This is a genomic window from Aliivibrio logei, from assembly GCF_001691055.1.
Taxonomy (GTDB): Bacteria; Pseudomonadota; Gammaproteobacteria; order Enterobacterales; family Vibrionaceae; genus Aliivibrio; species Aliivibrio salmonicida.
Window position 1 is genome coordinate 1 of the sequence record NZ_MAJU01000006.1, and the last position, 115,343, is coordinate 115,343.

The 115,343-nt window shown below is 39.7% G+C and carries 99 protein-coding genes, 4 tRNA genes, 1 other RNA gene and 1 pseudogene (1 of these 105 running past the window's edge); 43 read left to right on the forward strand and 62 right to left on the reverse strand.

Features of this window, described 5'->3' with window-relative positions:
• Positions 1 to 488: 488 nt before the first annotated feature.
• A complete protein-coding gene (locus tag A6E04_RS03185; protein WP_023604210.1) occupies positions 489 to 2,114 on the forward strand; it encodes a methyl-accepting chemotaxis protein in 1,626 nt (541 codons plus the stop codon).
• 143 nt (positions 2,115 to 2,257) lie between these two features.
• On the opposite strand, the gene A6E04_RS03190 is transcribed toward A6E04_RS03185, so the two are convergent.
• The 5 genes from A6E04_RS03190 to hrpB form a co-directional block, all read right to left on the reverse strand.
• Positions 2,258 to 2,333: transfer RNA gene (locus tag A6E04_RS03190), tRNA-Asn, on the reverse strand.
• 30 nt (positions 2,334 to 2,363) lie between these two features.
• A tRNA-Thr gene (locus tag A6E04_RS03195) sits at positions 2,364 to 2,439 on the reverse strand.
• A 56-nt stretch (positions 2,440 to 2,495) separates the two neighbouring features.
• A tRNA-Phe gene (locus A6E04_RS03200) sits at positions 2,496 to 2,571 on the reverse strand.
• 202 nt (positions 2,572 to 2,773) lie between these two features.
• Positions 2,774 to 5,149: a penicillin-binding protein 1B gene (gene mrcB, locus A6E04_RS03205; RefSeq protein WP_065609969.1), complete on the reverse strand. Its 2,376-nt coding sequence runs from the start codon at positions 5,147 to 5,149 to the stop codon at positions 2,774 to 2,776.
• Between the two features lie 30 nt (positions 5,150 to 5,179).
• On the reverse strand, positions 5,180 to 7,645 hold the full coding sequence (hrpB, locus tag A6E04_RS03210) for an ATP-dependent helicase HrpB (protein ID WP_065609973.1): 2,466 nt from the start codon (positions 7,643 to 7,645) through the stop codon (positions 5,180 to 5,182).
• A 59-nt stretch (positions 7,646 to 7,704) separates the two neighbouring features.
• Between hrpB and sfsA the strand changes: the two genes are divergently transcribed.
• The 7 genes from sfsA (at position 7,705) to panC (ending at position 13,630) form a co-directional block, all read left to right on the forward strand.
• Positions 7,705 to 8,412: a DNA/RNA nuclease SfsA gene (sfsA, locus tag A6E04_RS03215; protein WP_023604207.1), complete on the forward strand. Its 708-nt coding sequence runs from the start codon at positions 7,705 to 7,707 to the stop codon at positions 8,410 to 8,412.
• A gap of 165 nt (positions 8,413 to 8,577) precedes the next feature.
• On the forward strand, positions 8,578 to 9,027 hold the full coding sequence (gene dksA / locus A6E04_RS03220; protein ID WP_023604206.1) for an RNA polymerase-binding protein DksA: 450 nt from the start codon (positions 8,578 to 8,580) through the stop codon (positions 9,025 to 9,027).
• A gap of 64 nt (positions 9,028 to 9,091) precedes the next feature.
• Positions 9,092 to 9,985 carry a tRNA glutamyl-Q(34) synthetase GluQRS gene (gluQRS, locus tag A6E04_RS03225; RefSeq protein ID WP_023604205.1) on the forward strand — a complete coding sequence of 298 codons (894 nt, stop codon included), beginning with the start codon at positions 9,092 to 9,094 and terminating at the stop codon, positions 9,983 to 9,985.
• 105 nt (positions 9,986 to 10,090) lie between these two features.
• On the forward strand, positions 10,091 to 11,434 hold the full coding sequence (pcnB, locus tag A6E04_RS03230) for a polynucleotide adenylyltransferase PcnB (RefSeq protein ID WP_217491212.1): 1,344 nt from the start codon (positions 10,091 to 10,093) through the stop codon (positions 11,432 to 11,434).
• On the forward strand, positions 11,431 to 11,916 hold the full coding sequence (folK, locus tag A6E04_RS03235; protein WP_017022660.1) for a 2-amino-4-hydroxy-6-hydroxymethyldihydropteridine diphosphokinase: 486 nt from the start codon (positions 11,431 to 11,433) through the stop codon (positions 11,914 to 11,916). Before pcnB ends, folK (A6E04_RS03235) begins: the two co-directional genes overlap by 4 nt.
• A 22-nt stretch (positions 11,917 to 11,938) precedes the next feature.
• Positions 11,939 to 12,733: a 3-methyl-2-oxobutanoate hydroxymethyltransferase gene (gene panB / locus A6E04_RS03240; protein ID WP_012551071.1), complete on the forward strand. Its 795-nt coding sequence runs from the start codon at positions 11,939 to 11,941 to the stop codon at positions 12,731 to 12,733.
• 9 nt (positions 12,734 to 12,742) lie between these two features.
• The gene (panC, locus tag A6E04_RS03245) at positions 12,743 to 13,630 is read left to right on the forward strand and encodes a pantoate--beta-alanine ligase (RefSeq protein WP_017022659.1); all 888 of its coding nucleotides are present in this window, start codon (positions 12,743 to 12,745) and stop codon (positions 13,628 to 13,630) included.
• Positions 13,631 to 13,713: 83 nt separating this feature from the next.
• Here panC and A6E04_RS03250 read toward each other — a convergent pair whose 3' ends face one another.
• Both A6E04_RS03250 and A6E04_RS03255 read right to left on the reverse strand, forming a co-directional pair.
• Positions 13,714 to 14,484: an ABC transporter permease gene (locus A6E04_RS03250; RefSeq protein ID WP_065609976.1), complete on the reverse strand. Its 771-nt coding sequence runs from the start codon at positions 14,482 to 14,484 to the stop codon at positions 13,714 to 13,716.
• Positions 14,484 to 15,401, reverse strand: a complete 918-nt coding sequence (locus A6E04_RS03255) for an ABC transporter ATP-binding protein (protein WP_023604201.1) — start codon at positions 15,399 to 15,401, stop codon at positions 14,484 to 14,486. The genes A6E04_RS03250 and A6E04_RS03255 overlap by 1 nt, the downstream gene beginning before the upstream one ends.
• Positions 15,402 to 15,497: 96 nt before the next feature.
• On the opposite strand from A6E04_RS03255, the gene can reads away from it, so the two are divergent.
• Positions 15,498 to 16,157 (forward strand): carbonate dehydratase, encoded by a 660-nt coding sequence (gene can, locus A6E04_RS03260; protein ID WP_017022657.1) that lies wholly within the window; start codon positions 15,498 to 15,500, stop codon positions 16,155 to 16,157.
• A 90-nt stretch (positions 16,158 to 16,247) separates the two neighbouring features.
• On the opposite strand, the gene A6E04_RS03265 is transcribed toward can, so the two are convergent.
• Both A6E04_RS03265 and hpt read right to left on the reverse strand, forming a co-directional pair.
• Positions 16,248 to 16,499 carry a hypothetical protein gene (locus A6E04_RS03265; RefSeq protein ID WP_012551077.1) on the reverse strand — a complete coding sequence of 84 codons (252 nt, stop codon included), beginning with the start codon at positions 16,497 to 16,499 and terminating at the stop codon, positions 16,248 to 16,250.
• Positions 16,500 to 16,984: 485 nt separating this feature from the next.
• On the reverse strand, positions 16,985 to 17,515 hold the full coding sequence (gene hpt / locus A6E04_RS03270; protein ID WP_012551078.1) for a hypoxanthine phosphoribosyltransferase: 531 nt from the start codon (positions 17,513 to 17,515) through the stop codon (positions 16,985 to 16,987).
• A 332-nt stretch (positions 17,516 to 17,847) separates the two neighbouring features.
• Between hpt and A6E04_RS03275 the strand changes: the two genes are divergently transcribed.
• Positions 17,848 to 18,453: a TetR/AcrR family transcriptional regulator gene (locus A6E04_RS03275; protein WP_017022656.1), complete on the forward strand. Its 606-nt coding sequence runs from the start codon at positions 17,848 to 17,850 to the stop codon at positions 18,451 to 18,453.
• An 87-nt stretch (positions 18,454 to 18,540) separates the two neighbouring features.
• Here the strand turns inward: A6E04_RS03275 and lpdA are convergent, their stop codons facing one another.
• From lpdA to ampD, 5 genes are all read right to left on the reverse strand, one after another.
• Positions 18,541 to 19,971, reverse strand: a complete 1,431-nt coding sequence (lpdA, locus tag A6E04_RS03280) for a dihydrolipoyl dehydrogenase (RefSeq protein ID WP_065609978.1) — start codon at positions 19,969 to 19,971, stop codon at positions 18,541 to 18,543.
• A gap of 278 nt (positions 19,972 to 20,249) precedes the next feature.
• A complete protein-coding gene (gene aceF, locus A6E04_RS03285) occupies positions 20,250 to 22,127 on the reverse strand; it encodes a pyruvate dehydrogenase complex dihydrolipoyllysine-residue acetyltransferase (RefSeq protein WP_023604200.1) in 1,878 nt (625 codons plus the stop codon).
• An 11-nt stretch (positions 22,128 to 22,138) separates the two neighbouring features.
• Positions 22,139 to 24,802: a pyruvate dehydrogenase (acetyl-transferring), homodimeric type gene (gene aceE, locus A6E04_RS03290; protein WP_023604199.1), complete on the reverse strand. Its 2,664-nt coding sequence runs from the start codon at positions 24,800 to 24,802 to the stop codon at positions 22,139 to 22,141.
• A 55-nt stretch (positions 24,803 to 24,857) separates the two neighbouring features.
• Positions 24,858 to 25,628, reverse strand: a complete 771-nt coding sequence (pdhR, locus tag A6E04_RS03295) for a pyruvate dehydrogenase complex transcriptional repressor PdhR (RefSeq protein WP_012551082.1) — start codon at positions 25,626 to 25,628, stop codon at positions 24,858 to 24,860.
• A 286-nt stretch (positions 25,629 to 25,914) separates the two neighbouring features.
• Positions 25,915 to 26,466, reverse strand: a complete 552-nt coding sequence (ampD, locus tag A6E04_RS03300) for a 1,6-anhydro-N-acetylmuramyl-L-alanine amidase AmpD (protein WP_065609980.1) — start codon at positions 26,464 to 26,466, stop codon at positions 25,915 to 25,917.
• A 113-nt stretch (positions 26,467 to 26,579) separates the two neighbouring features.
• On the opposite strand from ampD, the gene nadC reads away from it, so the two are divergent.
• The 8 genes from nadC to yacG all read left to right on the forward strand — a co-directional run bounded on the left by nadC (position 26,580) and on the right by yacG (position 33,781).
• Positions 26,580 to 27,467, forward strand: coding sequence for a carboxylating nicotinate-nucleotide diphosphorylase (gene nadC, locus A6E04_RS03305; protein ID WP_023604198.1), 888 nt, complete (start codon positions 26,580 to 26,582; stop codon positions 27,465 to 27,467).
• A gap of 348 nt (positions 27,468 to 27,815) precedes the next feature.
• Positions 27,816 to 28,235, forward strand: a complete 420-nt coding sequence (locus A6E04_RS03310; protein WP_083198890.1) for a pilin — start codon at positions 27,816 to 27,818, stop codon at positions 28,233 to 28,235.
• Entirely contained in the window at positions 28,236 to 29,927 is a 1,692-nt protein-coding gene (gene pilB / locus A6E04_RS03315; RefSeq protein WP_065609986.1) for a type IV-A pilus assembly ATPase PilB, read from the forward strand.
• 27 nt (positions 29,928 to 29,954) lie between these two features.
• Entirely contained in the window at positions 29,955 to 31,193 is a 1,239-nt protein-coding gene (locus A6E04_RS03320; protein ID WP_017022646.1) for a type II secretion system F family protein, read from the forward strand.
• 108 nt (positions 31,194 to 31,301) lie between these two features.
• Positions 31,302 to 32,189, forward strand: coding sequence for a prepilin peptidase (locus A6E04_RS03325; protein ID WP_017022645.1), 888 nt, complete (start codon positions 31,302 to 31,304; stop codon positions 32,187 to 32,189).
• Positions 32,186 to 32,809, forward strand: coding sequence for a dephospho-CoA kinase (coaE, locus tag A6E04_RS03330; protein WP_065609988.1), 624 nt, complete (start codon positions 32,186 to 32,188; stop codon positions 32,807 to 32,809). The genes A6E04_RS03325 and coaE overlap by 4 nt, the downstream gene beginning before the upstream one ends.
• Before the next feature lie 8 nt (positions 32,810 to 32,817).
• The gene (zapD, locus tag A6E04_RS03335; protein ID WP_012551089.1) at positions 32,818 to 33,564 is read left to right on the forward strand and encodes a cell division protein ZapD; all 747 of its coding nucleotides are present in this window, start codon (positions 32,818 to 32,820) and stop codon (positions 33,562 to 33,564) included.
• Positions 33,565 to 33,571: 7 nt separating this feature from the next.
• Positions 33,572 to 33,781, forward strand: coding sequence for a DNA gyrase inhibitor YacG (yacG, locus tag A6E04_RS03340; RefSeq protein ID WP_012551090.1), 210 nt, complete (start codon positions 33,572 to 33,574; stop codon positions 33,779 to 33,781).
• A 67-nt stretch (positions 33,782 to 33,848) separates the two neighbouring features.
• On the opposite strand, the gene mutT is transcribed toward yacG, so the two are convergent.
• A complete protein-coding gene (gene mutT, locus A6E04_RS03345; RefSeq protein WP_065609990.1) occupies positions 33,849 to 34,250 on the reverse strand; it encodes an 8-oxo-dGTP diphosphatase MutT in 402 nt (133 codons plus the stop codon).
• A 99-nt stretch (positions 34,251 to 34,349) separates the two neighbouring features.
• Positions 34,350 to 37,073 carry a preprotein translocase subunit SecA gene (gene secA / locus A6E04_RS03350; RefSeq protein ID WP_065609992.1) on the reverse strand — a complete coding sequence of 908 codons (2,724 nt, stop codon included), beginning with the start codon at positions 37,071 to 37,073 and terminating at the stop codon, positions 34,350 to 34,352.
• 313 nt (positions 37,074 to 37,386) lie between these two features.
• Between secA and A6E04_RS03355 the strand changes: the two genes are divergently transcribed.
• Positions 37,387 to 37,854, forward strand: coding sequence for a DUF721 domain-containing protein (locus A6E04_RS03355; RefSeq protein WP_012551093.1), 468 nt, complete (start codon positions 37,387 to 37,389; stop codon positions 37,852 to 37,854).
• 62 nt (positions 37,855 to 37,916) lie between these two features.
• On the opposite strand, the gene lpxC is transcribed toward A6E04_RS03355, so the two are convergent.
• The 16 genes and pseudogenes from lpxC to rsmI form a co-directional block, all read right to left on the reverse strand.
• Positions 37,917 to 38,834: a UDP-3-O-acyl-N-acetylglucosamine deacetylase gene (gene lpxC, locus A6E04_RS03360; protein ID WP_012551094.1), complete on the reverse strand. Its 918-nt coding sequence runs from the start codon at positions 38,832 to 38,834 to the stop codon at positions 37,917 to 37,919.
• Positions 38,835 to 39,062: 228 nt separating this feature from the next.
• Positions 39,063 to 40,175 (reverse strand): annotated as a pseudogene (gene ftsZ / locus A6E04_RS03365) (cell division protein FtsZ); the annotation flags it as partial.
• Between the two features lie 32 nt (positions 40,176 to 40,207).
• On the reverse strand, positions 40,208 to 41,470 hold the full coding sequence (gene ftsA, locus A6E04_RS03370) for a cell division protein FtsA (RefSeq protein ID WP_012551096.1): 1,263 nt from the start codon (positions 41,468 to 41,470) through the stop codon (positions 40,208 to 40,210).
• Position 41,471: 1 nt separating this feature from the next.
• A complete protein-coding gene (locus A6E04_RS03375; RefSeq protein ID WP_241802886.1) occupies positions 41,472 to 42,224 on the reverse strand; it encodes a cell division protein FtsQ/DivIB in 753 nt (250 codons plus the stop codon).
• A 224-nt stretch (positions 42,225 to 42,448) separates the two neighbouring features.
• Entirely contained in the window at positions 42,449 to 43,912 is a 1,464-nt protein-coding gene (gene murC / locus A6E04_RS03380) for a UDP-N-acetylmuramate--L-alanine ligase (RefSeq protein WP_065609994.1), read from the reverse strand.
• 18 nt (positions 43,913 to 43,930) lie between these two features.
• Positions 43,931 to 44,995, reverse strand: coding sequence for an undecaprenyldiphospho-muramoylpentapeptide beta-N-acetylglucosaminyltransferase (gene murG, locus A6E04_RS03385; RefSeq protein WP_017022639.1), 1,065 nt, complete (start codon positions 44,993 to 44,995; stop codon positions 43,931 to 43,933).
• Positions 44,979 to 46,181: a cell division protein FtsW gene (gene ftsW, locus A6E04_RS03390; RefSeq protein ID WP_012551100.1), complete on the reverse strand. Its 1,203-nt coding sequence runs from the start codon at positions 46,179 to 46,181 to the stop codon at positions 44,979 to 44,981. The genes murG and ftsW overlap by 17 nt, the downstream gene beginning before the upstream one ends.
• Positions 46,182 to 46,183: 2 nt before the next feature.
• Positions 46,184 to 47,512: a UDP-N-acetylmuramoyl-L-alanine--D-glutamate ligase gene (murD, locus tag A6E04_RS03395; RefSeq protein ID WP_065609996.1), complete on the reverse strand. Its 1,329-nt coding sequence runs from the start codon at positions 47,510 to 47,512 to the stop codon at positions 46,184 to 46,186.
• 1 nt (position 47,513) lies between these two features.
• Positions 47,514 to 48,596: a phospho-N-acetylmuramoyl-pentapeptide-transferase gene (gene mraY, locus A6E04_RS03400; protein ID WP_065609998.1), complete on the reverse strand. Its 1,083-nt coding sequence runs from the start codon at positions 48,594 to 48,596 to the stop codon at positions 47,514 to 47,516.
• The gene (locus A6E04_RS03405; protein WP_065610000.1) at positions 48,596 to 49,954 is read right to left on the reverse strand and encodes a UDP-N-acetylmuramoyl-tripeptide--D-alanyl-D-alanine ligase; all 1,359 of its coding nucleotides are present in this window, start codon (positions 49,952 to 49,954) and stop codon (positions 48,596 to 48,598) included. The genes mraY and A6E04_RS03405 overlap by 1 nt, the downstream gene beginning before the upstream one ends.
• Entirely contained in the window at positions 49,951 to 51,432 is a 1,482-nt protein-coding gene (gene murE / locus A6E04_RS03410; RefSeq protein WP_065610002.1) for a UDP-N-acetylmuramoyl-L-alanyl-D-glutamate--2,6-diaminopimelate ligase, read from the reverse strand. The genes A6E04_RS03405 and murE overlap by 4 nt, the downstream gene beginning before the upstream one ends.
• 7 nt (positions 51,433 to 51,439) lie before the next feature.
• Positions 51,440 to 53,179: a peptidoglycan glycosyltransferase FtsI gene (locus tag A6E04_RS03415; protein ID WP_012551105.1), complete on the reverse strand. Its 1,740-nt coding sequence runs from the start codon at positions 53,177 to 53,179 to the stop codon at positions 51,440 to 51,442.
• On the reverse strand, positions 53,176 to 53,502 hold the full coding sequence (ftsL, locus tag A6E04_RS03420; protein ID WP_012551106.1) for a cell division protein FtsL: 327 nt from the start codon (positions 53,500 to 53,502) through the stop codon (positions 53,176 to 53,178). The genes A6E04_RS03415 and ftsL overlap by 4 nt, the downstream gene beginning before the upstream one ends.
• Positions 53,499 to 54,449 (reverse strand): 16S rRNA (cytosine(1402)-N(4))-methyltransferase RsmH, encoded by a 951-nt coding sequence (gene rsmH, locus A6E04_RS03425; RefSeq protein ID WP_012551107.1) that lies wholly within the window; start codon positions 54,447 to 54,449, stop codon positions 53,499 to 53,501. The genes ftsL and rsmH overlap by 4 nt, the downstream gene beginning before the upstream one ends.
• Positions 54,450 to 54,616: 167 nt before the next feature.
• Positions 54,617 to 55,025, reverse strand: an RNA gene (rnpB, locus tag A6E04_RS03430) — RNase P RNA component class A.
• Positions 55,026 to 55,080: 55 nt separating this feature from the next.
• Positions 55,081 to 55,944, reverse strand: a complete 864-nt coding sequence (rsmI, locus tag A6E04_RS03435) for a 16S rRNA (cytidine(1402)-2'-O)-methyltransferase (protein WP_012551108.1) — start codon at positions 55,942 to 55,944, stop codon at positions 55,081 to 55,083.
• 136 nt (positions 55,945 to 56,080) lie between these two features.
• Between rsmI and A6E04_RS03440 the strand changes: the two genes are divergently transcribed.
• The 4 genes from A6E04_RS03440 to A6E04_RS03455 are packed head-to-tail and all read left to right on the forward strand — an operon-like array spanning position 56,081 to position 59,431.
• Positions 56,081 to 57,892 (forward strand): penicillin-binding protein activator, encoded by a 1,812-nt coding sequence (locus A6E04_RS03440; protein ID WP_017022634.1) that lies wholly within the window; start codon positions 56,081 to 56,083, stop codon positions 57,890 to 57,892.
• The gene (locus A6E04_RS03445; protein ID WP_012551110.1) at positions 57,873 to 58,244 is read left to right on the forward strand and encodes a YraN family protein; all 372 of its coding nucleotides are present in this window, start codon (positions 57,873 to 57,875) and stop codon (positions 58,242 to 58,244) included. The genes A6E04_RS03440 and A6E04_RS03445 overlap by 20 nt, the downstream gene beginning before the upstream one ends.
• A 3-nt stretch (positions 58,245 to 58,247) precedes the next feature.
• Positions 58,248 to 58,838, forward strand: a complete 591-nt coding sequence (locus A6E04_RS03450; RefSeq protein WP_012551111.1) for a phosphoheptose isomerase — start codon at positions 58,248 to 58,250, stop codon at positions 58,836 to 58,838.
• A gap of 5 nt (positions 58,839 to 58,843) precedes the next feature.
• Positions 58,844 to 59,431, forward strand: a complete 588-nt coding sequence (locus A6E04_RS03455) for a BON domain-containing protein (protein WP_017022633.1) — start codon at positions 58,844 to 58,846, stop codon at positions 59,429 to 59,431.
• 45 nt (positions 59,432 to 59,476) lie between these two features.
• On the opposite strand, the gene sspB is transcribed toward A6E04_RS03455, so the two are convergent.
• The 8 genes from sspB to zapE all read right to left on the reverse strand — a co-directional run bounded on the left by sspB (position 59,477) and on the right by zapE (position 65,937).
• Positions 59,477 to 59,932 (reverse strand): ClpXP protease specificity-enhancing factor, encoded by a 456-nt coding sequence (sspB, locus tag A6E04_RS03460; RefSeq protein WP_017022632.1) that lies wholly within the window; start codon positions 59,930 to 59,932, stop codon positions 59,477 to 59,479.
• Positions 59,932 to 60,567: a stringent starvation protein SspA gene (gene sspA / locus A6E04_RS03465; RefSeq protein WP_017022631.1), complete on the reverse strand. Its 636-nt coding sequence runs from the start codon at positions 60,565 to 60,567 to the stop codon at positions 59,932 to 59,934. Before sspA ends, sspB begins: the two co-directional genes overlap by 1 nt.
• 156 nt (positions 60,568 to 60,723) lie before the next feature.
• Complete coding sequence (locus A6E04_RS03470) at positions 60,724 to 61,461, reverse strand: cytochrome c1 (RefSeq protein ID WP_023604181.1); 738 nt, start codon at positions 61,459 to 61,461, stop codon at positions 60,724 to 60,726.
• On the reverse strand, positions 61,458 to 62,726 hold the full coding sequence (locus A6E04_RS03475; RefSeq protein WP_012551116.1) for a cytochrome b: 1,269 nt from the start codon (positions 62,724 to 62,726) through the stop codon (positions 61,458 to 61,460). Before A6E04_RS03475 ends, A6E04_RS03470 begins: the two co-directional genes overlap by 4 nt.
• Positions 62,726 to 63,319: a ubiquinol-cytochrome c reductase iron-sulfur subunit gene (petA, locus tag A6E04_RS03480; RefSeq protein WP_023604180.1), complete on the reverse strand. Its 594-nt coding sequence runs from the start codon at positions 63,317 to 63,319 to the stop codon at positions 62,726 to 62,728. The genes A6E04_RS03475 and petA overlap by 1 nt, the downstream gene beginning before the upstream one ends.
• A 396-nt stretch (positions 63,320 to 63,715) precedes the next feature.
• Positions 63,716 to 64,108, reverse strand: coding sequence for a 30S ribosomal protein S9 (rpsI, locus tag A6E04_RS03485; protein WP_012551118.1), 393 nt, complete (start codon positions 64,106 to 64,108; stop codon positions 63,716 to 63,718).
• Positions 64,109 to 64,123: 15 nt separating this feature from the next.
• Positions 64,124 to 64,552 carry a 50S ribosomal protein L13 gene (gene rplM, locus A6E04_RS03490; RefSeq protein WP_012551119.1) on the reverse strand — a complete coding sequence of 143 codons (429 nt, stop codon included), beginning with the start codon at positions 64,550 to 64,552 and terminating at the stop codon, positions 64,124 to 64,126.
• Between the two features lie 278 nt (positions 64,553 to 64,830).
• Complete coding sequence (gene zapE / locus A6E04_RS03495) at positions 64,831 to 65,937, reverse strand: cell division protein ZapE (protein ID WP_012551120.1); 1,107 nt, start codon at positions 65,935 to 65,937, stop codon at positions 64,831 to 64,833.
• Positions 65,938 to 66,061: 124 nt separating this feature from the next.
• Here zapE and zapG point away from each other — a divergent pair, with 124 nt between their 5' ends.
• The 3 genes from zapG to degS all read left to right on the forward strand — a co-directional run bounded on the left by zapG (position 66,062) and on the right by degS (position 69,162).
• Positions 66,062 to 66,517 carry a Z-ring associated protein ZapG gene (zapG, locus tag A6E04_RS03500; protein WP_017022630.1) on the forward strand — a complete coding sequence of 152 codons (456 nt, stop codon included), beginning with the start codon at positions 66,062 to 66,064 and terminating at the stop codon, positions 66,515 to 66,517.
• 80 nt (positions 66,518 to 66,597) lie between these two features.
• A complete protein-coding gene (locus tag A6E04_RS03505) occupies positions 66,598 to 67,965 on the forward strand; it encodes a Do family serine endopeptidase (RefSeq protein ID WP_017022629.1) in 1,368 nt (455 codons plus the stop codon).
• 132 nt (positions 67,966 to 68,097) lie between these two features.
• Positions 68,098 to 69,162, forward strand: a complete 1,065-nt coding sequence (gene degS / locus A6E04_RS03510; protein WP_012551123.1) for an outer membrane-stress sensor serine endopeptidase DegS — start codon at positions 68,098 to 68,100, stop codon at positions 69,160 to 69,162.
• A gap of 82 nt (positions 69,163 to 69,244) precedes the next feature.
• Here the strand turns inward: degS and parC are convergent, their stop codons facing one another.
• From parC to nudF, 6 genes are all read right to left on the reverse strand, one after another.
• Entirely contained in the window at positions 69,245 to 71,515 is a 2,271-nt protein-coding gene (gene parC / locus A6E04_RS03515; protein WP_065610004.1) for a DNA topoisomerase IV subunit A, read from the reverse strand.
• Between the two features lie 3 nt (positions 71,516 to 71,518).
• Positions 71,519 to 73,399: a DNA topoisomerase IV subunit B gene (gene parE, locus A6E04_RS03520; protein WP_017022546.1), complete on the reverse strand. Its 1,881-nt coding sequence runs from the start codon at positions 73,397 to 73,399 to the stop codon at positions 71,519 to 71,521.
• A 143-nt stretch (positions 73,400 to 73,542) separates the two neighbouring features.
• Positions 73,543 to 74,127: an esterase YqiA gene (gene yqiA, locus A6E04_RS03525; protein ID WP_065610007.1), complete on the reverse strand. Its 585-nt coding sequence runs from the start codon at positions 74,125 to 74,127 to the stop codon at positions 73,543 to 73,545.
• Between the two features lies 1 nt (position 74,128).
• On the reverse strand, positions 74,129 to 74,953 hold the full coding sequence (gene cpdA, locus A6E04_RS03530; protein ID WP_065610010.1) for a 3',5'-cyclic-AMP phosphodiesterase: 825 nt from the start codon (positions 74,951 to 74,953) through the stop codon (positions 74,129 to 74,131).
• A 23-nt stretch (positions 74,954 to 74,976) separates the two neighbouring features.
• Entirely contained in the window at positions 74,977 to 75,408 is a 432-nt protein-coding gene (locus A6E04_RS03535) for a DUF1249 family protein (protein ID WP_017022543.1), read from the reverse strand.
• Complete coding sequence (gene nudF / locus A6E04_RS03540; protein ID WP_017022542.1) at positions 75,401 to 76,048, reverse strand: ADP-ribose diphosphatase; 648 nt, start codon at positions 76,046 to 76,048, stop codon at positions 75,401 to 75,403. The genes A6E04_RS03535 and nudF overlap by 8 nt, the downstream gene beginning before the upstream one ends.
• 232 nt (positions 76,049 to 76,280) lie before the next feature.
• Between nudF and tolC the strand changes: the two genes are divergently transcribed.
• Positions 76,281 to 77,606 carry an outer membrane channel protein TolC gene (tolC, locus tag A6E04_RS03545; protein WP_017022541.1) on the forward strand — a complete coding sequence of 442 codons (1,326 nt, stop codon included), beginning with the start codon at positions 76,281 to 76,283 and terminating at the stop codon, positions 77,604 to 77,606.
• Positions 77,607 to 77,681: 75 nt separating this feature from the next.
• On the opposite strand, the gene hldE is transcribed toward tolC, so the two are convergent.
• The 3 genes from hldE to A6E04_RS03560 form a co-directional block, all read right to left on the reverse strand.
• Positions 77,682 to 79,112, reverse strand: a complete 1,431-nt coding sequence (gene hldE / locus A6E04_RS03550) for a bifunctional D-glycero-beta-D-manno-heptose-7-phosphate kinase/D-glycero-beta-D-manno-heptose 1-phosphate adenylyltransferase HldE (RefSeq protein ID WP_023604175.1) — start codon at positions 79,110 to 79,112, stop codon at positions 77,682 to 77,684.
• Positions 79,113 to 79,281: 169 nt separating this feature from the next.
• Entirely contained in the window at positions 79,282 to 82,122 is a 2,841-nt protein-coding gene (gene glnE / locus A6E04_RS03555) for a bifunctional [glutamate--ammonia ligase]-adenylyl-L-tyrosine phosphorylase/[glutamate--ammonia-ligase] adenylyltransferase (RefSeq protein WP_065610012.1), read from the reverse strand.
• Positions 82,123 to 82,246: 124 nt separating this feature from the next.
• Entirely contained in the window at positions 82,247 to 83,848 is a 1,602-nt protein-coding gene (locus A6E04_RS03560; protein ID WP_065610014.1) for a methyl-accepting chemotaxis protein, read from the reverse strand.
• 109 nt (positions 83,849 to 83,957) lie between these two features.
• On the opposite strand from A6E04_RS03560, the gene A6E04_RS03565 reads away from it, so the two are divergent.
• Positions 83,958 to 84,719 carry a potassium channel family protein gene (locus A6E04_RS03565; protein WP_023604172.1) on the forward strand — a complete coding sequence of 254 codons (762 nt, stop codon included), beginning with the start codon at positions 83,958 to 83,960 and terminating at the stop codon, positions 84,717 to 84,719.
• A gap of 54 nt (positions 84,720 to 84,773) precedes the next feature.
• Here the strand turns inward: A6E04_RS03565 and A6E04_RS03570 are convergent, their stop codons facing one another.
• Positions 84,774 to 86,291 carry a CYTH and CHAD domain-containing protein gene (locus A6E04_RS03570; protein ID WP_017022536.1) on the reverse strand — a complete coding sequence of 506 codons (1,518 nt, stop codon included), beginning with the start codon at positions 86,289 to 86,291 and terminating at the stop codon, positions 84,774 to 84,776.
• A 186-nt stretch (positions 86,292 to 86,477) separates the two neighbouring features.
• Here A6E04_RS03570 and A6E04_RS03575 point away from each other — a divergent pair, with 186 nt between their 5' ends.
• The 3 genes from A6E04_RS03575 to A6E04_RS03585 all read left to right on the forward strand — a co-directional run bounded on the left by A6E04_RS03575 (position 86,478) and on the right by A6E04_RS03585 (position 89,264).
• Positions 86,478 to 87,158, forward strand: a complete 681-nt coding sequence (locus A6E04_RS03575; RefSeq protein WP_012551136.1) for a TIGR00153 family protein — start codon at positions 86,478 to 86,480, stop codon at positions 87,156 to 87,158.
• Between the two features lie 27 nt (positions 87,159 to 87,185).
• Positions 87,186 to 88,472: an inorganic phosphate transporter gene (locus A6E04_RS03580; RefSeq protein ID WP_017022535.1), complete on the forward strand. Its 1,287-nt coding sequence runs from the start codon at positions 87,186 to 87,188 to the stop codon at positions 88,470 to 88,472.
• A gap of 174 nt (positions 88,473 to 88,646) precedes the next feature.
• Positions 88,647 to 89,264, forward strand: a complete 618-nt coding sequence (locus tag A6E04_RS03585) for a TIGR04211 family SH3 domain-containing protein (protein ID WP_023604171.1) — start codon at positions 88,647 to 88,649, stop codon at positions 89,262 to 89,264.
• A 93-nt stretch (positions 89,265 to 89,357) separates the two neighbouring features.
• Here A6E04_RS03585 and A6E04_RS03590 read toward each other — a convergent pair whose 3' ends face one another.
• Positions 89,358 to 90,059, reverse strand: coding sequence for a general secretion pathway protein GspB (locus A6E04_RS03590; RefSeq protein ID WP_065610016.1), 702 nt, complete (start codon positions 90,057 to 90,059; stop codon positions 89,358 to 89,360).
• The gene (locus A6E04_RS03595) at positions 90,060 to 91,619 is read right to left on the reverse strand and encodes an ExeA family protein (RefSeq protein ID WP_065610018.1); all 1,560 of its coding nucleotides are present in this window, start codon (positions 91,617 to 91,619) and stop codon (positions 90,060 to 90,062) included. It abuts the gene before it with no gap.
• A 141-nt stretch (positions 91,620 to 91,760) separates the two neighbouring features.
• Between A6E04_RS03595 and A6E04_RS03600 the strand changes: the two genes are divergently transcribed.
• A complete protein-coding gene (locus tag A6E04_RS03600; protein ID WP_023604168.1) occupies positions 91,761 to 92,984 on the forward strand; it encodes a multifunctional CCA addition/repair protein in 1,224 nt (407 codons plus the stop codon).
• Between the two features lie 62 nt (positions 92,985 to 93,046).
• Here A6E04_RS03600 and A6E04_RS03605 read toward each other — a convergent pair whose 3' ends face one another.
• Genes A6E04_RS03605 through folB form a run of 3 tightly spaced genes read right to left on the reverse strand, consistent with a single transcriptional unit; the run spans position 93,047 to position 94,700 of the window.
• Positions 93,047 to 93,853, reverse strand: a complete 807-nt coding sequence (locus A6E04_RS03605) for an undecaprenyl-diphosphate phosphatase (protein WP_017022530.1) — start codon at positions 93,851 to 93,853, stop codon at positions 93,047 to 93,049.
• An 8-nt stretch (positions 93,854 to 93,861) separates the two neighbouring features.
• Positions 93,862 to 94,350: a 2-amino-4-hydroxy-6-hydroxymethyldihydropteridine diphosphokinase gene (folK, locus tag A6E04_RS03610; RefSeq protein ID WP_065610020.1), complete on the reverse strand. Its 489-nt coding sequence runs from the start codon at positions 94,348 to 94,350 to the stop codon at positions 93,862 to 93,864.
• Complete coding sequence (folB, locus tag A6E04_RS03615; RefSeq protein ID WP_012551144.1) at positions 94,347 to 94,700, reverse strand: bifunctional dihydroneopterin aldolase/7,8-dihydroneopterin epimerase; 354 nt, start codon at positions 94,698 to 94,700, stop codon at positions 94,347 to 94,349. The genes folK (A6E04_RS03610) and folB overlap by 4 nt, the downstream gene beginning before the upstream one ends.
• A gap of 145 nt (positions 94,701 to 94,845) precedes the next feature.
• On the opposite strand from folB, the gene plsY reads away from it, so the two are divergent.
• Complete coding sequence (gene plsY / locus A6E04_RS03620; protein ID WP_017022528.1) at positions 94,846 to 95,442, forward strand: glycerol-3-phosphate 1-O-acyltransferase PlsY; 597 nt, start codon at positions 94,846 to 94,848, stop codon at positions 95,440 to 95,442.
• 57 nt (positions 95,443 to 95,499) lie between these two features.
• Here plsY and tsaD read toward each other — a convergent pair whose 3' ends face one another.
• Positions 95,500 to 96,516, reverse strand: coding sequence for a tRNA (adenosine(37)-N6)-threonylcarbamoyltransferase complex transferase subunit TsaD (tsaD, locus tag A6E04_RS03625; RefSeq protein ID WP_065610022.1), 1,017 nt, complete (start codon positions 96,514 to 96,516; stop codon positions 95,500 to 95,502).
• A gap of 227 nt (positions 96,517 to 96,743) precedes the next feature.
• Here tsaD and rpsU point away from each other — a divergent pair, with 227 nt between their 5' ends.
• From rpsU to A6E04_RS03650, 5 genes are all read left to right on the forward strand, one after another.
• Positions 96,744 to 96,959 (forward strand): 30S ribosomal protein S21, encoded by a 216-nt coding sequence (gene rpsU / locus A6E04_RS03630; protein ID WP_005421025.1) that lies wholly within the window; start codon positions 96,744 to 96,746, stop codon positions 96,957 to 96,959.
• A gap of 29 nt (positions 96,960 to 96,988) precedes the next feature.
• The gene (locus A6E04_RS03635; protein ID WP_017022525.1) at positions 96,989 to 97,432 is read left to right on the forward strand and encodes a GatB/YqeY domain-containing protein; all 444 of its coding nucleotides are present in this window, start codon (positions 96,989 to 96,991) and stop codon (positions 97,430 to 97,432) included.
• A 113-nt stretch (positions 97,433 to 97,545) separates the two neighbouring features.
• On the forward strand, positions 97,546 to 99,306 hold the full coding sequence (gene dnaG / locus A6E04_RS03640) for a DNA primase (RefSeq protein ID WP_065610024.1): 1,761 nt from the start codon (positions 97,546 to 97,548) through the stop codon (positions 99,304 to 99,306).
• Between the two features lie 97 nt (positions 99,307 to 99,403).
• The gene (gene rpoD / locus A6E04_RS03645; protein ID WP_065610026.1) at positions 99,404 to 101,248 is read left to right on the forward strand and encodes an RNA polymerase sigma factor RpoD; all 1,845 of its coding nucleotides are present in this window, start codon (positions 99,404 to 99,406) and stop codon (positions 101,246 to 101,248) included.
• Between the two features lie 151 nt (positions 101,249 to 101,399).
• Positions 101,400 to 101,475, forward strand: a tRNA-Ile gene (locus A6E04_RS03650).
• A 25-nt stretch (positions 101,476 to 101,500) separates the two neighbouring features.
• On the opposite strand, the gene A6E04_RS03655 is transcribed toward A6E04_RS03650, so the two are convergent.
• The gene (locus tag A6E04_RS03655; RefSeq protein WP_017022521.1) at positions 101,501 to 101,683 is read right to left on the reverse strand and encodes a hypothetical protein; all 183 of its coding nucleotides are present in this window, start codon (positions 101,681 to 101,683) and stop codon (positions 101,501 to 101,503) included.
• A 187-nt stretch (positions 101,684 to 101,870) separates the two neighbouring features.
• Between A6E04_RS03655 and A6E04_RS03660 the strand changes: the two genes are divergently transcribed.
• The 5 genes from A6E04_RS03660 (at position 101,871) to A6E04_RS03680 (ending at position 107,401) form a co-directional block, all read left to right on the forward strand.
• The gene (locus A6E04_RS03660) at positions 101,871 to 102,491 is read left to right on the forward strand and encodes an outer membrane beta-barrel protein (protein WP_065610029.1); all 621 of its coding nucleotides are present in this window, start codon (positions 101,871 to 101,873) and stop codon (positions 102,489 to 102,491) included.
• Positions 102,492 to 102,678: 187 nt separating this feature from the next.
• A complete protein-coding gene (locus A6E04_RS03665) occupies positions 102,679 to 104,223 on the forward strand; it encodes a long-chain-fatty-acid--CoA ligase (protein WP_065610031.1) in 1,545 nt (514 codons plus the stop codon).
• Between the two features lie 88 nt (positions 104,224 to 104,311).
• A complete protein-coding gene (locus A6E04_RS03670; protein WP_065610034.1) occupies positions 104,312 to 104,713 on the forward strand; it encodes a hypothetical protein in 402 nt (133 codons plus the stop codon).
• Positions 104,714 to 105,100: 387 nt separating this feature from the next.
• The gene (gene pykF, locus A6E04_RS03675) at positions 105,101 to 106,513 is read left to right on the forward strand and encodes a pyruvate kinase PykF (RefSeq protein WP_023604164.1); all 1,413 of its coding nucleotides are present in this window, start codon (positions 105,101 to 105,103) and stop codon (positions 106,511 to 106,513) included.
• Between the two features lie 228 nt (positions 106,514 to 106,741).
• Entirely contained in the window at positions 106,742 to 107,401 is a 660-nt protein-coding gene (locus A6E04_RS03680; protein WP_017022517.1) for a GntR family transcriptional regulator, read from the forward strand.
• Between the two features lie 311 nt (positions 107,402 to 107,712).
• Here A6E04_RS03680 and A6E04_RS03685 read toward each other — a convergent pair whose 3' ends face one another.
• From A6E04_RS03685 to leuO, 5 genes are all read right to left on the reverse strand, one after another.
• On the reverse strand, positions 107,713 to 109,536 hold the full coding sequence (locus A6E04_RS03685; RefSeq protein WP_241802766.1) for a sensor domain-containing diguanylate cyclase: 1,824 nt from the start codon (positions 109,534 to 109,536) through the stop codon (positions 107,713 to 107,715).
• Positions 109,537 to 109,728: 192 nt separating this feature from the next.
• Positions 109,729 to 110,223, reverse strand: a complete 495-nt coding sequence (gene ilvN, locus A6E04_RS03690; RefSeq protein WP_012551156.1) for an acetolactate synthase small subunit — start codon at positions 110,221 to 110,223, stop codon at positions 109,729 to 109,731.
• Complete coding sequence (locus tag A6E04_RS03695; RefSeq protein ID WP_065610036.1) at positions 110,223 to 111,944, reverse strand: acetolactate synthase 3 large subunit; 1,722 nt, start codon at positions 111,942 to 111,944, stop codon at positions 110,223 to 110,225. Before A6E04_RS03695 ends, ilvN begins: the two co-directional genes overlap by 1 nt.
• Positions 111,945 to 112,385: 441 nt before the next feature.
• A complete protein-coding gene (locus A6E04_RS03700) occupies positions 112,386 to 114,239 on the reverse strand; it encodes an AMP-dependent synthetase/ligase (RefSeq protein WP_065610037.1) in 1,854 nt (617 codons plus the stop codon).
• A 247-nt stretch (positions 114,240 to 114,486) separates the two neighbouring features.
• Positions 114,487 to 115,343, reverse strand: partial view of a transcriptional regulator LeuO gene (gene leuO / locus A6E04_RS03705; protein WP_012551192.1) — the 3' portion only. It continues 118 nt past the right edge of the window; 857 of the gene's 975 nt are visible here — the last part of the coding sequence; its start codon lies off the right edge, out of view — the gene reads right to left on this strand; the stop codon is at positions 114,487 to 114,489.

Here is a 115,343-nt window from a genome sequence, read left to right on the forward strand (position 1 = left end):
TTCAAAGCGTTTTCGCTTTTCCGTGAAGAGGACGGTCATTTTATATATTTAAGCCTCAGTGTCAAGCACTTATTTGAAACTTAATTTCTAAACCATCCTGACTAACCTGATTGCAAATCCCTTATGGGATGGGCTCTCCGTGTCAGTGAGGTCGCATTATAGAGAGTTCGATCACATTGGCAAGCCTTTTATGTGATTATTATTAATTTTCAATTTAAGTGCGTAATAATCCACCTTAGATGCACATTAATACAGCTTAATGCTCAGATTATGAACTTTTATCGATTAAATACTCAAATCACATAGTTATTAATTAACTCTCTAAGTATACCGTAATGACCATCTTCTATGATTTAGATCTAATTAGATACCAACAAAGTGTTATATAAGCTTGAACTGAAAAACCAAAGCCATTCATTCCTTAAACTTATTTCTCTTTTGGTCGATATAGCAAGTTAAGGATAATCATCAAAATTAGGATCAACAGCATGAAGCTAAAAACACAATCTTATGTTCTCGCAACTATTATTTTATTTTCACTGATTATAATGACAGCTACTGGGCTATGGACCTTGCGAGTTGCAAGTACCATTGATAATAAAGCACGAGTTACTGAGCTTTTTCAAACAACTTATAATTTAATTGCCAATATGGAAGATATGGTAAGAGAAGGTAAGATCGATGAAGAGAAAGCAAAAGAACTAACGATTACTATCCTGCGAAATAATATTTATAAAGATAATGAATACGTTTACGTTGCTGATGAAAATTTAATGTTTCTAGCTGCTCCGCTTGATCCTCAACTCCATGGAACCAGTTTTCATGAATTTAGAGACAGTGAAGGTCGTAGCGTAGGTCAAATCTTAGATAATGCCATTTCTCAAAATCCAAATGGAATCGCTGAATATACCTGGTCTTTGAAAATGCCAGATGGCAGCATTGATAAAAAATTATCTATCGCAGAAAAAACAACAGACTGGAATTGGGTAGTAGGTACAGGGATCGGAGAAACAGAAGTAAATACTCGTTTTTGGTCTACCGCTCAATGGCAGTTTGGACTTGCCTTTATTATTGCTAGTTTAATATTTAGTATTTTAATGATTTCAATTAAACGTATGCTAGCTTTACTTGGTGGTGAACCTAAAGATGTCCATGCCGCTATTCAAACAGTAGCCGCAGGAGAGATCGTAACTCAATTTGAAATAAAAGCACCTGAAGGCAGTATTTATCAAGCAGTACAAACGATGAATATTTCTTTAGCAGATCTTGTTCAACACTTAACTCAATCAATGTTGGCATTAAAGTCAGAACTGTCGGATGTCCACTCAAGGGCAGGCACTGTTAGTCAACTAACAGAGAACCAACACCAATCAACAGAAATGATTGCAACAGCTATAACTGAAATGGCCTCTTCTGCAAACAATGTAGCTGAATCAGCACAACAAACCGCAATCAATACCGATGAAGCTGATAAGCAAAGTCTTCGAACTCAAGAATTAATTAATGCGACCGTTTCTAATATAGAAGGGTTAGCAGATCAATTAAACACCGCAAGTACCGCCGTTGCTGAATTAGATAATGAAGTTAATAGTATAGTTAAAGTGCTTGATGTCATTGGTGACATCGCGGAACAAACCAATCTATTAGCACTAAATGCCGCAATTGAAGCAGCTCGAGCAGGTGAACAAGGCCGTGGTTTTGCTGTTGTTGCTGACGAAGTTCGTAATCTTGCAGGACGAACACAAGGCAGTACTAAAGAAATACAGCAAATGATCTCTAACCTTCAAGAAGGTTCACAGAATGCCATATCAACAATGACAATTTGTGCTGAAACAAGTCAAAGTACTGTTGCTGAATCTAAAAATGCTTCTGATGCATTACAGCAAATAGTCACTGCTCTTGAATCTATATCAAGTATGAGTCATCAAATTGCAAACGCCTCTGAAGAACAAAAGCATGTTAGTGAAGATATAACTCAACGCGTTAATATTATTGAAGAAAGCGGACAGCAACTAGCAAGAGTTGTCGCAGACAGCAAAGAAAGTACTCAAACATTAACAGAATTAGCTGATGATTTAGAAACATGGTTAAACAAGTTTCGAGTTAAAGGATAATATATAACTGACTCAAACAAAAAATGGCATACCTCGCAGGTGTGCCATTTTTATATCTGGATACTTTATTAAAAAGGTAGATACTTTCTATGTATAAAACAGAAACGAAAAAAGCCTCGTCATTTCTGACGAGGCTTTAAAAGTGGCTCCCTTTGCTGGACTTGAACCAGCGACATACGGATTAACAGTCCGGCGTTCTACCAACTGAACTAAAAGGGAACAGGTATTGCGTCTCATAAAGAGAATTAATGGTGCCGACTACCGGAGTCGAACTGGTGACCTACTGATTACAAGTCAGTTGCTCTACCTACTGAGCTAAGTCGGCACACTAATTTTTTAATTGCTCGTGTTTAATTAAATTTAAACACCAACAATATAATATGGTGCCCGGAGGCGGAATCGAACCACCGACACGAGGATTTTCAATCCTCTGCTCTACCGACTGAGCTATCCGGGCAACGAGATGTATTAGACGGCTTTTTGGCTTCTAGGTCAACTAATAATTGCGAAAAAAAGTTCGTTTGATGAAAATATACACTGAATGCCTGTTTTTATAACGTTTCATTAAACATAGCACTTAAAATACAACATCAAACACAGGCTTCATTCGCAATTATCACATCTCTTGAAAACCATCATTAATCTCGATTAACTAAGACTTACAACCCAAAAATATCAGTTAACCATCTAGCAGGACTGTTTTTCTTCTCACATTCAACTTTATATTGCCCACTCTTATCCCAGATAGGTAACTTAACGCTTCCAGAACAATCCGGCTCTAATGTTTTATTACTTTCTAAGTCAAATCTGGCCGTTGTCACTTCTTTAGGCCAAGGTAATTGATAAGCTTCTGGCGTTCTTAAGCTAAGATAATCTGCGTACACCCTTAATGCCCCACTAGAACCAGTCAACTTCATCGGCTTATTGTCATCTCTTCCAAGCCATGTGATCGCGACTTCTCTTCCATCAATCCCTGCATACCAGCTGTCTCTAGAGTCATTACTGGTACCTGTTTTACCCGCTAGAGTGGCCCAATTGTATTTACTGTTTAAGAATCTTGCCGTTCCTTCACTAACGACTTTCTTCATCCCATAGATAGTTAACCAAACCGCTTGTTCTGGGACAACCAGAGAAGATCGAGGGAAGTTTTCATAAAGTAACTCTCCATCACTATTCACAACGGCTTTAAGTGCCGTTAAAGGTGACTTTCGCCCACCGTTGCCTAATGTTTGATACATTTGAGCCACTTGATAAGGAGATAAATTTAATGATCCCAATAACATTGAAGGAACCTGATTAATTTCACTCGCTTCAATACCAAGCTTAACCAAGGTATCTGTTACTTTATTTAAACCAACCATTAAGCCAAGGTTGACCGTTGGCACATTTAACGAACGCGAAAATGCATAATAAAGAGGGACTTCCCCTCTGAATTTGCGATCAAAATTTCTCGGAGTCCACGTAGTTCCTTTGCTTCCTTTTAATTCGATCGGTTTGTCATCTAGCGTACTCGCCAATGAAAACTTCTCAGGACTTTCTAAGGCAGATAAATAAATAGCCGGTTTTACTAACGAACCAATAGGACGCTTCGCATTAATCGCTCGATTAAATCCATCAAATCCCGTTCGACTACCACCAATCATCGCTCTAATTTCACCACTTTGACGATCCACCACAACCATTGCAGCCTCTAATCCCTTACCTGCTCGCTTCTCTAGCTGAGGAACCGTTCGTTCTACCGCTTGTTCTGCTTTTTGCTGTGATAATGGGTCAAGTGTAGTAAAGACTCGTAGCCCTTCGCCTTTTTGATACGCCTCCCCTGCTTTTTCTTTCAATTCCCATTTCAGTTGCTGAAAGTACGCAGGTTGGCGGGTAGATATCGTCGCTCTCTTTTTTACATCCAAAGGACGAGTCGCTGCCATTTCATATTGACGAGGTGATAAGATCTCTTCTTGCATCATCAAACGTAATACCAAATCTCGACGCTCTTTTACTCTTTCAGGGAAGCGCATCGGATTATAATAAGAAGGTCCTTTCACCATACCAACAAGCATAGCAAGTTGATCAATTCTTAACTCTTCAATTGGACGTCCAAAATAAACTTGAGCAGCCAAACCAAAGCCATGAACCGCTTCGCCTCCTGTTTGCCCTAAATAAACCTCATTTAAATACGCTTCTAATATACGGTCTTTACTGTAACGATAATCCAAGATAAGTGCGATGTAGGCTTCTCTCACTTTTCGCCACAATGTTCGCTCACTTGATAAAAATAAGTTTTTAGCAAGTTGTTGAGTCAAGGTACTTCCGCCTTGTACTGTTCTACCTGCTTTAATATTTACCACCATCGCCCTTGCAATAGCTAAAGGCGAAATGCCATCATGTTGATAAAAATCACGATCTTCTGTTGCCAATAACGCATCGACCATAACTTCTGGAAATTGCTCTCTACGCAAAAACAAACGTTGTTGGTCATCATCCGCATCTAGCATACCTAAAAATTGAGGCTCTATTTGTAAAAAGCCCATTTGCTTTTTCACACTCAAATTAACTATTTTTTGTAAACCATCAGAATTGAAATACAACATGACATGACGATCGGGTTCTGGACCTTGTTGGAATTCAAAAGGTCGACGGATCAATTCAATTTTTGTTGATGATGATGAATATTCACCAGGTCGCTGTGGTTGCCCTACTTTTTGGTATTTTAAAAAATCCAATTCACTTTTAACGGATTTTAAACTGATATTTTGCCCAGGAGATAACGACAATACTCGACTATAAACAACCGTAGGCAATTTAAATAATTGACCATCAAATCGATTTTTAACCACAGTATCTAAATAAATACCCGCGATAACTAAAACAGCGAGTACGACTAACCCTAACTTCAAACCAAGAATAAATAGAGCTTTCCAAAACGAATTTTTATTCTGTACTTTCTTTTTTGCCGTCGATTTACGCTTTGTTGGCGTTTTCTTTTTTGCTACCGGCTTTTTTGGTGCAGCCTTTACTGGTGTTTTCTTTTTTTCAACCATGAGAGTTCTTTTTAAATTAGAGAATAAAAATTAATTAAAATGACGTTTTGTTTTCTTTGTTGCTGCATGGGATGCAGGATCATCAGGCCAAATATGTCTTGGGTAGCGTCCTTTCATCTCTTTTTGAACATCTCGATAAGACCCAGCCCAAAAACCAGCTAAGTCACTCGTTGTTTGTAATGGTCGTTGAGCAGGAGACAGTAACTCCATCACTAAACGTTTTTTACCTTGAGCTAATAAAGGAGAATCCGCTTCACCATACACTTCTTGCATTCTAACGGATATTTTAGGCTCATATTGTGGATCATACACAATTGCTGCTTTAGTGCCCGTAGGTAAGACATAATGAGTAGGTAAATACTCATTTAACAACTTAATGTTTTCCCACCCGACGTAGGCTTCTAACGCATCTTTTAAATTAATCGACTTCAAATGTTTATCGTTATTAACACCGTTCATGAACGGCAATAACCACTCATCAAGTCGGCTTAATAAATCGTCATCATTCGTAGGAGGCAGTGGATGTTCTGGCATCCACAGTGCCATGCAACGTAAGCGTAATAGCAATGAATACGTCGTAGAGCTCCAGCCTAAGCAATCTAATCCTTTACGCTTAACCATCGATAATAACGCATGTGCTATCTTATTTTTATCAGGGGAAGACATTCGCTCTTTGCTTAAAAGGATTTTATTTAAATAAGTTCGCTTTTCTGCAATCATTCTCCCTGATTTTTCATCCCAATCCACATGCTCAACATCAAATATACAACTTGCACACACGGTATTTAATGATGTTCTCGATAAACTTGCCGCTAAAAACACCTGACTGCGATTCTGCATTCCTTTTAATAAATCCACCACCACCAAATGTTCACTCTGGGCAATAGATTCAATTTCATCAATTTGAACTCCATGACCATTAGATAATTGAAAATGACCAACGGCTCCCTTTTCTATCGCTATACGATCAGGAAAACCACACGCTAATGTCTCACCAATTAACGCTAAGGAGACGTTATGTAGATCAATATCCACTTCCATCAATTTGGCTAAACGAGAGACCCTTTGCTGATAGTAATGTTGTTTTGGGTACTTTCCGTCTATAAAAACAGAAAGATGAAGGGAAAGATCATTCGATTTAATTGATTTAGCGGACTCTTCAATAATCGGTAAGATATGTAATGCGGTCTGTAAGTGCTCATTAGACAGAGCCTTCGCTTGTAATAACACCGTCGCTAATCTAGGCTCAATACCCAGTCGTTGAGCTTGCTCTCCCTTTAATGTCAATTTACCTTGTTGATCAATCAACCCGAGTAAGCACAACAATTCCTTTCCTTGATTCATATTTGAATCTGGCGGTGGAGTTAACCACATTAAGTCAAGAGGATCTGTCACCCCCCATTTTGTTAGCTCAACGATAAGCGAAGATAAATCCGAAGACTCAATCTCTGGCGTTTGAGATATCGCCAATTGTTGGTATTGAGATTCACTGTATAAGCGAAGGCAAATCCCTTCTTCTAAGCGTCCTGCCCTTCCTTTTCGTTGTTCCGCAGAAGATTGAGCTATTCGTTTTTGTTCTAGTTTAGTAATACCTGTTTTCGCATCAAACGTAGCAGTACGCTCATAACCACTATCAATAACAATTCTAATCCCTTCAATTGTTAAACTTGTTTCAGCAATGTTTGTTGCCAATACCACCTTTCTCTTTCCATTCACTGCAGGCTGCAAAGCTTGCAATTGTTTTTTCGGTTCTAGCTGACCATAAAGTGGAGCAACAATCACATCTGAAGATACATTTCTAAGCCTATCTTCTAATTGTCTAATTTCACCAGCACCAGAAAGAAAAACAAGAATAGATCCCTTTTCTTCATCTAACATTTTACGAATAGAAGACTCAGTGGCTTCAACAATTCTTTGATTTACTTTTAAAGGTTGATATTGCGTTGTCACCGGGAACATTCGCCCATCAGATTCTAAATAACAGGCTTGTGGTAAAAGTTGTTTTAACGCGTCATGTTCCAATGTTGCAGACATAACAAGTAGCTTAAGATCCTCTCGTAAGGCTTCTTGAACTTCTAATGCAAACGCCAGCGCCGTGTCTGCATGTAAACTACGTTCATGGTATTCATCGAAGATTAATAGGCCAACACCGGATAATTCAGGGTCAGATTGAATCATTCGAGTCATAATCCCCTCAGTCACAATTTCAAGTCGAGTCTTATTACTTACTTTCGTCTCACCACGAACTCTAAATCCGATTTGCTCTCCCACCTTCTCACCTAACAAAGACGCTAAATAAGACGCAATATTTCTCGCGGCCAATCGTCTCGGTTCTAGCATGATAATTTTACCCGTGATGACATTCTCTTTTAATAACATCAGAGGTAAATGAGTCGACTTACCCGCCCCCGTCGATGCTTTTAAAATCACTTGTGAATGCGTTCGTAATTTATCAATCAGTGATGGGATCACTCTTTCAATCGGCAACTGTGACAATGTTCTCGCCTTATGGCATTATCTCGAATTAAACCATTGTACAAAAAAACAGTAGTTAAATGAAATTTGAAGCCAAATTAGAGTCTGGAATATTAATAAAACGTTATAAACGCTTTTTAACAGACATAAAGTTACCAGATAAAAGTGAACGAACAATACATTGTGCGAACACTGGAGCGATGACTGGCTGCGCAGAACCAGGCAATACGGTGTTTTTTTCAACATCCAGTAACCTAAAGCGCAAATACCCTAACAGTTGGGAGCTCAGCGTCACAGAACAGAATCACACAATATGCGTTAATACCATCCGAGCAAATCAATTGGTTGTTGAAGCCATTATCAATAAAGAGATTGATGAGTTAGTTAATTACGCAGAGTTAAAAACTGAAGTAAAATATGGTTCAGAAAATAGCCGTATTGATATTTTACTCAGTGAAAAAATGCTGCCTGACTGCTATATTGAAGTGAAGAGTGTCACTCTATTGGATGAATCTGGGCAAGGCTATTTTCCTGACTCAGTCACAACAAGAGGACAAAAACACCTTAGAGAACTGACTGAAATAGCGCAAAATGGACAAAAAGCCGTTTTATTTTTTGCTGTTTTGCATTCAGGTATTGAAAAAGTCTCTATCGCACACCATATAGACCAACAATATTATTCTTTATTATTAGAAGCGATAGAAAGTGGGGTCACTGTACTTTGCTACCAAGCAGAGATGTCACCAACAGAGATGAAGATCGTACGCAAGCTACCTTTTAGTATTTAATTGCATTTAATGGCAATAAATACATTCTTTTGAAGAAAAGTGCTACGTTCTTGATACTAGATCTCAATTGGTGAAATCAATATTTGATTGCCCCTTTTCTTTCTGTTATAGATAGCGCCCTCATTTGGCTAGTGAGAGTCAGAGATGTTTTTAGGAGAAGCTGTAATGCCACAGAGCAATACAAAAAAGACGCTAGGTATTCTAGCTATTGCAGGTGTAGAACCTTACCAGCCTAAAGCTGGTGAAGAGTACATGGGCCCAGCACAAGTAGAACATTTTACTAAAATTCTAGACGCTTGGCGTAATCAACTAAGGGAAGAAGTTGAACGCACAGTTAATCATATGAAAGATGAAGCAGCGAATTTCCCGGATCCAGTAGATCGCGCCGCTCAAGAAGAAGAATTTAGTTTAGAGCTACGTAATCGCGATCGCGAGCGTCGCCTGATTAAAAAAATTGAAAAAACACTAAGCAAAATCGAAGAAGAAGAATTCGGATTCTGTGATTCTTGTGGTGTTGAAATTGGTATTCGTCGCTTAGAAGCACGTCCAACTGCTGACCTTTGTATTGACTGTAAAACACTTGCAGAAATCAAAGAAAAGCAAATGGCAGGTTAATACCTATAAAGTAATTAAAAAGGGAGCATTGGCTCCCTTTTTTACGTCTAAATAGTAGAATATGATGAACACTCAGTACATAGGACGATTTGCTCCATCACCTTCTGGCCCATTGCATTTTGGCTCTCTTATCGCTGCATTAGGAAGTTACTTGCAAGCTAAGTCCCAACAGGGCCAATGGTTAGTTCGTATTGAAGACCTCGATCCCCCTCGTGAAGTAGAAGGCGCTTCTGCCCTTATTCTACAAACCCTCGAAGATTTTGGGTTCGAATGGGATAATGAAGTAATTTACCAAAGCCAACGTCATCATATCTACCAAAATAAAATCGAAGAATTACTTCTAAAAAATCAAGCTTACTATTGCCAATGTTCTCGAAAAAGAATAAAAGAAGACGGTGGTTTTTATCTTGGTCATTGCAAGGATAAGCAATGCGCTAAAATAGACTCTGCCGTTCGTCTTGTTATGACTCATCCCATAGAAGCATTTGAAGACATAAAGCATGGTACGATTCATATACCGCAACAACTCGCTAAAGAAGATTTTATAATCAAACGCCGTGATGGCCTTTTTGCTTATAATTTAGCGGTTGTTTTAGATGATATAGAACAAGGCATTACTGAGGTGGTTCGAGGCGCTGATTTAATAGAGCCAACAGGACGTCAAATTTCACTATACCGTCAACTGAATATAAAAGAAGTAAGTTACCTTCATTTACCTCTGGCCGTTGATAATTTAGGGAAAAAATTATCCAAACAAAATCATGCCCCGGCAATAGACAATAACAACCCAATACCGACACTATTAGCAGCGTTAGTATTTTTAGGTTTTGTTTTACCCAGGGATATACAACAAGCCACATTGAATGAAATTTTTCAATGGGCAATCAAAAATTGGCAACTAAAACAGCTCCCTGCTGGGCTCGAGATCACTACCCCATTCTCAAGCTCTTCAATTTAAGCTATCATGTGCGCCTATTTTTGACTGCTCACTTGAATATCGAGGTAAATTATCTTTAATCAAGTCGCCCGTTTTTGTCGTAATTTACTCAAAAACAACAGTGAAATCTGCTCAACAGAGGATTTGAAACTGAACGTTATCACACGCCAAGAACATAATATTTCACGTAAAGACTTAAGTGATAATGCACTCAAAGTTCTTTACCGCCTAAGCAATGCTGGATACGACGCCTATCTAGTAGGAGGAGGTGTGCGCGATATAATTCTAGGACAAGAACCTAAAGATTTTGATATCGCCACCAATGCCACTCCTGAGCAAATCAAAAAACTATTTAGAAATTGCCGATTGATTGGCCGTAGATTCCGTCTTGCTCATATTCTTTTTGGCAGAGATGTCATTGAGGTTGCCACTTTCCGTGGTCACCATAAAGAAGAAGAATCAGAGAAAAAGAACATCTCTTCTCAATCAAAAGAAGGTATGTTATTGCGTGATAATGTCTATGGCACCGTTGAAGAAGATGCCCAACGTCGTGACTTTACGATTAATGCGATGTATTACAACATTGCAGATTACTCAATTCATGATTATGCCAATGGCATTGAAGATTTAAAAAATGGTGTCGTACGTCTTATCGGTGATCCTGAAACTCGTTATCGAGAAGATCCTGTTCGAATGCTACGTGCGGTACGCTTTGCTGCAAAATTAGACATGACAATTTGCAATAAAACCGCAGAACCAATGGTTGAATTGTCCCCACTTTTACGTGATATCCCTGCCGCTCGTTTATTTGAAGAATCACTTAAACTGCTTCAAGCAGGAAAAGGCTTAAATACCTATTTAATGCTGCGTAAATTTAACTTGTTTCAACAGTTGTTCCCCGCGCTTACGCCATTTTTAACAAAAGAAGGCAACAGTCAAACGGAACAAATGATCGAACTTGTATTACATTCAACAGACAACCGTATAAATAGCGGTCAACGAGTTAACCCTGCATTCATGTTTGCAGCAATGTTATGGTATCCATTAACGGCTCAAGCAAAAGAAATTCAAAACGAAAATAGCAAACTTGATGAATACGAATCCATTATGGAAGCGTCTAATATCATGCTTGATATTCAAGTAAAAAGCACGGCGGTCCCTCGTCGCTTAACCGCGACTATTCGTGATATTTGGCAATTACAACTCCGTTTACCTCGTCGTACTGGTAAACGTGCGTTTATTCTTATTGACCAACAAAAATTCCGTGCTGCTTATGATTTCCTTGAAATGCGTGGAAAAGTGGAAGGTGGTGATGTAAAAGCACTCGCTGAATGGTGGACTGAATTCCAGGACGCACCAGTTCCACACCGTAATAACATGATTCAAGGCTTACATGGTGGCCGTTCAACCGGTACACGTAAACGTCGTAGCCCTTATCGTAAGAAAAAAAGAACGAATAACGATTCATGATCAAAGTAATTATCGCCATAGGGAGTAATCTAGGGGACCCTGTAGCCCAAGCAGAAGCGGCGATTGATGCTCTTCATCAATTACCAGACTCAACAGTGACGGCGGTATCATCACTGTATAGCAGCTCACCTATGGGACCTCAAGATCAACCTGACTATATTAATGCGGTAGTAGAAATAGAAACAGCACTGTCTCCCTTAGCATTATTGGATCTTACCCAGAAAATCGAACTTGAAAGAGGTCGAGTAAGAAAAGATGAACGCTGGGGACCAAGAACCCTTGATCTCGACATTATTTTATTTGGCGATCAAACGATCGACAATGAGCGATTAACCGTACCTCACTACGGAATGAAAGAACGAGAATTTGTTCTCTACCCGCTCGCAGAAATTAATAACGATTTAATTTTACCTGATGGCTCAACCCTTTCTCAACTATTGGCAACAGTAGATAAGAATGGGCTAGCCGTTTGGGAAAAGTAATCGCTTCTCGTAAGGATGTTTTATGAAAAAAATCTCTATTCATGATCTAATGAAATGGAAGCAAGATGGTCGTAAATTTGCAACAGTCACAGCTTATGACGCTAGCTTCGCACAACTATTTGAACAGCAAGACATGCCTGTTTTATTAGTCGGTGATTCATTAGGTATGGTATTACAAGGTAAAAGCGATACATTGCCTGTAACAACCGAAGAGATCGCTTATCATACACGCTGTGTACGTGCTGGTAGCCCAAACAGCTTATTAATGGCTGATATGCCATTTATGAGTTACGCCACTCCAGAACAAGCCTGTCAGAACGCGGCTAAGTTAATGCAAGCTGGCGCTAATATGGTAAAAATCGAAGGTGGTGAATGGATAGCGGAAACCATTAAACTCCTTGCAGAAAGAGCGGTACCTGTTTGTGCTCACCTTGGGTTAACCCCTCAATCTGTCAACATTTTTGGTGGATTTAGAATTCAAGGTCGTGATGAAACCAAAGCGAATCAAATGGTAAAAGACGCACTGACTCTTGAGAAAGCTGGCGCTCAAATTATCTTATTGGAATGTGTTCCCGCTTCGCTTGCTGAACGTATAACGAAAGCTTGTACCGTTCCCGTAATTGGCATTGGTGCTGGTAACGTGACTGATGGTCAAATTTTAGTAATGCATGACATGTTTGGTATCTCAGCAAACTACATGCCTAAATTTTCTAAGAATTTCTTAGCTGAAACTGGCGATATGCGTACCGCTGTAACCAAATATATTAAAGATGTTGAGCTGGGTGTATTCCCTGCAGCTGAACATACGTTTAACTAAGGAACCGTAATGGAAATTTTTGCCGATATTTTACCATTGCGTGAGCAAATAAAAACATGGAAACGAGAAGGAAAGCGTATTGCTTTTATTCCTACGATGGGAAATTTGCATGAAGGCCATCTTACTTTAGTACGAACTGCCCGAGAACATGCTGATATTATTGTCGCTAGTATTTTTGTAAATCCAATGCAGTTTAATAATGTTGATGATTTAACAAATTACCCTCGTACAATGGATGAAGATATTGAAAAGCTAACCTCTGAAAATGTGGATATGCTTTTTACTCCCACACCAGAAGTCATGTATCCCGACGGTTTAGATAAGCAGACGGTTGTCGATGTTCCTGTAATTTCAACGATTCTAGAAGGCGCGTCTCGACCTGGGCACTTTAAAGGTGTATCGACGGTCGTTGCGAAACTATTTAATATCGTTCAACCTGACGTTGCTTGTTTTGGTGAAAAAGATTTCCAGCAATTAGCGCTAATTCGTCAAATGGTTATTGATATGGCCATGGATATTGATGTCGTTGGTGTTGCTACCGTTCGAGAAATGGATGGATTAGCAATGAGCTCTCGCAATAACTTGCTTACATTGAATGAACGCCAACGCTCACCGGTACTCGCTCGTACTATGCGCTGGATAAGCAGTCAAATGCGCCGTGGGCGTAATGATTATGAATCATTAATTGAAGATGCAAGTGATCAACTGCGTGCAGCAGACTTACAACCCGATGAAATTTTTATTCGTGATGCAAGAACACTGCAAGAGCCTACAGAAGAGACAACACAAGCCGTTATCCTAATGGCCGCTTTTCTTGGTCAAGTACGTTTAATTGATAATCTCGTTGTTGAATTAACAACTGCCACAAATGAGGAAGAAGAGGAAGAAGAAAAGTAATCCCTTCCTTATTATTAAATCACAAAAAAGGGCAGATGCGATTATAGCGTCTGCCCTTTTTATTTCATTTATCTCCTCTTAAATTAACTTCTTAAGCCAATACCTTTTGATATTAAGTACCAAGCCACACCGTACAAACTAAGAATAAGCCCCGTCAGTACAGAAAAAGCCACTCCAATACCAACATCTGACACTCCCAAAAAACCATAACGGAATGCGTTTACCATATAAACAATTGGGTTTAATTTAGATACGCTTTGCCAGAATTCGGGCAATAAATTAATCGAGTAAAAAACGCCGCCCAAGTACGTTAATGGCGTTAGAATAAATGTTGGAATAATACTGATGTCATCAAAAGTTCGCGCAAAAACAGCATTAATTAGACCACCAAGAGAAAAAACAATCGACGTCATAAGAACCGTTAAAATAATAACGCCAATATGAGCAATTTGAATATCAACAAAAAACAAAGAGACAAAGGTAACTAATGCACCCACGAGAAGCCCGCGTACGACACCACCACCGACAAAACCAGCAATAATGATATAGTTAGGCACAGGCGCAACGAGAAGCTCTTCAATGTTCTTTTGAAACTTCGCACTAAAAAATGAAGAAGCCACATTTGAATAAGAGTTAGTAATCACTGACATCATAATTAAACCAGGAACAATGTATTCCATGTAACTAAAACCACTCATTTCACCAATACGGGAGCCGATTAAATTACCAAAAATAATAAAATAAAGTGTCATGGTAATCGCTGGAGGAACTAACGTTTGAACCCAAATACGAGTAAAACGTTTTATCTCTTTCGAAATAAGACTTTTAAATGCAGTCCAATATAAATCCATCATTACTTAGCATCTCCATTACGAACAATACTAACAAATAGCTCTTCTAATCGGTTTGCCTTGTTACGCATAGACAGCACATTAACTCCTTGGTGATTTAACTGTTCAAATAAATAATTTAAACCTTGTGACTTATCAATCTCAACTTCAATTGACCCCTCTTTGCCATTCGTTACCTTCGCCCCTTCCAGAATAGGTTCAGGGCTGCCTTCAGCCAAATCTAAAATAAACGTTTCAACTTGCAATTTATTCAATAATGCTTTCATTGACGTATTTTCAATGACTTCGCCTTTATTGATGATCCCTATATTTCGACATAACATTTCAGCTTCCTCAAGGTAGTGAGTGGTTAAAATAATCGTCACTCCTTGTTCATTAATTTCTTTTAGAAACTCCCACATAGAACGACGTAATTCGATATCAACGCCCGCCGTAGGCTCATCTAAAATCAATAACTGAGGTTCATGCATTAATGCCCTTGCTATCATCAGGCGACGTTTCATTCCTCCAGAAAGATGGCGAGCACGTTCATTTCTCTTTTCCCATAAATCCAATTTAGATAAATAGATTTCAGCCCTTTCTGCTGCCAAAGCACGTGACACCCCATAATAACCCGCCTGTTGCATAACAATTTGTTTCACGGTTTCAAACGGATTGAAGTTAAATTCTTGTGGAACTAAACCGATTTGTTGCTTAGCTTGAACTAAATGGGTGTCAATGTCGTAGCCAAAAACACTCACCTTTCCTGATGTTTTATTTACAAGGGAGCTGATAACTCCTATCGTCGTCGACTTACCCGCTCCGTTTGGACCAAGTAATGCGTAAAAATCGCCTTTTTCAACGTTTAACGAGACTCCTTTCAAGGCCTGAACACCACCTGCATACGTCTTCGTTAATTGTGTAATTTCTAATGCATTCATATTTTGTTATCTTCTTATTGAAATATTTACAACAAATCGGATTTGATAAATCAAAAGCTTGTGTATAGTAAAGCAGGATAAATAGAAGGACTTACCATGCCAGAATTAAAAGAACTCTTTGCCAATAACAGCAAATGGTCTAAAAAAATAAAATCTGAAAATCCAGAATTCTTCATTCAATTAGAAGAAGGACAAAACCCAGATTATTTATGGATTGGCTGCTCTGACAGTCGAGTACCGGCAGAACGCCTAACCGGATTACATTCAGGTGAGCTTTTTGTACACCGTAATGTAGCGAACCAAGTTATTCATACAGATTTAAATTGTTTGTCTGTACTCCAATATGCGGTCGATGTATTAAAAGTCAAACATATAATTGTTTGCGGCCACTATGGCTGTGGCGGTGTAAATGCCGCAATTGATAATCCTCAATTAGGTTTAATCAATAATTGGCTACTACATATCAGAGACTTATATTTAAAACATCGTACTTTATTTGGCTTCCTTCCTCGTGAAGAATGGGGTGATAAATTATGTGAAATAAATGTAGCGGAACAAGTTTATAATGTAGGTAATTCTACCATTATGCAAAATGCATGGGAACGAGGCCAAGAAGTTCATGTTCATGGTGTTGTCTATGGTATGGGGGATGGTGTTTTAAATGATCTTGGTGTCAAAGGACACAGCAGAGAATCCTTAGAAATATCTTACCAAGCCGCTATGGCCGTTATAACAAATCCTATTAATAAAGCATAAATCAAAAAAGAGCAGATAATCTGCTCTTTTTTAAGATTTACGCTATGTTATTACTAAATAAACCAGAAGGATATTTCCTTCTGGTTATCATTACGTTGTAATTTTCAACCGAACAAGTCGACGAAGGTGACGCATTTGGCGTTCTGCTTTTATTGTTGGGATCTCTAAATCATTAATAGTACGACCATCAAAATGTAAACCGATGTCTTTAAGTAAATACTCATTTCCAAATGGAATTTCATATCTAACTTTACGTACTTTCCGCTTCCATTCTCTCTCTTCTCGAGCAAAGTCAGCTTTAATTAATAACGTAGCTAAATGTAAATATAGTGAATGTCGCATAATATTTCTCCAAAATAAGGCAGATATATTACGACTAAAAAATACGAAGAGATGGGATCCCTTTTTATATAGCCGCAATAATCGCAGCCTATAAAAAGATTACGAATTAATTACCAGTTTCGATCGTTTACAGATGCAAACAATATAAAATCAGCACAACGTTGTTTTAATGAATGAAATACCAACATATTGAGCCTCCTAAATTAAAATTAATTCTTTAAATGGGTGAGTTGTAAAAACTTATTTACGGTTAAATTGTAACCACTAACAATTATTAATCAAGCACTGAATAACAGTATAAAAAAAACAAAATAAATTAATGGAAATAGATAAATAGAACATCATTTATCCTATAAATATATAGTTAAACTCCTTAAATACCCTATTTTTATCCACACACCACAAATAATAGAAGTATCAATAAAAAAGCCAAAGAAATAGTGTTTTCTTTGGCTTTTTTATTTAATTATTATTTTTGATTCACGTTATTCTTGAGGAACAACTTTACCAATATAAGGTAAGTTACGGTACTTTTGAGCGTAATCAATCCCCACACCCACAACAAATTCATCAGGAATAGAGAAACCAAGCCAATCTACTTTAACTTCAACTTCACGACGAGAAGGTTTATCAAGTAACGTACAAATTGCGATTGAGTTCGGCTCACGAATAGAAAGAATGTCACATACTTTACTCAACGTGTTACCAGTATCAATAATATCTTCCACTAATAATACGTCTTTTCCTTTAATATCATCATCAAGATCTTTAAGAATTCGTACATCTCGTGTGCTTTCCATACTATTGCCATAGCTTGATGCCGTCATAAAATCGACAGTCATTGGAGTATCAATCGCACGAGCTAAATCTGCCATAAAAACAAATGAACCACGTAACAAACCAACCATAACAAGCCCTTCAGACTCTTTATAGTGTTCTGAAATTTGCTTTCCTAGCTCTAATACGCGCTTATTAACCTCTTGTTCAGAGATCATAACTTCTACTGTATGTTTCATACCATCTCACTTATTCATTAAACCCACCAACGGCAGGACTTAGACAGACACAGTTTACAACAAAATAAGAATCGACATACCGCCAATTATAAAAAGTTTTTAAGATTATATGCCGTTCAATAGTTCTATAAGCTTTGCGATAGCTATCGAAAGGTTAAAATTGATATGACAAATGTATGTAATTTTCCAAAATAATCTTTAACTCCGTCAAAAATTTGATTGAGACCCGTAATAATTGTTGAATATATAAACAGCCTTATGTACAGTTATTGAGAATAATAATAATAATACCCCTATAAAAAATAATAATTTGTTGGCAAGGATATAATAAAATGGAAACGATCCAAAAAAGACCGAGAACTAGGCTATCTCCAGAGAAACGAAAAGAACAACTACTTGATATTGCGATTGAGGTTTTTTCTCAACGTGGTATTGGTCGTGGCGGTCATGCAGATATAGCAGAAATTGCTCAAGTATCTGTTGCTACGGTATTTAATTACTTCCCAACCCGAGAAGATCTGGTTGATGATGTATTAAATCGAGTTGAACAACAATTTCATAACTTTATTCTAAATTCAATCTCATTAGACCGAGATGTACGCTCTAATCTTCACTCTTTACTCGTGAACATCATAGAGACAGTTCAAGTGGATAATAAGTGGATTAAAGTGTGGTTTGAATGGAGCACCTCTACTCGCGAAGAAGTATGGCCTCTTTTCTTAAGCACTCAAGTGAATAACCAAAAAGTTATTCATGATATGTTTGCTGAAGGGATTGAGCGTAACGAAGTATGTAATGATCATACCCCTGAAAACTTAGCTAAAATGCTTCATGGGATTTGTTACTCTGTATTTATTCAAGCAAACCGTAATAGCTCTTATGAAGAACTAGAACAAACGGCTAACTGCTTCTTAAATATGCTGTGTATTTATAAATAATATTCAGAATTAAAGAAATAGATAATAAAAAACCGCTGATAAGTCAGCGGTTTTTTTATATTTAAATTCTATTGGTTTAAAAGAAAATTATTTTTTCTTCTTAACTGCTTTTGCATTTGGAAGGTCGGTAATAGAACCTTCATAAATTTCAGCAGCCATACCAATTGATTCATGCAATGTTGGGTGTGCATGGATAGTTAATGCGATATCTTCAGCATCACAACCCATTTCAATTGCAAGGCCGATTTCACCAAGAAGCTCACCAGCGTTAGTACCAACAATAGCACCACCAATAACACGGTTAGTATCTTTATCAAAAAGAAGCTTAGTAAGACCATCTGCACAATCTGAAGCGATTGCACGACCTGATGCAGCCCAAGGGAAGCTTGCAGCTTCGTAGTTGATGCCTTCAGCTTTTGCTTCTTTCTCTGTTTTACCAACCCAAGCAACTTCTGGCTCAGTGTACGCAATTGAAGGAATTACTTTAGGATCGAAGTAGTGCTTCTTACCAGAAATAACTTCAGCAGCAACATGACCTTCATGCACGCCTTTGTGAGCAAGCATAGGTTGACCTACGATATCACCAATAGCATGAATATGAGGTACATTAGTACGCATTTGCTTATCTACATTGATGAAACCACGCTCATCAACAGCAACGCCTGCTTTTTCAGCGTCTAATAAAGCACCATTAGGAACACGGCCGATAGCAACAAGAACAGCATCATAACGCTCAGCTTCTGCTGGTGCTTTTTTGCCTTCCATTGATACGTAAATACCGTCTTCTTTTGCTTCTACTGCTGTCACTTTCGTTTCAAGCATTAGATTGAATTTGTCTTTGATACGTTTAGTGTACACTTTAACTATATCTTTATCTGCCGCAGGAATAACCTGGTCAAACATCTCAACAACATCAACTTGAGAACCCAGAGCATGGTAAACTGTACCCATTTCTAGACCAATAATACCACCGCCCATAATAAGCAGTTTCTTAGGTACTTCTTTTAGCTCAAGTGCATCCGTTGAATCCCAAATACGTGGATCTTCATGTGGGATGAATGGCAGTTTAATTGGACGAGAACCAGCAGCAACAATCGCATTATCAAAATTGATTGTTGTATTGCCATCTTCAGCAGTCACTTCAATAGTATTAGCACCAGTAAATTTACCAAAGCCATTAACTACCGTTACTTTACGCATCTTAGCCATACCGCCAAGACCGCCAGTTAGTTGTGTTACTACTTTTTCTTTCCACAGACGGATCTTATCAATATCTGTTTGAGGTTCACCAAATACGATACCGTGAGCGGCCATCGCTTTTGCTTCTTCGATAACTTTAGCTACGTGAAGCAAGGCTTTTGATGGGATACAACCCACATTCAAACATACACCACCAAGCGTGTTGTAACGTTCAACGATAACTGTTTCTAAACCTAAATCTGCACAACGGAATGCGGCAGAGTAACCAGCAGGGCCGGCACCAAGTACGACAACTTGTGCTTTAATTTCTTTGCTCATTTTGACCTCGTTATAGTCATTTCCCTAACAGGCTGACCGATATTCTATTATTGTTTTCAGACTGACTTTATTTTACATAGATGTTAACAGTGTGAAAGCAAGATTGGGTTAGCCTGTGAGCTAGACAACAATTCACGTTACGACAACTCTAAGAGAGAGACAATAATATTCGTAAATTGTATTTAATTTAATTCAAAAAAACTGAAGATTTCCCTCCAATTTATGAAGCAATAAGGCGGCTTATTTGCCACCTTATTGTTTATTTCAATTACCGCTAATTACAGTACTAGGCGACGAATGTCTGATAATGCACTGTTTAGGAAAGTAATGAAACGAGCACCTTCTGCGCCATCAATCACTCGGTGATCATAAGACAGAGACAGAGGAAGCTGTAGGCGAGGAGCGAACTCTTTGCCATTCCATACTGGTTTGATTTCAGACTTAGATACCCCAAGGATACCTACTTCTGGTGCATTTACGATTGGAGTAAATGCTGTGCCACCGATACCGCCAAGGCTTGAGATTGTGAAACAACCACCTTGCATATCAGAAGCCATTAATTTACCAGCACGTGCTTTCTTAGAAATAGCCATTAGCTCTTCAGATAGCTCGTAAATACCTTTTTTGTTCACGTCTTTAAAGACAGGAACAACAAGACCGTTTGGCGTATCAACGGCAATACCTACGTTTACGTACTTCTTAAGAATGATGCTTTCGCCATCATCAGATAAAGAAGAGTTAAACGATGGGAATGCTTCAAGTGCTTTCGCAACTGCTTTCATGATGAACACAAGTGGCGTGATCTTCATACCTGTATCATTTTTCGCTTCGATTGCATTCTGTTCTTTACGGAATGCTTCTAGCTCTGTGATATCAGCGTTATCCCACTGTGTAACGTGCGGGATCATTACCCAGTTACGGTGCAGGTTAGCACCAGAAATTTTCTTAATCTTAGAAAGTTTCTTAACTTCTGTGTCACCAAACTTGCTGAAATCAATTTTTGGCCATGGAAGTAAACCAAGAGCTGAACCGTCACCGCCTTTGCTTGATGCAACAGCACCAGATTCAAGACGCTTAAGCGCATCTTTAACAAAGCTTTGAACGTCTTCTTTTAGGATACGGTCTTTACGGCCAGTACCTTTGACTTTAGCAAGGTTTACACCAAACTCACGAGCAAGACGACGAACAACTGGAGACGCATGTGCGTACTCGTTGTTTGCTTCAAATTCACCCGTAGCTGCTGGAGCAGAAGCCGCTGCAACTGGTGCAGGAGCTGCTTGTGCAACTGGTGCTGCTGTCGCTTGCGCTGCAACTGGTGCTGCGCCTTCAACAACAAATGTCATGATTAGAGAGCCAGTTGATACTGTATCGCCAGCTGCAATCTTAATCTCTTTGATAGTACCAGCAAAAGGTGCTGGAACTTCCATCGATGCTTTATCGCCTTCAACAGTAATTAGAGATTGCTCTTCTTCTACTGTATCGCCAACAGCAACCATGATTTCAGTTACTTCAACTTCATCACCGCCGATATCTGGAACGTGAACTTCTTTTTCAGCAGAGGCTGCTGGAGCCGCTGCAACTGGTGCTGCTGCCGCTTGAGGAACCGCTACTGGAGCAGAACCTGCCACTTCAAAGATCATAACTAAAGAACCAGTTGACACTGAATCACCAGAAGCGATTTTGATTTCTTTAACTGTACCAGCGAATGGTGCAGGAACTTCCATTGAAGCTTTGTCGCCTTCAACAGTTAAAAGAGATTGCTCTTCTTCTACTGTATCGCCAACAGAAACCATGATTTCAGTTACTTCAACTTCATCACCGCCGATATCTGGAACATGAACTTCTTTAAGCTCAGCAACAGATGCCGCAGCAGGAGCGGCTACTGGAGCCGCTTCAACGACTGGAGCTACAGGTGCAACAGCACCCTCAGCTTCAAAGATCATAATTAGAGAACCAGTGGTTACTGAATCGCCTTCAGAAATTTTAATTTCTTTAACGATACCCGCTTGAGACGCAGGAACTTCCATTGAAGCTTTGTCGCCTTCAACAGTGATCAGTGACTGCTCTTCTTCAACTCGGTCACCGACCTTAACTAGAATCTCAGTTACTTCAACCTCATCTGCACCGATGTCAGGTACATTAATTTCGATTGTCATTGTTTTCTACCTTATGCGTATAGCGGGTTAGTTTTTTCAGTATCAATATTGAATTTAGCAATTGCTTCTGCAACTACAGATTTATCAATATCACCACGTTTCACAAGTTCAGCTAGAGCAGCAACTACAACGTAGCCTGCATTAACTTCGAAGTGACGACGTAAGTTCTCACGGCTGTCTGAACGACCAAAACCATCAGTACCAAGTACTTTGTAAGACTCAGCAGGAACGAATGCACGTACTTGCTCAGCGTAGTTCTTCATGTAATCCGTTACTGCGATTGCAGGTTCGTTACCAAGAACTTGAGTAATGTAAGGTACTTTAGTTTCAGCTTCAGGGTGAAGCATGTTATCACGCTCTACCGCTTGACCGTCACGAGTCAATTCATTGAATGAAGTAACCGCAAAAATGTCCGATGCTACGCCATATTCTTCACTCAAAATTTGAGCTGCTTTGCGAGCTTCGTTCATAATAGTACCTGAGCTCATTAACTGAACTTTAGCTTTAGAACCTGTGTAAGATTCAAGCTTGTAGATACCTTTACGGATGCCTTCTTCAGCGCCTTCTGGCATTGCTGGCATTGCATAGTTTTCATTCATTACTGTTAGGTAGTAATAAATGTTCTCTTGGTTCTCACCGTACATGCGACTAATACCGTCTTGCATGATTACCGCTAACTCGTAAGCAAACGTTGGGTCATAAGAAATACAATTAGGAACTGTGTTTGCCATGATGTGAGAATGACCATCTTCGTGCTGTAGACCTTCGCCATTTAGCGTTGTACGACCAGCAGTAGCACCTAGTAGGAAGCCACGAGCTTGTTGATCACCCGCTAACCATGCCATGTCACCAATACGTTGGAAACCGAACATTGAGTAGTAAATGTAGAATGGGATCATTGGTAGATCGTTGGTGCTGTATGATGTTGCAGCAGCAACCCAAGACGCCATTGAACCTAGTTCGTTGATACCTTCCTGAAGAACTTGACCTGACTTAGCTTCTTTATAGTAAGAAACAATGCCCTTATCTTCAGGAGTATAATCTTGACCGTGTGGGTTGTAGATGCCAACTTGACGGAACAGACCTTCCATACCAAACGTACGTGCTTCATCACAGATGATAGGTACGATGTTCTTACCGATATTCTTATCTTTTAATAAGATATTAAGAATACGCACGTAAGCCATTGTGGTAGAAATATCACGCTTCTGCTCACCTAATAGAGGAGAGAATGCATCTAGTTCAGGGACTTTAAATTCTTGAGTGAACTTAGGTAGACGCTTAGGTGTGTAACCGTGTAGTGCATTACGACGAGCGTGTAAGTAATTGTACTCAGCAGAACCTTCTTCCAATGTAAGATAAGGAAGCGTTTTGATCTTCTCATCTGAAAGAATGTCTTCTAGGCCTAAGCGATCACGTAGGTGTTGAACATGAGTCATGTCCATTTTCTTAACACCGTGTGCAATGTTCTTACCTTCAGCTGCATCGCCCATGCCGTAACCTTTAACGGTTTTAGCTAGGATAACTGTTGGCTTACCGTTTGTTTCTTTTGCATTGTTGAATGCAGCAAACAGTTTAGATGAGTCATGACCACCACGCTTAAGAGCGAAGATTTCGTCATCAGTCATATCAGCAACAAGCGCTGCTGTTTCAGGGTATTTACCAAAGAAGTTCTCACGCACGTAAGCGCCATCTTTAGATTTGAATGTTTGGTAATCACCATCGATAGTTTCGTTCATTAACTGAAGAAGCTTACCAGTCGTGTCTTTAGCAAGTAGTGAATCCCAGTTGCTGCCCCAAATAACTTTAACAACATTCCAACCAGCGCCTTTAAATAGGCCTTCTAGTTCTTGGATGATGCTGCCGTTACCCATAACAGGGCCATCTAGACGCTGTAGGTTACAGTTAATTAGGAAACATAGGTTGTCCAGTTTTTCACGAGCAGCGAAAGAAATCGCGCCGCGTGATTCTGGCTCATCCATCTCACCATCACCTAAGAAAGCGTATACACGCTGAGCGCCAGTCTCTTTCATGCCACGGCCTTCAAGGTACTTAAGGAAGCGCGCTTGATAGATAGCAGAAATAGGACCAAGACCCATCGATACGGTAGGGAACTGCCAGAATTCAGGCATCAGTTTAGGGTGTGGATAAGAAGGAATACCTTTACCATCAACTTCTTGACGGAAGTTATCTAGTTGCTCTTCCGTTAAACGACCTTCAACGAATGCACGAGAATAGATACCTGGAGAGATATGACCTTGGTAATAAACTAAATCACCACCATCCGTCTCATTTGGAGCACGGAAGAAATGGTTAAAACAGACTTCGTAAAATGCTGCTGCAGATTGGTAAGACGCCATGTGGCCGCCTAGATCCAAATCTTTCTTAGAAGCACGTAGAACGATCATGATTGCGTTCCAACGAATAATTGAACGGATACGACGCTCAAGAGTAACATCACCAGGGTACGCAGGTTCTTGCGTTACAGGGATGGTATTGATGTAGTTTGTATTGATACCTGTAGCCATATCAACACCATCTAAACGAGCTTTATCAAGAACTTGCTCTAATAGATACTGGGCGCGTTCAACACCCTCTTCACGTACAACTGACTCAAGAGCTTCTAACCAATCTTGAGTTTCTAGTGCATCAACGTCATGCTTCATGTCAGACATGCGAGCTATCCTTTTATTTGTTGGTTCAAATAGGGTGACAATGAAATGAATCAGATTAATTCATGTCATTACTTTGTTGAATTCGACGAAGTGAGCACTCTCGGCGACTCTCTTCTTTTGTCAATTCCAACAATGTTTCTTCAATATAAGCAAGATGAGAATGAGATGCCAAACGAGCCTCTTCAGGCTTTCCTGACACAATCGCTTCTACCATTTCTGCTCTATGTGCTCTCACCTTTTCAACCACCGCTTCGCGACGATTTAATAAGGTAAAGTTTTGTAATACGTTTTGCTCAAGCAACGGCTCTAAACTGCGCACCATGTGAAGTAATACCACATTATGTGCTGATTCAGTGACCGTAATAAGACAGTGCATAACCGCAGAGGCTTCTGCTTTTAAATCACCATCCTGTTGCGCTTGTTGGATTAATTCATGTGACTCTTTAATCCGTTTGAAATCTTCTTCATTACCACGTAAAGCCGCGTAATAAGCAGAAATACCTTCTAACGCGTGACGCGATTCCAGTAAGTCAAATTGCGTTTCAGGGTGTGTTGCCAATAAATCGAGCAACGGCTCTGAAAAGCTTTGCCACAAGCCTTTATTAACAAACGTACCGCCACCTTGACGACGAGTTAATAAATGCTTCGCTTCTAAACGTTGTATTGCCTCTCGCACAGAAGGGCGAGAAACATCAAATTGTTTTGCTAACTCTCTTTCTGCGGGTAACTTCTGTCCCGGAGAAAGGGTTCCTTCTAATATCAGCCGTTCAAGTTCTTGTTCGATTGCATCGGACAATTTTGGCTGACGGATCCTTTGATATGCCATCGTAGCTCAACCTAATTTAAGTTGATTACCGCTCACTTTACCGTGAGTCATTCGTCATTCTAATTAATTGGTAATACCAATTTTAACTGAGCTGAAATTTATCATAAAAAAAGACGATCTGTCTAGATAAAAGTTGATTTGAGTCATGGAACGAAGTTGCTATATACCGTTAATTAACAATATAAAAACATATTTGAAATAATTGGTCAGACCAATTTGATTTGTGAGGCAAAAAGATTGTGCCACAACCCCTAACAATGTATATACCTTTTCAGAGGTAACTCCCCTATTTTCTTAACTTATTATACTTTTCCCAATGAAAAGACAGTCCCGGATCTGTCTTTCTAAGCGGCGCTATATACTGATGACCCGTAATACGATCATCCTTTACTAACGGGTAATGCTGTTGTATCACCTTTGTTAATGAAGCCAGTGATTGATACTGCTCCTCAGTATAGGCCACTGAATCCGTTCCTTCTAATTCAATCCCGATGCTGTAATCATTGCATTTCGATCTGCCCGCAAACGACGATGCTCCCGCATGCCACGCTCGAGAATTAAAGGGCACAAATTGAATAACACTGCCATCTCGACGAATCAAACAATGGGCAGACACTTTAAATTGATGGATAACGTTAAAGAAAGGATGCTCTGTCGGATCCAGTTTTCCCGTAAATAATTGTTCAATATAAGGGCCACCAAACTGACCCGGCGGTAAGCTGATGTTGTGTACCACAAGTAAAGATATGTCTAAGTCATCGGAGCGTTCGTCATAAAATGGCGAGACAACGTGTTTCGCTTCATTGATCCAATGCGTTGTTGATAACGTGAATCTCATGTCTATTCCTACATAAATTGAAGTAACTTTAGGTATCTTATGATGAAATTCTGCTCTAGCGCGAGTATTATTGTGTGAATCAACTTATTTCAAATAATTCAATGGACCTCAGCATGATTAAAACCCACGACAGCGACTCTCGTCTTGAATATTTAAAACAGCAACTTCCTGCTGAAATTACTCGCGCCGTTGCCGATACACTTCGTGAAGATCTAGGAGGAACACTTGATGTTTCTGCTGATATCACCGCAAGTTTAATCTCAGAAGACAGTCAATCTGTTGCGACGATTATTACCCGAGAACACGGTGTATTTTGTGGAAAAATGTGGGCTGAAGAAGTATTTAAACAATTAGGCGGGACCGTTACGATTGAATGGCACGTAGAAGATGGCGACAAAGTAAAACCAAACCAAACACTTTGTACATTAAGCGGTCCTTCACGCGCCCTACTAACGGGTGAGCGTAATGCGATGAACTTCATTCAAACGTTGTCTGGTTGTTCGACGATTACCGCAACCTATGCTGAAAAAATCGCACACACAAAATGCCGCTTACTTGATACGCGTAAAACTATCCCAGGGTTACGCAGTGCATTAAAATACGCCGTCGCGTGTGGCGGTGGTTATAATCATCGTATCGGTGTGTTTGATGCTTATCTAATTAAAGAAAACCATATCATTGCATGTGGTGGCATTGAAAAGGCCATTTCAACGGCAAAAGAATTGAATCCGGGCAAGCCTGTAGAAGTCGAAACAGAAAGTTTAGAAGAGTTACAACAAGCCATTGATGCAGGGGCAGATATTATTATGCTCGATAATTTCACCACAGACATGATGCGTGAAGCCGTTAAATTAAACGCAGGTCGTGCAGCATTAGAAAATTCAGGGAATGTCACTTTAGATACCATCGCGGAATACGCAGAAACAGGGGTCGATTATATCTCTGTGGGCGCCTTAACTAAGCACCTTACTGCAATGGATTTATCCATGCGTTTTAAATAAATTAATCTCACCTTGTTTTATAAAAGAGCTAGCCTTAATGGTTGGCTCTTTTTGTTTAGACTGTACATAAAAATCATCTACTTTCTTTGATGAACACCACATATATCCATTATGATAAATATCACTTAACCATTTGTTTCTAAAATAAGAATTGCGATCTACAGATCATTAAAAAATAGCATAAATTGAAGTGCGTCGTATTAGATTTGTAACTCCTCAATAAGCACATAATAAAGTGCCACCTCACTCGAAGTGCCTATTTTTCCTTCTATTATATCTCCCCATTCGTTTTATTATTTCACGCATCAAATAAAACATAAATCAGCCTGATTTATATTGGAGAAAGTAATGAACAAGCGTCAAGGACAGAAAGGCTTCACCTTAATAGAATTAATGATCGTAGTTGCAGTGATTGGAGTGTTATCAGCGATAGCTATTCCTAAATATCAAGATTTTGCGAAAAAAGGAGCCGTTGCTTCTGGTATCGCAACTCTTTCAGCACTAAAAACTAATATCGAAGATCATATGGCAACAAATGGCTCATTTCCAACAACTTCTGCTGCAGTTGGTATTATTAATTCTAGTATTGGTACTGTCGATTTAGATAAAAATGTTAGTGCTGGTGTAAAATTAACATTTACAGATGGCGCGGCAAGTGGAGCGATTGTAGCTATGGCACGCGAGGACTCTGGCGAATGGAAATGTTCATATAAAGGAGACACTATTCCTAAGGACCTATCAATCCCCGGTTGTGAGCATGCAAAATAAATGCACACCAACCTAGCTTCAATCTTGCGTCAAGCTGAACTCATTAGCTTGACGCAAGAAAATACCATTATCGAACACGTTCAATCTGGGGCACACACTGTGCTTTCTGCGCTTTTAGCTGCTCACATTTTCACGCCTGATGAATTAATCAGTCACCTTTCTCAAATTTTTGGTTTGGATGTCATTAATGTCGCTCAATATGATTACGCCACGTGCTGTCAAAAATTAGGGCTAAGGGATCTCATAACCCAACATCAAGCATTGCCGATTCATTATGATCACTGCTTGATTCGACTCGCAGTGAGTGATCCGAGTATTGCTCAAATTGAGGATGATTTTCGTTTCACTACCAACAAACAAATTGAATTAGTGTTAGCTGACGAAGGACAGCTTCAAGCGGCCATTCGGCGTCTTTATGGGAAAGGGTTATCGGATTCACAGCCATCACAAAATAAAGAAATTACCCAAGATGAGCTCGCATCACTGGTTGAACTATCCAGTGATGAAATGGTATTCACAGAAGATCTCAGCCAAGACGACGCCCCAGTTACCCGTTTTATAAACCAAATATTACTAGAGGCCGTTCGAAAAGGCGTGTCTGATATTCATTTTGAACCTTATGAAGAAACTTATCGTGTGCGTTTTCGTTGTGATGGGATTTTAGTAGAGAACAGTAGCCCTTCTTCTCATTTAAGTCGTCGTCTTTCAGCCCGCTTAAAAATCATGGCAAAACTTGATATCGCAGAGCGACGATTACCACAAGACGGACGCATCAAACTTAAACTGAACAGCGAAGTTTCCATTGATATGCGCGTCTCCTCTCTTCCTACGTTATGGGGTGAGAAGATTGTTCTTCGATTATTAGACAGCAGCGCGGCCAGTTTGGATATCGACAAACTCGGCTACAGTGATGCACAAAAAGAGTTATACCTAACGGCATTAAAACGCCCTCAAGGTATGATCTTAATGACGGGCCCAACCGGCAGTGGCAAAACCGTATCTCTTTACTCTGGCCTAAACATTTTAAATACGACAGAAAAAAACATCTCCACCGCAGAAGATCCTGTCGAAATAAATCTGAATGGCATTAACCAAGTTCAAGTAAACCCTAAAATTGGATTTACCTTTGCTTACGCCTTGCGATCATTTCTTCGTCAAGATCCCGATATTGTGATGGTCGGAGAGATCCGAGATCTAGAAACCGCCGAGATCGCAGTAAAAGCCGCACAAACAGGGCACTTAGTTCTTTCAACACTTCATACCAACTCAGCGGCAGAAACAGTGGTACGTTTAGGAAATATGGGGATCGAGAATTTTAACCTTGCCTCCTCTCTTACTCTTATTATTGCTCAACGATTAGCAAGAAGGCTTTGTCCTCATTGCAAAGCTATCGATCCATTAACCCCAGAGATCAGAGAAGAATATGGTATTGATTTATTAGGCACTGTTTTTCAAGCGCACACTGAAGGCTGTAATGAATGTACGCATGGCTATTCAGGGCGAATTGGCATTTACGAAGTGATGCCGTTTACCCGAGAGCTTTCCATTGCGATTTTAAAAGGCGCAACGGTAAGACAGATTGAACAACTTGCTATCAAGCAAGGCATGGATAATTTAGCCACATCAGGAATTAAACGCCTCGAAGATGGTACAACCAGCTTACAAGAATTAACTCGTGTTCTGTATTTTTAATCACTCAGCAGTAAAGTGAATTTACCCATGCTAAAAAAAACAACAAAAGTAAAAACACCGACCTTAAAAAACTTCCATTGGCGTGGTATCAATAGCACAGGAAAAAAGGTATCAGGTAAAATTATGGCTCTTACCGATACCGAAGTCAGAGCAAAACTTACCGCTCAAAGCATTCAGATTAAAAAACTAAAAAAACGCAGTATTTCTAGCTTTGAAAAAATGCGGCATGCCGTTAAGCGAAAAGACATTACCCTCTTCACCCGACAACTTGCGACAATGCTAGGGGCTGGTGTTCCTATCGTTCAATCTTTGCACCTGATTGCTGAAAACAATATCAAAGCAGAAATGAAATCCATTCTAAATCAAGTTTGCTTGTCGATTGAAGCGGGAACCCAACTGTCAAAAGCACTTTCAACCAGTTGCTCGCATTTTGATTCTTTTTATATTGATCTCGTGGCTACTGGAGAAGAGACAGGGAGCCTTTCTCTTGCCTTCTCTCGTCTCGCGGAATACAGAGAAAAAAGTGAAGCGCTTAGAGCTAAAGTCATCAAAGCGATGATTTACCCTAGCATGGTTTTTATCATCGCCATTACCGTGACGGTATTAATGCTAACTTTTGTTATTCCAGAATTTGAATCTATTTTTAAAGGGTTCGGAGCCGAGCTGCCTTGGTTTACCCAACAAGTTGTCAATGCTTCACATTTTCTTCAAAGCTATGGTTTTTTGATTCTATTAATGCTTGTTTCCGCTATTCTCTCGCTCAATTTACTGAAAAAAAAATCCTATCAATTTAGATTAATGGTCAGTCGACGTAGTCTTCAGATCCCCATCATTGGAACCGTATTATCTAAAGCCGCGATTGCTAAATTTAGTCGAACGCTAGCAACCAGTTTTAGCTCTGGCTTACCCATTCTACATAGCTTACACACCACCAGTAAAACTGCGGGTAATCTTCATTACCAACAAGCGATTCTCTCCGTACAACAAAATACCGCAGCAGGTATGCCTCTGTATTTAGCGATGCGCCATACCCAGACCTTTCCTGAAATGGTGTTACAGATGGTGATGATAGGGGAGGAATCAGGACAACTGGATGATATGCTCAACAAAGTCGCACTGGTGTATGAAGATGACGTCGATAACACGGTTGATAATTTAGGTAAAATACTTGAGCCTTTTATTATTCTATTTCTAGGAACGATGATTGGAGGGTTAGTCGTATCAATGTACCTTCCTATCTTCAATTTAATGAACGTTATTGGATAAAGTTAAAATAATTCAACCATGTTACCCCGACTCTCTCCTACTTCATTGCATCGAACTCTGATAAAATTAATTAACTAAAAATATAATTAATATCGGATGCAATTTCACATGGCTGCTTTTGAATACTACCCTTGGCTCTTTCCGCTCTTTGCTACTTTATTTGGCCTACTCGTCGGTAGCTTTTTAAATGTGGTCATCTACCGTTTGCCGATAATGATGGAAAGAGAATGGAAAAAAGAATGCATTGATTGCTTTCCTGATTTGAAATCCACATCAAAAACAACGGATGTAGAAGAAAAATTCAATCTAAGTGTTCCTCGTTCACGCTGTCCTAAATGCAATACTCAAATAAAATTTTACGATAACATTCCCGTTATTAGCTGGTTGTTGTTACGTGGAAAATGCCGCCAATGCAGTAATCCTATTAGCTTCCGTTATCCTGCCATTGAGCTTCTGTCAGGCGCAATGTGTTTTGGCGTCTCTTACTTATTACCATTTTCTTATTTTGCTATTGCTGCCGTTCTTTTCACTCTAACGCTTATTGCATTAACCTTTATTGATATCGATACCATGTTACTCCCCGATCAAATAACGCTGCCATTGCTGTGGGCTGGCCTATACTTATCCTTAGTCGGTTGGAGTTCTGTCAGCTTAATCGATTCGGTCATTGGAGCCATGGCTGGTTATTTAATATTATGGTCCATTTATTGGGCATTTAAATTATTAACCGGTAAAGAAGGCATGGGGTATGGGGACTTTAAATTATTAGCCGCACTTGGTGCTTGGCTTGGTTGGCAACAATTGCCATTAATCGTTTTATTGTCTTCTATTGTTGGTGCCATCATTGGCATTGCAATGTTAAGGGCACAAAAAAATGGATATGACAAAGCCATTCCATTTGGTCCTTATCTCGCGATTGCAGGTTGGATATGTTTATTGTGGGGCCAAGAAATTAGCCAATGGTACTTCACCTCAATTCTAGGATTTCCCGTATGAGTTATGTCATCGCTATTACTGGTGGTATAGGCAGTGGTAAAACGACAATTGCAGATAAATTTAACCAATTATATGACATTGATATTGTTGATGCCGATATCATTGCTCGTGATGTTGTTAAACCGAAAACAAACGGATTACACCAAATCGAAGCGCATTTTGGATCCTCGATTTTATTAAGTGATGGCAGTTTAAATCGTGCAGAGTTACGACAACGTATTTTTTCTGATCCAAAAGAAAAAGAATGGCTAAATAATTTACTTCATCCTTTAATTCGCCAAGAGATGCAACATCAGATTACTCTGACTCAATCACCATACGCTTTACTCGTTGTCCCTCTATTAGTTGAAAACAATCTACAAAACTTAGCAAATCGTATTCTCATTGTTGATGTTTCGGAGCAAACTCAAATTAATCGAACAATGAATCGTGATAGAGTAACTAAAGAACAAGTTAATGCTATTCTTGCTTCTCAAGCAAGTCGAGAGCAACGTCTGGCGATTGCCGATGATGTCATTGATAATAGCCAACAAAATGTAGACCTTAATAGCAAAATTGCTCTTCTACATCAGAAATATCTGGTATTGTCTCAAGCCTCTAAGATAGAAGAAAAGAATTGATAACGACTATGAATGGACTTGGAATGCAAAAGTTTGAACATCCTTTAAATGAAAGGACTCGAATTTATTTACGTATAGAATCTCTATTGCGTAAGCTTGGTCATTCTGCTGATTTAACACAACCTTACGAATACCAAGTGTTCTTTAGCTCTTTATTCCATATGTTGGATATTTTAGAGCAAGTTCAAGTCAAAGCCGATCTAGGGAAAGACTTAGAGAAACTGCGTTTACAATACCGTGCATGGATGAATATTGAAGGCGTCGATCAATCTGCGCTTCTTTCCGTATTAGAACAAATAAGTCAAGTTCACCAAAACCTAATGCAAACGACTCGCCCAGGACATAGCCTAAAAGAAGATCGCTTTCTTTCTGCATTGAAGCAACGTTTCTTTATTCCTGGTGGCGATTGCTGTTTCGATTTACCTGCACTTCATCATTGGCTACACCTCCCTCTTGATGTACGTTGTCGAAATACACACAACTGGATGTCTCAATTACTCTCTCTGTCTGATGCTTTATCTCTATGGTTACGTTTAACCAGAGAAACCGCACGGTATACACCTCAGATTGCACGTAATGGATTTATGCAAAGCGAAATGGAAAATTCCAATTTACTTCGCTTAGAAATCCCGATTGACCAAGGTGTTTACCCAATGATCTCTGGGCATAAAAGTCGATTTGCGTTACGCTTTATGTCTTTTGAAACAAACAAGAATTGTGAAAAAGACATCGAGTTTACCCTTGCTGTCTGCTGAGGAAATTATGTCACAACCGAACAGTCAACAACCAACGATCGTGAAATGTCCAACTTGCCAAAACAAAGTCGTTTGGAATACAGAAAGTGAATTTCGTCCTTTTTGCAGCAAAAAATGCCAAATGATTGATTTTGGTGAATGGGCAGATGAAGAGAAGTCAATTGCTGGTGCACCTGATATGTCAGACTCTGATGGATGGTCATCAGAACCGTATTAATACATCCATATAAATAGAAAAGGTGAATCTCAATGATTCACCTTTTCTATTCTATCCAGGTTCATATTTATCTTAAGTAACATGTCATCACTTTATTTAAGATCGGTACATTGGCTTCTGGAAATTCATACTGATTCAATTCAGAAATAGGTACCCACAACCCCTGTTGACCTTCTTTTCCATAAGGGAAATGGTTAAATTTAGTCACAGTAAAAAAATCAAAATAGAGCGATTTATCAGAATAGTCATGATTTAACGATTCAAATAACGTTAATTCCGTCGTCTCTATCCCAACCTCTTCGTTAAGCTCTCTTATTAATGCCTGCTCTGCGCTTTCATCAAGCTCGACCTTTCCACCAGGAAACTCCCAAAAACCACCTTTATGAGCCTTGTCTGGGCGTTTAGTGATGAACACTTGATCTTGCTCTTCATTTAAAATAACCGCAGCCACAATATGTACACGCTTCATTATCTTCCCTATATTTTTCAATTTTAAATCGGCATCGCTATAAAAAAAGCCGCTAACAAGAGCGGCTTTTTATTTATTCATGCGCAGGTAAATGACTGACTAGATTTTACCATGGCATTGTTTGTATTTTTTACCTGAACCACATGGGCATACTTCATTTCGTCCAACTTTACGTTCATCACGTACCATTGGTGAGTGGCTTTGATCTGAAGAATGACCGTCATCAAGTTGATTTTCTGCATTTTGATGCTGTAGTTTTTGAAGTCGAGCAACTTCTTCTGCATTTTTACGACGTTGCTCTTCCATACGTTCAACATCTTCTTGTTGTTGAACTCTGACTTTACTTAAAATTGAAACAACATCCAATTTTAATGTATCAAGTAAACCTTCAAATAACTCAAATGACTCACGCTTGTATTCTTGTTTCGGGTTCTTTTGAGCATAACCACGTAAATGAATACCTTGACGTAAATGGTCCATCGCCGCTAAGTGTTCTTTCCATAATCCATCAAGCGTTTGCAGCATCACGGCTTTTTCAAAGTTACGTAGAACAGATTCGCCAACAGACTCTTCTTTCTCTTTATAAACTTGGAATGCACTTTCAATAATTTTTTCACGTAGGTTATCTTCATGAAGTTTATTATCGCTGTCTAGCCATTCTTGAATTGGTAAATCCAAATCAAAATCAGTACGTAGACGAGTCGTTAACCCTTCAATATCCCACATTTCTTCTAATGATTGTGGCGGAATATACTGACCAAACAACCCTTCAAGTACGTCTTGACGATTATGATTAATCATTTCACTGATATCATCAACGTTCATTAACTCATCACGTAATTCATAAACGACTTTACGTTGGTCATTTGCAACATCATCGTATTCAAGTAATTGTTTACGAATATCGAAGTTACGACCTTCAACTTTACGCTGTGCGTTTTCTATCGCTTTAGTTACCCAAGGATGCTCAATCGCTTCGCCTTCTTCCATACCTAACTTTTTCATCATGTTAGACACACGATCTGAAGCAAAGATACGCATTAACGCATCTTCCATTGATAAGTAGAAACGTGAAGAACCAGCATCACCTTGACGACCAGCACGACCACGTAATTGATTATCAATACGACGTGATTCATGACGTTCTGTACCAATAATATGAAGACCACCAGCAGTCAAAACCGTATCATGCGCTTCTTTCCAAGCGGCTTTAATGGTTTGAACTTGTTCAGCAGACGGATTATCTAACTTAGCAACTTCTGCTTGCCAGTTACCACCCAACACGATATCAGTACCACGACCAGCCATGTTTGTAGCAATAGTTACGGCGCTTGACGTACCCGCATTAGCAACGATATCGGCTTCTTGTTCATGGAATTTAGCATTAAGAACGTTGTGCTTAATTTTTGCTGTTTTTAATGCATTTGAAAGTAATTCAGATTTTTCAATTGAAACAGTACCAACCAATACTGGCTGACCACGTTCAGAACACGCTTTAATGTCTTCAATGATAGCTGCAAATTTTTCAGCTTCAGTCATGTAGACCAAATCACCCATGTCATTACGAGTCATTGGACGGTTCGTTGGAATAACAACCGTATCTAAACCATAAATAGACTGGAATTCAAAAGCTTCAGTATCAGCGGTACCCGTCATTCCAGATAGTTTGTCATATAAACGGAAGAAGTTTTGGAATGTGATAGAAGCTAATGTTTGGTTTTCATTTTGAATTTTCACACCTTCTTTCGCTTCTACAGCTTGGTGCAAACCTTCAGACCAACGACGACCAGGCATAGTACGGCCAGTATGTTCATCAACGATGATAACTTCATCGTCTTTTACAATATAATCGACGTCTTTTTCAAACAATACATGAGCACGTAATGCCGCATTGATATGATGAAGTAAACTAATGTTAGCAGGAGAATATAACGTATCCTCTTCTTCCATTAAGCCTTCATCTTTTAGTAATTGTTCAACAAATTCTTGACCATTTTCAGTTAAATGAGTTTGCTTGCCTTTTTCATCTAATGTGTAATGACCTTCACCGCGGTAATCTTCGCTGTCTTCTTCATCTTGTTTAACAAGCTGAGGGATCAGTATATTGATACGGGTGTATAGCTCAGAACTGTCATCTGCAGGACCAGAAATGATCAATGGAGTACGAGCTTCATCGATTAAAATTGAATCCACTTCATCGATTACCGCAAAATAACGCTCACGTTGAACACGGTCTTCAGCACGGAAAGCCATGTTGTCACGTAGATAGTCAAAACCAAACTCATTGTTTGTTCCGTATAATATATCGGATTGATAAGCTGATTTTTTTTCTTGCGGTGGCATATTCGGTACATTAATACCAACTGTCATGCCTAAGAATTCAAATAATTCGCGGTTTGTCTCTGCATCACGCTTAGCAAGGTAATCATTCACAGTAACAACATGAACACCTTTACCTGTTAACGCATTTAAGTAACATGGTAGGGTTGCCGTTAATGTTTTACCTTCACCTGTACGCATTTCTGCGATTTGGCTATCATTTAGCACCATGCCGCCAATCATTTGTACATCAAAGTGACGCATGCCATATAAACGCTTAGAAGCTTCACGAACTGTTGCGAATGCTTCTGGCAGTAAATCATCTAAAGATTCACCTTGTTCTAAACGTGAACGGAACTCTATCGTTTTCGCTTTTAATTCTTCGTCTTGTAATGATTCGAATTGTGGTTCAAGTTTATTAATTTGGTCAACAATTTTACGTAGCTTACGTAATGTACGATCATTACGGCTACCAATAACTTTAGTTAGGATTTTAGAAAACATGATTCCGTTGCTTCTCTTATCTCTTGATCGTAATAGATCGTTTAATTTGAAATTTGAATCAATCACCTAGAGAAATTACTCTAAGAAAAATACTTCTTCGGTATAATTATTTTATGGGGATGAGGCAATGATTTTTCAAGGCCTGAGCTGATGGTTGTGTTGCTTATCAGCATAAGTAATAATTAAGAAAGTATAAGCGATAATGTAAAGCAATCCTAAGTTAAATCCGTAGAGTTTGATTTCAATTCTGAAAAATTCAGATCTAATTGGCATTTATGACTTTTTCCTAGCTTATTTATGAGATATACCAATAATGCGTGACCATAGACCTCAACCGGCAAATGATTTTTTCAATAATACTCGATTTAAAGATCTACAAGAAAAAGCGATTATTTTGTCTAAATTATCCCATGTTTTAAAAGATTCATTGCCTAAAGGCTGTGAAGATCATTGCCGTGTGGCAAATTATCGCCAAGGATCTTTAGTGATCGAAGTGTCAAGCAGTGTCTGGGCAACACGAATAAACTATGAGCGATTAACGATACTGTCTACATTTCGTAAGCACGGCCTACCAGGATTATCGAACTTAGAGGTTAAGATCAACCCAGATCTCGCTCGATCTTTTGTGGGAGAAAAGCCTGAGGTTTATAAAACAGAAACGCAGGCAAAACGAGAGTTATCTAAAGCAGCCGCAAGTGCTTTGGAAATGGTTGCAGAAACCGCTTCACCAAAATTAAAAAAACGCTTAGAGAGCCTAGCTGCATTGGCAAATAAAAAATAAGCTTTATTCTTCAGACATAAAAAAAGCCAAGCAATGCTTGGCTTTTTTATTTCGATGATAGTTTACGCAAGAACCATTCCCGGTTGCATAAACGCAACTGGAGAGTCTTTTTCATCTTCAATGGTTGTCCACTCCCATGCTTCTTGATCAGCAAGAACGGCACGGAGCAACTGATTATTTAGTGCATGACCTGATTTATAAGCACTTAACTCACCAAGAATACTATGACCACACATATAAAGGTCGCCAACAGCATCTAGTACTTTATGTGTTACAAATTCATTTTCAAAACGTAACCCGTCTTCATTAAGAATACGGTAATCATCTAGTACAATAGCACAATCAAAACTGCCGCCTAAACATAGGTTTTGTGATTGTAAGTACTCGATATCACGCATGAACCCAAAAGTACGGGCACGTGAAATATCTTTAATAAACGATTGGCTTGAAAATTCAAACACTAACTTTTGGTCATCCGATTCAATCGCAGGGTGATTGAAGTCAATTGTGAAATCTAAGCGGAAACCGTTATAAGGACGAATTTCAGCCCACTTATCACCATCTTCAATGCGAACAGGTTTCTTAATACGAATGAATTTCTTCGCTGTATTAAGTTCTTCAATACCCGCAGATTGTAAAAGATAAACAAAAGGACTCGCACTGCCATCCATAATTGGAATTTCAGGAGCATCGACTTCGATAACTACGTTATCAATACCAACGCCCGCTAATGCAGCGTTTAAGTGTTCAACCGTTGAGATTCGTACGCCATCATCATTAACTAACGCTGTGCATAGCATAGTATCGCGAACTGACTCTGGATCCGCAGGGAAATCAACCGGTGGATTAAGGTCTGTACGACGATAAATTACACCTGTATTTGCCGCTGCAGGACGAAGAGTAAGCGTGACTTTACGGCCTGAGTGTAAACCCACGCCTGTCATTTGCACTATACTTTTCAGTGTACGTTGTCTGATCATATGCTCATCCCAACTTAAATATACTTGAATCCAAACCAATTCAATGAACTGGTTTGGGATTTTAGCATAAGTCTTCTAATAAAACCAAATCGTTTTGATGATTAATTAGTCAGCTTGACGACGTAAGAACGCCGGGATATCTAAATAATCTTCTTTTTGATCTGGTTTAGCTTGTGCTGCACCTGCATTCTGAACACCAGCCGCCGGAGAGGTCGATGTTGTTTGCTGTGGTGCTGGTTTCGTTACTTGCACATTTTGTGCCGCTTTCTCAACAACCGGTTCAACAACTGGAGCTTCTACCTTTGGCTTAACTTGAGCCGCTGGTGTTTGTTGTGCTGGTGCAGAGGTTGCTTTATTTGTTACTAATGTAATTTCAGGCTTTTTTTCAGTGCCGATACCAGTCGCAACAACAGTAACTCGAATTTCATCAGTCATATCAGGGTCTAAAGAGGTACCAATAACAACTGTCGCATTATCTGAAGCAAATGCTTTTACTGTGTTACCAACGGTTTCAAATTCGTCAAGGCGCATATCAAGACCAGCGGTAATGTTAACAAGAACACCACGAGCACCAGCCAAATCGATATCTTCAAGCAATGGGCTTGAGATAGCCATCTCAGCCGCTTCTTCTGCTCTTTCTTCACCAACGGCGACGCCGCTACCCATCATTGCATGTCCCATTTCAGACATTACCGTACGAACATCCGCGAAATCGACGTTGATCATACCAGGACGAGTAATTAACTCAGCAATACCTTGAACTGCATTACGAAGAACATCATTTGCTTTCGCAAACGCTTCTAATAACGTAATACCACGACCAAGTACTTTAAGTAATTTTTCATTTGGAATCGTAATTAATGAATCAACATGTTTTGATAATTCTTCGATTCCTTGCTCAGCAAAAGCAAGACGCTTACGACCTTCAAAGCTAAATGGCTTTGTTACGACAGCAACAGTCAAGATGTTCAGCTCTCTTGCAACTTCAGCAATAATTGGAGCCGCACCAGTACCTGTACCGCCCCCCATGCCAGCTGCAATAAATACCATATCGGCACCCATCAGAGCTTCTTTAATCGCTTCACGATCTTCTAGAGCTGCATCACGGCCTACTTGTGGGTTTGCACCAGCACCTAAGCCTTTCGTGATGTCTCCACCAATCTGAATAACTGTGTTTACACTCGTCTTACGAAGTGCCTGAGCATCAGTATTGACACTGATAAACTCAACGCCTTCAATTGACTCACGTACCATGTGTTCAATGGCATTACCGCCACCGCCACCTACACCAACAACTTTAATTACTGCGTCGTCGGACATTTCCATCATCGGCTCAAACATTTGTTCTCTCCGTTTCTTCCTGTTCGCTCAGGTTAAAACTCTTTTAGTATCCAATTTTTAAATTTCTTAATTACGGTAGTAAACGATTGATGCTTACTTGGCACATAATCGTCGTCGTCATGAAACTGACTTTCTTTACCGTAATGTAAAAGACCTACCGCTGTTGCTTGATATGGTTCTTTTACGTAATCTGTTAGGCCTGTTACATCTAGAGGTTGGCCAATTCTTACTTGGGTCTGGAAGACTCGTTCTGCGCAATCAACCAAACCATCAATTTGTGATCCACCACCAGTCAATACAATACCAGCGGCAAGATGATGCTTAGTTCCTTCAGTACGTAATTTGTCCTGAATCGCGATAATGCGTTGGTTTACTAAGCCTAACAGTTCAGAATACCTTGGTTCAATCACTTCTGCTAGCATTCTTCGTTGTAAACTTCTTGATGGACGCCCACCAACACTAGGAACATTGACCGTTTCATCACGATTAATGTGCTCACTAAGTGCACAACCATACTTTACTTTTAATTTTTCAGCATCGTTAAATGGTGTACCAAAAGCGTAAGCTATATCACTAGTTACTGCATTTCCAGCATATGGAAGCACTTCGGCATGACGTAATGAACCATCAGTCCAAATCGCAATATCCATTGTACCTGCGCCGATATCGACAACACAAACACCAAGATCACGTTCATCTTCAGTGATAACAGCATTACTTGAAGCTAGACCTGAAAATATAATATGTTCCACTTTCAAGCCACAACGTTCAACGGCCTTCACAATATTCCTTGCCATATCATTATGGCACGTAATGAGGTGAACGCTCACTTCCATTCTCATACCTGACAAGCCAATTGGATTACGGATGCCTTTTTGAACATCTATCGTAAATTCTTGTGGTATTACATGCAGTGTTCGCTGTTCGTCACCGATTTTAACGGATTTTGCAGTATGAATAACACTGTCCATATCATCTTGGGTAACTTCTTCTTCAGATATCGACCCCATTCCTTTTTCTATCTGGCTCGCAATATGCTTTCCTGATAAAGAAATAAATACAGAAGTAATCGTGCACTCAGCCATCAGTTCAGCTTGATCAATCGCGCGTTGCACCGATTTCACTACTGACTCAAGGTCATTGACACCACCTTTATCCATTCCACGAGAGGGACACGAACCAGAGCCTATTACACTCACTTGGCCATCAGGTAAAACCTCACCCACGAGTGCGGATACTTTGTTTGTACCTATGTCTAAACCAACAATAATACTGCCTTCTGGCGTTTTACTCATGTCAATTCTCTTCTTTGTCTTCTAGATTTTCTGATTTCCAGCCAACAGCGGCACCGGTGTCATAACGAAGATCTATGTAATCAATCGAATGTTTCTTATCTGCTAATTGCTTATATAAAGCAATAAAGCGTTCCACTCTTTCTTCACGCGCATCGCGACCAAGTTCTAATCGAATACCATTATCGAGAACCACTTGCCAAGATAATCGTTCAGTTAACGCAACACTGTGAACCGTAATATTTAGTGGTTTAAATTCTTTTTGTAGTTGATGCCAAAAACTCAACACTTCTTTACTGTCCGTATCTGGACCAAATAATGCAGGCTTTGGCTCTAACAAATCGCTCATTGGTGCATTAAAAACAACACCTTCAGGATTAACAATAACGCTGTTATTCCATGTTGCTTCCGGTTGATTCTCAACCACAAACACTTTAATCGTTTCTGGCCATTGCTTTCTAACCGAGACTTGAGCTATCCAAGGCAAAGATAACAATGCATCTTGCAGTTTATTGACATCCTGAGTCATGAAGGTACCGACAGAATCCATAGACTCAATGGCTCCACGAATATCATCAGCCGTTATATGTTTTAATTGTCCTTGAATGATCATGTGAGATAAGGGCAATCTATCTTTATCCGTCATCCAGCTAATCGTCGACACTAACAACCAAAGCGAAATGATAATAACAAATAAAAGAAATAAGCCACCTGGTAAGTGTTTTCTTATTTTCTCTTTATCAAATGATGTATTCATTTTGACAGTCTTAATCATATAATTTTCATAACAGTGTTAATAAACAATGTAATGCCTACCTAATTCGCTCAAATAGACATTAAGTAATGCCAAAATGCCATTATCTAATAATTATAGGGTGTAAAAACCCTCTATCCAATGTTTGATAGCATATTATTAATACAATGAGGATTCTATCCCATTATGCGTTTTTTTCTTAGTTGTTCTAACTATTTAAACAATATTTAACCTAACTCTTTCATTGCTTGGATATTTAATTCCAATGAAGCGAGTTGTTTTGCTAATTTACCAACATCACCAGCTCCTTGTGTCAGCACTAAATCATTATTTTGAATGATGTTAGCCAAAACAGAGGGTAATGCATCAATAGTTGGAACAAATATTGGATCTAATTTACCGCGAGCTCGAATCGTACGACACAACGCTCGGCCATCAGCACCTGCAATGGGTTTTTCACCCGCAGAATAAACATCAAGCATAATAAGTACATCAACATTATCTAAAACGTTAGCAAAATCATCATACAAATCACGCGTTCGGCTATAACGGTGAGGTTGGAATATCATAACTAAACGTTTATCTTCCCAGCCTGCACGTGCCGCTTTAATTGTAACATCGACTTCTGTAGGGTGATGACCGTAATCATCGACAAGCATCGCGTGTCCATTGCCCGTTTCAAACTCACCTAACTGATCAAATCGACGCCCAGCACCTTCAAAATTGAGTAATGCGGAAAGAATCGCGCTATCTTCAACGTCTTCTTCAGTAGCAACAGCAATGGCTGCTGTTGCATTCAATGCATTATGTTTACCCGGAATATTAAGGACAATATCTAAATCTGTACGATCTTTTCTTTGTACCGTGAAAAAGCTTTTTTGACCTTCTTGACGATAATTAATTAAACGTACATCCGCATCATCGGAAAAACCGTACGTAATAACTTGGCGACTAACGCGCGGTAATAACTCTCTTACCACATCATCATCAATACACATGACAGCTTGGCCATAAAATGGCAGGTTATGAAGAAAATCAATAAAAGTTTGTTTTAACACTTCAAAGTCACCGCCATAAGTATCCATATGATCGGCTTCAATGTTAGTGACAATACTTACCATTGGCTGCAAGTGTAAAAATGAGGCATCACTTTCATCGGCTTCAACAATAAGAAAACGACTTGAGCCTAAACGGGCATTCGTTCCGGCATTCTTAACCAAGCCGCCATTAACAAAAGTAGGATCTAAACCTGCTTCTGAATAAATTTGAGTGGTTAATGCCGTTGTTGTTGTTTTACCATGAGTCCCCGCAACCGCGATCCCATGTCTATAACGCATTAATTCAGCAAGCATTTCAGCGCGACGTATCACAGGGATACGATTTTCTTTTGCTGCTACGATTTCAGGGTTAGCTTGATCTATCGCCGTTGATACAACCACCACACTCGCTTTTTCTACATTACTTGCGTGATGCCCAAAAAATATATCAGCACCCTTTTCAGCTAAACGAACAGTGACACTATTTTCTGCAACATCAGAGCCACTAATATGGTAGCCCTCATTTAATAAAACTTCCGCAATTCCACTCATACCCGCACCGCCAATTCCAACAAAGTGGATGCATTCAACACGGCGCATTTCAGGGATCATCGTTCTAATTTCAGCTAATTGTAGTTTCTGTTCTGTTGTCATTTTTTAATCTCAATTCTTTTATTTAGCGAGGCTTTTAATCGCAGTGGCAACACGTACATCTGCATCAATAATAGCTGCATTACGGGCATTACATGCCATTTCTAATAACTTAGGTCGCTCTAAACCGTTCAGTGTATCAACCAAACTCTGAACTGTTAAATCTTGTTGTTCTATCATTTTCGCTGCGCCACACTGTACAAGGTGATCTGCGTTCAATGCTTGCTGGCGATCTTTATGCATAAAAGGAATAAAGACACAGCCCACGCCTGCAGCCGAAACTTCAGAAACAGTAAGTGCTCCTGAGCGACAAACTAATACATCAGCCCAAGCGTAAGCTTCAGCCACATCATCAATAAACTCGGTGACTTTCGCTGTTGATAAACCATTCGAGTGATAAGCCTCGCTTACGCTCTCTTGATTTCCTTTGCCCGCTTGATGCCAAATCTCGACTTGATGATTCAATTTTGATAATGCTTCTGGCAAGGTCGTATTAAGAATACGCGCACCTTGGCTTCCACCCATAACCAATAAACGAATTGGACCATTTCGCTCAGCAAATCGTTCTTTAGGATGAGGCAGTTGGCAAACATCTTCACGAACGGGATTCCCCACAACTTCCGCCGTAGGGAAAGCCCCTGGAAATGCTTGAAAAACACGTTTAGCAATTTTAGAGAGCCATTGATTAGTCAATCCTGCCACGGCATTCTGCTCATGTAAAACAACAGGGATCCCAGATAACCATGCCGCAATGCCACCAGGACCACTCACATAGCCCCCCATGCCTAAAACGACATCCGGCTGCCATGCTTGAATGTGTTTTTTTGCTTGTGAAATAGCACCAAGAATTTGAAAAGGAGCGATTAATAGTTTTTTAAGCCCTTGCCCGCGTAATCCTTTCACTTTAATGAAATCGATTTCAATACCGTGTTTTGGTACGAGATCAGCTTCCATCCGATCTTCTGTTCCAAGCCAGCGGATTTCCCACCCTTCACTTTGTAATTGTTTTGCAACAGCCAATCCAGGAAACACATGTCCGCCCGTTCCACCAGCCATCACTAATAAACGTTTATTTTTGTTCTTCATTTTCACTCCGAGGTGGCTCGTTTGCTAGATAAACACGACACTCATGATCAATACGAATAAGTAAAGACACCGCAACAGACATAATAATTAAACTTGAACCGCCATAACTAATCAATGGCAATGTAAGACCTTTTGTCGGGACAATACCCGCAGCAGCACCAACATTAACTAACGTTTGGAACGCAAACCAAATACCAATACCAAACGCTAAGAAACCACCAAATCGTTGGTCATGTGCAAGACATTTTCGACCAATTAAAAGCGCTTTAAATACGAGTGCAAAAATCAAACACAACACCAAACACACACCAACAAAACCGAGCTCTTCGGCGATAACCGCAAATACAAAGTCAGTATGAGCTTCTGGTAAATATTCCAATTTTTGAATCGAATTACCTAATCCTTCACCAAACCAGCTACCTCGTCCAAACGCCATCAAAGATTGCGTCAATTGGTAACCACTACCAAACGGATCTTGCCACGGGTCAAGAAAAGAAGTAACTCGGCGCATACGATAGGGTTCAGCAAGAATAAGAACGATAACTAACGAAATTCCGCCCATCACTAACGCAATAAATTGCCAAAGTTTCGCCCCAGCAATAAACAACATCGCAATCGTAGTGACAAACATCACAACAGTTGTCCCTAAATCGGGCTGCATTAGAAGGAAAAAAGCCAACGTGATTAAGACTAATAAAGGCTTAACAAATCCACGAAAACTGTCTCTAACCTCACCATGACGTCGAACTAAATACCCAGCGATAAAAACAAATAAAGACAGTTTTGCGACTTCCGCTGGTTGTAAATTAAAAATACCTAAAGGTAACCAACGAGCGGCACCATTTACAGATTTTCCCACAACAAGAACAGCCGCAAGGAGTAAAAGAGAAATTAACAATAAATGGCTACTATACTTAAGCCATTTATTCAATTCTATACGTAAAACAATCGAGGAGATGCTTAATGCTAAAAACACAAATAACATATGTCGCATCATAAAATGAAAAGGCTGACCAGTCAGACGAGTACTGATAGGAAAAGAAGCAGAAGCAACCATCACTAAACCCGTTAACATCAAACCCAAGGCAATCCAGATCAATTGACGATCAAACATAACTTTAGGTGATGGGGTAAATACCCAATCTTGTAATGGAGAAGCTAAGTGCTTAATTCGCTCAATAACCAAAATTATTTCTCAGTTGAATAGTGTTTAGCTAATGCTGTAAATGCATCGCCTCTTGCCATAAAGTTAGCATATTGATCAAAACTGGCACATGCAGGAGAAAGCATTACCATATCTCCAAATGTTAATTCAGGGGATAATAACTCAATCGCCTCATCCATTGTTTGGCATAATCGAGATCGAGGATCTAAAGGCATGAATTGCACGCCATCCTCGCCAAAACAATACATCATTAAATCCAATTTATTCAATGCTGGCGATAATTCCGAAAAATCAGCCCCTTTACCAACACCACCAACCAACAAATGAAGTTTCCCATCAATACTAAGACCAGAAAGTGCAGCCAGTGTACTCGCCACATTGGTTGCTTTAGAATCGTTAACCCATCGAACACCATTCATTTCAGCGACAACTTGGCAGCGATGCGTTAATCCATTGTAACGCTTCAACGTATCTAATGTTTTATTGGTATTAACACCTGCAGCATCAAGTAAAGCAAGAGCAACAAGGCTGTTAGCAATATTGTGTTTACCAACAAGACCAAGCTCATTGGCAGCAATAATAGGTGTGTTATTTTTAGCTAAAAACAGCCGACCGTTTTCTTCAATGCAACCGTACTCATCACTGGTATCAAACCCAAAACTAATTAACGTTTTATCTGCTGTATCTGGGTAAGTTTCTTTATCATCACGATTAACAATACAAACATCGGCATGATCAAATACACGCAACTTAGCTTGACGATAATCTTCCATACCTTGGTATCTATCCATATGGTCTTCAGATAGATTCAAAAATGCGGCGGCTTTTAGCTTTAATGATGATGTAGTTTCGAGTTGAAAACTGGATAGTTCCAGTACATAAAGATCGGCATCTTGTTCTAATAGATCTAACGCAGCAAAGCCGATATTACCACCGACAGCGGTTTTAACCCCTGCAGCATTGGCCATTTCACCGGTTAAATCGGTGACCGTACTTTTGCCATTAGAGCCGGTAATTGCAATTACAGGGGCCGTCACTGCCCACGCAAACAATTCAATATCACCAACAACTGGCGTGCCCTTTTTAATGGCTGGTTGTAATTGAGAAGAAGCAAGCGCAATACCTGGGTTAGTAACAATAAGATCGGCGTCTAACAGCCAATCTTGTTGCCAACCACCAGAATGCAACTCAACCTGTTCAGGCAATTGTTCTTGGCCTGGTGGCGTTTCACGAGTATCAATAACTTTGACTATTAACGCTTCTGGTTGTCTCAGCAAATGCTTAACAACAGATAACCCAGTCATTCCTAAGCCAACCACAACAACGTTTTTTACACCACCAAAACCAGTCATATTAACGTACCTTCAATGTCGCTAATGCAATAAGAACCAATAACATAGAGATAATCCAAAAACGCACGATTACACGCGGTTCTGGCCACCCTTTCAATTCATAATGGTGATGAATTGGAGCCATACGGAAGATACGTTGACCACGTAGCTTGTATGAGCCAACTTGTAGAATTACAGAAAGTGTTTCTACAACAAATACACCACCCATGATAACCAAAAGGAATTCTTGACGTACTAAAACCGCTATCGTACCTAGTGCGCCACCCAGTGCTAATGAACCAACATCGCCCATAAATACTTGTGCAGGGTAAGTGTTAAACCATAAGAAACCAAATCCAGCACCGACAATCGCAGCACAGACAACAACCAACTCACTTGCTTGTGAAATATGTGGAATATGTAAGTAATTCGCAAATTGTACGTTACCTGTCGCCCATGCAATAAAAGCAAAACCAGCGGCAACAAATACCGTTGGCATGATAGCTAAACCATCCAATCCATCCGTTAGGTTTACTGCATTACTTGTACCGACAATAACAAAGTAGGTTAGCAAAATATAAGTTAAACCAAGTTGCGGCATAATATCTTTAAAGAAAGGAACAACGAGCTGTGTTGCCGCCGTATCTTTACCATAAGCATATAAAGCAAACGCAACCACTAATGCAATGGCTGATTGCCAGAAGTACTTCCAACGAGCAATCAAACCGTCCGTATTTTTACGAACCACTTTACGATAGTCATCAACAAAACCAACGGCACCATAGCCTAGCAATACAAACATGACCGCCCAAACATAAGGGTTTGTAAGATCTGCCCATAAGAAGACAGTGACCGTAATAGCCGTTAATATCATGATACCGCCCATGGTTGGCGTACCGCGCTTACTGAAATGAGATTCAGGACCATCATCACGTACTACTTGACCGATTTGAAGGTTTTGTAACCATCGAATCAGTTTAGGCCCCATCCATAACGAAATAGATAATGCGGTAATAATACTTAAAATAGCTCGAAAGCTAAGGTATTCGAATAAACGAAAAAATGGGAAATATTGCTCTAGAAAGTTAGATAACCAGATAATCATTACTGACACTCCTTAAGAGCTAAAACTACTTCGCTCATACGTGAACTATTGGCACCTTTTACTAGCACGGTAACCTCATTATGTTTAATTAATTGTAATTCTTGCAATAAATAGGCATTTAATTCGTTACGAGACTCAAAGTGTCGACCATTGCATAATTCGCTGATCACCTTGGTATCATCACCAAACGTTATTACTTGCTCAAATTGATATGGGGCAGCATATTCACCAACTTCACGGTGAAGTGCAAGGCTTTCTTTACCAAGCTCAGCCATATTACCTAAAACCAGCCAACGACTGCCATTAAAGCCACCAAGTAAGTCCACTGCGGCTTTCATCGCAGGAACACTGGCATTGTAAGTATCATCGATCACCTTCAAACCAGAAGGTAAAACCTCAACAGCAACCCTTCCTTTTACATTTTCAAGCGATTGTAAGCCTTGTTGAATATCAGCTAATGTACAGTTAGCTTGAACAGCTAACGCCGCAGCCGCTACCGCATTTGATACATTATGCTTACCAATAATCGTGAGTGAAACCACGATGCTTCCTACCGGCGTATTCAATGTAAATGAAGAAGCACCAAGACCATTGACCTCTATATTACTTGCATGAAAGTCAGCCTGATTATTTTCTTGTGAAAAACTCAATACCGTTTTGTTTTCAAATAAATCAGACCAGCGAGGCAATCCATTACTGTCTAAATTATAAATAGCCGTCGCATTTTCTTTTAGACCTTCAAAGATTTCACCTTTTGCTTTCGCAACCCCTTCTATCGAACCAAATCCTTCTAAATGTGCCGCCGCAATATTATTGACTAAGGCGACATCAGGACGAACCAGTTGTGTGGTATAAGCGATTTCATTTTGATGATTAGCGCCGAGTTCAATAACAGAGAAATCATTACTTGGTTGAGATCGTAACAACGTTAATGGCACGCCGATTTCATTATTAAAATTACCCGCTGTCGCCAACACTTCACCAGAACGTTTTAAAATAGACGCTAACATTTCTTTTACCGTGGTTTTGCCACAGCTGCCAGTTAAAGCAATGGTAAAGGAATGGCATTGCTGATGAACATATTGACCGAGTAACCCAAGCGCTTTTTCCGTATCACTAACGATCACTTGAGGTAATGAAGAATCAACCTCATGTGAAACAAGTAAAGCAACCGCACCTTGTTCTTCAGCCACTGAGACAAAAGAATGGGCATCAAATCGCTCACCAATCAGCGCAACAAACAGCCCTTGAGCCTCAATATGTCGACTGTCAGTCGACACGCTTGAAATCGAGGTATCTACCCCATTCAAACGTCCCTGACAAATGTTCGCCACTTCATTCAATGACATTAAGATCATGATGATAGTCCTAATAATTTCTGCGCAGTTTCACGATCAGAATAATGAATCGTTTCTATAGCAAGCACTTGATATTCTTCATGCCCCTTGCCTGCCAATAAAATAATGTCATGCTTACTTGCTTGAGAGAGAGCAAACTGGCATGCATCAAAACGCTGATGTATCACGTGTGCAATGTCTGGTTGGTTCAAACCGGCTAACATGTCTTTAGTAATCAAACTTGGATCTTCTGAACGAGGATTATCATCACTTAAAATAATCACATCAGCTTGTTGCTCAGCAATACTAGCCATCATCGGACGCTTGCCCGTATCTCGATCACCGCCACAACCAAATATACACCACAGCTTGCCTTCACAATGAACTCGAAGGGCTTGCAAGGCTTTATCTAAAGCATCTGGAGTATGCGCATAGTCCACAACCACTTTCGCATTACCTTCAGAACTGAAAAGCTCCATTCGTCCAATAACCGCGGTTAATTTAGGAGCAGCGTCCGCTAATTCAGTTATGTCGTAACCAAGCGATAGAAGAGTAGCAAAAGCGACTAAAATATTATTGGCATTAAACGCACCGATCAACGGAACAGAAAGATCCGCCGTTCCCCAATCAGAATTCAGAGATATTTGAATTCCATCCGTAGAGTAAATGACAGAAGTTGCAAACACTTTTTTCCCTGAATGAAAAGAAAGATTACCTTCGTTCAATGATACCCCGACAGCATTAGGCAATTCTTTTAACCAAGAAGCACCCACAGTATCATCGGCATTAATGATTGAATATTTAGGACGGTGAGAGGTAAACAACAGTTTTTTTGCTTCAGCATAATTTGCCATATCACCATGATAATCTAAGTGATCACGACTTAAATTAGTGAATACAGCAGCATCAAAATTCAAGGCATTAACACGCCCTTGAACCAATCCATGAGAAGATATTTCTAATGCGGTTAGCTTTGCCCCTATATTTTCAAGACCCGTTAATGTCTGTTGGATCTCTATTGGGCTACCCGTCGTATTTAACGCAGGTTTCAGATCGGTTAATAATCCATTGCCCGTCGTCCCCATGACTCCAGCTGGTTTACCAAGTAATGTGGCCCATTGAGCAATAATTTGCGATATGGTTGTTTTTCCATTGGTTCCAGTAATGCCAACCAACTGCATTTTTCTTTGTTCAGCATGATAAAAACGCCCAGCGACCGCGCTGAGTTTTATCGATAGCGCATCGAGATAAATAATAGGGGTCTGATCGAGAAAATTAATGGTTCCCGTCTGATTAACCTCATCACTTTGAGCCAATACCGCCGATGCTCCTTGCTTAATCGCAACAGGGATAAACTGTCGGCCATCGACCGCGTGGCCTTTAATCGCAACAAATAGGCAACCAGTGGTTACTTTGCGACTGTCCAATGTCATGGATGATATTTCTACGGCTTGATTTAATTCACACCAAGGCAACAATAATTCAGATAACTGCATCATCCTTTTCCTAATTCAATACATCGATATGTTTTACGGTACTTTCGTCTGGGGCTACATTTAATATTTGTAATGCATCTTTCATCACCTGACCAAAAATAGGCGCAGCGACTTGACCCGCATAATATTCATCGCCTTGCGGTTGATTCACTATCGTCACCAGAGCAATTCGAGGATTACTTACCGGAGCAACACCCGCGGTTACCGTCATATATTCATCACTGTAGCCACCGCGAACCGCTTTACGAGATGTCCCTGTTTTCGCAGCAACTCGGTATCCAGGAACGGCCGCTTTAGTCGCTGTACCTCCAGGTTGAGTTACCGTTTCCATCATCGCTAATACCGCTTTAGCGTGTTCACGATTAACCACTTGTTTACCCGGAGTGGGTCCCGTCGTTTTCAAAATAGAAAGCGGACGATATTCACCATAAGCACCCAATGTTGCATACGCATGAGCTAACTGAATGGGAGTAACAGAAAGGCCGTAACCAAATGCAAGAGTGGCAATTTCAAAATCAGACCAACGACGGCGATCAGGGAATATACCCGTTGCTTCACCAATCAAACTTAATCCAGAAGGATCTGCCAAACCAACCGCACTGTATTCCGCCAATAGTTCTTGTAAGGGCATATTTAACGCCAAGTGCGCCACACCGATGTTACTCGATTTTTTTAAAATAGTAGTTAAGTTCGCTTTACCCACTTTAGAGCTATCACGAACTCGACTTCCACCAATTCGCATAATGCCATTACCAGTATCCACAATCGTATTTAGGTTTGCAGTGCCACTATCAAGCGCCGCTAATACGACAAAAGGTTTAACGGTTGAGCCTGGCTCTAACGTATCGGTAATAACACGATTTCGCATTCTAAAGTTTTGTAACTGACTTCTGTCATTTGGGTTGTAAGACGGGGCGTTAACCATTGCTAATACTTCACCCGTTTTAATATCAATCATGACAACAGAACCCGACATGGCTCTAAAGTCTGAAACGGCTTGTTTAATCGCACGATAAGCAATCGCTTGTAAACGTTGATCAATACTTAACGTTAATGGCTTACCTTCTTGTTTCTCTTTTAACGAAATATTTTCAACCACTCGACCGTAACGATCTTTTCGCACTGTACGACGACCTGGTTCACCGGTTAGCCAGCCATCATAGCTTCGCTCCACACCTTCAAGGCCGTGGCTATCAATCCCCGTCACACCAATAACATGAGCACTGATCTCACCCGAAGGATAATACCGACGAGATTCCGCTTTTAAACCAATACCGGCGAGTTTTAATTTTCGAATATAAGCAGCAACCGCAGGGGAAATTTGACGCTGAAGATAGATAAAACGGCGTTTTTTATTCTTTTCTATTTTGGAGAGTAATTCGGTACGTTTTAAACCAAGAACATCAGCCAGAGCATGCCAACGATCAACTTCAACTAAACCGCCCGCTTTATAGATCGCGACAGGATCAGCCCACACCGCATCAACAGGGACACTCACCGCAAGTTGCTCATCATTTCGGTCTGAAATAATACCGCGAGCAGAAGGCATTGTCTTAACTCGAATAGAACGCATATCACCTTGTTTAATAAGGTTATCTGGTTCGATTACTTGAATATAAGCCGCACGAGCAATCAAAATAGCCAAAGCAAGAAAAACAAAAAAAACAATAACGCCAAAGCGCCACTGAATTAAAGTCGGTGGCGCTTTGCTTATACGTTTATTATTTGTCTTTCTACTTGGTAATTTCATCGTAGTTTTATTATGACTTCTTTATCCGGGGAGGGTCTTTCCATATCTAATTCACGTATGGAACGAGACTGCACTCGACTATGCTCTGCGAGTGCACTTTCTTCTAATATCAAATTTCGCCATTCACCATCTAAAATATCTTTCTCAAGTAATAAATTTTCACTTTTCACGGCCATTTGACGAGTATTATGAGTGATAAGAACAACACCAATAGCACTGATAAAAAGAAACATTAATAAGATCGAGTGAAAACGGCCTACACCTATTAAGTCTAGACCTATCATTTTAGTTAAACTGGATTGTGATGATGCTTTGTGGCTCATAAGCGCTCAGCGATACGTAGAACAGAACTACGCGAGCGAACATTAACATCAACTTCATTAACGGTAGGTTTAATGGCTTTACCAATAGGCTTCATTTTTGCACTGCCTAATGCTTTAATTTGGTTTTCAGTCAGAGGAATACCATGAGGGACTTGTGGACCTCTGCTTTCTTTACGAATAAAGTGCTTAACCATGCGATCTTCTAATGAATGAAAACTAATCACAGACAAACGTCCACCCTCAGCAAACACATCAAGAGCGCCATTTAACGCCGTATCAATCTCATCCAATTCACTATTAATATAAATGCGGAATGCTTGGAAAGTACGAGTCGCAGGATGCTTTTTCTCTTTAAAATTCTTAGGCGCAACATCAGAAATTAATTTAGCGAGTTGACCAGTACGAGTTAACGGCTCATTCTCTTCGTTATCACGGTAAGCAACAATACCTTTAGCAATGCGCCATGCGTGCTTATCTTCGCCAAACTCACGAATAACCCAAGTAATATCTTCAACATCGGCAGTCAATAACCATTGAGATACCGGCATTCCAGAGGTTGGATCCATACGCATATCTAATGGGCCGTCTTTCATGAAGCTAAAACCACGGTCTGCATCATCGAGCTGTGGTGATGACACACCTAAATCAAGTAAAACACCATCAATTTGTCCCACTAAACCTAACTCTTCAACATACCCTTTTAGACCCGAGAATGGTCCATGAATAATGTTGAATCGAGGATCCGTAATGGTTTTCGCTTCAGCGATTGCTTGAGGATCACGGTCTATACTGTACAAACGTCCGTTTTCACCTAATCGAGATAAAATTTGACGACTATGACCACCGCGACCAAAAGTACCATCAATATAGATACCATCAGGTTTAATCGCTAAACCATCAATAGATTCATGAAGAAGAACGGATACGTGTTGAAATTGTTCAGACATAGTGAGTATTTACTACCGTAATAATGAGAATAAGCGACTGAATTTTAGCTAGAAGTGTAAACTAAAAATACAGTGGTGTGTGTCAAATTAGTGATAATTCTAAACCAATGTAGCAGAAAGCACAAAGCCCACCATAAGACTACCGAAATAGTTTTATGGTGGGCTAAGTTAGGAGCCGACATATAAGCCGGGTTCTGTCCCGCTTGCGCGGTGGTAACCATTCGTCTAGGCCTGCAATCGCTCACAGGCTCAAGCAATCTACCCGCCCCCAAACACGAGCAATGCTATGTGAGGGCCTATTTGATCTTGCTCCGGGTGGAGTTTACCTTGCAACGCACTATTACTAGACGCCCGGTGCGCTCTTACCGCACCCTTTCACCCTTACCTGTGCTTACTTCCCTATCCCGAAGAATAAAAGAAGATTAAGCCATCGGCGGTTTTCTCTCTGCTGCACTTGTCGTAGGCTTGCGCCTCCCAGGCGTTACCTGGCACCCTGCTCTATGGAGCCCGGACTTTCCTCCCCTTCACCAGTTTCCCTAAGGACTTGAATGAAGCAGCGATTACCGAGTCAGCTCCTGAAGCGAATGATATAAGAGTCAGTTATAACTTACCACCCTTTTTCTCGATTCTCTTAATCTAAATGCTCTAAACCCCATTTGTATAGGGCATTTTTCTTCACTCCGTGTATTTCAGCCGCCATCGCCGCTGCTTTTTTAAGCGGAAGCTCTTTTACAAGGATAGAAACAGAGCGAGTTGCTTCAAATGGCAGTTCATCTTTCGCTTCACTTCTAAAACCATGGATAAGTAAAACCATCTCTCCACGCTTGCGATTTTCGTCTTCTTTAACCCATTCAATCAACTCACCCAGTGGTGCGCCATAAATGGTTTCATATCTTTTTGTTAATTCACGAGCCAAGACAACCTGTCGGTCAGCACCAAGTACTGTCAACATGTCGTCTAATGAATCCATAATTCGATGTGGTGATTCATAAAAAATACACGTACGTTCTGCTTGTGCTATTTCTTCAAATTTATCTCGACGACCTTTACTTTTCGGGGGTAAGAAACCTTCAAAACTAAATCGATCAGAAGGTAAACCAGCAGCCGACAATGCAGTAATAACAGCACAAGCGCCAGGTAATGGGACAACATTGACATTTGCTTGACGACAGCGGTTTACTAAGTGGTAACCTGGGTCACTGATCAGTGGCGTTCCCGCATCTGAGACAAGAGCAATAGATTTACCTTCTTGTAATTTACTGATTAGAAGGTCTGCTTTATGCTGTTCATTGTGATCATGTAATGCAAACGTTTGACTAGAAATGCCAAAATGAGACAATAACCTGCCTGTATGTCGGGTATCTTCAGCCGCAATCAAGTCTACGGATTTTAAAACATCCAAAGCGCGTTGGGTTATGTCGCCTAAATTACCGATTGGGGTAGGTACAATGTACAAAGTTGCAGCCTCTACCACAGATAAATTGTGATCTGTCATTTGTTTACTATCTCTTCTGCGATTAATATAGGGAATATAAGTAGACATCACTATAATGAAAATAATATTTTAGCTGTTCGGGTGATTCGCATCCATAGTAAAAACAGCCCTTTTAAGTAGGACCAGTATATTACCCATGGCAAATATGACCTTTAGAAAGAACAGTGTAACACGCCTTGTTGCTCCTGTAGCCTTAGCGCTAACATTAGCCGCGTGTTCAAGCTCACCGACATCCCCTGAGCGTCTTGATATCACTCAATCGCCATCAGAAACAAGTTCTGCTTATATTCTAAAAGCCGATCAGCAACAAGGTAACTTACAAGCTGACTTACTTATCATGGCATTGAAGGCCGCGGTACAAGAACAGAATACAGAGCTCTCTAAAAATTTACTTACGCGTTTAGCTACGATGGATTTATCCCCAGCTCAAATCGCTGAGATTCAGTTAATAAAAGCAGAGCAACTGAAGTCACAAAATAAATACACTCAAGCGTTGCAAGAACTAAATTTTGAAGCTTGGTGGAAACTAGAAAACTCACAATGGATTGAGTACTACGAACTTCGTCATGAACTGTATTTATTTAATGGCGACAATCTGAATGCGGCAAGAGAGCTCATTCAATTAGAACCTTTTAAAGCCCAAGATCAAAAAGCGCAATTATGGTCACAAGTATGGACGAATATTTCATCACTAAATAGCGCAAGCCTTCAAGCAATACAACTTGACGAAAAAGAAAACATTCTTCATGGCTGGGTCCAATTAGCAACCTATTCAGACACGCTAAAACATTCTCCTGTTCGTTTGCAGCAAGCATTTAAAGACTGGTTACAAGCAAATCCAATGCATCCTGCAGCGACTTACACTCCACAAGAAGTATTAGATATATTAGCATTAGATATTGTTCGTCCAGAGCATGTCGCTTTACTTCTTCCTTTGACTGGTCGCTTTGGACCACAAGGTATGCGTGTACGCGATGGCTTTATTAATGCCATGATGGAAGATAAAGAACGTGACGATTTCACTACATTAAAAATTATCGACACTCAAGTAACCCCAATGTCAGAGATTCTTCCTATCCTTGATAAAGAGCAAATTCAATTTGTGGTTGGCCCGCTAATTCGCAGTGAAATTGAAGAGTTTCAGACCTTAAATTCAGCAGACATTCCGCAACTCGCGCTTAATATTCCAAGCGAAATTAATGTTGATAAAAACAGCTGCTATTTCACTCTATCTCCGGAACAAGAAGTAGAGCAAGCAGCCATTCACTTATTTAAACTTGGTCACAAACATCCCTTGTTTCTTGCTCCGCAAGGAAGAATGGGTGAACGTTTGAATCAAGCATTCAGTGATAAATGGTTCCAATTAACGTCACAAAAACCATCGACAAGTTACTTTGGTTCAAAAGCACAGTTACAACAAAAAGTGAACAGCGTATTTGGCCTTGAAAGCAGCCAAGCTCGTATTTACCAAATGAACGCCTTAGCTGGTATTGATTTAGAATCTCAACCACGCAGTCGTCGCGATATTGATGCGGTCTATATGATTGCAACCAGTGGTGAATTAACGCTACTAAAACCATTTATTGAAGTGGCGATTAATCCAGGTATTACACCACCTAAATTATACGCAAGTTCACGCAGTAACAATGGACGTCAAACACAGCTAGCTGAAATTCGTGGTGTTGAATTCAGTGACATTCCACTACTGACAAATGAAAACCACAGTTTTAATGTTCAGTTTGAAAAACTATGGCCTGACAGCAGTAATGGTGAAACTCGACTTCACGCACTTGGTATGGATGCTTACCAACTAATTACCGAATTACCACAGATGAAAGCGGTGGATAATTATCAAATGGAAGGTAAAACCGGTGAGTTAAGCATTAACCAAGAATGTGTGATTCAACGAAAAATGAGTTGGGCTATTCATGGAGAAGAAACCGAATAAACGAATTAAAGGTGAATATTATGAGTTGATGGCAAAGCGCTATTTAGAGACACATCAACTCACATTCATCGAGCGTAATTTTTATTCAAAAACAGGAGAGCTCGATCTCATTATGCGAGATCGAGATTCTTTCGTTTTTGTCGAAGTAAAATACCGAGCATCTTCAAATTACGGTTCTGCTCAAGAAATGGTAACATGGCAAAAACAACGCAAGTTACAAAGAACCGCTCTCTTCTGGCTAATGAAAAATGGCCTCTCGGTTGAACACACATCTTTTAGATTTGATGTAGTTGCTATCCACTCTCAAGGTCAGGACATCAACTGGATCAAAAATGCTATTGTTGAAGGGTAAACAATGCTAGAACATATCAAAGAAAGCTTTACTGAAAGTATTCAAATCCAGATTGCGGCTGCGGAAGCACTCCCAGATCATATTATGCATGCTTCTCAAGCGATGGTTTCAACGCTATTGAACGGCAATAAAGTGCTCTGCTGCGGTAATGGTGGTTCTGCATCAAATGCTCAACAGTTTGCCTCTTGTTTGCTAAACCGTTTTGAAACAGAACGACCAAGTCTTCCTGCCATGGCATTAACGGCTGATACATCAACATTAACGGCGATTGCAAACGACTATAACTATGATGAGATCTTCTCAAAACAAGTGAGAGCATTAGGCCAACCTGGGGACATATTATTAGCCATATCAACAAGTGGTAATAGCCAAGACATTCTAAAAGCAATGGAAGCCGCCGTAAGTCGCGACATGACAATTATTGCACTAACAGGAATGGATGGTGGTGTAATGGCTGGTTTATTAGGTGAATCAGACGTTGAAATAAGAATACCATCACACCGAGTAGCTCGAATTCAAGAGGTTCATTTAGTTACATTGCATTGTATTTGTGATCTTGTTGATCAAGTCCTCTTCCCACAGCACACAGAGTAAATATCATGAAAGCCTTTAAACTAAGTGCATTGTTGCTCTCTATCGTACTGTTGCAAGGCTGTGCAGGACTATTTATTGCTGGTGCGGCTACCACTGCTTCTGTTGTTACTGACCACCGAAGCATGAAAGAACAATTATCAGATAAGAATCGCGCGTTAGAAGCGACGGGATTAGCAAATAAATCCCCTTACCAATACAACATGAGAGTAAGTGCTGTTGCTTATGACGGTAAAGTATTGCTTATGGGGCAGGCAAAAGACAAAGAGATAAATCAACAATTTGAGCAACAAGTAAAAACAATTAAAGGCGTTAAAACCGTTTATAATCAAATTCGAATTCGCCCTTTATTAACTTTCACTCAAATTAATAATGACAGCTGGATCACAACCAAAGTGAAATCGTCATTGTTAGCCGATTCTGAATTAAATGGGATTAAAGTGAGCGTCTACACTGAAGCTCAGGAAGTATTTTTGGTCGGCTTTGTCACTGAAGAGCAAGGCAATTTAGCAGCCGATATCGCACGAAACGTAACCGGTGTTAAAGGGGTTATAAAAGCGTTTGAATATGGCCAAGGCGGCAGTGTTGAAAAGTAGATAAATAAAGACATACAAAAAAGCCTGCACATATGCAGGCTTTTTTTATTTGACGACTCGTAAACTCGGACGACCACTTGGGCGTGGTGGCTCGGGTTTATCATCAGATAGCGTATTTTCAGTTGAATCTAATGATTCTTCTTCGAAGATACCTTCATCTGCATCCATCTCATAAGCTTCTTCAGGTTCAAACATAGTCCCAGCACCATTCTCACGGGCATAGATAGCTTGAATTGCATAAATTGGCACAATGATCGAATGAGGACGACCGCTAAAACGAGCATTAAACGTTACCGCTTCGTTTCCCATTTCTAAATTACCAACAGAGTGAGGGGCAGTATTTAAAATAATCTGTCCATCTTGGATAAACTCTTCAGGTACACGAACACCATTCATAGTGGCATCAACAACAAGATGAGGAGTCAACTCGTTATCTACAATCCATTCATAAAAAGCACGTAATAAATATGGGCGACGAGGCATCATAGAACTAATATCCATTAGTTCGTTAGACGCATTTCACGTTCAATTTCAGTTAAAGATGCTAGGAATGAATCTCGTTCAAATACACGATTCATATACACTTTCATCTCTTTAGAACCCGGACCAGATAACTCAATACCCATAGAAGGTAAACGCCATAACAGCGGAGCTAAATAACAGTCAACTAAGCTAAATTCATCACTCATGAAGTAAGTGTACTCAGCGAAGATAGGACCTAACATCAATAAATCATTACGCAATTTAGCACGTGCCGCTTCTGATTCTTCAAAAGTACCAGTAGCAATGATCTTAGCCAATGAGTACCAGTTAGTTTCAACACGGTGCATCATCAAACGACTATTACCACGAGCGACAGGATAAACAGGCATCAATGGCGGATGAGGAAAACGCTCATCTAAGTATTCCATAATGATGTTTGAGTTATATAGTGCAAGCTCGCGGTCAACTAATGTTGGAACCGTTTTGTAAGGGTTTAACTCTACAAGTTCTGCAGGTAAGTTGGATGGTTCAACCAATTCAACTTCAACACTTACTCCTTTCTCAGCCAATACAATGCGTACTTGGTGACTGTACATGTCAGAAGCGTCTGAAAAAAGCGTCATTACTGAGCGTTTGTTGGCAGCAACAGCCATTGAGCCCTCCGGTATTTATCTAAGGAGCAAAAAGCACCATTTTCTGGTGCCAGTCAGCTAATTTTTTTATAACATTCGTATAAAAATAAGTAGTGACACAAAAACAATGGAGGCAGAGCCTCCATTGCATACAATTAACGACCTAGAATATCACGATTAATGGACATCGCGCCAATATTCTTTCTTAAGTAAATAACAAACAAAAGCGAATATCACTAGGAATCCCATCACCCACCAACCTAAACGATGACGCTCAAGCTGAACTGGATCACCTGAATACTCCAAGAAATTAACTAAATCGCGCACAGAGTCATCAAACTCTCCGACCGTTAACTCTCCAGTACCATCAGATTCCACACCAATAACCATTTTATGTTCAACGCCATCAACAACAGTGGTTTCATAAATAGGGGTTGTTACGCCTTGCAGTTCTTGAAGAACATGAGGCATACCGACACTAGGGAAAACCATGTTATTTACACCGAATGGACGAGTTGGATCGGCATAAAATGTACGTAGATACGTATATAACCAATCGGTACCTCGAACGCGAGCAACTAACGTTAGATCTGGTGGTGGAGCGCCAAACCAACTAGCCGCTTGTTCTTCTGGTATCGCATTTTCCATTAAGTCGCCAATCTTCGCATCTGGATTAAACACGAGATTATCCATCATTAGATCAACAGGGATACCAAGATCTTCAGCAACTCGACCGTAACGTTGGTACTGAGTAGAGTGACAACCCGCACAATAGTTCATGAACAACTTAGCACCATTTTGAAGAGATGCTTGATCACGAATGTCATTATTTGCGCTATCTAATGGCGCTCCCGACCCTGCAGCCATTGCCATTGATGGCAACAAAGCAAAAAGTACTAAAATCAACTTTTTCATTTGAATGTCACCCTTTCTGGTAATGGTTTTGTTTTTTCATTTTTACTGTAAACAAACAAAAGAACAAAGAACATAAAGTAAGTTAAGCTGAATATCTGAGCTAACAATGTATACAGTGACGTTGCAGGTAATGAACCCAAAACACCAAGAGCAATAAAGCTCACAGTAAACTGCGCAATATTAAGTAAATGCAACTTACTACGGTAACGGTACGACCTTACTTTACAGCGATCCAACCAAGGAAGAAGGAACAGCACAACAATTGAAGCACCCATTGCTGCAACACCGATTAACTTATCAGGAACGGCACGCAAGATTGCATAAAATGGAGTGAAGTACCACACAGGGGCAATATGCTCTGGCGTTTTCAGTGGATTTGCTGCTTCAAAGTTTGGTCCTTCTAAGAAGTAACCACCCATTTCAGGATTAAAGAATAATACATAGCAAAAGAAGAATAAGAAGCCAGCAACACCGATCATATCTTTTACCGTTCCATAAGGATGGAAAGGAACAGAATCAATAATGTTGTACTTCTTCGTATAATACTCATGGAATTTAAATTGAGTTTTATGTTCACCCTTGTCATCTTTCGCTTTTGGTTTTTTAAGTTCAATGCCATCAGGGTTGTTTGACCCGACTTCATGTAAAGCAAGAACATGCAGAACAACTAAAAGCAATAAGACAATCGGCAAAGCGATAACGTGTAAGGCAAAGAAACGGTTGAGCGTCGCACCCGAGATAACATAATCACCACGGATCCACAGTGTTAGGTCATCACCAATAACAGGGATAGCACCAAACAGAGAGATAATAACTTGAGCTCCCCAGTAAGACATTTGTCCCCATGGTAATAAATACCCCATGAAAGCTTCAGCCATTAACACTAAGAAAATCAACATACCAAATAACCACAACAGTTCACGTGGCTTCTGGTAAGAGCCGTAAATTAAACCGCGGTACATATGAAGATAAACCACAACAAAGAAAGCTGACGCCCCAGTGGAGTGCATATAACGTAATAGCCAACCGTAATCGACATCACGCATGATGTATTCAACAGAAGCAAATGCACCTTCTCCAGAAGGAACATAATTCATTGTTAACCAAATACCCGTAATTAACTGATTAACCAGTACAAGCATTGCTAATGAGCCAAAAAAGTACCAAAAGTTAAAGTTTTTCGGCATTGGATATTCAGATAAATGCTTTTTATAGGCATTCATTGCAGGTAGACGTTTTTCTACCCAATCAAGTAATGGTTGCATTAGGCTTCCCCTCCGTCATCAACCCCAATTAGGATACGAGTATCACTAAGGTACATGTGTTTTGGCACCACGAGATTTAATGGTGCAGGTACGCCTTGGAATACTCGACCTGCCATATCAAATTTAGAACCATGGCATGGGCAGAAGAAACCAGAGTTAACTCCTTTAACTTGTTCACTAAAACTGTCAGGTAAATAGGTAGGTGAACAACCAAGGTGAGTACAAATACCAACGGCTAAAAATATCTCAGGTTTAATTGAGCGATATGCATTTTGTGCATATTGAGGTTGCTGCTCTTCACCTGAAGATGGGTCTCTAAGTTGTCCGTCAATTTCAGTTAATGATTGCAGAAGTGCTTCTGAACGACGAACAACCCATACAGGCTTACCTCGCCATTCAACACGAACCATTTGCCCGTTTTCAAGCTTACTGATGTCGACTTCAACCGGTGCACCTGCCGCTTTGGCTCGTGCACTCGGGTTCCAAGATTTAATAAAAGGTACGGCCACCGCCGCTGCCCCTAAACCACCAACAACAGCTGTTGTTGCAGTCAAGAAACGACGTCGACCATTACTCACTGGCGCATTGCTCATCCAACTTTCTCCCATGTGCTCTTTATATAGTTTTTATTATGTCCATACATTGTCGAGCTACGGCTAACTTTTTAAGGTGTGGAACAACAGAATATTGATGTCCAAAGCTTTAAAAAAAAGCTAAGAATTTGTTCATAATTATTACGCTGTTGTTTTAACCCATAAATGATAAAGAAAACCTTACTTTTTGACAAGGTAAAGCTACTTTTTTGCAACATTTGTGAACTAGATTTACTTTTGAAGTCGAGATAGGAGAAATGATAAGAAAAGAGGAAAGGATTCAAGAACTAAAGATGTTTACACCTCACAAAAACAAAAAAAGCCCAGCATAAATGCTGAGCTTTTTCCACAATAACCAAAGTAGCTTTGAAACAAAGCCACTTGGTAAGCGTAATATTAACGCTTAGAGAATTGTGGTTTCTTACGTGCTTTACGTAGACCAACTTTCTTACGTTCAACGCAACGAGCGTCACGCGTAACATAGCCAGCAGCACGTAGTGCAGGACGTAATGTTTCATCGAATTGCATAAGCGCACGTGTGATACCGTGACGGATCGCACCAGCTTGACCAGAAATACCACCACCAGAAACAGTGATGAATAGGTCTAGTTTATCAGTCATTTCAACTAGCTCTAGAGGTTGGTTAACAACCATACGTGCTGTTGGACGACCAAAGTAAACTTCAAGGCTACGCTTGTTGATTACGATGTTGCCAGTACCCGGTTTGATAAAAACACGAGCTGCTGAACTTTTACGGCGACCAGTGCCGTAGTATTGATTCTCTGCCATTGCCATGATCCTCGGTTAAATGTCTAGTACTTGTGGTTGTTGAGCACTGTGGTTATGTTCAACGCCAGCGTAAACTTTAAGTTTACGGTACATAGCACGACCAAGAGGACCACGTGGAAGCATACCTTTAACAGCTAATTCAATAACCATTTCAGGTTTACGATCAATCAGTTTCTCGAAAGAAATAGATTTTAGACCGCCTGGGAACTCTGAGTGGCGGTAGTAGATCTTGCCAGCTGCTTTGTTACCAGTTACGCGAACTTTCTCTGCGTTGATAACGATGATGTAATCACCAGTATCTACGTGAGGAGTGTATTCTGCTTTATGCTTGCCACGTAGGCGAGATGCGATTTCAGTTGCGATACGACCAAGAGTTTTCCCTTCAGCGTCTACAACATACCAGTCACGCTTTACAGCGGCTGGTTTAGCAACGAAAGTTTTCATGCTAATGATACCCGTTATTAAATAAATTCACTGATTAGGAGCTTTCGCTCCCACTGTATATTTTCGAGCCCAGTCATCACCCCTTCGAGTGGTTGGCACTCTTGGCTATTAAGCCAGTACAGTAACGGTGGGTCGGAGGATTATAGTGAAGCGTGAAGAAAAAATCACCTTTTTTTTGAAGATTTTTCACATATCAGTAAAAAACATTAAAAAAAATGAAATTTGAGCCTTATCACACTAAATAAATACGTTAACAAAAGAAAATCATCCCATTTCGACTAAGATAAATGTTCTTTTGCTAGATACTCATGACTTTGCATTTCAATCAACCTTGACTGACAACGTTTAAATTCAAAGGTTAATCGTCCATTTTGATACAAATCAGCTAATTGGACTTCCGCTGAAATGATTAATTTCACGTTTCGTTCATAAAACTCATCAACCATGGCAATAAAACGACGAGCTGCATCATCATTGAGCTCTCCCATGACCTTAACGTTAGAAAGAAGAACCGTATGATACAAACGAGACAATTCAATGTAATCATGTTGACTGCGCGCACTTTCACATAGAGAAGTGAATTCAAAATGCACAACCCCATCTCCTTCTGCATTCACAGACAATATCCGATGATTAATTTCTATCTCTTTCTCTTCATGTTCCGTTTCTGACGTTAACTGATGGAAATAATCCAACATATTTTGTTGAGCTAAACTATCGAGAGGGAAATGATAGATTTCAGCTTGCTCTAACGTCCTTAAACGATAATCAATGCCACTGTCCACGTTAACTATCTGGCAGTGTTGTTCGATCAACGTAATAGCAGGAATAAAACGCGCCCTTTGCAATCCATTTCGGTATAACTCCTGAGGGACAATATTTGATGTCGCAACAAGGGCAATGCCTCGTTCAAATAACGCCTCTAATAATGTCGCTAATATCATGGCATCGGTAATATCAGAAACAAAGAATTCATCAAAGCAGATAATATCGGTTTCTTGTTTAAATTTATCAGCCACAATCAACAATGGATCCGCTTGTTGTTGAAGCTCACCAAGCTCATCATGAACTCGCTGCATAAACCGATGGAAGTGCACTCGCATTTTACGTTCAGTAGGCAAGGCATCGTAAAAAGTATCGACTAAATACGTTTTTCCTCTCCCCACTCCTCCCCAAAAATACAATCCTTTCTCTGGCACGACGGTCTGAGGTTCTGATTTTTTAAATACAGACAACCAAGATTTTCGTTCTGCTTTGGGTGTCGTTTTTGGTTGCAATAATCGATGATATAACTCATCCAAACACTCTACGGCGTGTTGCTGAGCACTGTCGTGATGAAATGTATCTTGCGTAAGGTCAAGCTGGTATTTTTCTAATGGTGTCATCAGTTTTTATCTTTTCTTTTGTTGATTCACTCTGTTCATAGTAGCATGATCGCAATAAACACTATGAGTGGGCTTACTCACATTTATGCCTACTCATGCATAATAAAATGACAAGGAGCACTTCATGGCTTGGACATACGCATTAATTGGTTTAGCTATTGGTATAAGTATTGGCTTTATCATTTCTCGATTTACTGTACCGGGTATTAAACAGCAAAAATCATTAAAACAAGATTTAGAAAAATCAAAATATGAATTAGAGCAATACCGACAAGAGCTGGTTGATCACTTTGCAACTAGCGCGACAATGCTTGAAGCGTTAGCAAAAGATTTTAATAAAATGTATGACCACATGGCGTCAACATCTAAAGAGCTAATGCCAAATCTTCCAGAGCAAGATAACCCATTTACCGCTCGTTTAGATGAAATGACACTTTCTCCTGAATTAAATAAGAAAGTGGCTCATATAAAAGAAGAAGTAAGCAAACAACCCAAAGATTATGCAAATGGCGCAACCGGTCTACTTAAAGATGAACCATTAATGGATATCAGCGCAAAGAAAGAAGATAAAATTGCATAATAAATAAACACTACAATGAACTTTTTTAAAGGTTTCTAAGTCTCACATATACATCTTTATTATAAATGGAGTATATGTAGATGAAGAAACCTTTATTAATTTTAGGCTTACTGACGTTAACGATCAGTACCATCATCACCCCAATTCAAACTCAAGCTGCCCTTCCTCTTGCTGTCAATTCTCAGCAGCTACCAAGTTTGGCTCCGATGCTCGAAAAAATAACCCCCGCAGTGGTTAGTATTTCTGTCGAAGGGACTCAACTATCAAAACGTCAGATCCCAGAACAATTTCGTTTCTTTTTAGGTCCAGACTTCCCAGAAGAGCAAGCTCAAGAGCGCCCATTCAAAGGGTTAGGCTCTGGTGTTATACTTGATGCCCAAAAAGGCTATATCGTTACCAATCATCACGTCATTAATAATGCCAAAGAAATCCTCGTTCAGTTGCATGATGGCCGAGAATATAAAGCAGAACTCATTGGCAGTGACGAAATGTCAGACATTGCCTTATTAAAATTAGAGGAAGTTAAAGACTTAACACAGATAGTGCTTTCTGATTCAGATGATTTACGCGTGGGAGATTTCAGTGTTGCTATCGGTAATCCTTTTGGTTTAGGGCAAACCGTCACCTCGGGTATCGTCTCAGCCTTAGGACGCAGCGGACTAAATCTTGAAAATTTTGAAAACTTCATCCAAACCGATGCAGCAATTAATAGCGGTAACTCTGGCGGGGCATTAGTCAATCTTAATGGTGAGCTGATTGGGATAAATACCGCAATTTTAGGTCCGAATGGCGGTAATGTCGGTATTGGTTTTGCCATCCCATCGAACATGGTTCGAAACTTATCTGAGCAAATTATTGAGTTTGGTCACGTCAAGCGAGGGATCCTTGGCGTTCAAGGTGGAGAACTCACCGCTGAGCTTGCTGAAGCATTCGATTATGACACTAATCACGGTGCATTTGTCAGCCAAGTATTACCCGATGGCGCTGCCGAAAAAGCGGGAATAAAAGCAGGCGATATTTTAATTTCCCTGAATGGAAAAAATATTCAAAGTTTTGGGGAACTGAGAGCCAAAGTAGCCACACTTGGCGCCGGTAAAAAAATCACTTTAGGGTTAATCCGTGATGGCAAAGAGAAAACTGTTATTGCCACTCTCGCAGAAGCCGACCAAATAAAAACAAAAGCAGAAAATCTACATGAAGGACTAAAAGGCGCTCAATTAAAAAATACTGCATCGTCAGATCCGATAAAGGGTGTAAAAGTAAGTGCAATACAAAAAGGGTCAATGGCACAACGTTATGGCTTACAGAAAGACGATATTATTATTGGCGTCAATCGAACTCAGATTAAGAATTTGCAACAATTTAGACAATTACTCGACAGCAAACCGCCCGTTTTAGCTCTCAATATTCAACGTGGGAAGCAAACCTTATATCTTGTTATTCGTTAATAGGTAGAATATAAAAAGTAGGTTCTATTCTTCATTTCGATGAGCAGAGCCTGCTCTTTCTTCTCTACTTCTTGGCAACATTAATGTTATCCTAACTTCTTGTCATTTATTACTTACAAGTTTAGGAAGCCAATGCTCTCATTTTTACTGCGTTCTGCTGTAATAGGCACAGTAACTGCCGCTGTATTACTTCTTGCTTTTCCTAACCTTCGCTCAGGTATAACGCCTGAACAAGATACGAACCAACAAACACCTCGAATCAGTAACCAAATTTCATTTAATGATGCGGTACGTCGAGCTGCGCCTGCTGTCGTAAATATTTATAGCCGTAAATATAATGATAAAGATCGATTACGACTAGATACAGAAGGCCTTGGTTCTGGTGTTATTGTTAGCGATAAAGGCTACATCATTACCAATTACCATGTAGTTGCAGAAGCCGATCAAATTATTGTTGCCCTTCAAGATGGACGATTGTTTAATTCTCAATTAATTGGGAAAGATAAACGTACCGATCTTGCCGTTCTACAAATTAAAGACACCAACCTTCCAGTGATCCCTTTAAATCCGAAATATCAAGCGGATATTGGTGATGTCGTGTTGGCTATTGGTAATCCTTATAATTTAGGACAGACCACCACATTTGGTATTATTTCAGCAACGGGTCGTGCAGCTTTAAGTTCTGATGGTACTCAAGGCCTTATTCAAACAGATGCTGCGATTAACCGCGGCAATTCAGGCGGTGCGCTCGTTAATACTCGAGGAGAATTAGTCGGTATCAATACCGCCTCTTTTCAACAAGCCACAGAGCTAGAAACCTATGGGATTTCTTTCGCGATTCCTTACGCACTGGCAGATAAGATAATGCGTCGCTTAATTGCTGATGGTCAAGTTATCCGTGGTTATATAGGCATTGATGGCAGAGACATTAATCCAGCAATGGCTCGCTTAATGAATGCCGATAATATCAATGGTATTTTAGTTCTTGGGGTTGCTCCTGATAGCCCGGCTGAAAAAAGTGGCATTATGACTCAGGATATAATTACCAGTATTGATGGGCAAACAGTCACTAATCGACAAAGTGTCATTGATATTGTGACTGAATTACGTCCAGGAACTAACGTTAATGTCGATGTGATTCGAAAAGGGGTGACTCAAACTATTCCACTAATGATAGAAGAAGACCCCGCGGACTAACCCCCAATAATCGAAATAAAAAAATAGCGCATTCATCATGCGCTATTTTTTATTGACGATTCAATCGCTCTATCGAGAATGCTTAACTCTCTTCTGTAGAACCATTATCACCATTGATATCAATACGAGTAACTCGCTGTAAGCCTCTTGGTAACAAACTACCACGACGGCCACGCTCACCTCGGAAGTTATCTAAATCACTTGGTTTCAAGCCTAATTTACGCTTACCGGCATAGAGGGTAATCGTTGCGCCTTGAGGTAATGGCAATAAATAAGACAAGAATTCATCACGCGATTTAGAACGAGCCGCTGGAATATTAATGATCTTGTTTCCCTTACCTTTACTTAATTGAGGTAAATCTTTGATAGGGAACAGAAGCATTCTGCCTTCGTTCGTAATTGCGAGTATCTCATCATTATCAAGATCCGATACCGTCTCTGGATTCATAACTAAGGAATTATCAGGAAGCGTTAACAATGTTTTACCATTCTTATTCTTTGATAATAAGTCACTGCCTTTACAGACAAAACCATAACCCGCATCAGAACTGATTAACCACGTTTGATCTTCTTCACCCATAACTACATGCGTAATTTGGCTACCAGCAGTAATATTTAGACGACCTGTAATTGGCTCGCCTTGGCTTCTTGCTGACGGTAATGTATGTGATTCAAGCGCATAACTTCGACCATTATTTCCGATAAAGACCGCAGGTGCATTACTCTTACCATGAGCATGAGTAAGGTATTTATCACCAGATTTAAAGTTTAGCGTTGTTGGATCAACCTCATGACCTTTTGCATGACGTATCCAACCTTTATCAGAAAGAATAACCGTAATCGCTTCACTTGGAATCAGATCACGTTCCGTCATTGCTTTCGCTTCTTCACGTTCGATTAATGGAGAACGACGATCATCACCAAACTTTTCAGCATCGGCTAAGATTTCTTTCTTAATTAACGTACTTAAACGACGCTCAGAACCCAACAGTTTCTCAAGTTGATCACGCTCTTTCGCTAATTCATCTTGCTCACCACGGATCTTAATCTCTTCCAGTTTTGCTAACTGACGAAGTTTAATCTCTAAAATGGCTTCCGCTTGAATCGCGGTTAAATCAAAGCGAGTCATTAACTCGTGTTTAGGATCGTCTTCTGTACGAATAATTTCGATAACTTCATCGATATTCAAATACGCAGCAAGCAAACCATCTAAAATATGCAAACGCGCTAATATTTTATCTAGACGATGCTGCAGACGTTTACGTACCGTGGTGCGACGAAATTCAATCCATTCATTAAGAATGCTAACTAAGCCCTTCACCTGTGGACGTAAATCCAAACCAATCATATTTAAGTTTACACGGAAACTCTTTTCAAGATCCGTTGATGCAAACAGATGATTCATTAATGGTTCTGCTTCAATACGATTTGAACGAGGAACAATCACGATACGTGTCGGATTTTCATGATCAGATTCATCACGAAGATCGTCTACCATTGGTAATTTCTTCGCTCGCATTTGATTGGCAATTTGTTCTAATAACTTACTGCCCGACACTTGATGTGGCAATGCAGTAATAACAATATCACTGCCTTCTTTATGCCACACTGCGCGCATTTTAACGCTGCCTCGACCCGTACTGTAAATCTTCTTAATATCAGAATGCGATGTAATGATTTCCGCTTCTGTTGGATAATCTGGGCCTTGGATAAAGTTCATCACTTCATCTAAATCCGCTTTGGGATTATCCAATAAATGTACGGTCGCATTCGCCACTTCACGTACATTATGAGGTGGGATATCTGTCGCCATACCAACCGCGATTCCCATAATACCATTCAGTAATATATGAGGCAGACGTGCTGGTAAGATTTTTGGCTCTTTCATCGTCCCATCAAAGTTGGGCTGCCAATCAACCGTACCTTGGCTTATCTCACCAAGTAATACGTCGGCAAACTTAGACAGTTTTGATTCTGTATAACGCATTGCGGCGAACGACTTAGGGTCATCTGGAGCCCCCCAGTTGCCTTGACCATCAACCAATGGATAACGATAAGAGAAAGGTTGAGCCATTAATACCATTGCTTCGTAACACGCAGAATCACCATGTGGGTGATACTTACCGAGTACATCACCAACCGTACGTGCCGATTTTTTGTATTTTGCATTCGCAGACAAACCTAATTCAGACATCGCAAAAATAATACGACGTTGAACCGGTTTTAAACCATCACCAATATAAGGTAACGCGCGATCCATGATTACGTACATGGAGTAATTTAGATAAGCGTCTTCTGTAAACTTGCGCAGCGGCAGCTGTTCAACACCTTCTAAGGACATTTCTGCACTCATTTGTTATACCTCTGCCAGATCGCCATTAGATTGTAACCAAGCTCGACGATCGTCAGCACGTTTTTTACCTAAAAGCATATCCATCATTTCATTAGTTTTTTCATCATCATCAATGGTCAGTTGAACAAGACGACGGGTGTTTGGATCCATGGTTGTTTCACGAAGTTGAAGTGGGTTCATCTCACCCAATCCTTTAAATCGTTGAACATTAATTTTTGCACGTTTATTACTTAAACGATCTAACACACCTTCTTTCTCTGCCTCATCAAGAGCGTAGAAAACTTCTTTACCACAGTCGATACGATAGAGTGGCGGCATTGCCACATAGACGTGACCTGCACGAACTAAAGACGTGAAGTGTTTTAGATATAAAGCACACAACAATGTTGCGATATGAAGACCATCTGAATCGGCATCGGCTAAGATACACACTTTACCGTAACGTAATCCCGATAAATCGTCCGAATCAGGATCAATACCTAACGCGACTGAAATATTGTGTACCTCTTGAGAGGCTAACACTTGATCCGCTGAGACTTCCCACGTATTAAGAATTTTACCACGTAATGGCATTACCGCTTGGAATTCACGGTCACGCGCTTGCTTAGCTGAGCCCCCCGCCGAGTCCCCTTCCACTAAGAAAAGTTCTGTACGAGCCAAATCTTGAATTGAACAATCGGTCAATTTTCCTGGTAACGTAGGACCAGAAGCAATTTTCTTACGAACGACTTTTTTCGCTGCACGCATACGACGATGAGCGTTAGCAATACATGCTTCGGCGATAAGTTCTGCGATTTGTGGTTTTTCGTTCAACCATAAGCTGAAAGCATCTTTAAGTACGCCAGATATAAACGCAGCACATTGTCGCGATGATAAACGTTCTTTGGTTTGACCCGCGAATTGTGGATCTTGCATCTTAACCGACAAGACGTAAGCACAACGATCCCAAATATCATCAGCGGTTAATTTAACCCCGCGTGGGAGCAAGTTACGGAATTCACAAAACTCACGCATTGCATCAAGAAGTCCTTGGCGCATACCATTTACGTGTGTACCGCCTTGCGCAGTAGGAATAAGGTTAACGTAACTTTCAGAAACTAATTCTCCACCTTCAGGTAACCACGTAACCGCCCAATCAGCCGCCTCGCCTTTGCCTAAAAATGCACCAGTGAATGGAATTTCAGGTAATAGGGTATAACCCGCGACACCTTCTAAAAGATAATCTTTTAAACCATCTTCATAACACCATTGGTATTCTTTATCGTTTACTTTGTCTTTAAAAACAATTTCTAAACCTGGGCATAATACCGCTTTGGCTTTTAAATTATTAACAAGGCGAGAAACCGAAAATTTAGGTGAATCAAAGTAACTGGTATCCGGCCAAAAATGCACACTGGTACCACGGTTACGTCGACCACAAGTACCAACGACAGTTAAGTCTGATACTTTTTCACCATGCTCAAACGCAATTTCATAAATTTCGCCATCACGACGAACTGTCACTTCAACACGTTTTGATAACGCATTTACGACCGAGATACCAACCCCATGCAAACCACCAGAGAATTCGTAGTTTTTACCTGAGAATTTACCACCGGCGTGCAACTTACATAAAATAAGCTCCACACCAGAGACTTTCTCTACTGGATGGATATCTACAGGCATACCACGGCCATCATCAATCACTTCAAGCGATTGATCTGCATGCAAAATTACTTCAACTTTTTTCGCGTGTCCGGCTAAGGCTTCATCGACACTGTTATCTATAACTTCTTGCCCTAAATGGTTTGGGCGAGAGGTGTCGGTATACATACCAGGACGGCGACGAACGGGCTCAAGGCCATTTAGAACCTCAATGGCTCCTGCATTATATTGTTCAGTCATATCTCGGAAGGCTTCTTAAAATTTGTTACATAGTCTGAAAGGCAGAAAGGAAAGTCAAGCAATCGCCCCTATTCCTCTCTAAATATGTGGCTTTGTATTAAAGATTGTATAGTTAGTGTGTGTTCACTGTAGATAAACAGTAACTATAAATTTAGAAATTGAATTATTTGTTCAGGATAGCGTTCGAAATCAACAAAACTGTGATCGCCCCCTTTTTCTACTATTTGTTTGCTTTGTGCGTATTTCTCAACAGCCTGACGATAATCTAAAACTTCATCACCTTCTTGCTGCAATAACCACAGATCTTCTGGTGAACTAATGGTCACTATTGCTAATGCTTGTAACTCAGCCATATGCTGCGCTTCAAGAAAATACGTTTCATTTGTGTAAGGGTTAACTTGTTTACCTAAATAATCCGCTAACAACTCGTCAGGCTTAATCGCCGGATTAACTAGGACGGCTTTATAACCATATTGATCATTTAACCATGTTGATAAATACCCACCAAGTGAACTTCCCACTAAACCAATCGTATAGTCAGATCTATATTCTTCAATTAGATTCACTAAAAATTCAGCGGCTTCTTTAGGGTAAGAAGGCAAGCGTGGGGTTATAACGCGAATATCAGGACGCTCATTTTTACAATAACGACTCATGACCTGAGCTTTATGTGACAATGGGGAACTGTTAAAACCATGAATGTACAATAATAAACTTGGCTTTTTCATCTTAATATCCTCCTGCATCTGCATCTGCCGAAAAATCACAATGTTCTAAGCGGTACACTTGAGTCACGATCTCTCCATTGGGTAATAAATCCAATGTTCTCCAACCTGGTGCTTTTGAATCTAAAGCAAAATCATTCGAATCTGGCAAAAACTGCACGCATGTTGAAGGCGTTGCCATTAGACGAATATTATTCACAATACAATCCATTTCTTGATGAATATGTCCACACAGAATGCCACTCACATTACGATGCTTGGCTAACACTTCCCAAAACACTTCATTGTCTTTGAGCTGATGTTGATCAAGCCATGCACTACCCGCAGGAAGTGGATGATGATGAAGTAAAATCAAACTGTGCCGTTCGGAGTGTTGAGATAATGCAGAATCTAATAGCTGTAACTGCTCAGTTGATAGTGCGCCATGAGGAACCCCCACGACTTGGCTGTCTAAGATAACAACTTGCCAGTGCTCTCCTATCAACAAATGTTCACAATCTTTTATTTGAGGTGACGGTAAAACGCCCCCCATACTCGGCTTATAATCATGATTTCCAGGAAGCCAGTAACACGGTTTTTTTAATGGTTCAATGCCCTCAACAAAATGCTGATACGATTGAACCGTATGATCTTGAGAAATATCGCCAGTGGCTAAAATTGCATCAAAATGAGGACTCTGTTGCTGAACTTGTTCGACAACACTCTGAAAGCTTTTTAACGTAGGCACGCCAAGTAACGCTCCTTCTGGGAGCGCAAATAAATGGGTATCTGTTATCTGTAACAACCGAATTGGGCCGTTTTTTTTATTAAGTAGTGTTTCAGACAGCAAAATAGCTACAACCTTTTAATTCTTTAACTTTTCTCTAAAAAAATGGGTTCCTGACTTATCCCATTCTTCAAACAAAACGTGAGCCAGTCACTTAAAAATTGATTCAATTGATGCTTTTCATCTTTTTGCAGCATCTTCCCATTCGGGTAATCATATTTCGCTTTTATATAAGCCAATTGCTGAATAGCACAAACCTCGGCAACTCTTGCGTCGTGATACAGTCTCACGGTTAATTTAGGCAAAGGGTACACGGGGTTTTCATCTATCTGGTAAAGCTCAACTAATGTTGTGTATACCGTTATTTCCAATACTTTTATCTGGTACTGTTGTTTACATACTCGATAACTAGCAAGAGCACCAATCACTTCTGGCCTAGGTAGTAGTGACACCATTTTGGCATAATTGGTTTCATATACTCGCATTAACTCTGATAAATTAACGTGATATTTACGCATTTTCTATCATGTTCCACTGTGATCTTAAGCGAGAAACATTTAATTCTAACCATTGGAGCGCAATAATTGTGGCTGCATTCTCAATTATGCCACGAGTCACTAAAGCATACGCATCTTCTCGAGTCATAACATGAACCTTGATGTCTTCACCTTCCTCTTCGAGGCCATGTATACCGATGGCTTCTAATGAGTTAATGCAACCAACAAACACATCTAACTGTTCAGTACACCCACCCGACGAAGGGTAAAAGTGTGATATTTTCTCTAATTTAGAGACCGAAATCCCCGCTTCTTCTTCTGTTTCTCTAATCGCGACTTGTTCCGCAGACTCATCGTTATCAATCATGCCCGCAACGATTTCATATTGCCATGGAGAAGCCGACTCTAAAGCCCCAACTCTGATTTGTTCGATAATAACAACACTGTCAGTCACCGGGTCATAAGGCAACAAAGCAACGGCATGACCGCGTTCAAATAATTCACGCTCTATAATATCGCTCCAACCACCACTGAATAACCGATGACGAAAAGCAATATTGGTCATTTTAAAAAAACCGTTGTATAACGAATTTTTCGATACAACATCAACATCATCAACCGTAAATTGATTTGCTCGTACTATACTTGATGATGAATTCATTTTTATTTCCCAACATTTCAGCTCTGTTTTATCACTCATAATACAGAGCAACAATTTTTTAACTCATTTTTTTTGATAATGCTTACATTTTTTTTAGATCCTTTCCACATTATTACAATAGGTAAAGTTCATTAAACGTAAAAAAATGTAATCTTTGCAGCCATAGTCTATAGAGATAAGGTACACTCTATGTACTATTTTTATATAAAACAATTTTGCAGGATCAACCACCATGAAAAAACTGCTTCCGCTTTTTATTGGAATGGCATTAGGTAGTTTCAGCTCTCTAGCTGCTGCTGATGACCTAGCGCAAATCTACAATCAAGCTAAAGAAAATGACCCTCAATTATTAAGAGCTGCGGCGACTAAAGATGCGGCATTTGAAGCGGTGAACTCTTCTCAAAGTTCATTATTACCACAAATAGATTTAACCGCAGGTTACAACATATTACGTAGTGATGAAGATCGTAGAGATAATGACCGATTAACTGCAGGTATTAATTTATCTCAAGAACTTTACCAACAATCAAGCTGGGTAAGTTTAGATATTTCTGAGAAAAATGCTCGCCAAGCAGATTCTGCTTATGCAGCAGAGCAACAAAACGTGATTTTACGTGTTGCTCAGGCTTATTTTGATGTATTACGTGCTAACGACAATCTAGAATTTGTCCGCTCAGAAAAAGCCGCTGTTGGTCGTCAACTTGAACAAACAAAACAACGTTTTGATGTTGGTCTATCCGCAATTACGGATGTTCATGATGCACAAGCTGAATACGACAGCGTACTAGCGAATGAAGTATTAACCGAAAACCAACTAGTAAACAGCTACGAAGATCTTCGTGTTATTACCGGTTTAGGTCATACCTCTCTAAGTGTATTAGATACTAAGCGTTTCTCTGCGAGTCCTTCAGAACAATCATCTGATACTTTAATTGAAGAAGCTCAAAAGAAAAACTTAACCCTATTGGCTTCTCGCATTAGTGCTGATATTGCAAAAGATAACATCTCCTTAGCAAGCTCTGGTCACATGCCATCGTTAACATTAGACGCTGGTTATAATTATACTGACCAAAGCAATTCGGGCTTATCAGCAAACGACGGTAACTACGGTGACATCAACGCAGGCATTAACTTAAATATCCCTCTATACACGGGTGGTAATACAAGTTCATTAACAAGCCAAGCTGAATTCCAATATGTCGCAGCAAGCCAAGATCTTGAAGCTACATACCGCGAAGTCACTAAAGATGTTCGTGCTTACAATAACAACATTAATGCCTCTATTGGTGCATTAAAAGCCTACGGACAAACGGTTATCTCAGCAAACTCTGCATTAGAAGCAACAGAAGCAGGCTTTGATGTAGGTACTCGTACTATTGTTGATGTGTTGGATTCAACTCGTCGTTTATACGATGCAAACCGTAACCTAGCAAATGCTCGTTACGATTACATTTTAAGTGTTCTTCAGCTAAAACAAGCCGTTGGTACACTAAGCGAACAAGATATTATCGATATCAACATGGGTCTAAAAGCGGGTAAAACAACTCAAGCTAAATAACCTGATATCAAATAAAAAAAGCCACATTATTTATAATGTGGCTTTTTTATTAGCGATTAAAGAGTAAAAACTAAATTAGCCTCTACCACCTTTAATGGCTTCAATGATTCCCGTTGTTGAGCAACCATCTTCAAAATTTAATACTTTCACTTCACCGCCTGCGGCAATCACTTCAGCACCACCAGCAATGTCTTTAATCTCATAATCGCCACCTTTAACTAATAAAGTAGGCAATACTTCAGAGATTAAACGTTGTGGTGTGTCTTCAGAGAAGGGAACAACCCAATCAACAGCACCTAAACCTGCAAGTACCGCCATACGGCGATCCGTCGGATTAATAGGACGACCAGGGCCTTTTAGGCGTTGTACTGATTCATTCGTATTCACAGCCACGATCAAGCGATCACCTAGCTCTGCTGCATGGTTTAAATAAGACACATGACCTGCGTGTAGAATATCAAAACAACCATTCGTCATTACGACTTTTTCGCCACGCTCACGCGCTTGTTTTACCGCACTGATCAGTAGCTCTTCATTAATAATACCAAAACCAGAATCTTGGCTACCATGAATCGCTTCAGCTAATTCAATCGTTGATAGTGTTGATGTGCCTAACTTACCGACAACAACGCCTGCTGCGGCATTTGCTAACGCACACGCTTCATCAAGAGGTTTCCCAGTTGAGACTGATGCTGCTAAAACCGAAATAACCGTATCACCGGCACCAGTAACATCAAAAACTTCACGAGCTTGCGTCGGTAAATGCAATGGCGCCATGTCACGACGAAGCAATGTCATTCCATGCTCACTGCGTGTAACCAGTAAGGCTTCAAAGTCAAACTCTTCGATGATTTGTTGGCCTTTAACGACTAAATCTTCTTCATCTTTTACTTTGCCAACAACCGTTTCAAATTCAAGCATATTAGGCGTTAATAATGTCGCACCACGATAACGTTCAAAATCAGCGCCTTTTGGATCGATAAATACAGGTACACCCGCTTTACGTGCTTCTTGGATCATCAGCTGCACATGCTCTAAAGCACCCTTTGCATAATCAGATAATACAACGGCTTTTACTTTTGATAACGTCGCTTGCATACGGCTAATGATCGGTTCAGCAGGAATATCATGGAAACTTTCTTCAAAATCTAAACGAATCAATTGCTGACCACGACTCATCACTCGTAATTTAGTAATCGTCGGGAAATTAGGTAACGCGACAAAATCACAATGTACTTTTAATGATTCTAACGTTGTTGTTAATGCTTGTGCTGGTTCATCTTCACCAACTAAGCCAACCAAATGTGCTTGTCCGCCTAACGCCGCAACGTTCATTGCTACGTTGGCTGCGCCACCTGGACGTTCTTCATTATTTTCAACTTTAACTACAGGAACGGGTGCCTCTGGTGAGATACGACTTGTAGGACCAACCCAGTAACGGTCAAGCATCACATCACCTACAATCAATACACCAGATTGATCATAATTCGGAAGTGTCGGTTTCATTTTTTTCTCCGGCAGTAAATAGCAATCACCTGTTTACTCACAGTTGCTATCTATCAAAAATAATATCTTTATAAATGGTAGCATTTACGCAAGTTCTGCGCCAACTTAGGATTACTGAACTCATGGTTAAATAACCCTAATCACCCCCAATCATTAGGTAAATAAACGACTATTCAAGCCAATCTTTCCATGCAGTCATTACCGCACTCTTCTCATCAAGAAAACAATCATCCGCCACATCGGCATCAAACCCTAATAAATTGCGATGATGTATCTCATTTCTCATGACACAATACGCATCAATCAGCGTTGATGAAAGACTTTCAGATATCACGCCTTGTTCAGCAAGACTTTCAAATATCCTAACATTATCAGACCAACGTGTTAATTTAGGATTATCGTGACTGTTGTTTAACACAAGATATTGAGCGAGAAATTCAATGTCGGTAATGCCACCGGCATCTTGTTTCAACATAAACCGACCTTGTTTTTTACTTCCCAGATGGTCGCGCATTTTTTCACGCATTTCGACCACATCTTGTCGTAATTTTGCACTTTCACGTCTCAAGCATAAAATCTCATGGCGCGTTGTATTAAATGCATCCTGTAAAATAGGATCACCATAAATCATACGAGAACGAACTAACGCTTGATGCTCCCATGTCCACGCCTCTTTTCTTTGGTATTCATCAAAAGCGTCACTGGTACTAACAAGTAACCCAGATGCTCCTGATGGGCGTAAGCGTGTATCAACCTCATACAAAATACCTGACGCGGTTCGTACCGAGAAAATATGGATAATTCGCTGTGCTAAACGCAAATAGAACTGACGTCCATCAATCTCTTTTTTACCATTTGTATATGTATTGGCATCACAATCATGCATAAACACAATATCAAGATCAGAATTATAGCCAAGCTCCCAACCGCCCACTTTGCCATAACCTATAACCGCAAACCCTTTACTGTCTCGACCTTCAAGATGTGTGGGGACTCCAAATTTTTCAGTCACTTGTAACCAAGCTTGATTTAACGCGGCTTCAACAATCGCTTCAGATAAGTACGTTAAGTGGTCGCTCACTTTCATTAATGATAAGCCACCAGAAATATCAGACGCGGCGATACGCAATAAGCCAACTTGCTTAAATTGGCGTAATGCTTCCATCTGTTGTTCCATATCATCTTCAGGAATACGAGCAAGAAACTCATGCAGCTCAATTTTATATTGGCTTAATTCAATAGGATTATAGAGTTGGTTAATATCCAGTAATTCATCTAACAAGATTGGGTAGCGAGTAAGTTGCTCGGCCACCATCGGGCTTGCCGCACACAAACGGACAAGATGTTGCAATGCCCCTGAGTTCTCATCAAGTAATTCTAAATACGTCGTACGTGTAGCGATTGCTTGAATTAGGTTTGTTAATCTCGGTAACGTATCTTTCGCATCTTCTCGACTAATCACAATACTAAATAGTTTGGGCATTAGATGCGTGATGGCTTCTCGTCCTCTTGGACCTAACGTTTTCTTTTTCAGTTCCCCTTTAAATCTAATGATTTGTAAGACAAGGATTTCTGCTTGCTCTGGGTTTAACTCTTCCAGAATGTGCTCTAAAACATCTTGGTTATGAGCCATATCCCAAAGTTCACTGTACGATTTATCAATATTGCTTTCTGATTCATCGTCATCATGACCAATAAGCTCTTCAAAAACGGTATGGACGGTATTCATTCGTTGTTGGATTGTAACGAATAAATCATCCCAATTATTTTCACCCATCGCAAAGGCTAAACGATGTTGATCTCTTTCATCATCAGGCAGGGTTTGAGTTTGTTTATCATTAATCGCCTGAAGGCAGTTTTCTAAACGACGTAAAAAACAATAAGAATCGACAAGATCATCAACATCTTGTGGAGGCAATTGTCCTAACACTTTAATTGCCTCTAATGTTTCTAATAAACCACGCCCTCGCAAAGAAGGCTCTCTGCCTCCACGAATTAATTGAAACACTTGAGCGATAAATTCAATTTCACGGATCCCGCCCGCCCCTAATTTAATATTATTGCTTAATCCACGACGGCGAACTTCTGTACTTATCATTGATTTCATACGGCGTAATGCTTGAATTGCACCAAAATCAATATAACGACGAAAAACAAAAGGACGAAGCATTTGACGCAATTCTTGATAATGGCTATATGTTTCTTTGCCCATCACTCGCGCTTTTATCATGGCATAGCGCTCCCAATCACGACCTTGTTCTTGGTAATAATCTTCTAATGCCGCATAACTCATGACTAACGGGCCGCTGTCCCCAAATGGGCGCAAACGTAAATCCACTCGATAACAAAACCCATCGAAGGTGGTTTGATCAAGAGCTTTAATCAGTTTTTGTCCTAAACGTGTAAAAAATTGTGCATTAGCAATGCTTCGACGTGCTCCTTCTGTCTCTCCATTTTCAGGGTAGGTAAAAATCAAATCGATATCCGAAGAAAAGTTAAGTTCTCCACCACCAAGTTTACCCATTCCAATAATAAGCATGGGTTGTTCTTCCCCTTGCTCATTTTTAGGGGTGCCCCAATCGATACACGCTTGCTTGTATATCCATTGATAAGACTCAACAATTAACGCCTCTGCAAGTAAAGAAAGGTGTGACAGGCTTTCTTCTAATGACCACGAACGGTTGAAATCGCGCCACGCAATGTAACTCATTTCTCTGCGACGAAAATAACGCAGTTCTCTCATTAATGCATTTTCATCAAGACACAACTGAAGCTGGACCTCTAATCGAGAACGATATGAGTCTGATCGAGGCGTATTCTCAAAAAATGAGGGAAAGTGTTCGCATAGAAACTCATCTTGTTGAAATGCGTCATACAAAAAATCACTGCAACCGAAAGAAACCAGTAACTGTTGTTGAAATTCTTCAGGCCACATTTTCACATGAGAAAGATAGGTTAGTTCGTCTAAACGTTGCTGAGCAAGAGACGCTAATGATGAAGGCAAAGACATGATATTCCTTATCGAAAATTCCATACAAAGGTAATGCTAACACTGTGCCAAACTTTGTATTTTGTCGCAAACAAAAACGCCCACAACTGAGTGCGGGCGTTCATAAAAAAGAGACCGTCGTAAACTAGATCTTAAACATCTTCATTTTACTTTCGAGATCTTCAGCATTCTTCTGCATTTCTTCTGAGGTTTCAGTTAGCTCTGTCATTACAACCACTGACGCTTCAACCAGTTCACGAACATTCGTTAGGTTCTGATCCATTTCTTCAGCCACACTGCTTTGTTGCTCCGCAGCACTCGCTATTTGGAAGTTCATTTCATTAATGTTATTCACTTGATTCACAATGCTGTCTAGTTCTGTCCCAGCATTCGTCACCAATTCGACGCCTTCAGCCGCTTCAACAACACTTTTTTCCATTAGGTCAACGGCTTGATTCGCGCTATTTTGAAGCTGAGTGATCATTTCTTGGATCTCAACCGTTGCACCTTGTGTGCTCTGTGCTAGGTTTCTCACTTCATCAGCAACGACCGCAAAACCTCGACCAGCATCACCTGCGCGTGCCGCTTCAATTGCCGCGTTTAATGCTAATAAATTCGTTTGTTCTGAGATACCACGAATCGTCTCAACCACTGAACTAATGGATATTACTCGCTCTTCTACTTGATTAACCACTTCAGCAGAAGAAGCTATATCACCAGACAGTGCTTGAATTTTAATGATGGTCCCTTGAACAAATTCTTGACCTACTTTTGCTTGGATTTGAGCTTGCTCTGTCCCTATAGAGGCACTGCGCGCATTTTCTGCTACGTTTTGAACCGTAGAATTCATTTCACTCATTGCTGTCGCTAGCTGATCAATTTCTGCAAACTCTTCTTGGGCCGCTTCTTTTGTTCCTTCCATGCTTATCGTCATAATTTCAGTCAAACTGGCCAGCTCTTGAGATGCCGATAATTGATTCTCCACAACCGATTTAAGCTGTAAACGCGTTTTATCTAATTCTCTTGCTAGATCACCAAATTCATCTTTGCAATTCATCTCTACAGGTAGCGATAAATTTTGCGCCGCAATCTCTTTCATTGAACTGTTCAAATAACGCATTTGACGCAGCATAATGCTTGAAGCACCCAACAGAATAACCATAAAAGCAACAATCATGGCAATGGTCTGCCAAATCACTTGCATCAAATATTCTTGATAATAAGCCTCTGCACCTTTTGTTGTTAATGAAGAAACAACAACCCAATTATGATTTGCCACTTTTACGGCAAATTCATAGCGAGTATTATCATTAAGAGAATACGCTTGCTGAGACGATACATTACGCAAGAGTTGGTTTACGGAGTTTCCACCATCAATAGATCCGGTTAATGAAGACAACGATTGAATCGATTTATGACCAAAAACTTCCCCACTATTACGATCAATCGCGTAAATGTAGTTTCCGGTGGTCCATGCCTTTGCTTGAGCGGTGATGGCCTCTGCCACCAATTGCTGATTGCCCGATTGGCTGTTTAAAATACCGTTAATTAATTCTGCATTCGCTGTCGCAGCGCTTTGTGCGCTTTCTTTTTGAACATCAATAACGGCATGATAGAACGTATTTGCATCCCATAATTGTTTTGATACTAACAAAACGGTACTAAATACCATTAACATGACCAATTTAGGGACTAACTTAATATCAGTTACCAGCCTTTCCCATGGCTTAAATGTTATTACGGGCATAGCATTTCCTCATTCCTTTAAGTCTCTGATTATTTAGTGCATCATGGAGCAAGCTGTGTAAGCCTATGTACACATTTTTTATATCTACTGAGATACATATAAATTTAAAATGAATCATACCAAAATTGACCTTAAACCCATGAGCTTAATGTCACTGATACTGTCGTTTTTATCATTAATTGTGATCTCAAGCTTGCTGTTTCTACCACTAAATAGTGCCAGTAAAGCAATGTTGATTGGTATCGACACCACCATCTGTGCCTTATTTCTTCTGCAATTAAGTATTGATTTACTTAGAAGTAAAGATCGTCGTCAATATATGAAAGATCATTGGATCGATTTTATTGCCAGTATTCCGATCATTGAACCCATTCGATATGCCCGAATTTTTCATATTTTAAGAATATGCCGACTTTTCCGATCCAGTCAATCCGTCTTGAAACAGATTAAGAAAAACCGAAAAGAAGCCACTATTGCGTCTATTCTTGTGTTGATGGTGACATTAATTTCGCTTGGCTCTGTCTTTATGCTTGTATTTGAAGGGCAAAACCCGAATGCAAACATACAAACCGCAGGGGATGCGATATGGTGGGCTTTTGTGACAATATCAACCGTCGGTTATGGTGATCATTATCCTATTACTGTTGCGGGGAAAATACTGGCCGTTTTTATCATCATTTCAGGCGTTGGGATCTTTGGTATGATTTCAGGTTTAATTACCTCCATAATTACAGAGCCTGAAAAAGTCAGAGAAAAGCATATACACGAGCAAGAGCAAATAGTACGAAGCCAAAAGCTTGATTTGCTCCTCCAGCAACAAACCGAAATTTTAGAACGACTTAATCAAATCGAAAATAAAAAAGAGAAGTAAGCACACTTCTCTTTATATTTCATGACAGCTTAAGACAATAAATAGATCGTATTTTTATTGCCAATAAGGAGGGTACGCTAACCCAGCTCGTCGTGTTTGTTCCATTGCATGGAGCATGGATCGCTCTTGACGGATAATCCAACGTTCTAACTGATCACGCTCTTCTTCACCGGTAAGCAAGTCAACACGTGCTCTTAATGGCTCCAAACTCATCAAATCATCAATGCCTTGCAATAAATCAAGCCAAGGTAATCGAAAACCAGTACGACGCTCATCGTCATAGATAAGAGCAAAACACGTTCCCGTCATCAAATTTCGGCGTAAGCGCATTTTCTGTTTAAAATAATCTTGTGGTAATAATTGATTGGAACTTGAAAAAGCAGACTCTAGCGCCTCCCAAGTGCGATCAAGAAGCGTTCCTGAATGAGCATCTATTGGTTCTTGCAATGATTGACGTTTTTTATCATCTAAAAAAGGTTGCCAATCTCGCGTTAAAATCCAACGGCTTAAATCAAGCAATAAACCACAATAACGAGATGATCTTAATAGAGAGAGCATTTCGTCATCACTTGGCAGTGTTTTTGCGCCTTCTTCTAAACTAGAAACTAAAAACTTACGCGCATTCAGTTTTCTTAGTACGTTGCCTTTTTCTTCTGTCAGGTATTCAATATGCTCAGAAACATCAAGCCAATGCAATTCTTCTTCTAACCATTTTAATTCTTGTCGTAATAACTCACTCGCACGCTTTGGCACCATTTCACCGAAGACAAGGAAGATCTGACGTAAAAACGCGATTGCGATTCGAATTTCCTGCAACGCTAATTTATCGTGTGTATCAACGTAAATTTGTTCGTGATAATGCCAATGAGACAAAGCATGCTCTAGCGAGTTTACAAAACACGTTTCAACACTGTCGTTAGAACTCGTTTTGACTAATGATAATGGTTTTACATTATCTTTAGGGCTATTCATGGCTAAACGATACCCTTTAGCAGCCTTACTTTGATTGCCTAAGCGCATCCCACCAGAACGGCAAAGATCCCGAGCTAATGTAAACAAGGCATCCGTTTGGCCTGACTTCAACTCAAGTTCAACTTCACATATCGGTGTTGTTTTATCACCAGCAAGAACCTCACCTTGATCAAAAGCTAATTCAATTTCACTGCCATCAGACATTAAAATCAACCACTGCTTACGAGTAAAATTAGTTGAAAACAAAGGAGCAAGCTGCAATTGAAGTGCATCTAATGTAATGTCGTTTGGCCATGCATCTGCGGGATGTAATAACACATTAGGTACATCCGAATCATGCTCTGCATTATATTCAGGACGTTGATGTAATCCTGCTACAACACGACCCGCGGTCTTTAGTGTTTGAATACGTTCATCATTAAAGCGACGGATACGTAACCCCGTATCGTGCTTACGTAAATGCTGTTCTGGCGTGTCAAAATAGGTGTTCCCTAAATCAAGACTGCTGTGTTCTATGACTTTCGCACCCGAAATTTTGTCTATAATAGTGTCTGCAAATTCAGGAAAAACAAAAAACTTTAGTTCTATTTCAGTTTCCATAATGACCTCATAACCGTTGTCTTTCCAAGGATATGGCTTAAACTATCCCGTATCAAGTAAGAAATAATAGCCAAACCATGATCTAAAGTAGTTTTATTGATTGTGGGATTGGGTTAACATTCGCGCCTTTGTGGCCATCGTCTAACAATCCACCATTAGGTGGTTGTTTTATTAGGTTAAGAAACCATGCCAGTAAATACTATTATGGGGTTATTCGCAAAGTCCCCAATGAAACCTTTGCAGCGTCACGTTGTTTGTGTCAATGAATGCTGCTCACTGCTTATTCCGTTTTTCGAAACGTGTGCAACTGGTGATTGGGAAAAAGCGAATGAACTTCGTGCGCAAATTTCTCATCTTGAGAAAGAAGCGGATGTTCTGAAACGTGAAATTCGTTTAAAACTTCCTCGCGGGTTGTTTATGCCTGTTGATCGTACCGATATGCTCGGTCTTCTGACTCAACAAGATAAACTCGCAAACTTGGCTAAAGACATCGCAGGTCGCGTTGTCGGTCGTCAACTTGAAATTCCAACCTCTATGCAGGATGCATTTCTAGCTTATGTTCAGCGTTGTTTAGATGCGGCTAACCAAGCCCAAGAAGTAATCAGCGAATTAGACGAACTGTTAGAGACCGGCTTTAAAGGACGTGAAGTCACCTTAGTTGCAGAAATGATCAACAAACTAGATATCATTGAAGATGATACTGATGATCTGCAGATTCAATTGCGTCAACAACTCATGGGCATCGAGCACAAATACAACCCAATCGATGTTATGTTCCTTTATAAAATTCTTGAGTGGGTTGGTGGCATTGCCGACCAAGCACAACGTGTTGGTTCTCGTTTAGAACTGATGTTATCTCGCTCATAAGTTTGTGATTCAGTAACAGGTACTACAATGGATATTCTTGCTAACTACGGCACGACCCTAATTATAGTTGCGGCCTTCTTCGGTCTTCTAATGGCTATTGGTATTGGTGCTAATGATGTAGCCAACGCGATGGGCACTTCTGTAGGTTCTAAAGCGTTAACAGTAAAACAAGCAATTATCATTGCTATGATCTTCGAATTTGCAGGGGCGTACCTTGCTGGTGGTGAGGTTACAGATACAATTCGTAAAGGGGTAATTGATACCTCTCTTTTCGCTCATCAACCTGAAGTTTTAGTTTATGGCATGATGTCAGCGCTTCTTGCCGCTGGTACTTGGTTATTACTTGCTTCTTACATGGGTTGGCCGGTATCAACAACGCACTCAATTATCGGTGCTATCATCGGTTTTGCTTGTGTTGCTGTTGGTACGGAAGCGGTTAATTGGAGTTCTGTGCAAGGTATTGTGGGAAGTTGGTTAATCACGCCTCTCATATCCGGTATTTTTGCCTATATGATTTTCATTAGTGCTCAGCGATTAATCTTCGATACTGATAAACCATTGATGAACGCAAAACGTTTTGTTCCTGTTTACATGTTCATTACGACAATGGTCATTGCACTTGTTACGATCAAGAAAGGTCTAAAACACGTTGGCTTACACCTATCAAGCGGCGAAGCATGGCTAGCCTCTATTGCAGTCTCTGCATTAGTAATGGTTGGTGGGTATCTTTATATTTCTCGTAAATTTGCAAATACAGTAAATGATGAGAAAGACAGCCGTGGCTTTACTGGCGTAGAAAGTATCTTTAGTACGTTAATGGTAATTACAGCCTGTGCGATGGCATTTGCTCACGGTTCTAACGATGTTGCCAATGCGATCGGTCCATTGTCTGCGGTTGTTTCAACCATTGAAAACATGGGTCAAATTACCTCTCAAACCTCTATTGCTTGGTGGATCCTTCCGCTAGGTGGTATTGGTATCGTTGTTGGTCTTGCAACCTTAGGTCATAAAGTAATGGCTACCGTTGGTACTGGTATTACAGAACTGACTCCTAGCCGTGGCTTTGCTGCACAGTTAGCAACGGCTTCGACTGTTGTATTAGCATCTGGTACTGGTCTTCCAATCTCAACAACACAAACATTGGTTGGTGCGGTTCTTGGGGTAGGCTTTGCTCGTGGTATTGGCGCGCTAAACTTAGGTGTAGTACGTAACATTGTTGCCTCTTGGGTTGTTACCCTACCAGCTGGTGCGTTATTGGCGGTCGTTTTCTACTACGCAATGCAAGCCATCTTCGGTATCGGCGCTCCAGTATAAGCTTAATCAATTTTGAAACAATTGCACAAAGAGGAGAGTAAAATCTCCTCTTTTCTTGCATCTGGGCTTAAATATTTTTAGTATCTATACCTTCGTTTGAATTTACAGTGATAAGAGTGTCATTTTTTCTTTAACTTAAACGATTCAATACCAATTTTTCAAAGGAATATTATTGTGAAGCATTTTATTAGCCTGATTTTACTTGCTTGGGCTATTGCTGCGCCAGCGCAAGCGCAAGCTCAAACTCGTTATATTTCTGATAACCTGTTTACGTACATGCACTCAGGTCCAAGTAACCAATATAAAATCATTGGCAGCGTAGATGCGGGTGATCGAGTGACTCTATTAAGCAGCAACAAAAATGCGAGCTTTACTCAGATTGTCGATACTAAAGGCCGTAAAGGCTGGGTTGAAAGCAAGTTTGTTTCTCGCCAAGCGGGTCTTGGAGAGCGCTTACCAAAAGTTCAAGCTGAATTAACGTCAGTTAAAGCACAGCTTGCAAATGCGCGTAAAGCCGCAAATGATGAGAAAGCAGGGTTGGCAGATAGCTTGACTCAACGTAATCAACAAATGCAAGATTTAGAGCAAAGCTACAGCGATGTGAATAACCAATTGGTTAGCTCTCAGTCTGAAATTCGTGAATTACGCGCTAAACTAGATACTCAAAAAGAAGACTTATTACTTAAGTACTTCATGTATGGCGGTGGTGTTGCTGGTATTGGTCTACTCTTTGGACTTCTACTTCCGCACATGATCCCAAGCCGCAAGAAAAAACAAAACGGTTGGTCTTAATTCATTAAGGTTCAACTAATACAAAAAAGCTCAGAATTATTCTGAGCTTTTTTGTATCTATATAGTCCACTTATTTATGCAGAAAAACATCCATCATCCTTTCCACTCATAAAGTGCTGGCACTTCAATTTTCTTATTTTCAAACTCAATGATTACATTTCTTGGGTTAATCTCAAGTAATGACACACTAGGTGTAATGTTCTCCCCTGCACTGACTTCTTTTCCATTCACTTTTACCCACCGCTGACTGAGCTTAGATGTGTAATTGTGCGTCTGAAAATTCAACGCGGGTAATCGCCCCATAAATTCAGCGCCATTTTTAACAAGCTCAATGGTTGATTCATCATTATCCCAAACAAGTTCTTTCTCTTGATTAACGTCTGCCGGATCATTCATAGCAGATTCAAATCGCGCTGCAAGCTCAGGTGACAACCCAGATAAATCTAAATTATTAATATTAAAATCTTTTTCTTTTTTCGCTGGCGTAATATTTGAATTGGCTTGAGCGGGAACACGCTTGACTGTACCGAATCCAGTCTTATCAGGTAGAGGCCTCTCTACCTCTTTCTTTGCATTATTTGAAGAATTAAGCGCTAACAAATGACGGCGCATAGGGATCTTTTGTGTTTCCCATGTAGGGAATACTAACTCAGCATAATTGGCATGATAGGGAACAATTTCTTGCTTACTTGCTTCATAATAAGGCAACGCGATAACCAAGGATAAAACAAAGGGAGGTAATATCACCAATGAACCTATCAAAAACTTTGAAGGATGAGAAAAGAAAGTACTCATTTATTTGTCTCCTTGAAGCATAGGGACATTGGTATTTATCACACTGTCTAACCACATTAACGTACTTGACCCCACCACTCCATCTTTCTTCAAACCGAAAATAGCTTGAAATTGCTTAACTTGTTCTTCGGTTTCTTCAGTAAAACGATTCGAATTAGTCAGTGGTTGCTCTAAGGCAAAAGAAAGTAATTGATTCAATTCCACAATGGCTTCACCTTCATCACCAAGTCTCATCGCTCTTTTGGTCATAATTGGTTTTTTCCAGAGTTGCATATAAGCGCCATTCCAATGTTTTTCAAACCATTGATGAGAAACTTCAATCTGGCGCTCTGGCAATAATAATGCAATATTTTTAGATGAGATATGATAAACAATAGCCAGTAAGTCATCTCCATTCTCTTGTTGTAACCATACAATCGCGGGGCGATTTAGTGCTAATAGATCATTTAAAGACCCATTATTATCTAAACAATATAACTGCGCTCTTTTTGCATTAGTACAGTTGGCTTGAAATGTATTTGTTTCATAACCCCATACTTCGAGTAATTGTTGAAAAGCCGCTTGCTCGGAATCAAAGCCGATTAATGGGTGTTCTTTCACTTGCTCGACGATAGGATACGTCGATGCTAAGTAGCTAGGAAGTGCTTTATAAACCCCCAAAGTACAACTAACTGATAGTGCAATTGCAATAGATAACATTAACCAAGGCGCGTTGTTTTTAGCGGGTAGGTCAATGTGACTTACTGCTGGGATTTCCCATTCTAAAACCAATTCACAAGCACGCTTTACCGATGAAGCATTAACGTTTTTTTCTCCCTGTTGGTAACTCACCCATAGTGCCTTATCGCATAATAGATTAATCAAACGGGGAATGCCTTTTGATCGCAATGCGATGATTTTAATCGCCGAAGACGAAAATAACGTCGCATTACTACCAACAACCTGCAAACGGTGATCGATATAATATTGGATGTCTTCTACTGTTAACGGCAATAAATGATATCGAGCGGTAATCCTCTGAGCCAACTGGCGTAAATTAGCTTGTTGCAGTTTCTGTTGCAGTTCAGGCTGACCAATCAACAGAACCTTTAATAATTTATCACTGTCCGTTTCAAAATTAGTTAATAAACGAAGCTGTTCTAATACATCAGGACCTAAATGTTGGGCTTCATCTATCGCGACAATGGTTTGAAATCCCTTCTTATCTTCACTCACTAAGAACTCAACAATCACTTCCGTTAATTGTTTTAATGACGGTGTTGATGAATATTCAATTTTTAACTCATCACAAATAGCCGTGAATAATTCCAATGCGGTAAATGTCGGATTTAAAATAAGAGCAAGATGTATATTTTCATTTAACTCCGAAAAAAGTGCTCTCGATACTGTCGTTTTACCAGTACCAACTTCTCCCGTTAATAAAGCAAATCCGCCCCCTTGCCCTAATCCTGATTGCAAATAGCTTAATGCCTCCTTGTGACGCTCGCTTAAATAAAGAAAACGCGCATTAGGAGTCATTGAAAATGGACATTCAGTAAAGCCAAAGAAGTCTTGGTACATAAAAGGGGTATCTACCTAATTTATCTATATCGATGAGTGAGTCTTCGAATAAAAAGTCGAAATATTGTCATTGCACGGTATCATTGGAAGTCAGAAAGTAAAGAAAGTTCTCTTTATCTTGATTGTGTGTAGGAAAAACAGATGCAAATTTATTTAGTAGGTGGTGCAGTTCGAGATTCACTCCTCAATATTGACGTAAAAGATAAAGATTGGGTCGTTGTTGGTTCTACACCCACTCACATGAATTCGCTTGGCTACCAAAGCGTAGGACAAGACTTTCCTGTTTTCTTACACCCAAAAACAAAAGAAGAATACGCCTTAGCCAGAACAGAACGAAAAAGTGGTCAAGGATATAAAGGATTCACTTGTTACGCAGAAGCAGATGTCACATTAGAAGAAGATTTGTTGCGTCGAGATTTGACGATTAATGCAATAGCTCAATCAGATAAGGGCCTATTAATTGATCCTTACCATGGGCAAGAAGATTTAAAGAATCGGTTATTACGCCATGTATCCAATGCCTTTGTCGAAGACCCGTTACGGGTACTACGAGTTGCTCGTTTTGCCGCTCGCTTTCATTATCTTGGTTTTACAATTGCACCAGAAACAATGCAATTAATGAAAACACTTGTTTCAAGTGGCGAACTCTCTCATTTAACCCCAGAACGAGTATGGCAAGAATGGGAAAAATCATTATCAAGTAAACACCCAGATATTTTTCTTTCTGTACTCAAAGAATGTGGTGCATTAGCCGTCGTATTGCCGGAAATTGATGCTTTATTTGGCGTTCCTCAACCAGAACAATGGCACCCAGAAATTGATACTGGAATTCATACACTGATGGTTTCTCAGCAAGCATCATTATTAAGTACCTCACTTCCAATACGCTTTGCAGCGCAAGTTCATGATTTAGGTAAGGGGATGACTCCTGAATCAGAATGGCCAAGCCACAAAATGCATTGCCATACAGGAATAAAAGTAATCAAGAATTTGTGTAAGCGAGTTCGAGTCCCTAATGAATACAAAGAGCTAGCCTTATTGGTTTGTGAGCATCACACAAATGTCCACAGAGCTTCAGAACTACGAGCGCAAACCTTTATCAAGATATTCGATAAAATGGACTTATGGCGTAAACCAGAACGTTTAGAATCGATTCTATTGTGCTGCCAAGCCGATCATGCAGGGCGACTAGGGTTAGAATTAAATCCATACCCTCAAAAAGAACGAATGAAATCCGCATTTAATGCAGCACAACGTGTAGAGGTAAAAGAAGTGGTCGCAGCAGGGTTTAAAGGACCAGAAATCAGAGATGAATTAACCAAGAGAAGAATTGAAGCTGTCAAAGTGGCGCTTTTAATAAACTAGAATTAAAAAGTGGTTGTTAATAAGTTCATCACTTACAACAACCACCTTAATCTAGACTCTAATTATTGCGTTAACGCTAACCAAGCAAGTAGGCTCGTCCCTAACAATAATCGATATATAACAAATGGCGTCATTCCCATACTCGAAATCAGTTTCAAGAAAAAGTGAATACAAATATAAGCACTAATAAATGAAACAATAATACCGGTACCTAAGAAACCAAAGTGAATAATCGCATCACTTAATGCTAATTTTAATCCAAGATAAGAACCAGCTAAGGTAATAATTGGTATCGACATTAAGAAAGAAAAACGCGCTGCTGCCTCACGAGTAAAGCCAAGATACAACGCCGCTGTGATTGTGATACCTGAGCGTGATGTGCCTGGGATCATAGCTGTTGCCTGAGCAATACCAAGGAACAAGGCTTTTTTCCACGTCATTTCATATTCATCTTTAACAAGCGTTGAGTTTTTATCTACCCACCACAGTAATAGACCAAACACGATAGTCGTTATCGCAATCACCCAAGCACTACGTAAATAAACTTCAATGAAGTCTTTAAACATCAGCCCACATACTGCGGCAGGAATCGTTGATAATATAATTAACCACGCTAGTTTAGACTCTTTATTGTGTTCTTTTTTTACAATAGAGAGAGTCCAAGCAGAAAGTAATGTCACTACTTCTTTTCTGAAATAAATAACAACCGCGGCTAACGTACCAACATGAACAGCTACATCAAAAGCTAAACCTTGATCAGACCAACCAAGTACCTCCGACGGTAAAATTAAATGAGCCGAACTAGATATTGGTAAAAACTCAGTAAATCCTTGCAATAAAGCAAGAAAAAATGCTTCAAAATACGTCATTACATCTCTTAAATAATCAATGTCAAAGTGACAGGTGTTAATGATTGAGTTCTAGGGAAACCCGCCCATATTTCACTAATGGTTTTATCTGTACTTGGAATAACCAATTCAGGATTTAATTCAACCATAGGCAAAATCACAAAAGCGAACTTAAAAAGATCGTTTCTTGGTAATGTTGGATCTGATTTAGATACGACATTATCATAAAGTAAAATATCAAGATCTAAGGTTCTATCTTGATTTTTTTGTGCTTGGGGCTTACGACCCCACTTAATCTCGATAGCACGCAAATAGTCGCCTAACAAAGATAAACTGTGCTTTGTTTCAAGCTCAACAACAAAATTAAAGAAATTATCCCCCGAAAAACCAACCGGTTCCGCTTCATAAATTGTTGATACTTTTTTTAACTTACCCAATTGCTTTAGCTCTGTTATTGCTATTTTTGCGTGTTTTTCAGGATCAATATTGGAACCTACACCGATATACACAGTGCTCATTTTGATCCTCGTTCAATCACCACACCAACACTGTGCGCGTTAACTACCGCACCAGGTTTTGATAAATGAATACGAACCCAAGGAACAGAGAAACGAGTCATTATTAGCTCGGCAATTTCTTCTGCCACTCGCTCAACAAGTAAAAAACGCCCTTGTTGAATATGCGCAGTAACCGCGTCGCTGACTTCTGCATAATTTAAGCATTGCTCTACATTATCAGAATCCGCGGCTGGTTTATTATCGTGAGCCATATCAATATCTAATACTAGCTTCTGTTTAATGCCCTGTTCCCACTCATAAACACCAATGGTTGTAATAACTTCAAGTTGTTTTATAAATACTAAATCCATCTTTGATCACACTTTTTATTAAGAGGTCGGATACCCATCAAAAGAAAAACAACGTAATATTGTTATTACCTTGCTCAATGTGTAGAGCAATATACTATAAAAGTTATTTCTGATCGCTGTTGAACACTTAAATAAAGGCTCATTCATGACTCCTATTGCGCTAATTATGATCATCATCGCCTATCTACTGGGATCGATCTCTAGTGCTGTGCTTATTTGCCGATTAAGAGGCTTACCCGATCCTAGAACATCAGGTTCTCAAAACCCTGGTGCAACCAATGTATTCCGACTAGGTGGAAAAGGGGCGGCAGGTCTGGTTCTACTCTGTGATATTTTGAAAGGAATGTTACCGGTGTGGGGAGGTTACTTTCTTGAGATCAATCCACTACTACTTGGCATTATTGCTATTGCGGCGTGCTTAGGGCATATGTATCCGCTTTTTTTCCATTTTAAAGGAGGGAAAGGCGTAGCTACCGCATTAGGTGCATTGGCTCCTATCGGTTTAGATCTAACTGGTCTTCTATTTGGAACTTGGGTCGTAATCGTACTAATTACTGGATATTCTTCGTTAGCCTCAATGGCCACCGCATTACTCGCCCCTTTATTCACGTGGCTTGTAAAACCTCAATATACGTTACCCGTTGCGATGCTTTCATGCCTAATCGTCTTAAAACATCACGAAAATATTCGACGTTTTTTTGCCGGAAAAGAAAAGAAAATTTGGCAAAGAAAAAGGGACTAATAATCCCCCTTCTTTATTCCGCAAAAAAGATCCATTACGATCTCTGTCGATCTTTTCTTATTTAATCGGTGCTAATTGATCTATCGGCCAACGAGGTTTAGCTTGAACGGCCAAATCTGTTGTTTCGCCATTTTTCAAACGTTGCATTCCTGCATAAGCAATCATCGCACCGTTATCCGTACAAAACTCAGTTCGAGGGTAAAATACCTCGCCACCAATTTTCTTCATCATGGCTTCTAATTCCTGACGAAGATACGTATTTGCACTCACACCACCCGCCATCACCAATCGCTTCATACCTGTTTGTTTTAAAGCACGACGACACTTTATCGCTAACGTATCCGCCACTGCTTCTTGGAAAGCAAATGCAATATCTGCACGAGTCTGTTCATCGTCATCATTTGCTCGAATGGTATTTGCAGCAAATGTTTTTAATCCTGAAAAACTAAAATCAAGTCCCGGACGATCAGTCATTGGGCGAGGGAATTTAAAACGACCTTTCACACCCGCTTCCGCTAATTTAGAAAGTCGTGGGCCACCAGGGTAATCTAATCCCATTAGTTTTGCTGTTTTATCAAACGCCTCACCTGCAGCATCATCCACAGATTCTCCAAGAATTTGATAATAACCAATGCCTTTAACTTCAACCATTAACGTATGTCCGCCAGACACGAGCAATGCAACAAACGGAAACTCCGGTGGGTTCTCTTCCAGCATTGGAGCCAATAAATGCCCTTCCATATGATGAACAGGAATCGCAGGTACATCCCATGCGTACGCAATGCTACGACCAATCGTTGAACCAACTAATAATGCACCGACTAAACCTGGGCCTGCCGTATACGCAATACCATCAATGTCATCTTTTGTCATGCCAGCATCATTTAATGCCGCTTGAATCAATGGAATTGTTTTTTTAACATGATCACGAGACGCTAATTCAGGTACTACACCACCATAATCTGCGTGTAACTTAACTTGGCTGTACAGCTGATGAGCCAATAGCCCTTTTTCGTCATCATAAATAGCCACACCCGTTTCATCGCACGAGGTTTCAATACCTAAAATTCGCATATTTTTCTCTGTTACCTGTTAATTTATCGCCATATTACCTACATCCCTAAGCTAGCTCAAGCAAGGAGATGACTAGCATAGCTAAAATAAACAAAGAAATTACTCAATTCTTAATCAAGAATGCTTTACAAAACGACGTGATCGGATTAAAATTCGGCACCAATTTGAATAATAGCTGGTTAATTATAACTACCAGCGAATTGACTAACACCTGAGGTGAAAGGCATATGCCAGTAGTTAAAGTACGTGAAAACGAACCGTTCGACGTTGCACTACGTCGTTTCAAGCGCTCTTGCGAAAAAGCAGGTATTCTTTCTGAAGTTCGCCGTCGTGAGCATTACGAAAAACCTACTACAGTACGTAAACGCGCTAAAGCAGCAGCTCAAAAGCGTCATGCTAAGAAGTTGTCTCGCGAAAACGCACGTCGCGTTCGCCTGTACTAATAACTTACCTAACTATTTAGGACTAAGTTATGGCTCTAATTGAACAACTCAAAGACGAGCAAAAGTTAGCGATGAAAGCCAAGGACAAATTACGCCTTGGCACAATTCGTTTAGCTTTATCTGAAATTAGACAACGTGAAATCGATGGTCATACAACTTTGTCTGACGATGATATCATTGCTGTGTTAACTAAGATGGTTAAACAACGTCGTGATTCAGTGTTGCAGTTTACTGCCGCTGGTCGTGATGATCTTGCTGATAAAGAGAGTGCTGAGATTTTAGTACTTGATGATTTTATGCCGCAAGCACTTACCGATGAAGAAGTTGCTGAGTTATTAGACAAAGCAATTATTGAATCTGGTGCTGCTGGAATGCAAGATATGGGCAAGGTGATGGGCGTGTTAAAACCTCAAATCCAAGGCCGCGCTGACATGGGTAAAGTAAGCCAACTCGTCAAATCGAAACTGGCTTAATACTACTCTATTTATAAAGCAAGCCGTGCTATCTTTGATATGCACGGCTTGTTTGTATCTGAGATAATATAAACACTAGAATAGTATGAAAAACCATTGAGGTAAGAAGTAGCATGTCCGGACATATCCCTCGTAGTTTTATTGATGAACTTTTAAATCGACACGATATTGTCGACATCATCGACACTAGAGTAAAACTAAAAAAACAAGGGAAAAACTACGGTGCTTGTTGCCCTTTTCATAATGAAAAAAGTCCTTCTTTCTCTGTAAGCCAAGAAAAGCAATTCTACCACTGCTTTGGCTGTGGCGTTCATGGTAATGCCATTGATTTCTTAATGGAATTCGACCGTCTTGAGTTTGTAGAAGCCATCGAAGAACTTGCTTCAATGCTTGGTTTAGATGTTCCTCGCGAACAGCGCAGTGGCTTTAGTGCGCCTTCCGGTCCAACCGCAAATTCAGAGCAAAAACGCAGTTTATACGATCTAATGGGCGGTATTAGTCAGTTTTATCGTTCTCAATTAAAATCTGCTAATAACATTGTTGCAATTAACTACCTTAAAGAACGCGGTCTCTCTAGTGAGATTGCTCAAAAATTTGGGGTTGGTTATATTGCTGATGAATGGGAATTAGTGAAAAATAACTTCGGTCGCGACAAAGCATCACAAGATGCTTTAGTGAGTGGCGGGATGTTAATTGAAAACGATAAAGGGCGACGCTATGATCGCTTTCGTGGTCGAGTCATGTTTCCTATTCGAGATCGTCGCGGACGTGTTATTGGTTTTGGTGGTCGAGTTATTGGTGAAGGTACACCGAAATACTTAAATTCTCCAGAAACGCCTATTTTCCATAAAGGCAAAGAACTTTATGGCTTATACGAAGCATTACAAGCGTATAAAGACCTGCCTCAAGCTTTGGTTGTTGAAGGCTATATGGATGTTGTCGCCCTTGCTCAATTCGGTGTTGATTATGCCGTTGCCTCTCTAGGCACAGCAACCACCGGCGATCATATGCAATTACTTTTCCGTCAAACAAGCACCGTCGTATGTTGTTACGATGGAGACAGAGCGGGTCGGGAGGCTGCATGGCGAGCAATGGAACAAGCGCTTCCCTACCTCAATGATGGCCGCCAATTAAAATTCATGTTTTTACCCGACGGTGAAGATCCAGATACCTATATCCGTCAATATGGTAAAGAAGCCTTCGAGCGAGAAATCGCTCAATCTGAATCATTGATTAATTTCATGTTTAGAAGCTTGGTTGATCAAGTAGATACAAGCAGCCGAGAAGGCAAAGCAAAACTCACAACACTTGCTGTTCCTCTCATCGACAAAGTTCCTGGTGGTACGTTACGCCTTTATTTACGTGAGCAACTTGGCAAAACGCTTGGAATTATGGATGAAAGCCAATTACAGCAACTAATATCTAAACAAGGTGTTCCTGAAACCAAGCGACAGGTACAGCCAGATATTAAACGAACAGCAATGCGCGAAGTTATTACGTTGCTATTACAAAATCCAAATTTAGCTCAATTAGTCCCAGATTTAAGCAGTGTTCAAGATATTCCATTGCCTGGTTTAAGTTTATTTCTGCAATTACTTGAAAATTGCCGACATAATCCCCATATCTCTACAGGCCAATTATTAGAATATTGGCGTGGGGATAAAAGTGAAAAACTATTATCGCGCTTGGCAGTATGGGAATTACCCATAGATCAAGACAATACCCAAGATGTATTTATGGATTCACTGGACAATGTTTTGGCCCAGTGCATCAACCAACAAATTGAAAGTTTGCAGACGAAAGAAAGAACGCTTGGCTTATCAGTCGAAGAAAAGCGGGAGCTACTAGCCTTAATGCTAGAATTAAAAGCATAGAATCCCGACATCGTCATCAATAAAAAAATTTGTTATTATTTGTGGTTTGCATTTCGCATACTAATTCTGTCACACAGACCAAAAGTAGGAACCGTCTATGGATCAAAATCCGCAGTCACAGCTAAAATTACTTGTAATTAAAGGCAAGGAACAAGGCTATCTGACCTACGCAGAAGTTAACGATCACCTACCAGAAGAAATTGTAGATTCTGAGCAGGTTGAAGATATTATTCAAATGATCAATGACATGGGTATCAAAGTGGTTGAAACCGCTCCTGATGCTGATGATATGTCATTGAATGATGATGATGCCGTAACTGATGAAGATGCAGCAGAAGCCGCTGCAGCCGCACTATCAAGTGTTGAAAGTGAAATTGGCCGTACTACGGACCCAGTTCGTATGTATATGCGTGAAATGGGTACCGTTGAACTTCTTACTCGTGAAGGCGAAATCGACATCGCTAAACGTATTGAAGAAGGCATCAATGAGGTTCAGTGTTCTGTTGCTGAATTCCCAGGCGCTATTTCATACTTACTAGAACAGTTTGATAAAGTTCAAGCCGAAGAAATTCGCTTAACTGACATCATCTCTGGTTTTGTTGATCCTAATGATGACGGTTCAGCGGCACCAACTGCGACTCATATCGGCTCAGAATTGAGCGAATCAGATCTTGCTGATGAAGATAAAGAAGCAAAAGATGATGAAGAAGATGAAGAGGAAGAAGATGTAGGTATCGATCCAGAGCTTGCTTTGGAAAAATTCACTCAACTTCGTACTTCTTATCATAACATGCAACTTGCTTTCGAAGAGCATGGTCGTGATAACGGAAAAGCTCGTGAAGCAATCGGTGAACTCACTGATGTATTCCGTGAATTCAAACTGATCCCTAAACAATTTGATTTTCTTGTTCGTGAAATGCGTGGCAGCATGGATCGTGTTCGTACACAAGAACGCTTAATTATGCGTATGTGTGTTGAATATGGGAAAATGCCTAAGAAGTCATTTATTGCTCTGTTCTCAGGCAATGAAGCTTCTGACGAATGGTTTAACGAAATTCTTGCGTCAGATAAGCCATACGTAGAACGCCTAAAGCGTTACGAAGAAGACATTCGCCGTTCAATTAAGAAAATTAACAGCATTGTTAAAGAAACAGGTTTACCTGTTCTAAACATCAAAGACATCAGCCGTCGTATGTCTATCGGTGAAGCGAAAGCTCGTCGTGCGAAAAAAGAAATGGTTGAAGCTAACTTACGTCTTGTTATCTCAATTGCGAAAAAATACACCAACCGTGGCTTACAATTCTTGGATCTAATTCAAGAAGGTAACATTGGTCTAATGAAAGCGGTTGATAAGTTTGAATACCGTCGTGGTTATAAGTTCTCAACTTATGCAACATGGTGGATCCGTCAAGCTATCACTCGTTCAATTGCCGACCAAGCACGTACTATTCGTATTCCTGTACACATGATTGAAACGATCAATAAATTGAATCGTATTTCACGTCAAATGCTACAAGAAATGGGTCGCGAACCATTACCTGAAGAACTTGCTGAACGCATGCAAATGCCAGAAGACAAGATCCGTAAGGTTTTGAAAATTGCAAAAGAGCCAATTTCTATGGAAACACCAATCGGTGATGATGAAGATTCGCACCTAGGTGATTTCATCGAGGATAATACCCTTGAGCTTCCTGTTGATTCTGCAACTTCAACCAGTTTGAAATTTGCAACTAACGATGTTCTTGCTGGTTTAACGCCTCGTGAAGCAAAAGTACTTCGTATGCGTTTCGGTATTGATATGAACACTGACCATACGCTAGAAGAAGTGGGCAAGCAATTTGACGTAACACGTGAACGTATTCGTCAAATCGAAGCAAAAGCGCTTCGTAAATTGCGTCATCCAAGTCGTTCTGAAGTATTACGTAGTTTCTTAGACGAATAATAATTACGATTATTCATCAATAGAATCAAAAAGGTGGGCTTAGGCTCACCTTTTTTCGATCTAAATCCATATTTTTGACTAACTGATTAAAAAGCAAACGCCTTCTCTCTAGACACCCTTTTCATCTTCCCCTATAATCACCACCTACTAAGGCCCCTTAGCTCAGTGGTTAGAGCGCACGACTCATAATCGTTCGGTCCCCAGTTCAAATCTGGGAGGGGCCACCAAATTAAAAAAGCCAGATAAGTATCACTACTTATCTGGCTTTTTGTCATTGAGAGGAAAGTGATTTGTTTTCTTCTTTTTCTCCAGTAATACGTACCCAATGAGTATGGAGAAAATAGAGAGTTCAATCATTGCTCTTATTAATCCAGAAGTAAATATCGCAGCCATAATCAATAAAATCACAACGCTAATGATCCCTTTATTATTCATTCTCAATTCCTTTGATACGCCATAGAAAAATCCATTATTCAATATTAAGCGAGCATTGAAAAATAGCCTTTTCCTCTATCAAAGAACCAATTGCACTATCCATCCCTCAGAATCAATCATTCGCACCTTGGATATTAAATAAACCTACCTATACTGATAACGAATTAATTTGATTATGGAGTTATCAATGAAAAAAATATTACTTCCGTTTGTTCTAGCAACATCCCCACTTTTCGCTATTGCAAATGAGGATATTTCAACACAAGGACCTAAAATCAGTGGCGTTTATATTGGTGCAGGCTTCGGCACTTTTGGATACTCAGAAGAAGATTCTTGGGGATACAATAGTAACGAGGTTTCAGCAAAGGCGGATGGTAACTCCACTAAAATTTATCTTGGTTATCAATTTAATAAAATAGTCGGCATAGAAGGGACCTATACTGATTATGGAACAGCAAAAGCCAAAGTCGGTAACTATTCAATGAAGCCAACCTCCATCTCATTAGCGGCTAATTTAGGCTATACCTTTGATAATGGGCTTAGACCTTTTGGCTTAGTCGGTATGTCTAGCTTAGATTTAAATCAAAATGAGGAATTGTTAACTGATGATAAAGGCGCCGCATTTAAATTTGGATTTGGTGTTGAATATACCCCAACAGCATTGAACGGCGTTCAATTTAGAGCCGCTTATGAAATGGATCTATATTCTGTGGAGTATCTCGATTATCAAAGCGGTAGTGGCTTAACCACAGAGACCAACTTATACTCATTGGATTCCCTTTATGTAGGTGCTTCCTATAAATTTTAAATCCAATCTATCTCAATAAATAAGCAGTAATCGACAAATAAGTAAGTTACTGCTCTTATTGATAATAAAAACACAAAATCCCCTTTGACCTCCCTACTTTTTTTCATTTCTTGATATACACTTAACGTATTTAGAGAGACTTAGATCTCGATATAACATCAACAACAAAAACCAAGAAAGGTTATATATGTACAATCTTGCGACCAACCTTGAGCGTAACGCCACATTTCGTCCAAATAATATTGCCCTAATTTTTCATGATCTAAAGATGACTTATTCAGAGCTCAATAAAAAAGTAAATGCCATTGCTGATCATCTAACACAACTGCACATCCAACCTGATGACAAAATCGCACTTTCGTGCCCAAATACCCCTGAGTTTGTTATCGCTTATTACGCAATACAAAAAATAGGTGCCGTAGTCGTACCTCTCAACGTAATGTTGAAAAGTGATGAAGTTGCTTATCATTTAAAAGACTCCGACGCTGTTGCTCTTATTTCATACCAAGGCTCTGATGCAATGCCGATAGGTAAATTTGGTTATGATGGCTACGAAAAAGCCGATTTTTGTGAACATTTCATTTTAATTGAGACAACCGAATCACAGAAGCCAGTGGCTGCCCATTCTTTTAATCAATGGTTAAACACTGGCAGAGATACCTTTGATACCGTTTGCAGAACCGCTCAAGACAGCTGTGTAATTTTATATACCTCAGGAACAACAGGTACAGCAAAAGGCGCAGAATTAAGTCAGAGTAATATGCTTTGTAATGCACAGGCTTGCCAATCATTAACGAACCAAAAAGGAACGGACGTTAGCATTGCCATACTTCCTCTTTTCCATACGTTTGGCCAATCGTTAATAATGAACACCTCTATCTTAGCTGGCAGTGCATTAGTGCTTATTTCTCGCTTTGTACCTAAAACCGTTTTGCAGCAAATTCATGAGCATAAAGTTACGCACCTTGCAGGTGTGCCTACCATGTTTATTGGGTTGCTTGCTTATGCCGAAAAAAATAAAGGTGACTACTTAAAAGAAATAGCACAAACATTAAAAGTGGCTATTTCAGGTGGGGCTTCAATGCCGGTAGAAGTACTAAAGCAATTTGAAGAGAAACTACAAGTTCCTGTCATTGAAGGTTACGGTTTATCTGAATCATCTCCGGTAGCGGCTTTTAATCATCTAGAGTTTCAACGCAAGCCCGGCAGTATTGGTCAACCCTTGCCGGGCGTAACAATGAAAGTCGTCGATAAAAATGGTCATGAATTACCTGTAGGACAAGAAGGCGAATTGGTAATCCGAGGTCATAATGTGATGAAGGGCTATTACAAAAAGCCCCAAGAAACAGCAAAAACCATTATTGATGGCTGGCTTCATACCGGAGATATTGTACGCTTTGATGACGAAGGTTATATCTATGTCGTTGACCGCTTAAAAGAGCTGATCATTAGCGGTGGCTATAATGTGTATCCACGAGAAGTTGAAGAAGTGTATATGAAGCACCCTTCGGTTCATTTGGTGGCAGTAATTGGCATTGAACACCCTCGATTTGGGGAAGAAGTAAAAGCATTTGTTATTTTAAAAGAAGGCCACTCAATATCAGAAAAAGAATTGATAAAATGGAGCAAGCAGCATTTAGCCGACTATAAATGCCCTAAACATCTCGATATCGTTGAAGCTCTACCAATGACAGCAACGGGGAAAATCTTAAAGCGAATGCTAAAACCTTAACTCCCCCTCACCACTATTTTTGCAGGTATATTCCCATACAAAGAATAGGTATATACTTGCAACACAATTTAATAATTGGATAACTACCATGTCGAATAAAACAAATAAAGGCATTTGGTTTGCCTACATTGCCAGCCTTCTTACTCCGTTAACATTAATGGCCTCAGGTATTGTTGCCATCATATACGCTGGTTATCAAATGAATAAAGGGACTAATGACGAAATCATTAATAGTCACTACTATGCCATTATCAAGAGCTTCTTTTTGTTTCTCACTTTCTTTGTTGTTCTTGGTGTTACTGCTGCAACAATGAGTGGAATGGTTGCCGGCTTAGAATACTGGGTACATAGCTCTATTTTAGAGAAAATCTATTCTGCTATTCCCGTTATTGGTGCCATAATTTCATTATTAGCAATTGGGACTTGGTTTGTAAAATTAGCTAAAGGCATGCAAAAACTTAAGGCATATCAACCAATTGAAAATCAATAATAAAAAGGCACTCTATGTGCCTTTTTTATTTTGATTTGTAAAATAAATATTTGCTGACGAACATAACAACAAGAAAGTGATCTTCATCAGTTTTACTGTTAGAATTTGCCCGAAAATAGATAGAAAATTACGAAAAAGATCTGACCGAGACAATGTTAAGTAATGTAAATTTGTTTTTAATATTGTGATTAAAGAGCAAATTGTTTACCTGAATCAATAATCCATTACTCTTTTCGGTCTACACTACCAATAATTATTGAATTTATATGCTTAGCCATATGAGTAATGAAGCAAGAATTTGTTGTTATATTTCAACACTTCATACCATTACGCTGAGCGTAACTGTGTTTATCATTTTAAATATACTTATCTGGAGAGATTTCTCACATGAAAAAGACCAAAATCGTTTGTACGATTGGCCCAAAAACTGAATCAGTAGAAAAACTAACTGAATTAGCAAATGCTGGCATGAACGTAATGCGCCTTAACTTCTCACACGGCGATTTCCAAGAGCACGGCAACCGTATCGATAATCTTCGTCAAGTAATGAAGAACACAGGTAAGCAACTTGCTATCCTTCTTGATACTAAAGGTCCTGAAATCCGTACTATCAAACTAGACAACGGCAATGATGTCGCTTTAGTTGCTGGTCAAGACTTCACATTTACAACTGATGTATCAGTTGTTGGTAATAAAGACGTTGTTGCTGTTACTTACCCAGGCTTTGCAAAAGACCTTGTTGCTGGTAACACTATCCTTGTTGATGATGGTCTAATTGAAATGGAAGTAGTTTCGACTACTGAAACTGAAGTTAAATGTAAAGTTCTTAACAACGGTGACCTAGGCGAAAACAAAGGTGTTAACCTTCCTGGCGTTTCAGTTAAGCTTCCAGCTCTTTCTGAAAAAGATAAAGCTGACCTTAAATTTGGTTGTGAGCAAGGCGTTGATTTCGTTGCTGCATCTTTTATTCGTAAAGAAGAAGATGTTAAAGAAATCCGTGCTCTACTTGTTGCTAACGGCGGCGAGCACATCCAAATCATCTCTAAGATTGAAAACCAAGAAGGTGTAGATAACTTCGATTCAATCCTAGAAGCTTCTGACGGTATCATGGTTGCTCGTGGTGATCTTGGTGTTGAAATCCCTGTTGAAGAAGTAATCTTTGCACAGAAGATGATGATCGAGAAATGTAATCGCGCACGTAAAGTTGTAATCACTGCAACTCAAATGCTTGATTCTATGATCAAAAACCCACGTCCAACTCGCGCAGAAGCGGGCGACGTAGCTAACGCAATCCTTGATGGTACAGATGCAGTAATGCTTTCTGGTGAGTCTGCGAAAGGTAAATACCCTATCGAAGCTGTAACTATCATGGCAACAATCTGTGCTCGTACAGATGCAGTATTAAAAGCAGAACTTAGCTCTCGCCTAGACAGCCCACGTCTACGTATCACTGAAGCGGTATGTAAAGGCGCAGTTGATACAGCAGAGAAACTAAGTGCACCTGTAATCGTAGTAGCGACAGAAGCGGGTAAATCAGCTCGTTCTATCCGTAAATACTTCCCAACAGCAAGAATCATTGCCGTAACGACTAATACTAAGACAGCAGCTCAACTTTGTCTTTCTAAAGGTATTACACCAATGGTTGTTGATGCTATCGATAGCACTGACGCATTCTACCTACGCGGCAAAGAGCTAGCTCTTGAGTCTGGTATTGGCGCTAAAGGCGACATCGTTGTTATGGTTTCTGGTGCTCTAGTACCATCAGGCACAACTAACACAGCATCTGTTCACGTATTATAATTCAGTTGAATATATAAAAATTACGTAACAATCAATAAAAGAGAGCTTCGGCTCTCTTTTTTTATGAATTATCATTTGCACCAAACATACAATACGGTATACTCTCTCTCGCATTATTAACCGCACAGCAGATGGTATAGCTACCCTTTATTTAGCACGCCTTACTCGATAAGCTAAACACAGGCCTAAACCGATGATCTGCTATGAATATTTATAGAGAGAATCGCAGTGTCTAGCCCTACCCTTACTGATAAAGTATCAAAAATGATCCATCAAGATATTCTTAGTGGCGATCTTCACCCCGGTCAAAAACTGGTTGTTGCTGAATTAAAAAAACGCTACAACGTAGGTGCATCTCCAATTCGTGAAGCTCTTGTTCAATTATCATGGAACAAATACGTTAAGCTAGAACCTCAAAAGGGATGCTGGGTTGCAACAATCTCAATTGTTGAACTTGAAGAGCTATTCGAAGGTTTACGAGTTGTAGCAAAAATGCTGTTAGAAAAAGCCATTTCTAAAGGTGATGAAGCGTGGGAACTTAGTGTATTAACAAGCTACCACAGATTAAGTAAAGTCAACTTAGAGAATACACCAGAAGCAATCCAAGAATGGACACAGCGCCACTCTGACTTTCATAATTCACTTCTTTCTGGCGCAGACGCTCCTATTATGTTCCAGTTTTATCAAGAATTAACAAACCAAATTAGGCGTTATCGCCACCTTCAAAATACACATAAAATGTTTAATAAAGAACATACTGATTATTTGGAAGAACATGAAACAATCATGAAATTAGCGCTTTCTCGAAATACAGACCAAGCTGTTGTATTATTAGAAAGTCATTATATTAAGACCATGGATCTACTCTCTGCCTATTTTGAAGCTTAATTTACCTACAAAAAAACCAGGTAAATCACCTGGTTTTTTTGTATTCGTGTTGAGCTTACCATCCAAAAAACTCTTTATTATGCGTACCAATCAATAACACCATAAGTAAAAAGTATATTGCACTTAACTTAAACCCTAGAATAGCCAAACTGCCGATTGTTAACCTCACTAAAAAATCTGTAAGCATAAATACCTCAGCCTCTTTAGCCCTGCGTATCACTTTGCAATATCAGCTTCCTGCTGTAGACAAATTAAACAATACTAATAAGTATAGCTACCTTACGACTTTAGTCTAATAAACGCTCATGTATCTAAGCCAAATCACCTAAATCACTACAAATAGAAATAAGATTACGTCCATTGGTTTTTGATTCATATAATGCCAAATCAGCACACTTATAAGCATCATGACCCGCAATACCTATATCAGCCAAACCACCACTAATCGTTAATTGATATTCTTCCAATTGAGAAACCGCGACACGCAAACGATTGACGACCCTCTCAGCATCTTTCAACTCGGTATGAGGCATAATTATCGCAAACTCTTCGCCGCCAATACGAGCAACAAAATCCGTGTCTCTAGAGCCTTGTTGTAGTATATCAGCGACAAGACAAATGACCTTATCACCGACATCATGGCCTTTAGTATCATTAATTCTCTTAAACCAATCAATATCAAGAATAGCTAAGCAACATTGATGTACTGGGTAATAACGATTCGTTAATAATGTCTGATTCTCTAATTCAAACTCGAATTTTCTGCGATTCCAACAATCCGACAAACTGTCTTTTTCACTTAAATAACGCAATTCTTTTTCTAATAATTTTCGTTGAGTAATATCAATATAAGACAAAATATAATATTGAATGTCTTTACGCTTATTCTTAACGACTTGAATTCTTACTAGCAAACTCAATTTTTTTTCGTACTTATTCAATGCTTCGATTTCACCTTGCCAAACACCCAATTCTTCGACTTGTTTCCAGTTCTGAACTCGCTTTTCTGAACGCTCAACATCTGACTTCAATACATCAAATGTAGTTTTTCCTATCGTCTCTGATGCACAATATCCGCTAATTAAAGAAAACGCTGAATTTACTTTTATGATCCGTTGATGTTTATCAGTTATCACAACAGCAGTCATCCCCTCAAGAGCTGACTTTGCAAGTTGGCTTTCAATATTTGATTTATCCCATAATGTTAAAGCGACCCCACAAGGAAGTACGATTAAGCTTAATAACAATAATACAATCGTTGTTTCTTCGATTAATTCAGACTTCGCTTCTTGAAATAAAACATTCAAGCTTTCTTCAGAGTAATCCAATAAAAAGTACACTTCTTTATTTGGTACTTTTTGATTAAGAGCGAACTTATAAAACGAAAAAATATTTTTATCAATGTAAGCGCTGCCTATTTTCTGAGTACTCATTAAGCGCCATAATTCCGCATTTTCAGCCTTTAATGTTTGGTCCTCCCGTCCATTGACCAGATGGCCAAACACTTTATTTCTCTGATTCGTTAACAAATAATAACCATCTTGGTTAACAATAGAGGGCGAAATATTAAGTGTAGGAGAAAACTTAATCACATTTTCAATTCTCGTCTCACTCAGTTCAGCAACAACATACCCTTTACGAGATCCCAACACTTCAATTGGAATAATAATTTGCATGACTGGCTTATAAACACCCGACGTCGCTAACTTTTCATTTAATACCACCCCTTCCGAAAATACTTGTCCGGCTGGTAATTGGGATAACGTTGTTAATAAAGAGTGATTCACGACAGTTAAGGGCAAATTATGTTTAGATGTCTCATTATTGATGGCGTTATAAGATAAGCTAAATAAAGCAATCCCTTGGTTATCGATAAGTTCTAATTGAGAGAAGAACTTTTCAGCTTTAACCAAATTAACCCATGAGCTTTCTACGGCTGCTTTAACACGATTGGAAGGGTATAAAAAATAATCATAAACAGGTCGGCTATCAGAGAGTAAGCCTAATGTATTTTGGATACGAGTTAATAACTCATCAAATTCATGATGCGTATAAGCTAACTGTCGAGTTGACTCATTTTGAACTTGCTCAATAATAACCAGTTTTTCTTTCTGATATTCACTATAAAAATACATAAGCGTTATCATTGATAACACAAGATAAACACAGCTAGAATAAGCTACTATTTTAAAACTTTTCTTATTCATTTCAGTTGAACTCAAATATACAGAGCGCCATTCTATATTTTTATCATTATATAAACAATCAAGCCTTCTCAAAAAGAAGGCTTGATTTATAAATCTATCTAAGTGAATTGTAAATGAATATTACACTCTAAGAGATTTTTCTCCTCGAGCAATACCAACAACACCACTTCTTGCCACTTCAATAACATCCGTCACTTCAGAAACCGCGGTAATAAACGCATCGAGTTTCTCTGATGTCCCTGTTAACTGAATGGTATATAAAGAACTAGTTACATCAACGATTTGTCCACGGAAAATATCAGCAGTACGCTTGACTTCTTCGCGTGCAAAACCGCTGGCTTTAACCTTAATAAGTAAAAGTTCTCGCTCTACATGGTCAGCGTCTGTGACTTCTTGTACTTTAATGACATCTATTAATTTATGTAATTGCTTCTGAATCTGTTCAAGCTCCATAGCATCACTTGCCGTCGTGATATTTAAGCGCGATAAGGTTCTATCTTCAGTTGGAGAAACCGTTAGTGACTCAATGTTATAACCTCGTTGAGAGAAGAGACCTACAACACGAGATAACGCCCCTGATTCATTTTCTAATAGCAGTGATATTATATGTCTCATTACGTTCTCTCCGTCTTACTTAGCCACATCTTGTCCATTGCTTCCCCTTTAATTTGCATTGGGTAAACATGTTCCGTTTCGTCAACATTAATATCAACAAAGACCAATCGATCTGTCATTGCTAATGCTTTTTCTAGACCAGATTCCAATTCATCAGGATGATTAATTCGGATTCCAACGTGACCATAAGCTTCTGCAATCGCTGCAAAATCAGGAACAGAAGTCATGTAAGAATTTGAGTGTCTGCCTTGATAAATGATGTCCTGCCATTGTTTAACCATGCCTAAGAATCGGTTATTAAGATTAATAATCTTTACCGGGATATCGTATTGAAGCGCCGTTGATAGCTCTTGGATATTCATCTGAATACTGCCATCTCCAGTAACACACACAACAACGTCATCAGGATGCGTAAATTTAACCCCTAAAGCCGCAGGTAAACCAAAGCCCATTGTTCCCAAACCACCCGAATTTATCCAACGACGAGGTTTATCAAATGGATAATATAATGCGGCGAACATTTGATGCTGACCGACATCAGAAGCAACATAAGCATCACCATTGGTTAATTTATAGAGTGTTTCTATCACTTGTTGCGGTTTAATTTTATCCGGTAATTTTTTATACGCTAAACAATTACGAGCACGCCACCCTGCGATATCTTTCCACCATGCTTCCATCGCTTCGGCATCATTATGTCCATCTTGTTCATTCATTAATGACAGCATTGAGTCGAGGACAATATCAGCAGAGCCAACAATAGGTAAATCCACTCGAACATTTTTAGAAATAGAAGATGGGTCGATATCAATATGCATAATGGTTGCATCTGGACAATATTTTTCTAAGTTATTCGTCGTCCGATCATCGAATCTAACGCCAATACCAAAAATAAGATCCGCATTATGCATTGTCATATTTGCTTCATACGTACCGTGCATACCCAGCATACCTAATGCATTCTTATGCGTACCTGGGAATGCTCCTAGCCCCATTAAGGTGCTTATAACAGGTAAGTTTAACGCTTCAGCTAACGTTAATATTTGAGCATCTGCGGAAGAAATAATGGCACCACCACCAATATAAAGGACAGGCTTCTTAGCAGAAAGTAATGCTTTTAGCCCTTTTTTAATTTGCCCTTTATGGCCATTCATTGTGGGATTATAAGAACGTAACGAAACCGCTTCAGGATACTGATAAGGGAATGTAAATGCAGGGCTCATGACATCTTTAGGAATATCAATAACAACAGGGCCAGGTCGGCCTGTCGATGCAATATAAAATGCTTTTTTTATAATTTCAGGAATGTCTTCGGCTTTTTTAACTAAAAAACTATGCTTAACTATCGGGCGAGAGACGCCTACCATGTCACACTCTTGAAAGGCATCAGTGCCAATCATGTTGTTTGGTACATTGCCAGATAGCACAATCATTGGAATAGAATCCATATAGGCCGTTGCTATTCCTGTAATCGTGTTCGTTGCTCCCGGGCCTGAGCACACAAGAACCACGCCAGGTTTACCTGTTGCACGTGCATAACCATCAGCCATGTGTGTTGCTGCTTGCTCATGTCTCACTAATACATGTTGAATATCGTCGCTTTTCATATGCAACGCATCATAAATATCAAGAACAGAACCGCCAGGGTATCCGAATATGTGCTCTACACCTTCATCAATCAAAGACTGTACGATCATCTCTGAGCCAGATAACATTTCCATATTTATCTCCAGACGCTGAAAACCTCAAATAGAAGATTTGAATTATCTACAAATTATTGGTTTTACATAGTTAGGGCTTATTTTTAGCCTAAACCGAATTAATTAAATTAAATCCCTATGCATATGGCTATATGTGATAACAAAAGCCAACATTACGAAACAACTTTAACCTTTTCATAGCACCTTGGTCTAGCGTCATTTTAACTCTACAGAATATAAATTCAGGCTTTGACTAATTATCAATATTTAAGAGCAACCTAACCAAGGTGAATTAGAAGTAAAAACCAAGCTATAGGCAATAAAGAGAGATTAAAATAGTTACGTTTCACTAAAAAACGAAGGCATCACGCTTTCTACATTGAGTAAGATCTCATTTTTTAGGCGAAAAAAAACCAGTCTAAAAGTGACTGGTTTTTTTATCTATGAATCTACAGAGATATACTATTCTGCTTTATCTTTTTTATCTTTTTTCTCTTTCTTCTCATCGTACATTTCTTCAATTTCGTCTTGATAACGCTCACTGATAACTTTACGACGTAACTTTTGTGTTGGGGTTAATTCACCTTTATCCATCGAAAATGCTTTCGATAATAATGTGAATTTTTTCACTTGTTCAAAACGAGCCAATTCTTTTTGTAAATTAGCGACACGCTTTTCAAGCATTTCGACAATTTCACTGTGCTTAACTAATTCCATACGGTCATGATAAGCAATATTCAACTCTTTTGCGTATTCTTCAAGAGCATCATAACAAGGAACAATCAATGCAGAAACAAACTTACGCGTGTCAGCAATAACGGCAATTTGCTCAATAAAATGATCTTTACCAATCGCGCCTTCAATCACTTGTGGTGCAATATATTTACCACCAGAGGTCTTCATAAGCTCTTTAATACGATCAGTAATGTATAAATTACCGTCGGCATCAAACTCACCAGCATCACCTGTTTTTAGGAAACCATCTTCAGTAAAGGTCAATGCGGTTTCTTCTGGCTTATTATAATATCCTTTCATGACCATCGGACCACGAACTAGAATTTCATTCTTTTTGCCAATCTTAACTTCAGCGCCAGGCATTAATGTGCCTATAGAATCAGGATGAAATTTACCGTCTTCCCAGCATGAAATCGTTGCTGTGGTTTCTGTCATGCCATAACCTAATTTAACATTGACGCCAAGCGCATGAAAAAATCGGCCAATGGTTGCATCCAATTTAGCGCCACCACACGGCATGAAATTGATGTTACCACCCAAAATCATTCGTAACTTAGACAACACTAACTTATCTGCAATTTTATGAGACTGTTTCAGTATCCATGAAGGTTCACGTGCCTCTTGTTTGCAAGCAGACATCTTCGCCCCCATATTTACAGCCCAAGTAAACATCACTTTACGATGAGCAGGAGCACGGGATACTTTTTCATGAACCGTTGAGAAAATCTTCTCGTAAAAACGAGGAACCGCGCACATAACCGTTGGCTTAACTTCAGTGAGTGCGTCTTTAATTAAGTTTGTGTTTGGTAAATAGCAGTTAATCGCACCTTTATAAAGAACGTAAAACGTCCAAGCACGTTCAAAAACATGCGATAACGGTAAGAAACACAATGATACGTCTTTTTCCGTTAGCGCTAAATTCGTGTTATGCCCCTCTAATTGAGAACCAATATTGGTGTAATCTAGCATTACCCCTTTTGGTTCTCCCGTCGTACCAGAGGTGTAGATCAATGTCAGTAAATCATCCATTTCAGCCGTATCAAGACGATGAGTTAACTCTTCTTGATGAGATTCATTTGCTGCAGAAATGAAGTCATTCCACGAAACACCAGCTTCGTGATCATTTAAATCAATGTCATCACTTAACGCGACAATATGAGTTAATTGTGGGCATTGTTCAAAAATCACAACCGCCGAATTATACTGCGCTTGTTCACCCACAAATAATATGCGGATATTTGCGTCATTAATAACATAAGCCGCTTGTGTTGGTGTGTTCGTTGGATAAATAGGCACAGGCACTGAACGCAATTGCATTGTTGCAAAATCAGCAACAGTCCAGCGAGGCATATTATTGGCGAAAATCCCTACTTTCTCTTGTATTTTCAATCCATGAGCTAATAGTGCTAAAGACAGAGTATCCATTTGCTGACCAAATTCACCCCAAGTGATGTCACTCCATGCTGAGCACTGAGTGTCACTCCAAGCGCCACATTTACGTTCACGTAATGCAGTGTCATTTGCACGAGTTGCAATGTGCTGGCGGATCTCTTTTACAATATGTGGATTTTGAATAGTCATCTCGTATCACCTTTAGGCTTACACTTGTAAGCTATAATCTAAACAAAGTGTACAAGTGGTGCTAAAAAAGGCAATACTTTCTCTGTATAAAATGTAAGGAATGTTGTACGAAACTCATTTCTGATGAGCCGTATTAACAAGTTCATTATTAATAATATACATTTCATTTATATCGAATGAGATCCTACAAAAAAGGCAACATCAATGATGCTGCCTTTTATTCTTCTAATTTTAGAGTATTTCAACGCTAAAACATCATACCTTTACTTGAAGCAACGACTTCTTCGCCACAAATAAGCATCAATTGATCACGCATCCAAATATGACCTTTGTCTTTTTGGTACGAGTCATGCCAGCTTAAATAGCCACTGATCCCTTTTGATTCAATTGGCAATGGAAGAATAGCCAGTTGATCGCGGTTTGGCATTGAACTGACCAACCACTTAGGAGCAACCGTAATCAACTCTGATTGAGAAACAACATAAAGAATGTTGCTGATGCTAGCCCCTTTGTAAGCTTGCTCATAAATAGCATCTTGATATAAATGGTCTGCAAACCCTTTTGTATTTTCAATACGAGCAGGAACAGCATGTTTCTCATTTGCCAATTGCTCTTTAGTAATCATACCCTGAATTCGAGGGTGATTAACGGCAGCAACAACCACTAATTCATCAGTAAATAACTCAGTGCTCATAAAACCAGGTTCGTCAAAACGAACATAATCAATCACAAAGTCAATTTCTTGATAACGAAGCTTTTGAGCAATATCCGCTTCATGTTCACCAGACAACTTTAAACTAATATGAGGCGATTTTTGCTGAATATCTCTCATGATTCGTGGAGCAAAACGAATATCCGAAGGGCTACAAATTGAGAGCTTAAATTGTCTCATTGATGTTTCAGGAATAAACGTCGAACTTGGTAATTCATTTTTTACCAATTGCAGTGCTTGACGCATTGGTGCGAATAATTGACGAGCACGTTGCGTTGGTTGAATACCACGACCATGGCGAATAAAGAGTTCATCATTAAACATCACTTTTAGTCGTGATACCGCATTACTCACTGCCGGTTGTGACATACCTAGGTTTTGAGCTGCTCGAG

Coding starts and splice junctions, on each gene's coding strand:
- A6E04_RS03265 (WP_012551077.1), bottom strand. CDS start 16,499: ATGCGACATTCACTATATTTACATTTAGCTACGTTATTAATTAAAGCT.
- ftsL (WP_012551106.1), bottom strand. CDS start 53,502: ATGAGCCACAAAGCATCATCACAATCCAGTTTAACTAAAATGATAGGT.
- dksA (WP_023604206.1), top strand. CDS start 8,578: ATGCCACAGAGCAATACAAAAAAGACGCTAGGTATTCTAGCTATTGCA.
- murE (WP_065610002.1), bottom strand. CDS start 51,432: ATGATGCAGTTATCTGAATTATTGTTGCCTTGGTGTGAATTAAATCAA.
- coaE (WP_065609988.1), top strand. CDS start 32,186: ATGAGTTATGTCATCGCTATTACTGGTGGTATAGGCAGTGGTAAAACG.
- A6E04_RS03590 (WP_065610016.1), bottom strand. CDS start 90,059: ATGAGTACTTTCTTTTCTCATCCTTCAAAGTTTTTGATAGGTTCATTG.
- A6E04_RS03535 (WP_017022543.1), bottom strand. CDS start 75,408: ATGCGTAAATATCACGTTAATTTATCAGAGTTAATGCGAGTATATGAA.
- petA (WP_023604180.1), bottom strand. CDS start 63,319: ATGAGCAATGCGCCAGTGAGTAATGGTCGACGTCGTTTCTTGACTGCA.
- rsmI (WP_012551108.1), bottom strand. CDS start 55,944: ATGACAGATCACAATTTATCTGTGGTAGAGGCTGCAACTTTGTACATT.
- A6E04_RS03565 (WP_023604172.1), top strand. CDS start 83,958: ATGAATCATACCAAAATTGACCTTAAACCCATGAGCTTAATGTCACTG.
- zapG (WP_017022630.1), top strand. CDS start 66,062: ATGGCTTGGACATACGCATTAATTGGTTTAGCTATTGGTATAAGTATT.
- A6E04_RS03670 (WP_065610034.1), top strand. CDS start 104,312: ATGTCGAATAAAACAAATAAAGGCATTTGGTTTGCCTACATTGCCAGC.
- A6E04_RS03320 (WP_017022646.1), top strand. CDS start 29,955: ATGCTAAAAAAAACAACAAAAGTAAAAACACCGACCTTAAAAAACTTC.
- A6E04_RS03455 (WP_017022633.1), top strand. CDS start 58,844: ATGAAAGCCTTTAAACTAAGTGCATTGTTGCTCTCTATCGTACTGTTG.
- A6E04_RS03375 (WP_241802886.1), bottom strand. CDS start 42,224: ATGAATACATCATTTGATAAAGAGAAAATAAGAAAACACTTACCAGGT.
- A6E04_RS03685 (WP_241802766.1), bottom strand. CDS start 109,536: ATGTATTTTTATAGTGAATATCAGAAAGAAAAACTGGTTATTATTGAG.
- glnE (WP_065610012.1), bottom strand. CDS start 82,122: ATGTCTTTGCCTTCATCATTAGCGTCTCTTGCTCAGCAACGTTTAGAC.
- can (WP_017022657.1), top strand. CDS start 15,498: ATGCCAGAATTAAAAGAACTCTTTGCCAATAACAGCAAATGGTCTAAA.
- A6E04_RS03635 (WP_017022525.1), top strand. CDS start 96,989: ATGGCTCTAATTGAACAACTCAAAGACGAGCAAAAGTTAGCGATGAAA.
- murC (WP_065609994.1), bottom strand. CDS start 43,912: ATGACAACAGAACAGAAACTACAATTAGCTGAAATTAGAACGATGATC.
- ilvN (WP_012551156.1), bottom strand. CDS start 110,223: ATGAGACATATAATATCACTGCTATTAGAAAATGAATCAGGGGCGTTA.
- yacG (WP_012551090.1), top strand. CDS start 33,572: ATGTCACAACCGAACAGTCAACAACCAACGATCGTGAAATGTCCAACT.
- A6E04_RS03440 (WP_017022634.1), top strand. CDS start 56,081: ATGGCAAATATGACCTTTAGAAAGAACAGTGTAACACGCCTTGTTGCT.
- A6E04_RS03275 (WP_017022656.1), top strand. CDS start 17,848: ATGGAAACGATCCAAAAAAGACCGAGAACTAGGCTATCTCCAGAGAAA.
- A6E04_RS03560 (WP_065610014.1), bottom strand. CDS start 83,848: ATGCCCGTAATAACATTTAAGCCATGGGAAAGGCTGGTAACTGATATT.
- folK (WP_017022660.1), top strand. CDS start 11,431: ATGATCAAAGTAATTATCGCCATAGGGAGTAATCTAGGGGACCCTGTA.
- A6E04_RS03470 (WP_023604181.1), bottom strand. CDS start 61,461: ATGAAAAAGTTGATTTTAGTACTTTTTGCTTTGTTGCCATCAATGGCA.
- A6E04_RS03310 (WP_083198890.1), top strand. CDS start 27,816: ATGAACAAGCGTCAAGGACAGAAAGGCTTCACCTTAATAGAATTAATG.
- zapD (WP_012551089.1), top strand. CDS start 32,818: ATGAATGGACTTGGAATGCAAAAGTTTGAACATCCTTTAAATGAAAGG.
- plsY (WP_017022528.1), top strand. CDS start 94,846: ATGACTCCTATTGCGCTAATTATGATCATCATCGCCTATCTACTGGGA.
- zapE (WP_012551120.1), bottom strand. CDS start 65,937: ATGACACCATTAGAAAAATACCAGCTTGACCTTACGCAAGATACATTT.
- panC (WP_017022659.1), top strand. CDS start 12,743: ATGGAAATTTTTGCCGATATTTTACCATTGCGTGAGCAAATAAAAACA.
- rpoD (WP_065610026.1), top strand. CDS start 99,404: ATGGATCAAAATCCGCAGTCACAGCTAAAATTACTTGTAATTAAAGGC.
- A6E04_RS03505 (WP_017022629.1), top strand. CDS start 66,598: ATGAAGAAACCTTTATTAATTTTAGGCTTACTGACGTTAACGATCAGT.
- lpxC (WP_012551094.1), bottom strand. CDS start 38,834: ATGATCAGACAACGTACACTGAAAAGTATAGTGCAAATGACAGGCGTG.
- A6E04_RS03185 (WP_023604210.1), top strand. CDS start 489: ATGAAGCTAAAAACACAATCTTATGTTCTCGCAACTATTATTTTATTT.
- folK (WP_065610020.1), bottom strand. CDS start 94,350: ATGAGCACTGTGTATATCGGTGTAGGTTCCAATATTGATCCTGAAAAA.
- A6E04_RS03605 (WP_017022530.1), bottom strand. CDS start 93,853: ATGACGTATTTTGAAGCATTTTTTCTTGCTTTATTGCAAGGATTTACT.
- A6E04_RS03580 (WP_017022535.1), top strand. CDS start 87,186: ATGGATATTCTTGCTAACTACGGCACGACCCTAATTATAGTTGCGGCC.
- aceF (WP_023604200.1), bottom strand. CDS start 22,127: ATGACAATCGAAATTAATGTACCTGACATCGGTGCAGATGAGGTTGAA.
- ampD (WP_065609980.1), bottom strand. CDS start 26,466: ATGAGATTCACGTTATCAACAACGCATTGGATCAATGAAGCGAAACAC.
- A6E04_RS03655 (WP_017022521.1), bottom strand. CDS start 101,683: ATGAATAATAAAGGGATCATTAGCGTTGTGATTTTATTGATTATGGCT.
- nudF (WP_017022542.1), bottom strand. CDS start 76,048: ATGAATTCATCATCAAGTATAGTACGAGCAAATCAATTTACGGTTGAT.
- A6E04_RS03255 (WP_023604201.1), bottom strand. CDS start 15,401: ATGAATGCATTAGAAATTACACAATTAACGAAGACGTATGCAGGTGGT.
- nadC (WP_023604198.1), top strand. CDS start 26,580: ATGATTAAAACCCACGACAGCGACTCTCGTCTTGAATATTTAAAACAG.
- yqiA (WP_065610007.1), bottom strand. CDS start 74,127: ATGAAAAAGCCAAGTTTATTATTGTACATTCATGGTTTTAACAGTTCC.
- aceE (WP_023604199.1), bottom strand. CDS start 24,802: ATGTCTGACATGAAGCATGACGTTGATGCACTAGAAACTCAAGATTGG.
- A6E04_RS03445 (WP_012551110.1), top strand. CDS start 57,873: ATGGAGAAGAAACCGAATAAACGAATTAAAGGTGAATATTATGAGTTG.
- A6E04_RS03355 (WP_012551093.1), top strand. CDS start 37,387: ATGCGTGACCATAGACCTCAACCGGCAAATGATTTTTTCAATAATACT.
- sspB (WP_017022632.1), bottom strand. CDS start 59,932: ATGGATATTAGTTCTATGATGCCTCGTCGCCCATATTTATTACGTGCT.
- sspA (WP_017022631.1), bottom strand. CDS start 60,567: ATGGCTGTTGCTGCCAACAAACGCTCAGTAATGACGCTTTTTTCAGAC.
- A6E04_RS03415 (WP_012551105.1), bottom strand. CDS start 53,179: ATGAAATTACCAAGTAGAAAGACAAATAATAAACGTATAAGCAAAGCG.
- tolC (WP_017022541.1), top strand. CDS start 76,281: ATGAAAAAACTGCTTCCGCTTTTTATTGGAATGGCATTAGGTAGTTTC.
- secA (WP_065609992.1), bottom strand. CDS start 37,073: ATGTTTTCTAAAATCCTAACTAAAGTTATTGGTAGCCGTAATGATCGT.
- A6E04_RS03595 (WP_065610018.1), bottom strand. CDS start 91,619: ATGTACCAAGACTTCTTTGGCTTTACTGAATGTCCATTTTCAATGACT.
- A6E04_RS03325 (WP_017022645.1), top strand. CDS start 31,302: ATGGCTGCTTTTGAATACTACCCTTGGCTCTTTCCGCTCTTTGCTACT.
- pdhR (WP_012551082.1), bottom strand. CDS start 25,628: ATGGCATATCAAAGGATCCGTCAGCCAAAATTGTCCGATGCAATCGAA.
- murD (WP_065609996.1), bottom strand. CDS start 47,512: ATGACTGGTTTTGGTGGTGTAAAAAACGTTGTTGTGGTTGGCTTAGGA.
- tsaD (WP_065610022.1), bottom strand. CDS start 96,516: ATGCGAATTTTAGGTATTGAAACCTCGTGCGATGAAACGGGTGTGGCT.
- murG (WP_017022639.1), bottom strand. CDS start 44,995: ATGAAGAACAAAAATAAACGTTTATTAGTGATGGCTGGTGGAACGGGC.
- lpdA (WP_065609978.1), bottom strand. CDS start 19,971: ATGAGCAAAGAAATTAAAGCACAAGTTGTCGTACTTGGTGCCGGCCCT.
- A6E04_RS03600 (WP_023604168.1), top strand. CDS start 91,761: ATGCAAATTTATTTAGTAGGTGGTGCAGTTCGAGATTCACTCCTCAAT.
- pykF (WP_023604164.1), top strand. CDS start 105,101: ATGAAAAAGACCAAAATCGTTTGTACGATTGGCCCAAAAACTGAATCA.
- A6E04_RS03700 (WP_065610037.1), bottom strand. CDS start 114,239: ATGACTATTCAAAATCCACATATTGTAAAAGAGATCCGCCAGCACATT.
- parE (WP_017022546.1), bottom strand. CDS start 73,399: ATGACTGAACAATATAATGCAGGAGCCATTGAGGTTCTAAATGGCCTT.
- A6E04_RS03665 (WP_065610031.1), top strand. CDS start 102,679: ATGTACAATCTTGCGACCAACCTTGAGCGTAACGCCACATTTCGTCCA.
- sfsA (WP_023604207.1), top strand. CDS start 7,705: ATGAAATTTGAAGCCAAATTAGAGTCTGGAATATTAATAAAACGTTAT.
- mutT (WP_065609990.1), bottom strand. CDS start 34,250: ATGAAGCGTGTACATATTGTGGCTGCGGTTATTTTAAATGAAGAGCAA.
- rplM (WP_012551119.1), bottom strand. CDS start 64,552: ATGAAAACTTTCGTTGCTAAACCAGCCGCTGTAAAGCGTGACTGGTAT.
- A6E04_RS03575 (WP_012551136.1), top strand. CDS start 86,478: ATGCCAGTAAATACTATTATGGGGTTATTCGCAAAGTCCCCAATGAAA.
- ftsA (WP_012551096.1), bottom strand. CDS start 41,470: ATGAGTAAAACGCCAGAAGGCAGTATTATTGTTGGTTTAGACATAGGT.
- A6E04_RS03695 (WP_065610036.1), bottom strand. CDS start 111,944: ATGGAAATGTTATCTGGCTCAGAGATGATCGTACAGTCTTTGATTGAT.
- dnaG (WP_065610024.1), top strand. CDS start 97,546: ATGTCCGGACATATCCCTCGTAGTTTTATTGATGAACTTTTAAATCGA.
- hldE (WP_023604175.1), bottom strand. CDS start 79,112: ATGAAACCGACACTTCCGAATTATGATCAATCTGGTGTATTGATTGTA.
- parC (WP_065610004.1), bottom strand. CDS start 71,515: ATGAGTGCAGAAATGTCCTTAGAAGGTGTTGAACAGCTGCCGCTGCGC.
- A6E04_RS03660 (WP_065610029.1), top strand. CDS start 101,871: ATGAAAAAAATATTACTTCCGTTTGTTCTAGCAACATCCCCACTTTTC.
- degS (WP_012551123.1), top strand. CDS start 68,098: ATGCTCTCATTTTTACTGCGTTCTGCTGTAATAGGCACAGTAACTGCC.
- A6E04_RS03250 (WP_065609976.1), bottom strand. CDS start 14,484: ATGATGGATTTATATTGGACTGCATTTAAAAGTCTTATTTCGAAAGAG.
- mraY (WP_065609998.1), bottom strand. CDS start 48,596: ATGATTATCTGGTTATCTAACTTTCTAGAGCAATATTTCCCATTTTTT.
- A6E04_RS03475 (WP_012551116.1), bottom strand. CDS start 62,726: ATGCAACCATTACTTGATTGGGTAGAAAAACGTCTACCTGCAATGAAT.
- folB (WP_012551144.1), bottom strand. CDS start 94,700: ATGGATTTAGTATTTATAAAACAACTTGAAGTTATTACAACCATTGGT.
- A6E04_RS03450 (WP_012551111.1), top strand. CDS start 58,248: ATGCTAGAACATATCAAAGAAAGCTTTACTGAAAGTATTCAAATCCAG.
- gluQRS (WP_023604205.1), top strand. CDS start 9,092: ATGAACACTCAGTACATAGGACGATTTGCTCCATCACCTTCTGGCCCA.
- rpsU (WP_005421025.1), top strand. CDS start 96,744: ATGCCAGTAGTTAAAGTACGTGAAAACGAACCGTTCGACGTTGCACTA.
- A6E04_RS03405 (WP_065610000.1), bottom strand. CDS start 49,954: ATGATCTTAATGTCATTGAATGAAGTGGCGAACATTTGTCAGGGACGT.
- rpsI (WP_012551118.1), bottom strand. CDS start 64,108: ATGGCAGAGAATCAATACTACGGCACTGGTCGCCGTAAAAGTTCAGCA.
- pilB (WP_065609986.1), top strand. CDS start 28,236: ATGCACACCAACCTAGCTTCAATCTTGCGTCAAGCTGAACTCATTAGC.
- mrcB (WP_065609969.1), bottom strand. CDS start 5,149: ATGGTTGAAAAAAAGAAAACACCAGTAAAGGCTGCACCAAAAAAGCCG.
- rsmH (WP_012551107.1), bottom strand. CDS start 54,449: ATGTCTGAACAATTTCAACACGTATCCGTTCTTCTTCATGAATCTATT.
- panB (WP_012551071.1), top strand. CDS start 11,939: ATGAAAAAAATCTCTATTCATGATCTAATGAAATGGAAGCAAGATGGT.
- hpt (WP_012551078.1), bottom strand. CDS start 17,515: ATGAAACATACAGTAGAAGTTATGATCTCTGAACAAGAGGTTAATAAG.
- A6E04_RS03570 (WP_017022536.1), bottom strand. CDS start 86,291: ATGGAAACTGAAATAGAACTAAAGTTTTTTGTTTTTCCTGAATTTGCA.